Origin of the sequence: Pseudarthrobacter sp. MEB009 (assembly GCF_030208875.1) — a bacterium.
Classification (GTDB): domain Bacteria; phylum Actinomycetota; class Actinomycetes; order Actinomycetales; family Micrococcaceae; genus Arthrobacter.
Genome location: NZ_JARVTC010000014.1, coordinates 1 through 113,250, shown reverse-complemented (window position 1 = coordinate 113,250; position 113,250 = coordinate 1). Strand labels below are relative to the sequence as shown.

106 protein-coding genes and 2 pseudogenes (1 of these 108 only partly in view) are annotated in these 113,250 nt (G+C 65.8%); 58 read left to right on the top strand and 50 right to left on the bottom strand.

Annotated elements, in window-relative coordinates; all coding sequences use genetic code 11:
* From QRN07_RS14850 to QRN07_RS14820, 7 genes and pseudogenes are all read left to right on the top strand, one after another.
* On the top strand, nt 1–870 hold the 3' end of the coding sequence (locus QRN07_RS14850; RefSeq protein ID WP_231685989.1) for a thiamine pyrophosphate-binding protein. 876 nt of this gene lie to the left of the window's left edge; only the last 870 of its 1,746 coding nucleotides appear in the window; its start codon lies beyond the left edge, outside the window; the stop codon is at nt 868–870.
* A gap of 141 nt (nt 871–1,011) precedes the next feature.
* Nucleotides 1,012–1,485: a MarR family winged helix-turn-helix transcriptional regulator gene (locus QRN07_RS14845; RefSeq protein WP_285241432.1), complete on the top strand. Its 474-nt coding sequence runs from the start codon at nt 1,012–1,014 to the stop codon at nt 1,483–1,485.
* Nucleotides 1,486–1,495: 10 nt separating this feature from the next.
* Nucleotides 1,496–3,121, top strand: a pseudogene (locus QRN07_RS14840) (MFS transporter); the annotation flags it as partial.
* A 164-nt stretch (nt 3,122–3,285) separates the two neighbouring features.
* Nucleotides 3,286–5,019: an ABC transporter ATP-binding protein gene (locus tag QRN07_RS14835; protein ID WP_285241431.1), complete on the top strand. Its 1,734-nt coding sequence runs from the start codon at nt 3,286–3,288 to the stop codon at nt 5,017–5,019.
* Nucleotides 5,016–7,076: an ABC transporter ATP-binding protein gene (locus tag QRN07_RS14830; protein WP_285241430.1), complete on the top strand. Its 2,061-nt coding sequence runs from the start codon at nt 5,016–5,018 to the stop codon at nt 7,074–7,076. Before QRN07_RS14835 ends, QRN07_RS14830 begins: the two co-directional genes overlap by 4 nt.
* A 44-nt stretch (nt 7,077–7,120) precedes the next feature.
* Complete coding sequence (locus QRN07_RS14825) at nt 7,121–7,537, top strand: acyl-CoA thioesterase (protein ID WP_050683935.1); 417 nt, start codon at nt 7,121–7,123, stop codon at nt 7,535–7,537.
* Between the two features lie 36 nt (nt 7,538–7,573).
* Nucleotides 7,574–7,804 carry a PLDc N-terminal domain-containing protein gene (locus QRN07_RS14820; protein WP_050683934.1) on the top strand — a complete coding sequence of 77 codons (231 nt, stop codon included), beginning with the start codon at nt 7,574–7,576 and terminating at the stop codon, nt 7,802–7,804.
* Nucleotides 7,805–7,833: 29 nt separating this feature from the next.
* On the opposite strand, the gene QRN07_RS14815 is transcribed toward QRN07_RS14820, so the two are convergent.
* On the bottom strand, nt 7,834–9,489 hold the full coding sequence (locus tag QRN07_RS14815) for a sensor histidine kinase (protein ID WP_285241429.1): 1,656 nt from the start codon (nt 9,487–9,489) through the stop codon (nt 7,834–7,836).
* Nucleotides 9,490–9,585: 96 nt separating this feature from the next.
* On the opposite strand from QRN07_RS14815, the gene QRN07_RS14810 reads away from it, so the two are divergent.
* Complete coding sequence (locus QRN07_RS14810; RefSeq protein WP_197273498.1) at nt 9,586–10,353, top strand: response regulator transcription factor; 768 nt, start codon at nt 9,586–9,588, stop codon at nt 10,351–10,353.
* On the opposite strand, the gene QRN07_RS14805 is transcribed toward QRN07_RS14810, so the two are convergent.
* On the bottom strand, nt 10,326–10,736 hold the full coding sequence (locus tag QRN07_RS14805; protein ID WP_050683931.1) for an Hpt domain-containing protein: 411 nt from the start codon (nt 10,734–10,736) through the stop codon (nt 10,326–10,328). The two genes, QRN07_RS14810 and QRN07_RS14805, sit on opposite strands and share 28 nt — an antisense overlap.
* 221 nt (nt 10,737–10,957) lie before the next feature.
* Here QRN07_RS14805 and QRN07_RS14800 point away from each other — a divergent pair, with 221 nt between their 5' ends.
* Complete coding sequence (locus QRN07_RS14800) at nt 10,958–12,196, top strand: glycoside hydrolase family 26 protein (RefSeq protein ID WP_285241428.1); 1,239 nt, start codon at nt 10,958–10,960, stop codon at nt 12,194–12,196.
* Between the two features lie 139 nt (nt 12,197–12,335).
* Here QRN07_RS14800 and QRN07_RS14795 read toward each other — a convergent pair whose 3' ends face one another.
* The 3 genes from QRN07_RS14795 to QRN07_RS14785 are packed head-to-tail and all read right to left on the bottom strand — an operon-like array spanning nt 12,336 to nt 13,554.
* The gene (locus tag QRN07_RS14795) at nt 12,336–12,764 is read right to left on the bottom strand and encodes a very short patch repair endonuclease (protein ID WP_285241427.1); all 429 of its coding nucleotides are present in this window, start codon (nt 12,762–12,764) and stop codon (nt 12,336–12,338) included.
* Between the two features lie 28 nt (nt 12,765–12,792).
* Nucleotides 12,793–13,227, bottom strand: a complete 435-nt coding sequence (locus tag QRN07_RS14790; protein WP_050683928.1) for a pyridoxamine 5'-phosphate oxidase family protein — start codon at nt 13,225–13,227, stop codon at nt 12,793–12,795.
* A 12-nt stretch (nt 13,228–13,239) separates the two neighbouring features.
* On the bottom strand, nt 13,240–13,554 hold the full coding sequence (locus QRN07_RS14785) for a hypothetical protein (protein ID WP_285241468.1): 315 nt from the start codon (nt 13,552–13,554) through the stop codon (nt 13,240–13,242).
* On the opposite strand from QRN07_RS14785, the gene QRN07_RS14780 reads away from it, so the two are divergent.
* From QRN07_RS14780 to QRN07_RS14765, 4 genes are all read left to right on the top strand, one after another.
* On the top strand, nt 13,436–15,163 hold the full coding sequence (locus tag QRN07_RS14780) for a purine-cytosine permease family protein (RefSeq protein ID WP_285241426.1): 1,728 nt from the start codon (nt 13,436–13,438) through the stop codon (nt 15,161–15,163). The two genes, QRN07_RS14785 and QRN07_RS14780, sit on opposite strands and share 119 nt — an antisense overlap.
* A 134-nt stretch (nt 15,164–15,297) precedes the next feature.
* Nucleotides 15,298–16,098: a DUF6318 family protein gene (locus QRN07_RS14775; protein ID WP_350224295.1), complete on the top strand. Its 801-nt coding sequence runs from the start codon at nt 15,298–15,300 to the stop codon at nt 16,096–16,098.
* A 135-nt stretch (nt 16,099–16,233) separates the two neighbouring features.
* Nucleotides 16,234–17,022, top strand: a complete 789-nt coding sequence (locus tag QRN07_RS14770; protein WP_285241425.1) for a hypothetical protein — start codon at nt 16,234–16,236, stop codon at nt 17,020–17,022.
* 104 nt (nt 17,023–17,126) lie between these two features.
* Nucleotides 17,127–18,197, top strand: coding sequence for an alkene reductase (locus QRN07_RS14765; RefSeq protein ID WP_050683926.1), 1,071 nt, complete (start codon nt 17,127–17,129; stop codon nt 18,195–18,197).
* Nucleotides 18,198–18,423: 226 nt separating this feature from the next.
* Here QRN07_RS14765 and QRN07_RS14760 read toward each other — a convergent pair whose 3' ends face one another.
* Entirely contained in the window at nt 18,424–18,741 is a 318-nt protein-coding gene (locus QRN07_RS14760; RefSeq protein WP_050683925.1) for a hypothetical protein, read from the bottom strand.
* Nucleotides 18,742–18,871: 130 nt separating this feature from the next.
* Between QRN07_RS14760 and QRN07_RS14755 the strand changes: the two genes are divergently transcribed.
* Nucleotides 18,872–21,358, top strand: coding sequence for a Tex family protein (locus QRN07_RS14755; protein WP_050683924.1), 2,487 nt, complete (start codon nt 18,872–18,874; stop codon nt 21,356–21,358).
* Here the strand turns inward: QRN07_RS14755 and QRN07_RS14750 are convergent.
* The 5 genes from QRN07_RS14750 to QRN07_RS14730 all read right to left on the bottom strand — a co-directional run bounded on the left by QRN07_RS14750 (nt 21,355) and on the right by QRN07_RS14730 (nt 27,463).
* Complete coding sequence (locus QRN07_RS14750) at nt 21,355–22,074, bottom strand: YqjF family protein (protein WP_082178141.1); 720 nt, start codon at nt 22,072–22,074, stop codon at nt 21,355–21,357. The genes QRN07_RS14755 and QRN07_RS14750 overlap by 4 nt on opposite strands.
* A 96-nt stretch (nt 22,075–22,170) precedes the next feature.
* Nucleotides 22,171–22,950: an isocitrate lyase/PEP mutase family protein gene (locus QRN07_RS14745; RefSeq protein ID WP_050683922.1), complete on the bottom strand. Its 780-nt coding sequence runs from the start codon at nt 22,948–22,950 to the stop codon at nt 22,171–22,173.
* Nucleotides 22,947–24,806, bottom strand: coding sequence for an HNH endonuclease signature motif containing protein (locus QRN07_RS14740; RefSeq protein ID WP_350224294.1), 1,860 nt, complete (start codon nt 24,804–24,806; stop codon nt 22,947–22,949). The genes QRN07_RS14745 and QRN07_RS14740 overlap by 4 nt, the downstream gene beginning before the upstream one ends.
* Before the next feature lie 878 nt (nt 24,807–25,684).
* On the bottom strand, nt 25,685–26,545 hold the full coding sequence (locus tag QRN07_RS14735) for an SDR family oxidoreductase (RefSeq protein ID WP_285241423.1): 861 nt from the start codon (nt 26,543–26,545) through the stop codon (nt 25,685–25,687).
* Nucleotides 26,546–26,548: 3 nt separating this feature from the next.
* Complete coding sequence (locus tag QRN07_RS14730) at nt 26,549–27,463, bottom strand: MSMEG_6728 family protein (protein WP_285241422.1); 915 nt, start codon at nt 27,461–27,463, stop codon at nt 26,549–26,551.
* 154 nt (nt 27,464–27,617) lie between these two features.
* Between QRN07_RS14730 and QRN07_RS14725 the strand changes: the two genes are divergently transcribed.
* On the top strand, nt 27,618–28,205 hold the full coding sequence (locus QRN07_RS14725; RefSeq protein WP_050683918.1) for a hypothetical protein: 588 nt from the start codon (nt 27,618–27,620) through the stop codon (nt 28,203–28,205).
* Between the two features lie 311 nt (nt 28,206–28,516).
* Here the strand turns inward: QRN07_RS14725 and QRN07_RS14720 are convergent, their stop codons facing one another.
* A complete protein-coding gene (locus QRN07_RS14720; RefSeq protein ID WP_050683917.1) occupies nt 28,517–29,221 on the bottom strand; it encodes a LysM peptidoglycan-binding domain-containing protein in 705 nt (234 codons plus the stop codon).
* Between the two features lie 304 nt (nt 29,222–29,525).
* On the opposite strand from QRN07_RS14720, the gene QRN07_RS14715 reads away from it, so the two are divergent.
* The 3 genes from QRN07_RS14715 (at nt 29,526) to QRN07_RS14705 (ending at nt 32,196) form a co-directional block, all read left to right on the top strand.
* A complete protein-coding gene (locus QRN07_RS14715) occupies nt 29,526–30,563 on the top strand; it encodes an adenosine deaminase (RefSeq protein ID WP_285241464.1) in 1,038 nt (345 codons plus the stop codon).
* Between the two features lie 329 nt (nt 30,564–30,892).
* Nucleotides 30,893–31,804, top strand: a complete 912-nt coding sequence (locus tag QRN07_RS14710; RefSeq protein ID WP_050683916.1) for a pullulanase X25 domain-containing protein — start codon at nt 30,893–30,895, stop codon at nt 31,802–31,804.
* Nucleotides 31,805–31,896: 92 nt separating this feature from the next.
* The gene (locus QRN07_RS14705; RefSeq protein WP_285241421.1) at nt 31,897–32,196 is read left to right on the top strand and encodes an acylphosphatase; all 300 of its coding nucleotides are present in this window, start codon (nt 31,897–31,899) and stop codon (nt 32,194–32,196) included.
* Here QRN07_RS14705 and QRN07_RS14700 read toward each other — a convergent pair.
* A complete protein-coding gene (locus QRN07_RS14700) occupies nt 32,190–35,837 on the bottom strand; it encodes a TM0106 family RecB-like putative nuclease (RefSeq protein ID WP_285241420.1) in 3,648 nt (1,215 codons plus the stop codon). The two genes, QRN07_RS14705 and QRN07_RS14700, sit on opposite strands and share 7 nt — an antisense overlap.
* 264 nt (nt 35,838–36,101) lie before the next feature.
* On the opposite strand from QRN07_RS14700, the gene QRN07_RS14695 reads away from it, so the two are divergent.
* Both QRN07_RS14695 and QRN07_RS14690 read left to right on the top strand, forming a co-directional pair.
* On the top strand, nt 36,102–36,791 hold the full coding sequence (locus QRN07_RS14695) for a DsbA family protein (protein ID WP_285241419.1): 690 nt from the start codon (nt 36,102–36,104) through the stop codon (nt 36,789–36,791).
* A 42-nt stretch (nt 36,792–36,833) separates the two neighbouring features.
* Entirely contained in the window at nt 36,834–37,280 is a 447-nt protein-coding gene (locus QRN07_RS14690; protein WP_082178133.1) for a MepB family protein, read from the top strand.
* Nucleotides 37,281–37,385: 105 nt separating this feature from the next.
* Here the strand turns inward: QRN07_RS14690 and QRN07_RS14685 are convergent, their stop codons facing one another.
* Entirely contained in the window at nt 37,386–38,582 is a 1,197-nt protein-coding gene (locus QRN07_RS14685) for a TerC family protein (protein WP_056596183.1), read from the bottom strand.
* Between the two features lie 191 nt (nt 38,583–38,773).
* On the opposite strand from QRN07_RS14685, the gene QRN07_RS14680 reads away from it, so the two are divergent.
* Nucleotides 38,774–39,397 carry a DUF1349 domain-containing protein gene (locus tag QRN07_RS14680; RefSeq protein WP_285241418.1) on the top strand — a complete coding sequence of 208 codons (624 nt, stop codon included), beginning with the start codon at nt 38,774–38,776 and terminating at the stop codon, nt 39,395–39,397.
* A 31-nt stretch (nt 39,398–39,428) separates the two neighbouring features.
* Here QRN07_RS14680 and QRN07_RS14675 read toward each other — a convergent pair.
* Nucleotides 39,429–39,731, bottom strand: a pseudogene (locus tag QRN07_RS14675) (DEAD/DEAH box helicase); the annotation flags it as partial.
* Between the two features lie 71 nt (nt 39,732–39,802).
* Here QRN07_RS14675 and QRN07_RS14670 point away from each other — a divergent pair.
* Nucleotides 39,803–42,130 carry an FdhF/YdeP family oxidoreductase gene (locus tag QRN07_RS14670; protein ID WP_056596192.1) on the top strand — a complete coding sequence of 776 codons (2,328 nt, stop codon included), beginning with the start codon at nt 39,803–39,805 and terminating at the stop codon, nt 42,128–42,130.
* Between the two features lie 272 nt (nt 42,131–42,402).
* Here the strand turns inward: QRN07_RS14670 and QRN07_RS14665 are convergent, their stop codons facing one another.
* Nucleotides 42,403–42,732, bottom strand: coding sequence for a DUF6457 domain-containing protein (locus QRN07_RS14665; RefSeq protein ID WP_050683908.1), 330 nt, complete (start codon nt 42,730–42,732; stop codon nt 42,403–42,405).
* Nucleotides 42,733–42,816: 84 nt separating this feature from the next.
* Between QRN07_RS14665 and QRN07_RS19830 the strand changes: the two genes are divergently transcribed.
* The 4 genes from QRN07_RS19830 (at nt 42,817) to QRN07_RS14645 (ending at nt 46,518) form a co-directional block, all read left to right on the top strand.
* The gene (locus tag QRN07_RS19830) at nt 42,817–43,431 is read left to right on the top strand and encodes a GNAT family N-acetyltransferase (RefSeq protein ID WP_442854147.1); all 615 of its coding nucleotides are present in this window, start codon (nt 42,817–42,819) and stop codon (nt 43,429–43,431) included.
* Nucleotides 43,432–43,559: 128 nt separating this feature from the next.
* Nucleotides 43,560–44,816 carry a S1C family serine protease gene (locus tag QRN07_RS14655; protein ID WP_285241417.1) on the top strand — a complete coding sequence of 419 codons (1,257 nt, stop codon included), beginning with the start codon at nt 43,560–43,562 and terminating at the stop codon, nt 44,814–44,816.
* Nucleotides 44,817–44,902: 86 nt separating this feature from the next.
* Nucleotides 44,903–46,264, top strand: a complete 1,362-nt coding sequence (locus QRN07_RS14650) for an MFS transporter (protein ID WP_285241416.1) — start codon at nt 44,903–44,905, stop codon at nt 46,262–46,264.
* A gap of 47 nt (nt 46,265–46,311) precedes the next feature.
* Nucleotides 46,312–46,518 (top strand): hypothetical protein, encoded by a 207-nt coding sequence (locus tag QRN07_RS14645; protein WP_285241415.1) that lies wholly within the window; start codon nt 46,312–46,314, stop codon nt 46,516–46,518.
* Between the two features lie 13 nt (nt 46,519–46,531).
* On the opposite strand, the gene QRN07_RS14640 is transcribed toward QRN07_RS14645, so the two are convergent.
* The 10 genes from QRN07_RS14640 to QRN07_RS14595 all read right to left on the bottom strand — a co-directional run bounded on the left by QRN07_RS14640 (nt 46,532) and on the right by QRN07_RS14595 (nt 56,084).
* Complete coding sequence (locus QRN07_RS14640; RefSeq protein ID WP_050683903.1) at nt 46,532–47,278, bottom strand: ArsR/SmtB family transcription factor; 747 nt, start codon at nt 47,276–47,278, stop codon at nt 46,532–46,534.
* A 48-nt stretch (nt 47,279–47,326) separates the two neighbouring features.
* Complete coding sequence (locus QRN07_RS14635; protein ID WP_285241414.1) at nt 47,327–48,607, bottom strand: AGE family epimerase/isomerase; 1,281 nt, start codon at nt 48,605–48,607, stop codon at nt 47,327–47,329.
* A gap of 45 nt (nt 48,608–48,652) precedes the next feature.
* Nucleotides 48,653–48,838, bottom strand: a complete 186-nt coding sequence (locus tag QRN07_RS14630; protein ID WP_285241413.1) for a hypothetical protein — start codon at nt 48,836–48,838, stop codon at nt 48,653–48,655.
* Between the two features lie 45 nt (nt 48,839–48,883).
* Nucleotides 48,884–49,627, bottom strand: a complete 744-nt coding sequence (locus QRN07_RS14625) for a sulfite exporter TauE/SafE family protein (RefSeq protein ID WP_285241412.1) — start codon at nt 49,625–49,627, stop codon at nt 48,884–48,886.
* Nucleotides 49,628–51,067, bottom strand: a complete 1,440-nt coding sequence (locus QRN07_RS14620; RefSeq protein WP_285241411.1) for an NAD-dependent succinate-semialdehyde dehydrogenase — start codon at nt 51,065–51,067, stop codon at nt 49,628–49,630. It abuts the gene before it with no gap.
* 28 nt (nt 51,068–51,095) lie between these two features.
* Nucleotides 51,096–51,911 (bottom strand): carbohydrate ABC transporter permease, encoded by an 816-nt coding sequence (locus tag QRN07_RS14615; RefSeq protein ID WP_285241410.1) that lies wholly within the window; start codon nt 51,909–51,911, stop codon nt 51,096–51,098.
* Between the two features lie 4 nt (nt 51,912–51,915).
* Nucleotides 51,916–52,875 (bottom strand): carbohydrate ABC transporter permease, encoded by a 960-nt coding sequence (locus QRN07_RS14610; protein WP_285241409.1) that lies wholly within the window; start codon nt 52,873–52,875, stop codon nt 51,916–51,918.
* The gene (locus QRN07_RS14605) at nt 52,872–54,158 is read right to left on the bottom strand and encodes an ABC transporter substrate-binding protein (RefSeq protein ID WP_285241408.1); all 1,287 of its coding nucleotides are present in this window, start codon (nt 54,156–54,158) and stop codon (nt 52,872–52,874) included. The genes QRN07_RS14610 and QRN07_RS14605 overlap by 4 nt, the downstream gene beginning before the upstream one ends.
* Nucleotides 54,159–54,247: 89 nt before the next feature.
* Nucleotides 54,248–55,132, bottom strand: a complete 885-nt coding sequence (locus QRN07_RS14600) for an aldolase (protein WP_285241407.1) — start codon at nt 55,130–55,132, stop codon at nt 54,248–54,250.
* Between the two features lie 16 nt (nt 55,133–55,148).
* On the bottom strand, nt 55,149–56,084 hold the full coding sequence (locus tag QRN07_RS14595; protein ID WP_285241406.1) for a PfkB family carbohydrate kinase: 936 nt from the start codon (nt 56,082–56,084) through the stop codon (nt 55,149–55,151).
* Between the two features lie 116 nt (nt 56,085–56,200).
* Between QRN07_RS14595 and QRN07_RS14590 the strand changes: the two genes are divergently transcribed.
* Together QRN07_RS14590 and QRN07_RS14585 are read left to right on the top strand one after the other, a co-directional pair.
* Complete coding sequence (locus QRN07_RS14590; protein ID WP_285241405.1) at nt 56,201–57,343, top strand: Gfo/Idh/MocA family protein; 1,143 nt, start codon at nt 56,201–56,203, stop codon at nt 57,341–57,343.
* Nucleotides 57,344–57,416: 73 nt separating this feature from the next.
* Nucleotides 57,417–58,199 carry a DeoR/GlpR family DNA-binding transcription regulator gene (locus tag QRN07_RS14585; protein ID WP_285241404.1) on the top strand — a complete coding sequence of 261 codons (783 nt, stop codon included), beginning with the start codon at nt 57,417–57,419 and terminating at the stop codon, nt 58,197–58,199.
* Nucleotides 58,200–58,304: 105 nt separating this feature from the next.
* Here QRN07_RS14585 and QRN07_RS14580 read toward each other — a convergent pair whose 3' ends face one another.
* Nucleotides 58,305–59,717: a phosphomannomutase/phosphoglucomutase gene (locus QRN07_RS14580; protein WP_502934794.1), complete on the bottom strand. Its 1,413-nt coding sequence runs from the start codon at nt 59,715–59,717 to the stop codon at nt 58,305–58,307.
* Between the two features lie 148 nt (nt 59,718–59,865).
* Nucleotides 59,866–61,122, bottom strand: a complete 1,257-nt coding sequence (locus tag QRN07_RS14575; RefSeq protein ID WP_050683901.1) for an MFS transporter — start codon at nt 61,120–61,122, stop codon at nt 59,866–59,868.
* Nucleotides 61,123–61,392: 270 nt separating this feature from the next.
* Here QRN07_RS14575 and QRN07_RS14570 point away from each other — a divergent pair, with 270 nt between their 5' ends.
* From QRN07_RS14570 to QRN07_RS14560, 3 genes are all read left to right on the top strand, one after another.
* On the top strand, nt 61,393–62,307 hold the full coding sequence (locus QRN07_RS14570) for a 2-hydroxyacid dehydrogenase (RefSeq protein WP_285241402.1): 915 nt from the start codon (nt 61,393–61,395) through the stop codon (nt 62,305–62,307).
* Nucleotides 62,308–62,368: 61 nt separating this feature from the next.
* Nucleotides 62,369–62,839 carry an SRPBCC family protein gene (locus tag QRN07_RS14565; RefSeq protein ID WP_285241401.1) on the top strand — a complete coding sequence of 157 codons (471 nt, stop codon included), beginning with the start codon at nt 62,369–62,371 and terminating at the stop codon, nt 62,837–62,839.
* Nucleotides 62,840–62,842: 3 nt separating this feature from the next.
* Nucleotides 62,843–63,187, top strand: a complete 345-nt coding sequence (locus QRN07_RS14560) for an iron chaperone (RefSeq protein ID WP_050683898.1) — start codon at nt 62,843–62,845, stop codon at nt 63,185–63,187.
* Between the two features lie 9 nt (nt 63,188–63,196).
* Here the strand turns inward: QRN07_RS14560 and QRN07_RS14555 are convergent, their stop codons facing one another.
* A complete protein-coding gene (locus QRN07_RS14555) occupies nt 63,197–64,060 on the bottom strand; it encodes a sugar phosphate isomerase/epimerase family protein (protein ID WP_056596214.1) in 864 nt (287 codons plus the stop codon).
* A gap of 333 nt (nt 64,061–64,393) precedes the next feature.
* On the opposite strand from QRN07_RS14555, the gene QRN07_RS14550 reads away from it, so the two are divergent.
* Complete coding sequence (locus QRN07_RS14550; protein WP_285241400.1) at nt 64,394–65,350, top strand: hypothetical protein; 957 nt, start codon at nt 64,394–64,396, stop codon at nt 65,348–65,350.
* Here QRN07_RS14550 and QRN07_RS14545 read toward each other — a convergent pair.
* On the bottom strand, nt 65,347–67,212 hold the full coding sequence (locus tag QRN07_RS14545) for a hypothetical protein (RefSeq protein WP_285241399.1): 1,866 nt from the start codon (nt 67,210–67,212) through the stop codon (nt 65,347–65,349). The two genes, QRN07_RS14550 and QRN07_RS14545, sit on opposite strands and share 4 nt — an antisense overlap.
* 352 nt (nt 67,213–67,564) lie before the next feature.
* Here QRN07_RS14545 and QRN07_RS14540 point away from each other — a divergent pair, with 352 nt between their 5' ends.
* Entirely contained in the window at nt 67,565–67,945 is a 381-nt protein-coding gene (locus tag QRN07_RS14540) for a VOC family protein (protein ID WP_050683894.1), read from the top strand.
* A gap of 112 nt (nt 67,946–68,057) precedes the next feature.
* Here the strand turns inward: QRN07_RS14540 and QRN07_RS14535 are convergent, their stop codons facing one another.
* The gene (locus tag QRN07_RS14535) at nt 68,058–69,311 is read right to left on the bottom strand and encodes an MFS transporter (RefSeq protein ID WP_285241398.1); all 1,254 of its coding nucleotides are present in this window, start codon (nt 69,309–69,311) and stop codon (nt 68,058–68,060) included.
* Complete coding sequence (locus tag QRN07_RS14530; protein WP_056596227.1) at nt 69,308–69,781, bottom strand: MarR family winged helix-turn-helix transcriptional regulator; 474 nt, start codon at nt 69,779–69,781, stop codon at nt 69,308–69,310. Before QRN07_RS14530 ends, QRN07_RS14535 begins: the two co-directional genes overlap by 4 nt.
* Before the next feature lie 371 nt (nt 69,782–70,152).
* Between QRN07_RS14530 and QRN07_RS14525 the strand changes: the two genes are divergently transcribed.
* The 5 genes from QRN07_RS14525 (at nt 70,153) to QRN07_RS14505 (ending at nt 76,532) form a co-directional block, all read left to right on the top strand.
* A complete protein-coding gene (locus tag QRN07_RS14525; RefSeq protein WP_285241397.1) occupies nt 70,153–72,210 on the top strand; it encodes a beta-galactosidase in 2,058 nt (685 codons plus the stop codon).
* A gap of 8 nt (nt 72,211–72,218) precedes the next feature.
* A complete protein-coding gene (locus QRN07_RS14520) occupies nt 72,219–73,214 on the top strand; it encodes an ABC transporter permease (RefSeq protein WP_050683890.1) in 996 nt (331 codons plus the stop codon).
* Nucleotides 73,215–73,288: 74 nt separating this feature from the next.
* Nucleotides 73,289–74,158, top strand: a complete 870-nt coding sequence (locus tag QRN07_RS14515; RefSeq protein ID WP_157370876.1) for a carbohydrate ABC transporter permease — start codon at nt 73,289–73,291, stop codon at nt 74,156–74,158.
* Between the two features lie 21 nt (nt 74,159–74,179).
* A complete protein-coding gene (locus QRN07_RS14510) occupies nt 74,180–75,799 on the top strand; it encodes an ABC transporter substrate-binding protein (RefSeq protein ID WP_285241396.1) in 1,620 nt (539 codons plus the stop codon).
* 49 nt (nt 75,800–75,848) lie between these two features.
* The gene (locus tag QRN07_RS14505) at nt 75,849–76,532 is read left to right on the top strand and encodes a DUF624 domain-containing protein (RefSeq protein ID WP_050683888.1); all 684 of its coding nucleotides are present in this window, start codon (nt 75,849–75,851) and stop codon (nt 76,530–76,532) included.
* Nucleotides 76,533–76,567: 35 nt separating this feature from the next.
* On the opposite strand, the gene QRN07_RS14500 is transcribed toward QRN07_RS14505, so the two are convergent.
* Complete coding sequence (locus tag QRN07_RS14500; protein WP_285241395.1) at nt 76,568–78,931, bottom strand: glycoside hydrolase family 3 N-terminal domain-containing protein; 2,364 nt, start codon at nt 78,929–78,931, stop codon at nt 76,568–76,570.
* 235 nt (nt 78,932–79,166) lie between these two features.
* On the opposite strand from QRN07_RS14500, the gene QRN07_RS14495 reads away from it, so the two are divergent.
* The 4 genes from QRN07_RS14495 to QRN07_RS14480 are packed head-to-tail and all read left to right on the top strand — an operon-like array spanning nt 79,167 to nt 83,110.
* Nucleotides 79,167–80,285, top strand: a complete 1,119-nt coding sequence (locus QRN07_RS14495) for a Gfo/Idh/MocA family protein (protein ID WP_050683886.1) — start codon at nt 79,167–79,169, stop codon at nt 80,283–80,285.
* Between the two features lie 26 nt (nt 80,286–80,311).
* A complete protein-coding gene (locus QRN07_RS14490; protein WP_285241394.1) occupies nt 80,312–81,316 on the top strand; it encodes a DUF6807 domain-containing protein in 1,005 nt (334 codons plus the stop codon).
* Nucleotides 81,317–81,318: 2 nt separating this feature from the next.
* Entirely contained in the window at nt 81,319–82,050 is a 732-nt protein-coding gene (locus QRN07_RS14485; protein ID WP_285241463.1) for a cupin domain-containing protein, read from the top strand.
* A 31-nt stretch (nt 82,051–82,081) separates the two neighbouring features.
* Complete coding sequence (locus QRN07_RS14480; protein WP_050683884.1) at nt 82,082–83,110, top strand: LacI family DNA-binding transcriptional regulator; 1,029 nt, start codon at nt 82,082–82,084, stop codon at nt 83,108–83,110.
* On the opposite strand, the gene QRN07_RS14475 is transcribed toward QRN07_RS14480, so the two are convergent.
* Nucleotides 83,107–83,499 carry a VOC family protein gene (locus QRN07_RS14475; protein WP_050683883.1) on the bottom strand — a complete coding sequence of 131 codons (393 nt, stop codon included), beginning with the start codon at nt 83,497–83,499 and terminating at the stop codon, nt 83,107–83,109. The genes QRN07_RS14480 and QRN07_RS14475 overlap by 4 nt on opposite strands.
* A 191-nt stretch (nt 83,500–83,690) precedes the next feature.
* Here QRN07_RS14475 and QRN07_RS14470 point away from each other — a divergent pair, with 191 nt between their 5' ends.
* Nucleotides 83,691–84,797, top strand: coding sequence for a GmrSD restriction endonuclease domain-containing protein (locus QRN07_RS14470; RefSeq protein WP_285241393.1), 1,107 nt, complete (start codon nt 83,691–83,693; stop codon nt 84,795–84,797).
* On the opposite strand, the gene QRN07_RS14465 is transcribed toward QRN07_RS14470, so the two are convergent.
* The gene (locus QRN07_RS14465) at nt 84,749–85,276 is read right to left on the bottom strand and encodes a hypothetical protein (protein WP_197273497.1); all 528 of its coding nucleotides are present in this window, start codon (nt 85,274–85,276) and stop codon (nt 84,749–84,751) included. The genes QRN07_RS14470 and QRN07_RS14465 overlap by 49 nt on opposite strands.
* Before the next feature lie 145 nt (nt 85,277–85,421).
* Here QRN07_RS14465 and QRN07_RS14460 point away from each other — a divergent pair, with 145 nt between their 5' ends.
* The gene (locus QRN07_RS14460) at nt 85,422–85,907 is read left to right on the top strand and encodes a hypothetical protein (RefSeq protein ID WP_285241392.1); all 486 of its coding nucleotides are present in this window, start codon (nt 85,422–85,424) and stop codon (nt 85,905–85,907) included.
* A gap of 15 nt (nt 85,908–85,922) precedes the next feature.
* On the opposite strand, the gene QRN07_RS14455 is transcribed toward QRN07_RS14460, so the two are convergent.
* Nucleotides 85,923–86,360, bottom strand: a complete 438-nt coding sequence (locus QRN07_RS14455) for an SRPBCC family protein (RefSeq protein ID WP_285241391.1) — start codon at nt 86,358–86,360, stop codon at nt 85,923–85,925.
* 92 nt (nt 86,361–86,452) lie between these two features.
* Here QRN07_RS14455 and QRN07_RS19790 point away from each other — a divergent pair, with 92 nt between their 5' ends.
* Entirely contained in the window at nt 86,453–87,037 is a 585-nt protein-coding gene (locus tag QRN07_RS19790) for a GNAT family N-acetyltransferase (protein ID WP_162242786.1), read from the top strand.
* A gap of 40 nt (nt 87,038–87,077) precedes the next feature.
* Here QRN07_RS19790 and QRN07_RS14450 read toward each other — a convergent pair whose 3' ends face one another.
* The gene (locus QRN07_RS14450) at nt 87,078–87,605 is read right to left on the bottom strand and encodes a DUF3995 domain-containing protein (RefSeq protein ID WP_285241390.1); all 528 of its coding nucleotides are present in this window, start codon (nt 87,603–87,605) and stop codon (nt 87,078–87,080) included.
* An 840-nt stretch (nt 87,606–88,445) separates the two neighbouring features.
* Between QRN07_RS14450 and QRN07_RS14445 the strand changes: the two genes are divergently transcribed.
* Nucleotides 88,446–89,129, top strand: coding sequence for a DUF4166 domain-containing protein (locus QRN07_RS14445; protein WP_285241389.1), 684 nt, complete (start codon nt 88,446–88,448; stop codon nt 89,127–89,129).
* A 30-nt stretch (nt 89,130–89,159) separates the two neighbouring features.
* Entirely contained in the window at nt 89,160–89,537 is a 378-nt protein-coding gene (locus QRN07_RS14440; protein WP_285241388.1) for a hypothetical protein, read from the top strand.
* 131 nt (nt 89,538–89,668) lie between these two features.
* On the opposite strand, the gene QRN07_RS14435 is transcribed toward QRN07_RS14440, so the two are convergent.
* From QRN07_RS14435 to QRN07_RS14425, 3 genes are all read right to left on the bottom strand, one after another.
* Nucleotides 89,669–90,058, bottom strand: coding sequence for a DUF7793 family protein (locus QRN07_RS14435; RefSeq protein WP_050683875.1), 390 nt, complete (start codon nt 90,056–90,058; stop codon nt 89,669–89,671).
* Between the two features lie 76 nt (nt 90,059–90,134).
* Nucleotides 90,135–90,269 carry a hypothetical protein gene (locus QRN07_RS14430; protein WP_285241387.1) on the bottom strand — a complete coding sequence of 45 codons (135 nt, stop codon included), beginning with the start codon at nt 90,267–90,269 and terminating at the stop codon, nt 90,135–90,137.
* Nucleotides 90,270–90,346: 77 nt separating this feature from the next.
* Complete coding sequence (locus QRN07_RS14425; protein WP_285241386.1) at nt 90,347–91,087, bottom strand: YoaK family protein; 741 nt, start codon at nt 91,085–91,087, stop codon at nt 90,347–90,349.
* A gap of 152 nt (nt 91,088–91,239) precedes the next feature.
* Here QRN07_RS14425 and QRN07_RS14420 point away from each other — a divergent pair, with 152 nt between their 5' ends.
* A complete protein-coding gene (locus tag QRN07_RS14420; protein WP_050683975.1) occupies nt 91,240–91,506 on the top strand; it encodes a hypothetical protein in 267 nt (88 codons plus the stop codon).
* A gap of 12 nt (nt 91,507–91,518) precedes the next feature.
* On the opposite strand, the gene QRN07_RS14415 is transcribed toward QRN07_RS14420, so the two are convergent.
* A complete protein-coding gene (locus tag QRN07_RS14415; protein ID WP_050683873.1) occupies nt 91,519–92,520 on the bottom strand; it encodes a LacI family DNA-binding transcriptional regulator in 1,002 nt (333 codons plus the stop codon).
* Nucleotides 92,521–92,623: 103 nt separating this feature from the next.
* Between QRN07_RS14415 and QRN07_RS14410 the strand changes: the two genes are divergently transcribed.
* The 3 genes from QRN07_RS14410 (at nt 92,624) to QRN07_RS14400 (ending at nt 95,619) form a co-directional block, all read left to right on the top strand.
* Nucleotides 92,624–93,745 carry a Gfo/Idh/MocA family oxidoreductase gene (locus tag QRN07_RS14410; protein ID WP_285241385.1) on the top strand — a complete coding sequence of 374 codons (1,122 nt, stop codon included), beginning with the start codon at nt 92,624–92,626 and terminating at the stop codon, nt 93,743–93,745.
* Nucleotides 93,742–94,533: a TIM barrel protein gene (locus tag QRN07_RS14405; RefSeq protein WP_285241384.1), complete on the top strand. Its 792-nt coding sequence runs from the start codon at nt 93,742–93,744 to the stop codon at nt 94,531–94,533. Before QRN07_RS14410 ends, QRN07_RS14405 begins: the two co-directional genes overlap by 4 nt.
* A gap of 90 nt (nt 94,534–94,623) precedes the next feature.
* Complete coding sequence (locus QRN07_RS14400) at nt 94,624–95,619, top strand: squalene cyclase (RefSeq protein WP_285241383.1); 996 nt, start codon at nt 94,624–94,626, stop codon at nt 95,617–95,619.
* A gap of 64 nt (nt 95,620–95,683) precedes the next feature.
* Here QRN07_RS14400 and QRN07_RS14395 read toward each other — a convergent pair whose 3' ends face one another.
* The 6 genes from QRN07_RS14395 to QRN07_RS14370 form a co-directional block, all read right to left on the bottom strand.
* A complete protein-coding gene (locus QRN07_RS14395) occupies nt 95,684–96,889 on the bottom strand; it encodes an amidohydrolase (protein WP_285241382.1) in 1,206 nt (401 codons plus the stop codon).
* Nucleotides 96,886–98,451, bottom strand: a complete 1,566-nt coding sequence (locus QRN07_RS14390; RefSeq protein ID WP_285241381.1) for an ABC transporter substrate-binding protein — start codon at nt 98,449–98,451, stop codon at nt 96,886–96,888. The genes QRN07_RS14395 and QRN07_RS14390 overlap by 4 nt, the downstream gene beginning before the upstream one ends.
* 61 nt (nt 98,452–98,512) lie before the next feature.
* Entirely contained in the window at nt 98,513–99,523 is a 1,011-nt protein-coding gene (locus tag QRN07_RS14385; RefSeq protein ID WP_285241380.1) for an ABC transporter ATP-binding protein, read from the bottom strand.
* A complete protein-coding gene (locus QRN07_RS14380) occupies nt 99,520–100,416 on the bottom strand; it encodes an ABC transporter ATP-binding protein (RefSeq protein ID WP_285241379.1) in 897 nt (298 codons plus the stop codon). The genes QRN07_RS14385 and QRN07_RS14380 overlap by 4 nt, the downstream gene beginning before the upstream one ends.
* The gene (locus tag QRN07_RS14375; RefSeq protein ID WP_285241378.1) at nt 100,413–101,354 is read right to left on the bottom strand and encodes an ABC transporter permease; all 942 of its coding nucleotides are present in this window, start codon (nt 101,352–101,354) and stop codon (nt 100,413–100,415) included. Before QRN07_RS14375 ends, QRN07_RS14380 begins: the two co-directional genes overlap by 4 nt.
* Nucleotides 101,351–102,268, bottom strand: coding sequence for an ABC transporter permease (locus tag QRN07_RS14370; RefSeq protein ID WP_050687729.1), 918 nt, complete (start codon nt 102,266–102,268; stop codon nt 101,351–101,353). The genes QRN07_RS14375 and QRN07_RS14370 overlap by 4 nt, the downstream gene beginning before the upstream one ends.
* A 227-nt stretch (nt 102,269–102,495) precedes the next feature.
* Between QRN07_RS14370 and QRN07_RS14365 the strand changes: the two genes are divergently transcribed.
* The 3 genes from QRN07_RS14365 to QRN07_RS14355 all read left to right on the top strand — a co-directional run bounded on the left by QRN07_RS14365 (nt 102,496) and on the right by QRN07_RS14355 (nt 104,876).
* On the top strand, nt 102,496–103,200 hold the full coding sequence (locus QRN07_RS14365) for a GntR family transcriptional regulator (RefSeq protein ID WP_050687727.1): 705 nt from the start codon (nt 102,496–102,498) through the stop codon (nt 103,198–103,200).
* A 151-nt stretch (nt 103,201–103,351) separates the two neighbouring features.
* Nucleotides 103,352–104,338 (top strand): ornithine cyclodeaminase family protein, encoded by a 987-nt coding sequence (locus QRN07_RS14360; protein ID WP_285241377.1) that lies wholly within the window; start codon nt 103,352–103,354, stop codon nt 104,336–104,338.
* A gap of 34 nt (nt 104,339–104,372) precedes the next feature.
* The gene (locus QRN07_RS14355; protein WP_285241376.1) at nt 104,373–104,876 is read left to right on the top strand and encodes a GNAT family N-acetyltransferase; all 504 of its coding nucleotides are present in this window, start codon (nt 104,373–104,375) and stop codon (nt 104,874–104,876) included.
* 75 nt (nt 104,877–104,951) lie between these two features.
* On the opposite strand, the gene QRN07_RS14350 is transcribed toward QRN07_RS14355, so the two are convergent.
* From QRN07_RS14350 to QRN07_RS14340, 3 genes are read right to left on the bottom strand one after another with little or no spacing between them, the layout of a single operon-like run.
* Nucleotides 104,952–105,386: a DUF2177 family protein gene (locus QRN07_RS14350; RefSeq protein ID WP_285241375.1), complete on the bottom strand. Its 435-nt coding sequence runs from the start codon at nt 105,384–105,386 to the stop codon at nt 104,952–104,954.
* On the bottom strand, nt 105,383–107,251 hold the full coding sequence (locus QRN07_RS14345; RefSeq protein WP_285241374.1) for an AMP-dependent synthetase/ligase: 1,869 nt from the start codon (nt 107,249–107,251) through the stop codon (nt 105,383–105,385). Before QRN07_RS14345 ends, QRN07_RS14350 begins: the two co-directional genes overlap by 4 nt.
* A complete protein-coding gene (locus QRN07_RS14340; protein ID WP_285241373.1) occupies nt 107,248–107,730 on the bottom strand; it encodes a MarR family winged helix-turn-helix transcriptional regulator in 483 nt (160 codons plus the stop codon). The genes QRN07_RS14345 and QRN07_RS14340 overlap by 4 nt, the downstream gene beginning before the upstream one ends.
* 113 nt (nt 107,731–107,843) lie before the next feature.
* On the opposite strand from QRN07_RS14340, the gene QRN07_RS14335 reads away from it, so the two are divergent.
* The 4 genes from QRN07_RS14335 (at nt 107,844) to QRN07_RS14320 (ending at nt 112,678) form a co-directional block, all read left to right on the top strand.
* Entirely contained in the window at nt 107,844–108,713 is an 870-nt protein-coding gene (locus tag QRN07_RS14335) for a DUF1295 domain-containing protein (protein WP_285241372.1), read from the top strand.
* Nucleotides 108,714–108,845: 132 nt separating this feature from the next.
* Nucleotides 108,846–109,283: a hypothetical protein gene (locus tag QRN07_RS14330; RefSeq protein WP_285241371.1), complete on the top strand. Its 438-nt coding sequence runs from the start codon at nt 108,846–108,848 to the stop codon at nt 109,281–109,283.
* A gap of 205 nt (nt 109,284–109,488) precedes the next feature.
* The gene (locus QRN07_RS14325; RefSeq protein ID WP_285241370.1) at nt 109,489–110,529 is read left to right on the top strand and encodes a LacI family DNA-binding transcriptional regulator; all 1,041 of its coding nucleotides are present in this window, start codon (nt 109,489–109,491) and stop codon (nt 110,527–110,529) included.
* Nucleotides 110,530–110,575: 46 nt separating this feature from the next.
* Complete coding sequence (locus QRN07_RS14320; RefSeq protein ID WP_285241369.1) at nt 110,576–112,678, top strand: beta-galactosidase; 2,103 nt, start codon at nt 110,576–110,578, stop codon at nt 112,676–112,678.
* The last annotated feature ends 572 nt before the right edge of the window (nt 112,679–113,250 follow it).

The following is a 113,250-nucleotide window of genomic DNA, read 5'->3' as shown; positions in this document are numbered from 1 at the left end:
CACATGACCGACGTGCTGGAGGATGCCGATGTCCTGGTGGTCATCGGCTCATCGCTGGGCGAGGTCACCTCCAACTACTTCACGTTCGCGCCGCGGGGCCGGATCATCCAGATCGACGCGGAACCCCGGGTCCTGGAGTCCAACCGGCCCGGCCTGGGCATCCGGGCGGACGCCGGCCAGGCGCTGTCCGCCCTGGACGCCGCCTTCGACGCCGGCCGGTCCGTACCGGCAAACTGGCACGGCGCAACTCCGGCGTCGGTGGTGAAGGACGCGCTGGCCAAGGTGCGGGCCCGGCTCGAATCCCAGGACCTGGCCAAGGAACTGGGGTTTATGGCCGGTATCCGGGAGGCTGTCCCCGCGGACATGCAAACGTTCTGGGACATGACCATCTCCGCCTACTGGGGCTGGAGCTGCTGGGATGCGCGCGAGGGCCAGTTCCACTCCGCGCAGGGCGCGGGCGGACTGGGCTATGGCTTCCCGGCGGCAATCGGCGGCGCCGTGGGCCTGCAGACGCTGGGCCGGCCCGCACGGGTCCTGGCGGTATCCGGCGACGGCTCCTCGATGTACTCCATTTCCGAGCTGGCCACCGCCAAGCAGCACAACGTGCCGGTCACCTGGCTGATTGTCGACGACGGCGGCTACGGCATCCTGCGCGAGTACATGGTGGGTGCATTCGGCCAGGCCACGGCCACCGAGCTGGCCCGGCCGGACTTCGTCAAACTCGCCGAAGCGTTCGGCGTCCCGGCCCGGCGGGTTGCCCCCGGGGATGTGGGGGATGCGCTGAAGGCATCCTTCGCCGGGGACGGGCCCAACGTCGTTGTGGTTGAAACCCTGCTGAAGATGTTCGCCCCGACGCACCTGGGCGACTGACGCTCCCCACCACCCCCGCAGGACCCTTGCCGATGGCAGGGGTCCTGCGGCATTTCCGGGGCAGCCCACAATGATAGTTTCCCAAAGCAACCAAATTAAGATATGGTTGCTTGAGGCAAGCAACTAGGGAGTAATCGAGTCATGGCTGTAGCTCCGGACACGGCAGCGGATCTGGTGTACCAGATCTTCGACCTCCAGCGGGCCGTGCGCTGCATCGCCACCGCCAACGTGCGGGGGCAGGAAACAGGCGTCGCGCTCCAGGGCGTCCTGCGTTTTGTGGGGGAGGGGGAATCCCGGGCCACGCGGCTTGCCGAGCGGCTGGGCGTCAGCGCCCCGGTCCTTAGCCGGCATATCGCCGACCTCGAGGACCACGGCTTTGTGGTGCGCAGGCCGGATCCCGACGATGGGCGGGCCCAGCTTGTGGCGCTCACCCCGCAGGGGGCGGACAAGCTCCGGCGCATCGAGGAGCAACGGGCAGCAGCGCTGCAGGACCTCCTGCGTGACTGGAGCGAGGAAGACGCCGGCACCACGGCCACCACCTTGCACAAACTCACACAATCACTGAAGAACTCAGCCCGGGCAACGGCGGCCGGCACCACCATCAACACCCTTTAGGAGCAGATCCATGGCAAGCCAAACTGCCACCCAGACCAAACCGGCGGGCCAGCCGCCGTCGCCTGCCGGAGCAACCGAAGCCGCGCCGGAAATGACGCACCGGCAGATCATGGAGGCCCTCACCGGCCTCCTCGCCGCGTTCTTCACCGCGATCCTCAGCAGCACCATCGTGGCCAACGCGCTGCCCACCATCATGTCCGACCTGCACGGCACCCAGACGGACTTCGCCTGGGTCATCACCGCAGCACTGCTGGCCAACGCCGCCACCACCCCCATCTGGGGCAAGCTTGCAGACCTTTTCAACAAGAAGGTCCTGGTCCAGCTCAGCATCATCATCTTCGTTGCCGGTTCCGTGATGGCCGGTCTCTCGCAGACCATTCCGCTGCTGCTCGGCGCCCGCGTCATCCAGGGTGTGGCGATGGGTGGCCTGACCGCCCTGGCGCAGGCCATCATCGGCACCATGATCCCGCCGCGCAACCGCGGCAAATACTCCGGCTACATGGGCGCAGTGATGGCCGTTGGCACCGCCGGTGGCCCGCTGCTGGGCGGATTCATCGTGGACAGCCCGCTGGGCTGGCGCTGGACCTTCTTCGTCTGCGTGCCGCTCGCCGTCGTCGCCCTGATCCTGCTGCAGGTCACCCTCAAGATCAACCACGTCCGCCGGCACGCCAGGATCGACTGGCTCGGCTCCATCCTGCTGACCTCGGGCGTCAGCCTGCTCCTGATCTGGGTTTCCTTCGCCGGCAAGGCGGACTACTACGACTGGTTCTCCTGGCAGTCGGCCCTGATGGTGGGCGGCGGCGTGCTCCTGCTGGCCCTGCTGGTCCTGGTTGAATCCAAGGTGGAACAGCCCATCATCCCGCTCAAGATCATCTCTGAGCGGACCACCGCGCTGGCCATCATCGCCTCCGTGGCTGTTGGTGTGGCAATGTTCGGCTCCTCCACCTTCCTGGGCCAGTACTTCCAGGTGGCCCGCGGTGCCACCCCCACCGAAGCCGGCCTCCTGACCCTGCCCATGATCGCGGGCAACCTGATCGGTTCCGTGGCTTCGGGCCTGCTCATCAGCCGCACCGGCAAATGGAAGGGCTTCCTGGTAGCCGGATCCATCCTCCTGATCGGCGGCCTGGGCCTGGCCGGGACCATGGACCACACCACCGAACTCTGGCACGCAGGCGTCTTCACCGCCGTCCTGGGCCTGGGCCTCGGCATGCTGATGCAGAACCTGGTCCTGGCCGTGCAGAACACCGTCCGCGCCTCGGACATCGGAACGGCAAGCGCCTCTGTGGCCTTCTTCCGCTCCGTCGGCGGCGCCATCGGCGTCTCGGTGCTGGGCGCGGTCCTGGCCAACCGGGTCAGCGAACTCGCCTCCCAGGGACTGGCCGCGGCCGGCATCCCGGTGGCCGGCGGCGGCGCCGGCAGCAGCCTGGACCTGGCCCACATGCCCGAACCGGTCCGCGAGATCATGCGGGCGGCCTACGGCGACGCCACGGCCGAGGTCTTCCTGATCTCCGCCGGCGTCACGGTGCTGGCGCTGCTCTCCGTGCTGTTCATCAAGGAGAAGCCGCTCCGCCGCACCGTGGACATCCAGCCGGATGCCACAGCCAAGGATTCGGGCACAACGCCGGAACCCGCCGCAGCAAAGCACTGACCGCACGCGGGGGTACTCCCGTCGGATGATCTTTCCCGGGGCGGTTCCGCCCCGGGAAAGAGTTTCGTAGAGTGGGAAGGCTAAGGATGTCAGCCCCGGCTGCTACTACTTAAGCCTCCTGCTTTTCACATTCTTCCTAAGGACCCGTGGGCATGCTCCTCACCCTCATACGGCGGTTTTCCAAGCCATACACGCCGTATCTTGTGGCCGTCATTGTATTCCAGCTGGCGTCCACCATGGCTGCCCTGTACCTTCCCAGCCTGAACGCCCAGATCATCGATGAGGGCGTCACCCGCGGGGACACCGACTTCATCTGGCGGACCGGCGCCGTGATGCTCGCCGTAGCCTTTGTGCAGGTTGGCACCGCCATCGCCGGCGTGTACTTCGGGTCCAAAACGGCCATGGCAATCGGCCGCGACCTGCGCCGGGCCGTGTTCCGCAAGGTCACCAGCTTCTCCGCCAAGGACGTCAGCACCTTCGGCGCGCCCACGCTGATCACCCGCGGCACCAATGACGTCCAGCAGGTCCAGATGCTGGTGCTGATGGGCCTGAACTTCATGGTGGCCACCCCCATCATGTGCATCGGCGGCATCATCATGGCATTGCGTGAGGACCTCAACCTGTCCTGGCTGGTGTGGGTCGCAGTACCGCTCCTCACAGTGGTGGTGGGCTACCTGGTGGTCCGGCTGATGCCGCTGTTCCGCTCCATGCAGAAGAAGATCGACCGGATCAACGCTGTGCTGCGCGAACAGATCATCGGTATCCGCGTGGTCCGCGCCTTCGTCCGCGAACCCTACGAGACGGAGCGCTTCGGGGCAGCCAACAAGGAGCTCACCGACGTTTCCCTGAAAATCGGCGCCTTGTTTGTGCTGATGTTCCCCGCCATCGGCATGATCCTGCACCTGTCCACCGCCGCTGTCCTGTGGTTCGGTGGCCAGCGGGTGGACTCCGGCGATATGCAGGTGGGCGCCTTGACCGCGTTCCTGCAGTATCTGCTCCAGATCCTCGTCGCGGTGATGATGGGCACGTTTATGGCCATGATGATCCCGCGCGCCTCCGTGTGCGCGGACCGCATCGGCGAGGTGCTCGATGTCGAACCCTCCATCCACGATCCCGAACGTCCGGAAGCCCCGGCAGCGCTGGAAGGTGTGGTGGAGTACCGCAACGTCACCTTCGCCTACCCCGGTGCCGAGTCGCCGGTGTTGAGCAACGTCAGCTTCACCGCCCGGCCCGGCCAGACCATCGCCATCATCGGCTCCACCGGCTCCGGCAAGAGCTCCCTGCTGTCCCTCCTGCCGCGACTCTACGACGCCGGCGAGGGCGAGGTGCTCCTGGACGGGGTGCCCGTCAGTGCCCTGGACCGGGAGGAAATCACCAAGCGGGTGGCCCTCGTTCCGCAGCGGCCCTACCTCTTCTCCGGAACCATCGAGCACAACCTGCGCTTCGGCAAGACCGAGGCCACGGACCAGGAGCTGTGGGACGCGCTGCGCGTGGCCCAGGGCGAATTGTTTGTGCGGGAGAAAAAGAACGGGCTGGACGCCAGGATCTCCCAGGGCGGAACCAACGTTTCCGGCGGCCAGCGCCAACGGCTGTGCATCGCCCGGGCCCTGGTCACCAAACCCAGGGTCTACCTCTTCGACGATTCCTTCTCCGCACTGGACGTGGCAACGGATGCGCGGCTCCGCGCAGCCTTGAAACAGACCACCGCGGACGCCACGGTCATCATCGTCGCCCAGCGGATCTCCACCATCACCGAAGCGGACCAGATCCTGGTCCTGGACAACGGCCGGATTGTGGACCGCGGCACGCACGAGGAACTCCTGGAAACCTCACCCACCTACCAGGAAATTGTTGAATCCCAGCTGAGCGTGGAGGAAATGGCATGAGCCCCCGGAAAAAGGACTCCACCGCCGCAGACCAGGCTGCGCCGGAATCGGCCGTGACGGCCCCGGACCTGGATGACGACGATTTTGTTGAAGAGGAATTCACCCCGTCAGAGGCCGACGGGGACATGTTCGGCGGCATACCCGCCAAAAAGGCCCAGCATTTCTGGCCTTCCGCCAAGAGGCTGATGGGGCTGCTGCGCCCGGAGGCCCTTGGCATCTACCTCGTGGTGGCCCTGGTGGTGGTCGCCGTTGTCCTGAATGTCATCGCCCCCAAGATCCTGGGCCAGGCCATGGACGTGATCTTTGCCGGTGTGGTGGGCAAGCAACTGCCTGCCGGCGCCAGTAAGGACGAGTTCGTCGCGGGCCTCCGCCAGGCGGGGGACGCCAATTTCGCGGACATGGTTTCGCGGATGGAGCTGGTACCCGGGACGGGCATCAATTTCGACAAACTGACCATGCTGATCGCCATGGTCCTGCTGATGTACTTCGTGGCCAACATCTTCCTGTGGCTGCAGGGTTACGTGCTCAACGTGATCGTGATGAAGGTGATCCGCCGGCTCCGTGACGACACGGAAAAGAAGCTCAACCGGCTGCCGCTGAACTACTTCGACACCCGCCAGCGCGGCGACGTCCTCTCCCGGGTAACCAACGACGTCGACAACGTCCAGCAGGCACTCCAGCAGGCATTCGCGCAGCTGATCAACTCGCTGCTCACGGTCATCGGCATCGTCATCATGATGTTCATCGTGTCCTGGCAGCTGGCCCTGATCGCCTTGGTGGCCCTGCCCCTGTCCGGTGTGGCCGCAGGCATCATCGGCGTCCGCAGCCAGAAGCTCTTTGCCGCGCAGTGGAAAAACACCGGTGCCCTGAACGGCCAGATCGAGGAGTCCTTCTCCGGCCACGACCTGGTCCGCGTCTTCGGCCGCGACGCCGATATGCTGGCCCGCTTCGAGGAACGCAACGAAGCCCTGTACAAGGCCAGCTTCGGCGCCCAGTTCGTCTCCGGCATCATCTTCCCGGTCATGCAGTTTGTTTCCTACCTCAGCTACGTGGGCATCGCCGTGGTGGGCGGCCTCAGGGTGGCCTCCGGCTCCATGTCCCTGGGTGATGCCACCGCCTTCATCCAGTACTCCCGCGAATTCACCCAGCCGCTGGGCCAGATGGCAGGCATGGCCAACATGCTGCAGTCCGGCGTGGCCTCGGCGGAACGGGTGTTCGAGTTCCTGGACGCTGACGAGCAGGACAGCGAGACCGCCACCGAGCACCTGCCGCCAAAGACTGACGGACACGTGGACTTCAAGGACGTGACCTTCAGCTACACGGAAGACAAAAAACTCATCGAGAACCTGTCCTTCACCGCGGAGCCCGGCCATACCGTGGCCATCGTAGGTCCCACGGGTGCAGGCAAGACCACCCTGGTGAACCTGGTGATGCGCTTCTACGAGCTCAACTCCGGCGCCATCACCCTCGATGGCGTGGACATCACGCACCTCAGCCGGGCCGAGCTCCGGTCCAAGGTGGGCATGGTGCTCCAGGACGCGTGGCTGTTCGGCGGCTCCATCTACGACAACATCCGCTACGGAAACCTGGACGCCACGGAGGAAGAAGTCATCGCCGCGGCCAAAGCCACGTTTGTTGACCGGTTCGTGCGGGCGCTCCCGGACGGTTACCAAACGGTCATCGACGAGGAAGGCAACAACGTCAGTGCCGGCGAGAAGCAGCTGATCACCATTGCCCGCGCTTTTGTGGCCAACCCATCGCTGCTCATCCTCGACGAAGCCACCAGCTCCGTGGACACCCGTACCGAACTGCTGGTGCAGAAGGCCATGGCTGCGCTGCGGACGGACCGGACCAGCTTCGTTATTGCCCACCGGCTCTCCACCATCCGCGACGCCGACACCATCCTGGTGATGGAAAACGGCCGGATCGTGGAGCAGGGCAACCACAAGGTGCTGCTGGCAGCCCAGGGCGCCTACTACCGGCTGTACCAGTCGCAATTCGCAGGCTCGGACGCCGGGGAAATCCCGGTGGATGACTCGACGGCGGTGCACAGCTGAGCGCCGGCACCGCAGCCCCGGTCCGGATTGAAGTCCCGGTGCCCATGCGCTGGGGCGACATGGACGCTTACGGGCACATCAACAACGTCCAGATCGTGAGGATGCTGGAGGAGGCGCGGATCGCCGCCTTCGGCCCTCCCCGGGGAGCCGGCCAGCCAGGCGTTGACCCGCAGGTTTCCCTCTTCAACGACGTCCCGGACGGCACCATGGCGCTGGTGGTTGACCACAGGATCCGTTACGTCCGGACGCTGGAGTACCGCAACATCCCCGCCGTGGTCCAGGTATGGATCGGCGCCGTCAAGGGCGCCAGCTTTGATATCCACTACCTTGTCCTGGACCCGGTGACGGGCGAGGACTGCGTGAAGGCAAGCAGCCACCTGGCGTTTGTGGACGAGGCCACCGGCCGGGTCCAGCGACTCACTCCCGAGCAGCGGCAACGGCTGGCGCCCTACGTGCACTAGCAGCCGCACCCCCATCCCATCCACTGAAGGAGCACCATGGCAAAGAAAAAGACCTGGAAAGAAATGTCGCCGGCCAGCAAGGCCGGAACCATTGTGGTGGGTGTGGCGCAGGTGGCGCTGCTCCTGGCAGCCCAACGGGACATTTCCCGCCGCCCCGCGGAACTTATCAACGGACCCAAAGCGGCCTGGCGGCTGGCCGCGTTTGTGAACTTCATCGGGCCTACCGGCTACTTCATCTTCGGCCGGAAACGGGCTGCGGGCCTCTAAGCCAGGCGGCCGCCCTTCCGGGCGCCGGGTTACACCGGTACCCGGAAGGTAAACACCGTTCCCTCACCCAGGGTGCTGTCCACGTCGATGGAACCGCCGTGGGCTTCCACGATTGCCTTGCTGATAGGCAGGCCCAGCCCGACGCCCGGAATGGCGGTGCGGCGGACGTTGCTGGTGCGGAAGAACTTCGCAAACACCTCGGATGCGTCCTCAGGGGTCATCCCCATGCCAGTGTCCGTGACCCTGCAGGCCACGTTTCCGTCCTCCTCCACGAGGCTGACCCGGACGCTGCCGCCGTCGGGCGAGTATTTGATGGCGTTCGACACCAGGTTGTCCAGGACCTGTGAGATCCTGGCGCCATCCACGTGGGCTTCCAGGGTGTCCGGGACGTCCGCCGTCAGGACAATACCCGAGGCGGCGGCTTTGGGCAGGGCCGATGAGACGCTGCTTCGCACCAGCTCGGCCACGTTCACCGCATGGGGTGTGACAATCAGCTGCCCGTTGCGGCTGGCCAGCAGATCCGAGACCAGGGTGAGGAGCCGCTCCGAGTTCCGGCGGATGATATCGAGCATTTCGCGCTGTGACTCGTCCGGCTCGTCGAAGAGCAGCAGTTCAACGTAGCCGAGGATGGATGTCAGCGGGGTACGGAATTCATGGGAGACGCTGGAGACGAAGTCATCCTTTGCGGTGAGCGCATTGACGAGGTCTGTGACGTCACCGAACGCAATGACGGAACCGGCAAATTTGCCGTCTTCGTCCTTCATCGCGCGGGCAGTGGTCACAAAGGCCCGCTGCGCTGCTCCCTCGCCCAGCCACACGAGGTAGTCAGTGAAGGTCTCGCCGAGGACAGCGCGGCGCACCGGCCGGTCTTCCACAGGAATCAGGGTGGTCCTGTCCGCTGCGTAGACCAGGAGCTGGGACTCGTTGGGGTCTTCGATGGTGCTGGGCCGGGCCAGTTCATGGTTGGCGCGCTGCTTGCGGTTCATCAGGATGTCGTGCCCGTCTGCGTCCACGGCGAGTACGCCCAGGTGGACGGTGTCCAGGACCGTGTTGAGCAGGGCTTCCTGGCGCTGGCTGGTCCGCAGGTTGGCCTGCAAAAGCGCGTCCTTGTCCTGCAGCTCCTTTTGTTGGCGCATCATGCTGCGCGTCAGGACGCTCACGGACACACCGATACCCAGCATCATGACCGGAAGCAGCAGGGCGCGGGTCAGGCCTTGGGGCGTCACATCGCCCTTAAGGAACAGCGGCACCCAGATGATGGCAAGGGGCGCCAGGAAGGAGAGCCAGACCGACGTCTTCGGGTAGTAGCTGGAGGCGCACAGCCAGATCACCGGGAAGACCGCCAGCAGGCTGATGCCGGTCAGGCTGTCCTGGCCGCCTTCGCGGCCCACCGCGATGGAAATGAAGTCAAGCAGCGGTACGACCAGGAAGCTGGTGTACGGCAGCCGGTCCCACGGCACCAGGTAGCAGAGGGCCATGATGAGGAGCTGGGAGATGACAAAGGAGCCGAACAGCAGGTTGTCCATGGTGCCCGGGAAGAAGGCCCACACCAGGAAGACCGTCAGCAGCGTGGTGATGAACAGCGGCATCTGGCTCATGGCCACGCGGTCCGTCAGGCGGAGTTCATGGAAGGGCCGCTTGAACCGCCAAAAGCGCCCGGCGGACCATAGCTCGCGGTCAGACATGGCGGTGGGGCTTCTGGGGCAGGAGTTGCAGGACCATACAAGCAGGATATATCCGCACCGGGCTATACTTCAGACGTTGGCTGCTGAGGGGACACTATGAGTGAAGCACGTGTGGGACTTGTCATTGAGGATGATCACGATATCCGGGAACTGGTCCGCACTGTGCTGACCCAGGCCGGCTTTGAGGTGACGGTAGCCAGCACGGGCGCAGAAGGCGTCCTGGTGGCTAAAACCCTGAACCCCGACGTGATTACACTCGACCTGGGCCTGCCCGACATCGACGGTTTCGAAGTGTCGAGGCAGATCCGTGAGTTCTCGGACGCCTACATCGTGATGCTGACGGCCCGCACCGAGGAACTCGATACTTTGATCGGCCTGGAATCCGGCGCCGATGACTATCTCACCAAGCCGTTCCGGCCCCGCGAGCTCCGGGCCCGTGTTGCTGCGATGATGCGCCGGCCCAGGTCCGCAGCGGAGGCAACGGACACGTCAGCGCCTGAGGTGTCCGCCAACAACCACGTGCGGCCCGAACGGGGCAATTTCAGCCACAACGGCCTTGACCTAAGCTACGCGTCCCGGACTGTGCTGGTGGATGGGACGGAAATGAACCTGACCCGGACGGAATTCGAACTCCTGCACGCGCTGCTTGAAGCCGGCCGGACTGTCCGGACCAAGGCGGATCTGGTGCGTCGGCTGCGGGACGAGGATTACGACGTCGGAAGTTACATCAGCGAATCCGACGAACGATCCGTGGAAGTCCACATGGGCAACCTGCGCAAAAAGCTGGGCGATTCGCCGCAAAGCCCGCGCTGGCTCCAGACTGTCCGCGGTGTGGGTTACCGCCTGGCTCCCGGCGAGCACTGAGACTGCAGCCTGTGGATGGTCTGCCGGCCGCAGTGGTCGATGGGCCGCAGGAACGTCGCTGCCAGGTTTGGCAGCACCACCGCGATGTCGCCGCTCCGGGCGCCCCGCCGGATTTCGCCTTCGAGGTCCAGCGCCAGTCCTGCCAGGCGTTCCGCGCCCACCATCTGGCTGGACGTTTTGAGGCTGAGGACCGCGTCCACTGAGCCCTCGAGGTCTCCCGTGGTGAGGGCGAGCCGCAGGCGGCTTATCCGCTGGGGAAGGTATTCGATGAAGTGGCCCACAAAGACCTTGCTGTAGCCGCCGTCGTCCTCCAGCTCTTCCCGCAGCCGGTCCAGTACGGACTGGTCCACCAGTGGCCGCGGGGTGTCATCTGAGGTGCTCAAAACGGTCCTTTCCGGTGGTGATCGGCGTCGGGGAAACCAGGGAATCAACGGGGTCATTTGCTCTTCTTCAGGTTAGGTGGATGGCCTTGGCGGGTCAGGTTTTCAGCGAATAATTGTGGGTTTCTTGATAAGACTGCGGCTTTTACCCCTAATATCGAATCCAGTGCTTTCCGCACCAAAAATGGCGGCTTTTTGCTGCCGGCTGACTGGGGACAACTGCCATGATCCGATCGCTGAAAACCGTTGTTGCTGGGTTGCTTGCCGGGACGGTCCTGGTGGTGTCCGGGGTGTCCGGCATCGCGCCGGCCGCTGCGGCACCGGCTGCCCAGGTCACGCTAAGTCCGGGGTCCGGTCCTGCCGGCTCCGCGGTTACGGCGACCGGGACGGGCTTCAAAGCCTCCACCAGTGGAACCGTCACAGCGGGCGCCAGCTCATTTTCCTTCAAGACATCCGGCACAGGCTCATTCAGCACGGGGATTGTGATCCCCGCTGGAGCCACCGGCAGCCTCACAGTCACCGCCAAGACGTCGGCCACTAAAGCGTCGGCGCTGTTTGTTGTGCAGCCCGCGGTGGTGACCGAGCCGCAACCTCCTGTGATCAGCTCGGCGAAACTCCGCTTTGGTGTGGCGACTCAGGGTGGGGCCTCCGCCGGGGCGGAACTCGATGCTGTGGGCGTGCTGGCGGGGGAGAGCCCCTCCATGGTCCTGATGTACAAAGACTTCCTGCAGGCACCGCCGCTGGCCGAGCTGGATGCGGTTTCGGCCCGCGGCGCCACGGCATTGCTCACCTGGGAACCGTGGGCCTGGGGCGGCGGCGTTGAGCAGCCCGCCTTTTCCCTCGACCGGATCACCGCGGGAGATTTTGACGCCCACATCCGTGCATGGGGACAGTCGCTGGCCTCGTGGGGCAAACCGGTGATGCTGCGGTTCGCCCACGAAATGAACGGAAATTGGTACCCATGGGCTGAAGGCGTCAACAGCAACCAGGCCGGCGACTACGTGTCCGCGTGGCGGCACGTCCATGACGTGGTGGCGGCACAGGGTGCGGCGAACGTGCAATGGGTCTGGTCGCCCAACGTTCCCTACTGGGGTTCCACGGACCTTACCGGGTTGTATCCGGGAGCCGGGTACGTCGACGTTGTGGCGCTGGACGGCTACAACTGGGGGACGTCCGCCGCCTGGAGCAGTTGGGTCTCGCCGCAGGACCTGTTCAGCCCGGGTATTGCCCAGCTCCGGACGTTGGCGCCGGGCAGTCAGATACTTGTAGCGGAGACTGCAGCCAGTGAGTTGGGTGGTTCCAAAGCGGCCTGGAACAGGGACCTGGTGGCGTACCTTGCCAGTCAGCCGGACGTTATGGGATTTGTGTGGTTCCATCTGCAGAAGGAAGCGGACTGGCGGATCAACAGCAGTGAATCGTCGGCGACTGCGCTGAAAGCCGCGCTCGTGGCTCGAAGGAGCTAGCCGGCACTCGGGGATTACTGGGATTACGGGGCTCCGGACTCTGGTTGGTGATCCCCACGCAGGACCACAAGCACCATTGTGTCCGGCACGCATCAAGAACCTGGGCGCCGGAGCCCAGGATTGGCTCAAGATTGCGGCGTCAGGTCCGGGAATCCAGGAAATTCTCCAGTGTTGACTCCAGCGCTGAGCTGTCCCTGAGCTCGCATTCCCACACTGTGAGGACATCCCAGCCCGCCTCCTGGAGTTGTTTCCGCTGCTCCGCGTCCCGCTCCCGTGTCCGGGACCGCTTGGCCGCCCAGAATTCGGCGTTGGCCTTCGGTGCGTGCTGGCCCACGCGGCAGTCGTGGAAGTGCCAGAAGCAGCCGTTGACGAAGATGACCTTGCGCCGGCCTGCGAATACAAGGTCAGGCCTGCCAGGGAGCCGGACCGACCCGGACCTCCCAGGGAGACGGAACCGGTAGCCTTTGGCGTGCACCAGCCGGCGAACCAGCAACTCCGGTTTGGTGTTTTTGCCGCGGATTCTGGACATGTTCCAGCTGCGCTGCTGGGGTGAGAGCTTGTCCGACATGGCCAGTCCGTTAGGTGGTCACGGGGCTTTAGATCTCTCGTTCCGGCTGCTGGCCGAGCTGGAAATGCCTGCCGCTCACGGACGCCGGTACGATCTCGACGTAGAAGTCCTTCAGTGTTGGCACCCAGGACTGGAGGCCAAGCTCTTCCACGGGAGCCAAGTCGGCGGAGGTGTTCAGCACCCTTGCCTTGCCCCGGACCACTACGGACCAGGCTTCGTCGGAGAGGACACCGTCGGCTTCAAAAAGTACGGCGTCGTTGATGGTGAGTTGGGCGAGCTTATTGCCCGGGGCGGTCCGCAGGTAGATCTTCCTCGCGGCGGTCACGTAATTCACGGGGAAGATATCTGGTTCGCCGGCAACGGAAACCACCAGCCGCCCGTGCCTGGTGTTGTCCACCAGATGCCAGGACTGGTCGTCGGTGAGGTCCAGGACCGGATTGCCATCCTTATGTTCAAACATCATGTCCCCATTCTTCTACGACTTGTAGAAATTGGCTAGGGTTTTGATGAAATTCGAATCCAGCGCCTGGGTTGTTTTGCGGGGCCCCGCAAAAGTGAGACTCCCGTCCCGGAAGTTCTTAACGCGGCCGAAACAGGCCTGTGACCAGCCCGTATCCCGCGCTGGATAACGTCGCAGCAGACCCAATCCGGCGACGAAAGCGACGCGCAATATGACCAGCGATAAACCCAATACGCAACTGCTGGAAGCGGTGATGCCTCCTGGACCTTCCGGCGTCGGGCCTTCACCCGCGACTGAAACCGTAACGAACGCGGCCGCGCTGAATGCCACGAAAGAGAGCCTCGAGGACTATACGCTTCGGTTCGCGCCGCGGTCCTACCGGAAGTGGAGCGCCGGCGTGGTTGCGACCAGTGCGCTGGGCGGCATCGCCTACCTCGCCGACTTTTCCATCGGCGCCAACATCGGCATCGCCTACGGCACTGTGAACGCCATTTTTGGCATCGCGGTAGCTGCAATCATCATCTTCGCGACGGGCTTTCCGCTGGCGTACTACGCAGCGCGCTACAACATTGACCTGGACCTGATTACCCGCGGTTCCGGCTTTGGCTACTACGGCTCAGTGGTCACCAACATCATTTTCGCCACCTTCACCTTCATCTTCTTTGCGTTGGAGGGCTCGATCATGGCCCAGGGCCTTGAGTTGGGACTCGGTATTCCGCAATGGCTGGGGTACGCGGCATCCACGGTGATCATCATCCCGTTGGTGATTTATGGCATGAACACCCTGGCCAAGCTCCAGGTGTGGACCACGCCCTTGTGGCTGCTGCTGATGGTGGTGCCGGTGGGGTACCTGCTGATGTCACACCCTGAGAGCATCGACGGGTTCTTCGCGTACACCGGGGCGTCGGGCGACGGCGGGCCCAACCTGGCGTCCGTGATGCTGGCTGCCGGCGTGTGCCTGTCGCTCATGGCCCAGATCGCCGAGCAGATCGACTACCTCCGCTTTATGCCACCCAAAACCGCCGCGAACAAGGGCGCCTGGTGGCGGGCAGTGATTCTGGCCGGACCGGGCTGGGTCATCTTTGGGGCCATCAAGCAGATTGTGGGGATGTTCATTGCCATCTACCTGATTGCGTCGCTGGACCCGGCCGCGTCCGCGACAGCCAACGAGCCCGTGCACCAGTTCCTTGGCGTGTACCAGGAGATGATGCCGGCTTGGCTCGCCATGACCTTGGCCGTGGTGCTGGTGGTCATCTCGCAGATCAAGATCAACGTCACCAACGCCTACTCAGGCTCCCTCGCGTGGACCAACAGCTTCACCCGCATCACCAAGACGTACCCGGGGCGGATGGTTTTTGTGGTGGTCAACCTGCTGATCGCCCTGGTGCTGATGGAAGCCAACATGTTCAGCTTCCTCAACACCATCCTCGGTTTCTACGCGAACTGCGCCATGGCTTGGGTGGTCACCGTGGCGTCCGACATTGCCATCAATAAGTACCTGCTCAAGATCTCCCCGAAGGTGCCGGAGTTCCGCCGGGGCATGCTCTACGCAGTGAACCCGGTGGGATTTGTGTCCATGCTGGTTTCCGCTGGGGTGTCCATTGCGGTCTTCTTCGGAGCCTTCGGTACTGCCATCCAGCCGTTCTCGCCCATCTTTGCGGTGGGTTTGGCGTTGGTCCTCCCGCCTGTGCTGGCACTGGCCACGAAAGGCCGCTACTATCTACGCCGCACGGATGACGGCATCGATCTGCCCATGTTCGACGCCGACGGGAATCCCAGTGACGCCAAGCTCCTCTGCCACGTAACGGGCATCGAATTCGAACGGCCCGACATGGTTCGTTCTGCCAAAAATGCGCCCGACGGCGGCCCCCAGTACGTGTCCTCGCTCGCCTTGTCCACCGACAAGACAGGGGAGCTGGTGCTACCGCCGCAGAAGTAGTGGCTTAGGCCTTACCCTCAGACGACGAAAGCCGGTGCCCGTTGGGTGCCGGCTTTCGCTGGCTTGTGGAGGACTTTTCGTCGGATTGTGCTGACTCGCGTGTTTCGGCCGGGCTGCGTCCAGTGCTCAGTGTGATGGTGTTCTTAGCTGTGGATAACTTTGATCACATAACTGTGACGTGGGTTACTCTTAAGGCACTATTCGGGGGGATGACGCCGTTCTTACGATTCGGGGGATTAGCGCCCATGAGATCACCAAGCGTTGTTTGGCCCCGAGGCCTGAATCCCGGAGCCCTGACTGTGCTGGTGTGCTCGCTGCTGGTTTGGTCTCTGCTGGTGCTCGCCGGATGCGACTCCGGCGGATCTCCCGGCCAGACATCGAGTGCGTCCGTTACGGCATCGGCGGGTCCAAGCGAGTCGGCAACCTTGAGTGCCACCCCTACCCCCACGGCCACCCCGTCCGGCGCCTACAAGCCCGCGGACGCGTCCGGTCCGGCCCAAAACGTCCCAGTTCCCGTGCTTCCGGAAGTGGCAAAGACCCGGACCAAGGAAGGTCTAGAGGCGTTTACGAGGTACTGGTTTGAACTACTGAGCTACGGCTACGAGACAGGTGACGTCGCAGAAATTTCGGTCCTGACGAACCCCGTATGCGCAATGTGTCAGCAGGCTAAACAAGTTCAACAGGGATGGAATAGTGACGGGCGCTGGCTCGCGGGCGGACGGATTACTACGCCTGTAGTCAACACAACCTACCGCGAGTCGAATGGTGTTTATCAGGTTGCTGTGCAAGTTTCACAGGAAAGGCTGAGTTACTTCAATGCTGACGGTACTTTGGACAGCGAAGATCCAAAACCGGCAGATTCAGGAACTCTAGTGCTTGCCCTTTTTCGGGATGGAGCCTGGTTCGTGGATGCTGTTGAACCGATCGTGGGCTGACACGTGAATGGACACAGTCATACGCTTCTCATCGGATTTCTACTCTGCGTACTGGCCGTGCCAACAGCTGCGTACGCTGAGGATCGTCCACCTAAGGGACATTGGGGGTCAAGCGGTGCCGAGATTGTGGGCTGGGTGTTCGACCCCGGTACTGGCGGATTCATTTCCATAGCGCCCGGCGACGTTCCTACCGACCCCAACGAATACAAATACGAACTCCAATGCCACCTCGGTGGCGGCGACTTCGATACCCCCTGTCTTGCCAGGCAAATCGACTGCACCAACGGTCCGGACGGTACGGATGGCATACCCGTAACCTGGCTGTCCCGGCCCAGAGGAGTCCCCGGCGCCGTCTGGTCCTACTACTCCGGCCCCACCTGCCTTTACGATGCCCAACCCGAGGACGTGCTGCTGCGCATCGCAGCGGACATCCAGCAACAGTTCGAGAATCTGCCAGTGAACGCCGGAACGGTCGTTGCCCAACCAAGCCCGCACACACTCAGGGGTGCAGAGACGAACTTCTACGCAGAGACCACGGAACAGGCATTCGATGTAACGATGTTCGGCCAGCCGGTGCACGTGGTGGCTACTCCAGTCCAGTACACGTGGAACTACGGCGACGGTACCGTTTTCGGCCCTCAGCCATCCATGGGCGGGCCGCTCCCGCAGGACCGATGGGGCGAGGCAACCCGGACCAGTCACGCGTACATGGCCACCGGTGACTTCCAGGTTGTCCTCACCACTTCCTTCCGCGGGACGTACTCAGTGAATGCCGGCCCGGCGTTGCCCATTCCAGGCCAGGGCTTGTTCGGCGCGCCACCGCGGACCGTCAGCGTCTGGCGCTCGCTGACCAGAAACTACGCCGATGACTGCATCACAAATCCGCAGGGCCAAGGCTGCCCGGGAGTCGTCGGAACCCGCTGACCCAAGACCCGGTGCGGGCTGTGATCCCGGTCGCATCCGGAATAGCCGCTCAAGCGCGCCCGTTGGCAGAAGCAGAACAACTTAGCCTTTGAAAGGATCTGCGCATGCTGTTTTCACCTCTCACCCTCGGCGAACTTGAGCTTCCGAACCGTTTGGTTATGGCACCCCTGACCCGTGTCCGCTCCGGCGAGGCAGGCATCCCGGGCCCCCTCGTCGTCGAGCACTACCGGCAACGCGCCTCCTTGGGCCTTATCGTCAGCGAAGGTACGTACCCATCGCCCGCCGGACGGGCTTACTCGGGCCAGCCTGGGATCGTTACCGATGAGCAGATTGCCGGCTGGAAGAAGGTCACGGACGCCGTACATGCCGAAGGTGGCCGCATCTTCGCGCAGATCATGCACGGCGGCCGGGTCTCGCACGAGGCCATCACAGGTGGCCACGAGATCGTGGCTCCCAGCGCTGTTGCCATCGAGGGTGACGTCCGCACCCCTCTCGGAAAGCTCCCTTACCCCGTGCCGCACGCACTGACCACTGACGAACTTCCCCTCGTCATCCAGGAATTCGTCACCGCGTCGCTGAACGCAGTCGAAGCAGGATTCGACGGCGTGGAGCTCCACTCGGCCAACGGGTACCTGCTGCACGAATTCCTTGCACCCAACACCAACGTCCGCACGGACAGCTATGGCGGCTCGCCGGAAAACCGGGCGCGTTTCGTCATCGAGACGGCCAACGCCGTGGTGGCAGCACTCGGCGCCAACCGGGTCGGCATCCGGCTCTCCCCGGAGCACAACGTCCAGGGCACGTCCGAGGTAGACGCCGCGGACATCAGGGCCACCTACGAGGTGCTGGTGGACAGCATCGCCCCGCTCAACCTCGCGTACCTCAGCGTGCTGCACCAGGATCCGGCCGGTGAGCTGGTCCAGGATCTCCGTGCCCGCTTCGGTGGCACGTTCCTCGTCAACAGCGGTTTTGGCGTGATCACGTCGAGGGAAGAGGCTGTTTCGCTCGTGGAGGATGGCCACGCTGACGCCGTTGTTGTGGGCCGACCCGCGATCGCCAACCCGGACCTGGCCCGCCGCTGGAAGGAAGGCCTTCCGCTCAACGAACCCGACCCGTCCACGTTCTACGCAGACGGAGCCGAGGGTTACACGGATTACCCGGCCTACTCGGCGTAATCACGGCACAAGCAGCACAGGCATGACGACGGCGGCACCCAAGTTGGGTGCCGCCGTCGTTAGTGCTGGCCGGTGTGCTGTCCCGTCAGCTGATGCCGATGCCATCCGACGACTTCGGCGCATGTGTTCAAGGTGGCCCGCCGGGTATCCGTAGAGTGCCGACGGTGATGAAATTTTACCCCGCAATCCAGCCTTTTTCCAGCATTTTTGGTGTTGATCGAACCTGTTACAGCACAGCCTCGCGTCCTGTTCCTTCCATCATCACCAGGCGCCCGTCGGCGATTGAGACGAGGACGCTTTTGGGCTTGCCGCTCACTTTTGTGATGGCCTTCAGCCCGCGGTTAGTCACCTCAACCCCAACCTGCGCGCCCTTGGCCGGCAGCTCAACTGACACCTCGGACGCTATGCCGAGGATGGGGTTGGTGGACACCCCGAGGTCGCGGCGCGCCTCTTTGCCGTTGACCGTCACGGTGATGTTGGCTTCCTCGAACCCCTCCTGAAACACGATAAGCAGTTCGCGCATGATGGCCTCTTCCTCGAGCATTAAGTGCCTGTGACGGCACCTCCACTACAGCACTTTGCGGGCGGGAGCGGAATACCCTTACCGGTTGCACCATGCCGCTAAAGGCCCGGCTCCGGTGGAGCCTGCGGAGCGGGTAGGGCAAGATGTTCAGGTGACTCAACTGCCGCACGCCCCGTCCTCCGCACCGTCTGCCGCATCAGGGCCGGACTCTTCGATCCACGCCCAGATCGCCGCGGAACTGGGTGTCAAAGCCTGGCAGGTCAAGGCCGCCGTGGACCTGCTCGACGGCGGGTCAACCGTGCCGTTCATTGCCCGCTACCGCAAGGAAGCCACTGGGACGCTTGATGATACGCAGCTCCGCGAGCTGGACGAACGGCTCCGCTACCTCCGGGAACTGGCGGACCGGCGCCGGGCAATCCTGGACGCCATCGAGGCCCAGGGACAGCTGACCCCTGAATTGAAGTCAGCGGTCCTTGCCGCGGACACCAAATCCCGGCTCGAGGATATCTACCTTCCGTTCAAATCAAAGCGGCGCACCAAGGCCCAGATTGCGCGGGAGGCAGGGCTCGAGCCACTGGCTGACTCGTTGTTGAAGCGCCCGGACCTGGATCCGGAGCGCGAAGCGGCACGCTACCTGAGCTCCGAACACAGCATCGAGGATGCTTCGGCCGCGCTGGCCGGAGCCCGGGCCATCCTGGTGGAACGCGTGGCGCAGGACCCGGATCTCGCAGCCACCCTGCGCGAGCGGCTGTGGACTCAGGGCCGTATGGTGTCCCGCGTCCGGAAGGGCAAGGAATCGGATGGCCAAAAGTTCGCTGACTATTTCGACTTCACCCAGGCTCCGGCCGGCATGCCCTCCCACCGCGTGCTCGCGCTGCTGCGTGGCGAAAAAGACGGGGTGCTGGAACTGGACCTCACCGAGGCGGATCCCTCGGACGACGCCGGCCTCACCGCCGCCCGCATTCGCTATGAATCGGCGGTGGCCAAGTGCCTCGGGGTTGCCCAGCGCGGCCGGCCAGCCGACACCTGGCTGATGCAAACTGCCCAGATTGCCTGGAAATCCCGCGTGCTGTCCCGGCTCACCGCGGACCTGCGCGGCCGGATGTTTGCTGCGGCGGAGGACGAAGCAGTCCGTGTATTCGCCGCAAACCTGCGCGACGTCCTGTTGGCGGCACCTGCAGGGAACCGCGCCACCCTTGGGCTTGACCCTGGCCTGCGGACCGGCGTCAAAGTCGCGGTGGTGGACGGGACCGGCAAGGTGGTGGCTACCGACACGATCTACCCCCATGCCCCCGCCCGGAAGTGGGATGAGTCCCTTGCCGCCCTGGTCCGTTTGGCGCGGCAGCACTCCGTCGAGCTGATAGCGATCGGCAACGGGACGGCATCCCGTGAAACAGACAAGCTGGCGGCCGAGCTGATCAAGCAGCTGCCGGACGTGGACCGGACACCTCAGAAACTCGTGGTTTCCGAGGCCGGCGCCTCCGTCTACTCGGCCTCCGCGCTGGCCGCTGCCGAGTTGCCGGGTATGGATGTTTCCCTTCGCGGCGCCGTGTCCATTGCGAGGCGGCTCCAGGACCCACTGGCCGAGTTGGTCAAGATTGACCCCAAATCCATTGGCGTGGGCCAGTACCAGCACGACGTGACTGCCTCGAAACTGGACCGCAGCCTCGACGCGGTAGTGGAGGACTGCGTTAACGCGGTGGGCGTGGACGTCAACACGGCCTCGCCTGCGCTTTTGGCCAGGGTGGCCGGCGTGGGGCCTTTGCTGAGCGAAAACATTGTGGCATTCCGTAACGAAAACGGACCCTTTGCCCGCCGTGCGGATCTGAAGAAGGTTCCACGATTGGGTGCCAAAGCGTTCGAACAGTGCGCAGGCTTCCTGCGGATCACGGGTGGCAAAGAGCCGCTGGATGCCTCAAGTGTCCACCCGGAGGCGTATTCGGTGGCCCGCAAAATCCTGGTGGCTGCCGGGTCGGCTCCCGCTTCTGCCCTGGATCCGCGGGACTTTGTGGACGACGCGTTTGGCCTGCCCACCGTTCAAGACATCCTCGCTGAGCTGGACAAGCCCGGCCGGGACCCACGGCCCGCCTTCGCGGCAGCCACGTTTTCCGAAGGGATTGAGAAGATCTCCGACCTTCGTCCCGGGATGGTGCTGGAGGGAACCGTCACCAACGTTGCGGCGTTCGGTGCATTCGTGGATGTCGGTGTCCACCAGGACGGGCTGGTCCATGTCTCGGCCCTGGCCAACAGGTTTGTGTCCGACCCCCGCGAAGTGGTCAAATCCGGGCAGGTGGTCCGCGTCAAAGTCTTGGAGGCTGACCCGGAGCGGAAGCGGATCTCCCTGACATTAAGGCTCGACGACGAACCGTCCGCCGGCGGTCACCGGCCCGGCCGTCCTGCTGGTCCCGGCCGCCGGGCAAAGGACGGCGCGGAGGCGTCGGGGACCGGATCGGCCCGACCTGACCGAAGCGGGTCAAACAAGCGCAGCCGTGGGCAGCACAAGGATACGAGCGGTCCGGAAGGTACAGCAAGCGCTAAGCCGCTTCCCCGCCGGCAGGTACCTGCGAGGCCTTCGCAGGCTGCAGCTGCTGACACCGCCATGGCGGAAGCACTCCGCAAAGCAGGGCTGGGCAATTAGCTGCCGCTTGTTGTCCTCTGGACCGGCCCGGCGGCAGCTGCACTGAGCAAGCGCGGCCGCCCGAACTGTGTGTGGACGCCGGGTGAGTACAGCACTGATTCGGGTGGCCCGGAAACACCCAGTCCTGCTGCGGACACCAGGGAATCTGAGATCAAACCGGCTTTTGCTCGATACAAAGGCCAAGGCCTATGCGTATTGGGAACATAAAATGACTTACCCCTGAACGCACTGTGCATGCCGAACCGAGCCGTGAGATGGATGGACAGCGGATCGTCGGCCACTTCACTGCGGAGCGGCTTTACGTCGAAGGTGCTGTGGGCGGCGTCTTGGCCGAACCGGCGGACCGTGTATCCCCTGGCGCCCTGATCTGTCCCCGCACCCCGGTAACCGATACGGGACCAGACGTATGGGACTCCTGCGGCTCTGGCCGCGATCACAACGGCGAGGCGGTCGGCATCGAGGCTGCGGAAAACTACGCCCCGGACCCCGTCCGGCCCCCGGGAGTACAGGCGGACGTTGACTTCGTTGAAGCTTCCGAAATACGGGATCCCGGGACCGCTGCCCAGTCCCGCCTGCCGCATCCGGAAACCAATAAGGCCCACCCAGGCGCTGCCGTCAAAAGTGTCCGGCCGCACCCCGGCTGGCATGTGGAGGCCGGCCGCTGATTCCGGTATCCGCCAGTGCAGGAAGACCGCGTCCTCCCAACGCTGATCCATGATGGGGAAACCCGACAGCGGTGGCGGGCTTGGCCAGCCGGTCTCGTCAGCAGTGTTCACCGTCTCTGCCATACGAAGCTCCAGGCGGAGCCCACCTTAGTTCAGCGGCCGGGTGCCGGCGGGGAGTTGGCCGTTGGCCAGGAGTTCCGCTGCAGCATCGGCCAGAGCAGTCAAGGCCACCCGCTGGGTCCAGGGACCATAGGAGATCCGTGAGATGCCCAGTTCCTGCAGTTTTGCGGGTGCAAGGGAGCCGGGCACATTGATGACCGAGACCTTGTTCCATCCGATGCCGGATACCAAAGCATTGACTGTTGCCTCATCAAGAAGGCCGGGAACAAAAACGTTGGTGGCGCCGGCTTCAAGATACGCTTTTCCGCGCTCAATGGCGTCAGCCAGGACATCCGCAGGGTCACGGTCTGCAGCCTTCAGGAAGGCATCGGTCCGGGCGTTAAGCACAAAGTCGACGCCTTCGGCGGCACCTACTTTGACGACAGCGGACATCTGTTCCACGGCGTCGGCCAGCGGGCGCATCTGGTCCTCGATGTTTGCCCCCACGATGCCCACACCGATGGCCCGCCGGGCTGTTTCACCCGGGTTGCCATAGCCGGACTCAAGATCTGCAGAAACCGGCAAGTGGGTAGCCGCCGCGATGCGGCCAACCGCCGTGATCATTTCGTCGACCGGGATGTTTTCGCCATCCTCGTAGCCCAGCGATGCGGCGATGGAGTGGCTGGCCGTAGCCAAGGCCACCGTTCCGGGAACATCCGTAATGACCTTGGCGCTGATGGCATCCCAGACGTTGACCACTTGGAGAATTTCGGCAGACTGGTGGAGTCGGAGCAGTTCAGAGGCCTTTGCGGCGGTAGTTGCAGTCATGACTGAAGCCTAGTTGATCTGCCTGCTGCCTGGCGGGGCAACGCCTGCTGCTTGCTGGCCGTTGGCTGCAATGATTCAGGCGGGGGTGGCGGCTTGAAATAGCGGTTGTGCCGTGGGCTTCGGGTTGGGTCGATATGGCGTGGCGGTATAAAGGTCGGGATGCCGCCGGCGACGGTTATGGTCCACAGCTCCTTATGGATGATGTGGTGATGATGTGAGCAGAGCAGGACACCATTGTCCGCCGCAGTGGTTCCGCCTTGGGACCAGTACGTGATGTGGTGGGCTTCGCACCATGGCGCCGGAATGGTGCAGTCAGGAAAGGCGCAACCCCGGTCGCGGGCGATGAGGGCGAGCCGTTGGGCCTGCGTGAACAGACGTGATTTCCGACCGACGTCGAGAATCTCGCCTCGGCTGCCGAGAACTACGGGGATGATGTCCGCATCGCAGGCAATCTTCCGCAAGGTGGCAGCAGCGACCGGTCCAGTGAACACAAACGCCCCAGCCCCTGTCCCGTTCGTGGAACCAACTCCGGAAGGGCTTCGCAGGGTATTCGCGTTGCTGGCCGTCGCGTCTGGGGTGGCCGTTGCCGTAGTGGCGCCCTTATTGGTGGTGCGACTATTGGTGGTGCGACGGACGCCAAAGGTTTTTCCGAAGTTTGATCCGCTGAACTGCCGGCTGGAATCGTCGCCGTCAGACCGTACCGGAAAGAGATCCTTATGGTCGATGGTCGCTATTATCTGGGGCCGGTTGCCGCCCGTTACAGGCAGGAGCGCGGTGGTCAGCCCGGCTTTGAGGCCACAGACGAGGCCATCCAGTTGTTGCTGCGGGCGCGTGCGCCGCTCAAGATTTGCTTCAGCCTCCCGCCACACGTTGGCGCTGGCACTGTTGGGAGACACGGCTTCGCTGGCGCAACCTCTGTCTGAGCTGGGGTTGTCCGGGCTGCTGTCTGTGCCGGGCGTGCTGCTTCGCGGGTTGGTGGCTGCGTTCATGACGGTGAGGAAGTGTTCGAACTGGTCCGTGGTGGCGAAGATTTCGAGGTGGTGCAGACCGTTCCGTTGTTTGCGGATGAATGCGCCCTGGGTGTGGCGCAGGGCTTCTTCTGTGGGCTCACTGCCGTCAGCGTCGATGGTTTCGGCCCACTTTTGGGCAACCCGGACCAGGACGTCCGGGTCTGATTTGCTGGCTATGCCCGTGAGATGCTGCTCCACTTGTCCGAGGATTTCAGCATTGGCGCTGTGCTGAAGCCGGTCCAAGGTGGAGGCGATGATGGTGGCGGCATACGAGGAAATTTTGGGCGCCGCCGACTCCGAGGCAGCGGTGTCCGCGGGAACATTGAGGTCCTCGGGGTCGACAGTCTCTGCCGGGATTGACGTGTTCCCGGGACAGCCGGTACCTGCCTTGGTAAAAGCCGCTGCAAGGTGCTCGAGCGGTGCCGGAAGCTGTTCTCCGGTAAGCGTTGTGGCGGGGAGGATCTGATGCGCGAGGTTGAGCCGGCGCCGGGCTTCCCTGACGGAGATCCGGAGCCGCACGCGAAGGAACTCCGCGGTGTTTCTGGTGCCGTCGTCATTCGGGGACGGTACAACCGCCCGCGGCCAGCCCGCGTCTGTTTCGTTGAGCGTTTCAACACCTTTGGCGTCCCAGCCCGTCACCCACCCTGCTTTGCCTGAGGCGCCAAGGCTGTCGCGGGCTGCTGCAACGGCCGCGGTGCGTGTCCGATCCACCGCATCGGCGGCGAGTAGTTGGAGATACTCAACGGTCCGCGAGAGGCTTTCGATGCTTCCGGCCACATCGGCTGCAGTTGCAAAGCCCACAGTAGCGAGTGCTTCGGGAGCCGCGCCCGCTGCTGCGGCGAGCACTTGGCCAAGCCGCGCCAATTCGTTGGCAAAACCAGTAGCGTCACTTTGTCGAGCCCAGCGCTCAGCCTCACTGTTAGGCACAGACCCGGACGCGGGATCACGCCAGAGTTGAGCCGCACGTGCCCGTGCCGTGGGCGTAGGAGAGGGCCAGGCCTCTTCTTTCGCCGGGGCCGCGGGCGGGGGACCAGACCACGATCCAGCCAAACGTTCCCGTGCCGCGGGTGCAGGCCGTGCCGTGGGCGCCGGCGCAGCCCAGGCCTCTTCCTCAGCCGGGGCCACGGGCGGGGGACCAGACCACGATCCAGCCGCACGTGCCCGAGCCGTGGGCGCCAGCGCAGCCCAGGCCTCTTCCTCAGCCGGGGCCGCGGGCGGGGGACCAGACCACGATCCAGCCATGCGTTCGCGTGCCGCGGGTGCAGGCCAAGCCTCTTCCTTAGCCGGGGCCGCGGGCGGGGGCGAGGGACGAACCTCGGACCAGGCACCCGGCGCAGTCTCAGCTTCAGTCCCGGGCCAGGGTGCAGGCTCAGACCCAGCCGTAGCCCCTGACCCGAAAGCCCGGCCAGGAGGCGTCATCTCTGAGTAGGGGAGCAGGGGAAAGCCGCCCCGCGCAGTCTCCGGGGACCTGGCCGGGAACGGGCGGGGCGTGACGGGGCTTGCGAGGGGAGTGCCGGCGTCGTGCGGGCCGTGGCGGAAGTCTTCAGCCCGGGGAGCAAGCGGGAGCAGCTGGGCGGTGCCGCCAATCTCGCCTGGCCATTCTCCTTGGGCTTCCATACATCAATTTTCCCAAGCGCGGGTTAAAGTTTCTCCCCAATGTTTTCGTATGTGGATAACTTTGACCTCGAAATAGGCGAAGAAACCAGCACAACCAGGCAGCTCGGCTACGGGTGCCGGACGCCGCTCCCCGTAAGGACCTCGCGGTAGCCTTCGCGGAACGAGGGGAACTCAAACTCCATGCCGCTGCCCCGCAGCAGATGGTTGCTGCAGCGCTTGTTTCCGCCGCGGGGCGGCCCCGCGTCGCCCACTGCAGGCTCGGGCAGGCCGATGTGAGTTGCCAGGAAGCTGAGGACACTCCCCAAATCTGCAGGGTCGTCATCCACGCCCACGTAAATAGGACCAGGCTCAGCGGCCATGGTGGCCAAATGGACCACTGCAGCCGCCGCATCGTCACGGTGGATCCGGTTGGTATAGCGGACCTCTTGGGGAATCACTGCCGCGCCGCTTCGGACCTGGTCGATCAACCGCGTTCGACCCGGGCCGTAAATACCGCCCAGCCGCAGTGATACAGGAGCCGTGCCCGTCCCCGCTAGCCGCGTCCTGAGCAGTTCCTCGGCTTCGACGAGGATCCGGCCGGAGAACCCACCGGGCGCCGTTGGCGTGGATTCGTCCACCCAACCACCACCCGCGTCACCGTAGACGGCAGTGGAGGATACAAAAAGCACCCGGGCCGGCCGGACGCCGTCGCGCTCCAGCGCGTCAAGCACGTTCGCCACACCGCCCAGATAGGCGGCGCGGTATGCTTCCTCTGTTGGCGAGTCGGCAGCGACGGCAATTACGACGACGGTGGTATCCGCCGGCACTGAGGGCAGACCCGGAGCCGATAGGTCAGCCGCAACACCTTCGATGGCGGCTGGAAGTTTGCCGGGTGTCCGGCGCCAGCCCACCACGCGGTGGCCGAGCGCCGCGAACCGCAGGCCCGCTTCGGTTCCGAGATCGCCGCACCCGGCCAAAAGGATGGTCACCGGTTACGGAGCCTCCACCGGGAACAGGACGCGCGGGTCCTGCAGGAGCGCCGGGTTGGCGAAGGCTGACCGGTCGATGATTTCGTTGACGGTGAAGTTCCGGCCAAACCGGCCATCCGCCAGAGTGATGGGGCGGCCCACTACTTCACCCACAGCAAACTTGGCGCCGTCCTCGAACGGGACGGCCACCGGAGTCTTGCCGGGGAATGTGTTGAACGCAGCTTCCTGCTCAGCCCGCTTGCGGGTGGGCTTCTTCACCTTCTGCTTTGGTGGTGCCTTCCGCGGCTGGCGTGACGGGCGGCGCGAGCCGTCCTCCACATAGACGGGGGAGTAGGCGTCCCCACCTGCTGCTGCGGCGGCTGCCGCAGCAGCCCGGGGCAGCGGAAGAGCGACGGTGTCGAGCGTCTGCGGATCGATGTTCTCGTGCGGGTCCCGAAGGATCCAAAGAATATCGCCCTCCGGTTCCTGCGGCAGGAATTCGTGCTTGGGCAGCGGCCAGATGTAATCCATGTCCGGGACCGCATCCGTGAAAACGGAGGAGTAAAACTTGGGTTCCTTGCGCGCCAGCTTGGAGCGGTGGCTCAGGTGGAAATCGGCGTCGCCCAGCCACCAGGGCATGGCGATCTTCTCCACATAATCAGGGTGTGCGGCCTGGGGGGCGAACTCTGTGATGTTTGCCCGGGTGTTGTCAGGGTGGCCACGTTTGGCCCACTCATCCACCATGGCCAGGCCGTAAAGTGTCAGGGCCGGAACGTGGCCCATCCACATCCGGACGGCCGGATGGGTCTGCCAGCCGTATCCGGGAATGACCAGGGCGCGGAGCGTCTGAAGCGCCTCGACACGCTGCTTGCCCAGCCGGGCGGTGTCCAGTGCTGCGGCGCTTTGCCGGAAATCGGGGTACGGAAGGAAGGTTTGCATCCATTCAGTCTGACGGCAGCGGCCGGATGTGCCAATTGCAGTGCCGAAGACCACACCTCCACAGACAAGGTGTTCACAATGTGGACCCATGCATACCGGAGGTGCCGCCGCACACTAAGATACCCGCAACACCCCGGCGTCCTGGAAGCTAATCATGACAATAACACCTGTAACTCCTGCCCCAAGCACCGCCCAAATGCTGCCGCGCTACGGGCAGATGCTTCCCCCGGAGGCCAATGGCATCCTGGTCCTGGACGAGTTCATCATCGATCCTTCGGCCGCCCGTACGGAGCAGAATGGGTTCCTGGCGGGCATGGCGGCCGTTGCACGGACGGTGCGCCGGATCGCCGCGCTGCGCGTCATCATCGCCGTGGTGGCCATCGCCAACCTGCCCCTGTTCCTGCTGTCCAGCGGCTGGTGGATCTACGGCGTGTCCCTCACCCTGGTGGTCGCAGTCCACGCAGCGGTCAGCCTCATCAACAAGCATGAGCCGCGGCTGGAGCAGGAGGCGGCGCTGGCCATGCACCTGCACCGGGAACGCAGCGCCAACTACCGCAAGGTCCGCGACGCTGTGAAGTACATGATCGACACGCCCAGCAGGATGAATGAGCACCTCTACCTGGAGCTGCTGGCCGCCAAGCGGGTGGCGCTGAACCTGGCGCACGGCACCGTGGCACTGCTGGACACGAGCGACGACGCTGCCTGGAAAGTGCGCATTGTCAGGGAGTTGCCTGCCGCCTGAGCCCGCTGCCGCAACCGGCATCCCCCGCGTCGGCCCGGGACGTCCACCCGGGTAGGACGCCGTGAGTATGGGTAGACAGCATTAAAGAACGACGCCGGCACGCCCCTTGCGGGGTTGTGCCGGCGTCGTTTGCGGTCAACGGAATTTGTCTATCGCCGACCTGTTTGGGGAGCCTTTACAGGCTGGATGTTGTGCCAGGGCCGGGGCGCCACGTCAGGGCCGCCAAGTCAGCAGCTTCAAAGAGGTCGGCACCTCAGAGAGGACTGGCTGCGCCACCGGGGTCTGAACGGGCTTCACCAGAGGCGTTGCTGTCAGGCAGGGAGTTGCAGGACCTGGCCTGCGAACACCAGGTTCGGGTCGGACACCGTGTCGAGGTTGGCGTCTGCGAGGTGCTGCCAGCCGCCTTCGATGCCGAGCTTGCCGGCCACGATGCTCAGGGTGTCGCCGGCTTCAAGGGTGTAGGTCTCGCCGCTCAAGGCAACCGGCGTGGCGTGGCGCGCCGGCGCCTCGGCAACAGGAGCCTGTGCGGGAGCCGCCTGGGCCGGGATGCTCTGCGGCTGAACGGGGGCAGCCTGAACAGGTGCTGCCTGTGCCGGAGCCGCCTGAACGGGAGCTGCCTGTACCGGTGCAGTCTGGACGGGAGCTGCCTGTGCCGGTGCGGCCGGCGCTCCGCCGCTCAGGCCCAGTTGGGATGAGCAGGACGGCCATGCGCCCCAACCCTGTGCAGCCTGGACCTTCTCGGCGACGGCAATTTGCTGCTCGCGGCTGGCGTCGGCAGCACTGCCCGTGCCGCCGTACGCGGCCCAGGTGCCGGCGCTGAACTGCAGCCCGCCGGTGTAGCCATTGCCGGTATTGGTGGCCCAGTTGCCGCCGCTCTCACACTGCGCCAGGGAGTCCCACGTGGAGGCAGGTTCGCTGGCGTTTGCGGCTGTGGTGGAAAGGGCCAGGCCCGCTGCGGAGATGGCGGCGACAGTGAGTCCACGGCGCGCGGCAGTACGGAATGCTGTGTTGTTCATGGTGGTAATGCTCCTGAAGGCCCACCAGCGCTGGCTCCGTCCCCGGAGGTTGTCGCGCCACTGCCCGCCTCTTGACGAATAGAGGTCAATTATCGGTTGCTGCCGCTGGGCAGTTCTGGTGTAGGCAGCACCGGGCACTCATTCGCCCGCCGTGCGGGCATGCATTTCACGCTAGGACATCACCTGGGCGTTATCAAATCGAGACCGATCCTGAGTGTTTGCTGGTGGTCCTCCTCCCGGACGGGCGCGAACGGCGCGGGTGCAATATCCTGACCGGATGGAAAACTTTGCGGCTGGTACCGCCATGCCCGGAACCGAAGAAACCGAATCCGACGTCCTGGTCCCGGCCCGCCTCCTCCCCGTCGCGGAACTGCACCTGCACATTGAGGGCACCCTCCAACCTGAACTGATCTTTGCCCTGGCTGAACGCAATGGCCTCGAGTTGCCCTATTCGGGCCTGGACGAGCTCCGCGAACGCTACGAATTCACGGACCTGCAGTCCTTCCTTGACCTGTACTACGCGAACATGGCCGTGCTGCGGACCGAACAGGACTTTGCGGACATGACCCGCGCTTACCTGGAGCGTGCTGCGGTCGCCGGTGTGCGGCATGCCGAGATCATGATGGATCCGCAGGCGCACCTCTCGCGCGGCGTCGCGCTCGAAACCTGTGTCAACGGTGTCGCGTCTGTCCTCGCCACCTCGGAGCAGGACTTCGGTGTCTCCACCCTGCTGATTGCCGCCTTCCTGCGTGACCTGTCCGAGGAATCCGCCCTGGAGGTCCTGGACAACCTGCTGGCGATGGGTGCGCCGATTGCCGCCATCGGCCTGGACTCCGCCGAAGTGGGAAACCCGCCAGCCAAGTTCGAGCGGCTCTACGCGAAGGCGCGCGAAGCGGGCCTTCGGCTGACGGCCCACGCAGGCGAGGAGGGCCCGGCGTCGTACATCATCGAGGCGCTGGACGTGCTGGGAGTGGAGCGCATTGACCATGGCATCCGCTGCATGGATGATCCGGACCTGGTGGAGCGCCTGGTGGATGGCCGCATCCCGTTGACGGTGTGCCCGCTGTCCAACGTCCGGCTCCGCGCCGTGGATACGCTGGCTGACCATCCGTTGCCGGCCATGCTGGCCGCAGGCCTGAACGTCTCGGTGAACTCGGACGATCCCGCGTACTTCGGTGGCTACGTGGACGACAACTTTGCCCAGCTTGAAGCCGTCTTCGCACTATCCGAATTCGACAAGGCCCGGCTGGCAGCGAACTCCATCCATTCCTCGTTCGCTTCCGAGGAGCGGAAAGCGGAACTTCTGGAAGAGCTCAATGGGGGAGAAGTCCCGCACCCGTAGTCCAGGGTTTTCCGGCGTCACCGCAGCCGCCGAATGGGATGGAAGTAGCGCCGTGTGACAGGTGGGACACGGCGCTTCGGGGCTGGCCTTGAGCGTGCCTGCATCCCGCTAAACTTGGTGCCACAGGTGTGTCCTGGGACTGCGGGGCGGCATCCGTTCCGGCACTCCGGGGTCCTGCAGCCGGCCCCATACCGAGACCTCCGCCTCACTTGACGCTATTTGGGCTTAACAGTCGGTCACGACACGCAGAATTAACCAATTTAAGTCGCGAGATGTAACGGGCTGTTGGCAAAATGCCAGAGACCGATCGCTTTTATACAAGGGGAACCATGGCCACGTCCACTGCAGAAAACACCTTCCTTCGACTCAAGACCGTGTTGGACGTCCTCACCGAAGGTGTGTGGTCCGGTGATGTGCTGAACGCGGGCCAGGTCCTCGCTGAAGCGACGGCACGCGTACCGTTCAACGATCACGAAGGTGAGCTTCTCAGCGGCGGCATTCCCCGCGGGCACAAGACGCTCACGTCTGCCACGGCCAAGCTGGTCAAGGCCGGCTGGCTGGTCAAGGGCCGCTCCGGCTGGACCATCACCGATGACGGCATGCGCGCCACCGTTGCGTACCCGGACGCCCTGACCTTCGCTACAGCGCTCGACGCCGGCGCTCCCGTTCCGGCCGGAACACCGGTTCCCGCCGCGCCGGCAGGATTCGTCCGCCGGACCACCGCAGCAGAAGCAGTTGCCGAGCCCGTTAAAAAACCCACCAAGCGCACCCCGGCCAAAAAAGCGGCTGAGGTCGTTGAGAAGGCTGCAAAGGTCATCGAGGACGCTGTCGAGCCCGTGGTCAAGGCTGTCCGCACGCGCAAGTCACCTGCCAAGGCGAAGGCCGAAGCGGTGGCGCCTGCCGCCGTCGAGCCCTTTGAAGGCCCGGACGTCGAAACCCACCCCCAGCCTGAAGCCGTGGCCGTTGCCGGCGACTTCAACACCATCCTGGGCGCCCCCGAAAACTGGGCCCCGCAGTATGACGAAGCGCAGATGGAATTCGACTTCCTGGACCAGCTGTGGAAAAAGAGTGTCGAACTGCCGGCCGGTTTCTACACCTTCAAGATCGCCCTGAACCGGTCCTGGGAAGAGAACTACGGCGCGTATGGCGCTTTCGATGGCCCCAACCACGAGCTGCACCACAACGGCGGAACTGTCAGCTTCCGGTACAACCACAGCACCCGCGACATCACCATCAACTGACCTGTCGCCCCCAGGCAGCAGCGGTTCCGCCGCAACGCGGCACCAGCGCTGCCTGGCTGAGGGGCGGGCAGAGACCTGAAAGAAGGACCGCCATGGCCGGCAACGCAGGCCCCGGCTCGGGGAACATCCGGCTGGACGCCCGGGTGTTTGGCGTGGTCCAGGGTGTGGGCTTCCGCTACCGGACCATGGGCCAGGCCGAGGAGTTGGGGCTCACCGGCGAAGCGCGGAATCTCGACGACGGTTCCGTTGCCGTGGTGGCCGAAGGGCCGGAGGCTCAGGTGCGGAAGCTTTTGGCCTGGCTCACATCCGGTCGCGCCCCCGGGAAGGTGGAGCGGGTGGAGAATGCCATCACGGCGGCCGCGGGAACATTCAGCCGGTTTCGCGCTTACTGACCGGGCCGGTACAGCTGGGCGCCCTCCCGCGGGCTGAGGCCGATGAACGCGCCCAGCTCCTCCAGGGCAGCCGGCCGGTGCGGCATGTAGTTGGTGAGTTCCGGCGACCGGACCACAACAGCCCGCCATTGCCCGCGCGAGACTGCCACATTGATGCGGTTCCGGTTCAGCAGGAACTCGGCACCGCGCGGCGCCTCCGCCACGGCCGAACACGCCATGCTCACCAGCACCACAGGCGCCTCCTGGCCCTGGAACTTGTCCACGGTACCCACCCGGACAGCCGGCAGCCCTGCATCCTCAAGATGCTTCCGGACCAGATGGACCTGGGCGTTGTAGGCAGCCACCACCAGCAGGTCCTCCTGCACCAGCGGCCTGGGGCCGGCGTCCGCGGCAGGGGTCCACTTGAGCCCGAGGTGCCGATGCGCCTGGCGGACAATTTCGGCTGCTTCCTCCGTCGAACTGGTGGTGTTGCCGCTGTGGTCCACAAAAACTGTTTCCACTCCCGGCGGCAGCCCCGCAAGGTCCCGGCCCAGTGCAGCAGGGGCCGAGTGCAGTTTCCCGTCATAGCTCAGGCGTGAGACTGCCCGGCACAGCTCCGGGTGCATCCGCCAGCTGTCGGCAAGGAAGTAGCCCAGGTTGGCCGGCAGCGTTGCATGCCCGGCGGCGAGCCAGCCCAGGGCTGACTCGTCCACCGGCTCGGGGTGGGCTCCTTGGGTCACCTGCGGCAACTGCTGCGGGTCACCCAGGAGGAGCAGCCGGGTGGCTGCAATGGACACGGCCAATGTGTTGGCAAGTGAGAACTGCCCGGCTTCGTCGATAACCAGCAGGTCCAGGGAACCCGCCGGCACTTCCTTGCCGGTCATGGTCCACGCGGTGCCGCCCACCAGGCAGCCGCCGGGAGCGGCAAGAAGTTGGGAGACGTCGCCGTCGCCCGTCAGGGTCCAGGGGACAGGGTGCGGGGCTGCGAGCTTCTTGGCCACCACGGCAGCGTCCACGCCGCCGGTGTCGATGGCCCGGCACAGCAGGTTTTCCACCACGTTGTGGGATTGTCCCACAACGCCGATCTTCCAGCCGGCCGCCACCAGTCGGCCGATGACATGAGCCCCCACGAAGGTTTTGCCGGTACCCGGCGGGCCCTGGACGGCGAGGTAGGAGCGGTCCAGATCCAGCAGCGACTCCACCATGGCTGTGGCGTAGTCGGCGGCACCGTCGGGGCCGTTGCGGACCTCCACTGGCCCCGGGAGGCTGACGAACCGTGGCGGCAGCTTGCGCAGGATGTCCAGCCCAGGTTGGGCGGGGATCGCCGGTACCGCTGCCCCCACGCTCCGGGCGATGGTGGCGATGGCGGCCTCGATGCTGACGGTGGCCAAGGGCTGGTCCTCGGTGAGTGCCACCGGAAAGTGCGGATAGGCAGGCACCTTGGCCGTTTCGCGCTCGGCGATGGTGATCACCGTGTGGGCCGGATTGTCCGGCGCCGGTTCCAGTTCGAGGATCCTGGTCCCGAAGGTGAAGGCCTTGGCCAGCGGGGCCGAGTCGGGTGCGGCCATGCCGTCCGGGGCAGGATCGTTGTACAGCCGGCACCAGGCCGAGCCTGCCCGGAAATCCGAACCTTCGGTCATGGTGCCCCGCAGCTTCAGGACCCGGGTGCGCATCCGTTCCCGGGGTTTGGCCAGCGCCCAGCCCGACAATATTTCGGCAGAGGCCACTACAAACACGTTCCGTTGGTCGGACCACGCATCCACCGGTGCTTCCACCCGGTCGAAGTGCTGCCACCAGAACTGCTTGCGTTCCCGCCGGTGGTAGCCGGTGGCGGCGGCCACCATGGCGATGGCCCGTTCGTCGTCCGTCCACGGCCGGTTGTCCGGCAGGTCCGCGAGGTAGGCGCGCAGCCTGGCTTCCTCCGCGCTCTCTTCCGGCCCATCCGTGGCTGCCGGCCGTTCGGATACCGCGCGCGAGGCCGCAGCGTGCCCGGTGGCTGCCCCGGAAAGCGTGCCGCCGTCGGCAGTCGCCCCCACAGCCAGGAGCCAGTCGCGCAGCCGAAGGGTGGAGAGGCAGTCGTACTGGTTGTAGTCCGAGATGGACGCCAACACCGTGGCGGCTTCGTCCGGGTGGCCGGCATCCCGTTCGGCGCAGTAGGCGGCGTAGGCCACCACCGATGCGCCGGCGTCCTTCACGTCCCCGGAGCGGAGATTGTCGCCCATGTACAGCGGCTCGAGCTTTTTGATGGAGTAGGACGGCTCGGAAATCCGCAGCGAATGCCGGACGGTTGCGTAGAGATCCACCAGGAGCCCATCGCGAAGCCAGCCGTCCACGGTGTCTTCGCCGGCCTGGTGGGCCAGGGACAAGTGCCGGAGTGCAGTTTTTTCGTACGCCGCGTAGTGGTAGACGTGCATGTCCGGGTAGCGGGACCGGCGCTCTTCCACGTATGCCAGGAACTCAAGGAAGGCCTTCCGTTCCCCGGACCGCGAGTGCGCCCAGAACGGGCGGAACACCGGATCAGCGCCTGCAGGGGGAGCTTCGATCACGCCAAAGAGATACTCGATGCCCCAGGCGCCGGTGGCGGGGTCCTGCCAGAGGGGGTCGCCCTCGAAGTCGAAGAAAATGTCCCCGGGGCTGGGAGGTGGAAGGGTCCCGATGGTGTGCTCCGGCAGCACGGAATAGGACACCGTGTGCGCGTCGCCGTCCTTGGTGTACGTCCTGGAACCCGCCGGGGCGTCCAGTCCCAGCTGCATCCTGGCCTGTGCACGCAGCCGTGCCACGGAACCGGATGCAGCGGCCACGGGCATCGCAGCGAGCTGGTCGACGGTGGCGATGCCTTCCGCATTCAGCTTCCTGCGCCTGACCACGCTCATGCCCGCCACCATCAGCAGGTCCCGGTGCGCCTGGACCTGCTCCGCGCAGTAGTCGCACCGCCCGCAATGGACGACGCCGGGCTGCCGCCAGCGGACGGGGTCGGCACCAGACCGGTGCCGGGCAGTCAGTTCGCGGAAGCGCCGCCGTCGTTCACGGAAAACGGGCAGGAGGTCCGGCAGCGAGTGGCTGCTGCGAAGCCAGTCCGAACCCACCCGGGTGCCCAGCACCAGGGTGACAACGGGGGAAGGGTCAAGCCTCATGCCCAGCAGCTGGTCCCCGTAGGCAGCCAGCTGCAGGAGGGCCCCCACCTTGGCATGCCGGGCCAGCTTGGTGTCCCAGACTTCGTACCGCCCGGTTTTTCCCGTTCCTGCGGCATCGTTGACCAGGAAATCCGCGTAGCCCAGGAACTCGCCGTCGAAAAAGGTTGCCTGGAACACCACATCCGCCCCGGACCTGAGGGCAAGTTCGGTCTCGGCATGCCGGGCCTGGAGTTCGCCGCGAAGGTTCGGGCCCCGCTCCAGGGAATAGACTCCGGTTGCCCGGTTAGGGTCCCAGGTCCCGTACCTCGCGGTCAGGCTATCCAACACTGTCTGCTCGTGGCGGTCGCCCAGCGCGCCTGCCCTGGCCTGCATCTCGTCGGCGGGGAACACAGCTTTTTCGGCGCGGCCCAGTTTCTCGTCGAGGACGCGCAGCGTGCGGTACTCACATTCGCTGGCAGCCACCAGGTCCGTGGCGGAAAACACCAGGTCCGGCGCCGATCCGGCGTCATCAGGCTCAAGCAGAAACATGGGGCCTCCCCAGGAGTTGCAGGGCCGGTGGACGGTTCCGCCGGCCCTGCAATAAACCTAGCAACGGGGGCCGACAAAACGGCGGGTTAAGCCAGCCGGGCCGCGTTGCGGCGCTCGGCCAGGTGCCCCCACCCAACTGACTCGCAGTTGTTGTCGTTTTGAGCCCCCAAAACGACAACAACTGCGAGTCAGTTGGGCACAGCGGGGGATAGGGTGACGCTCCCCGAATCGCTGGATCCGGGTCGGCTCTGGGAGGCTGGTCCCATGACGGAAACCAGCGCTGACCACACCAACGCCTCCGGCCTGGCCCGACGGGTCCGGGCCGCGATCTGGGTGGTGCTGGCGGCCATGGTGGTTGCCGGCGTGACGTGGTATTTCGTTATGGCTGGCCAAAGCCAGGCCCACGACGTCCAGCCGGCTGCTGCCGCGCAGGTGGTGCGCGCTGACAGCCACCGGCTCACCGCTCCCATGGAGGAGAAGGCGCAGCTGGTGGAGTTCCTGGACTTCGAATGCGAAGCGTGCCGGGGCGCCATTCCCCTGATCGAGAGCCTGAAGGCTGAATACGGGGACCGGATCACTTTCGTCCACCGCTACTACCCGCTGGCCGGGCACCGGAACTCGGTCACCTCTGCCCTCGCGGTGGAGGCCGCCGCCCAGCAGGGCAAGTACCAGGCGATGGCGGACCGGCTTTTCGAAACACAGCCCCAGTGGGGTGAAGGCAGCGAGTCCAAGGCTCCGCAGTTCCGGACGTACGCGCAGGAGCTGGGCCTGGACCTCGCCGCCTATGACGCCGCGGTTGCCTCCGACGCAACGCGGCAGCGGGTGGAACAGGACATCGCGGACGGCAAAGCGCTGGGCGTCACCGGAACGCCCACGTTTTTCCTCGACGGCAAGAAGCTCCGGCTGGATACCGAGGCGCAGTTCCGGCAACTGCTGGACGACGCCGTCCGTTGAGCAGGCAGCCCGGCCTGCGATGGCGCGGGTAGGCTCGGTCCGGTGACGGAACCTGCCTTCGAACGGTATGCCCGGGATGTCCTGGCGCCCGCCGGTATCCCCTGGTCCGTTGGTGGCGACGCTACCAACGAGGATTACGAGGGAGCGGTGGCCCAGCTGGGGGACCAGCGCTGGCGGGTCCGGACCGCCCGCATCACACCACGGAAACCGGGTGCCTTCCTGGCCTTCTGGCGCAGGGCAGCGGACGGCAGCACAGCACCGTTCCCGGCGGACGCGCAGGACGGGCTGCTGGTGCTTGTCGACGACGGCGGGCGGCGAGGCGGGTTCCGGTTCACCGCTGACCAGCTGGAGCGTCTCGGCATCACCTCATCCGCAGGGCACCCAGGCAAACGCGGCTTCCGCGTCTACCCGGCGTGGAGCGCAGACCTCAACCCGCAGGCCGCCCGGACCCAGCGGTCCCAGGCCCCGGCCTTCTTCGAACTGGACTGACCCCAGCAGCCCCAACAAGCGGCAGCACCAGCAACTCCAGCAGGCCCAACAAAACCGGCCGGTCCCCGCGAAAGGGAACCGGCCGGCGTCGTACACGTGGGGGAATTACTTGATACCGGCCCGCACCTGGGCTTCGTCATGCTCGGCGTGGGCCTTCTTGATCAGGGCAATGAACTCGGTCTCGTTCCGGATGAGGCGCTTGTACTTCTCCGGAAGGCTGCGGATCTGCTGTTCCTCGCGGCACATCTTGGCGAAGATCTTGTCGCGCTCGCCCATGTTGGTCTCGTAGTTGAGGTCCAGGTATTCGGTGGCGTGGCGCTTGGCACCGGAAACAGCGTTTTTGGCCTTGCCCTTGGGGCTGAAGATGGACGCCAGGATGGTGATGACCAGGACGCCCAGGATCACGGACAGGGACAGGCCGGTGCTGATCTCCACCACGTTCACCGGCTCGCCGTCGTTGATGAACGGCACGTTGTTCTCGTGGAGGGCGTGCAGGATGAGCTTGACGCCGATGAATCCGAGGATGGTGGCCAGGCCGTAGGAGAGGAAAATGAGGCGGTCCAGCAAGCCATCGATGAGGAAAAACAGCTGCCGGAGGCCCATCAGGGAGAACGCGGTGGCCGTAAAGACAATGAACACATTCTGGGTGAGGCCGAAGATCGCGGGGATGGAGTCGAGGGCAAACAGGATGTCCGTGGCACCGATCGCGATCATTACCAGCAGCATGGGCGTGAGGACCTTTTTGCCGTTCTCCATGGTGAACAGCTTGTCGCCGTCGTAGTGTTCCGACGCCGGCAGGAACTTCTTGGCCATCCGCACAATAAAGGAATCGGAATCGTCGTCGTGGTTGCTGGGCTTGAGCAGGTTGCCGGCGGTGATCAGCAGGATCAGGCCGAAGAGGTAAAACACCCAGGCGAAGCTGTTGATGAGGGCGGCGCCCAGGAAAATGAACCCGGTCCGCGCGATCAGGGAGAAGACAATGCCGAACAGCAGCACCTTCTGCTGGTCCGCGCGGGGCACCTTGAAGCTGGCCATGATGATGAGGAACACAAAGAGGTTGTCCACGGACAGGGCCTTCTCCGTGACGTAGCCCGCGAAATATTCCGTGCCCATGGTGGGCCCGCCGAACCAGAGGACGCCGAGGCCGAACAGCACCGCGATGCCCACATAGATGCCGGACCAGAGGGCCGATTCCTTGAGCGTGGGGGTGTGGGCCTTGCGCACGTGGAAGAAGAAATCGAAGGCCAGCAAACCGACGATTCCCACAATGGTTAAAATCCAGACAAATGGGGCTACTTCCATGCTGTGGGCCTTTCGTCGCCGTACACGCTCGGCCCGGCCGGGGGGATCCAGCGGGCCGTCTTTGCTGGTCCAAGGGTACCGTTCAGCATCCGGCCTGACGGCCCAAACGGGTCTGGACGGTATTATCCCGAGCAACGCCACAAGCCGGACCGCCCGGGTTCCCGGCACGTCCACGAAAGAAGGTCGCCCCGTTGCCCATCCGATCCCTTGCAGTGCCCGGACTGCCCTTCCCCCTCGAAGCTGCCGGCGCCGCCGCACCCGTGGCGCCCGTCGTCGTCGGCGGTGAAGTCCGGCTGACCGCAGCCCCCGGCGCTGATCTTTTCCTTGATCCGAAAGGGGCGTCGGACCCGCGGCCGGACGCCGAGCGCTGGACGGCTCCCGTCGAGGGCGACTTCCAACTGCAGGCCCACGTGGCTGCAGGCTTCGCCACCGATTTCGATTCCGGGGTACTGCTGGGCTGGTTCGACGACGACACCTGGTTCAAGGCCTGCGCCGAGCGTGACCCTTCCGGCATGACCCGTGTGGTGTCAGTGGTAACCCGTGACGGCGCATCGGATGACTGCGACAGCTGGCCCATCGACTCCACTGGGACGTACCTGCGGATCAGCCGGTTCGGGGCGGCCTTCGCCCTGCACGCATCCACCGACGCCCAGAACTGGAACATGGTGCGTTACTTCCGGCTGGGCCGGCCCGCGGCAGAACCGGTCCGGGTGGGCTTCGTGGCGCAGTCACCGGCGGGGCAGGGAACCTGGGCCACGTTCCGGGACATCCGCTTCAGCCGTTCCACCCTCGGGGCCGTCCGGGACGGCTCCTAACGCCAGGGACGACACAGGAGCCGGCCCGCCCTACGGCGCAGTCCGCACCAAGGTCCGCCGACAGCCCGTCAGGCTGATCCTCCTGCAGGGCGATGACCGGGGAAATGACGACGGCGGGACGTCCCGTGGTGTTGTGCAGGTACCGGGCCGCCACCTGGTAGATGGCCGACTTTCCGTAGCCGGTGGGCATCACGGCGAGGACATCCCTGCCGTCGGTCTGTGCGGCCATGCCGGCCAGCTGCCCGGCGTGCAGTCGGGGCAGGGAAAAATCGGCGGCGGCCAGCTTACCCGGCCCCAGGCCCGCAGGCCCATGCTTCCTTGACTTCCCGGACACCCTGAACAACTGTGGAGGGAACCGCGGTGTCCGGAAGGGCGGCGGCCGGACCAAGCCAAGGAGCATGCAGCGTGAAGCGCGAAAACCCGAAGGTCAATGAAGCCGACGAGTCCGGCATCGAGGTCACCGGCCACCCCAAGGCCTGGGCAGCGGGCGTGCCGGGTGTCTACCACTCGATGCAGCCCGCCCTGACACACATGGGCGTGGACCGGGCACGGAAAACCCTGCTGGCGTTGAACCAGAAAGACGGGTTCGACTGCATGAGCTGCGCCTGGCCGGACCCGGGCCACCGCAAAACGTTCGAGTTCTGCGAAAACGGCGCCAAGGCCGTGACGTGGGAAGCCACCCCCGTCCTGGTCCACAGCGGCTTCTGGGCGGAGAACCCCGTCAGTGAACTGCGGCAACGCTCCGAATACTGGCTGGGCATGCAGGGCCGGCTTACCGAACCCGTGTACAAGAAGGCCGGGGCGGACCATTACACACCCGTCAGCTGGGAGCAGGCCTTCACCATCGTGGCGGACAGGTTGGCAAGCCTGCCCAGCCCGGACCGGGCAGCCTTCTACACCAGCGGCCGCACCTCAAACGAGGCCGCGTTCCTTTACCAGCTGTTCATCCGCGCATACGGCACCAACAACCTGCCCGACTGCTCCAACATGTGCCACGAATCCTCGGGCTGGGCCATGGGCCAGACCATTGGGATCGGCAAGGCCACCGTCTCCTATGGCGACTTCGAAAAAGCGGACCTGATCATCGTGATGGGCCAGAACCCGGGCACCAACCATCCGCGGATGCTCACCGCACTGGAGGAGGCCAAGGAGGCAGGTTGCCGGATCGTGGCAGTTAACCCGCTGCCGGAGGCCGGACTGATGCGGTACAAAAACCCGCAGAAGGTCAAGGGCATCATTGGCCGCGGCACGGAGCTGGCGGACCAGTTCCTGCAGATCCGGATCGGCGGGGACATGGCCCTGCTGCAGGCGGTGTCCAAACGGGTGCTCGATGCGGAAGACGCCCATCCCGGAACCGTCCTGGACCATAAATTCCTGGCGGAGCACTGCGAGGGCCTGGCCGAACTCCGGGCCCACCTTGCCGGGCTGGACGAAGCAGCCGTCCTGGCCGCCACCGGGCTGCAGGCTGCGGACATCGACGAACTGGCCGCACGGTACCTTGCCGCGGACAAAGTGATCATCACCTGGGCCATGGGCATCACGCAGCAGAAAAAAGGCGTGGCCACCATTAAGGAAATCATCAACCTGCTGCTGCTCCGCGGCAACATGGGCAAGCCCGGCGCGGGGGCATCACCCATCCGCGGGCACAGCAACGTCCAGGGGGACAGGACCATGGGCATCTGGGAGCAGATGCCGCCGGCCTTCCTGGACGCCCTGGGCGAGGAGTTCAGCTTCGACCCGCCCCGCAAGCACGGCTTTGACGCCGTGGAAACCGTCCGGCAAATGCGCGACGGCGGCGTGGACGTATTTGTGGGCATGGGCGGCAACTTCGTGGGCGCCATTTCAGACACGGCCGCGGCTGAGGCCGCCATGGAAAAGACTGCCCTCTCGGTGCAGATCTCCACCAAGCTCAACCGGTCGCACACGGTCACCGGAGCCGAAGCGCTGATCCTTCCCACGCTGGGCAGGACGGAAATCGACCTGCAAAAATCCGGGCCGCAGTTCGTCTCCGTGGAGGACACCGTGTGCGCCGTCCATGCCTCCCACGGCGTGGTGGAACCGGTGGCGCCGGGGCTGCTGTCCGAGGTGGCCATTGTCTGCCGGCTTGCCGCCGCGGTGGTGGGGGACAGGACCTCGGCGGACTGGGCAGGATTTGAAGCGGACTACGACCTGATCCGGGACCACATTTCCCACGTGGTGGCAGGGTGCAGTGACTACAACACTAAGATCCGGCAGAAGGGCGGGTTCGTTTTGCCCAACGGCCCCCGCGATTCCCGGACCTTCAGTACGCCCACCGGCAAGGCGATCCTCACGGTCAATGAACTCGAACACGTGGAGCGTCCTGCGGGCACCTTGATCCTGCAGAGCATGCGTTCCCACGACCAGTTCAACACCACCATCTACGGCCATAACGACCGGTACCGTGGGATCCGGAAAGGCCGCGAAGTGGTGTTCGTAAATCCCGACGACCTCGCCGAGCTGGGCCTCGCGGACGGGCAGCACGTGGACGTCCACGGTGTGTATGCCGACAACGTGGAACGTGTGCTGCGCAACTACCGGCTGGTGTCATACCCGTCGGCAAAGGGCTGCGCCGCCGCTTACTACCCGGAAGCCAACGTCCTGGTGCCGCTGGATTTTGTGGCGGAGGGGAGCCAGACCCCGGCGTCCAAGGCCGTCGTGGTGCGCCTGCAGCCGGTACCGGCGCTGGAAGAGGAGCCGACGGCGGGCGGCTAGCGGGTTCCAGGCATCGGATCCTGCCGCTACACGCTGTCCAGGGAGCCATTCGTGCGGTAGTTCCGGATGGCGTTGAACCGGTCCCACAACGTCACGGCCCAGATGACAATTACCGCGGCAGGATTCACCCAGGCGGGGGTTGATCCACCCAGGCCGGCTCCGGGGGCAGCACGGAAGTCGGGGGCGCCTTCGCGGCGCGCCGGACCGGCCGGGAGGTCCGGCGCATGCGGAAGCCCGGAAGATGCGCGCAGGCCTACAAGGGGCGCAGCGCTCTACTGCGCGGTATCGGCCCAACCGCCCGCGGCCGGGCCGCCGTCGTGCCCTTGGCTGCAGAGCTGGAACGCAGTGCGGGCGGCCTTTTCCACTGCGGCAGCGGAGGCCTCGCGGGATCCGGCACTGCCGGAACCGGCGTCCAGCCCGGCTGCATAGCCCACCAGGAACGTGGTGACGGGGGCGGCCGCATGGATCACCGAGCCGGCCGATTCGCGGGCCAGATCCAGCAGGAGTGCCTGGTCCACCTTCAGGTCAAGGATTTGCAGGGCCTGCGCCAACCGGTGGCTCCACTGGTCCAAAACCTGGGCTTCGTCGTCGCTGACTGCCATTTCTCCGCTCCCTGTCGCAGGATGTTCTCCGTTTGCCGACACTACAAGGATTCGGGACGGAAGTCACCGGTTGGCGGGGGCCAGGTGCACACGGTCAAGATACTCACCTCCCTGGCGGAAGGCGGCCACTACGACCTCATTATGCTTTCCCTCAAGGGCCCTGCCTTGGCCGCGGCACTGTCCGTCGACGCCCACATCCGGGCCAGGCTCTGGGAAAAGTGGGCCTTCATTGCGGCGGACGTCATCACGTGCCGCCGCGGAGCGCCGGGTCACGGAAATAACTCCCGGCCGGGGCGGGTTACGCTTTTCAAAGCCCGCCCGTACCCTGTCCCTGAAGGAGCCCCCGTGAGTGCCATCTCCGTCCGTCACCGCCCTGATCGCGACCGCTTCGAAATCCTGGATGCCGGAAATGTGATCGGAAAGGCCGTCTACAGGGATTACGACGGCGACGGGCAGGGTCAGCGGATTTTCTACCATACGGTAATCAACGAGGAATACGGCGGACAGGGCCTCGCCGGCCAGCTCGCCACCGTAGCGCTCACCGCCACGGTGGAGGCCGGCCTGGGCATCGTGCCGGTATGCCCGTTCATCAAGAAGTTCCTGGTGAAACATCCGGAGTTTGCCGGGAGCGCCGTTCCGGTCAGGCCGGCGCATCTGGCGTTCCTGGACGCGGCGCTCGCAGCCCCCACGCCCGGATGACCCGGGCGGACAAGTAGTCACTCCGTAAACAATCGGGTACCCCAAATGCTTGGGGTTCCAGAACTGTCCCGGCTAATTTGAAGGCAACCGCTTCCTGCGGCCGCCGGCTGAACGTCAGGACAACTTCAATGGCGAATGAGAACCCCCCAACCAGACTGTGGCAGTCGGCCGCCGGTGTGGCTGTGGCCGGCCTGCTGTTGGCTGGATGCAGCAGCCCGTCCCCGCAGGCTCCCACGCAGGTTCCTGAAGCCGGCGGGCAGCAGGGGCCAACACTGACACCAACCCCCACGCCGTCCGTCAGCCCCACCCCAACGCTGTCGGTCACGCCAACTCCTACGCCCACCCCCACCGCCATTACGCCGAAGGGCTGGCCGGCTGTCGTGGCGGAAGTGCGGTCCGGTGTCGGGCAGTTCAGTGTGACGGGCTGCGAATTCAGTGCAACGGGCACAGGGTTCCTGATTGCGCCGGACCTGGTGGTCACCGCTGCCCACGTGGTGGATGATGCGTCCGCCATCAGCATTGCCTTCGGTGGTGAGCCTTCCGTCGAAGGAGTTGTCCTGGGGTTCAACGAACTGGCGGACCTGGCATTGGTCAGGATCAACAGGCCCGTCGCGGGCCATCAACTTCAGTTCCAGGAGGCCCAGCCGCCCATCGGGACCGACGTCGCCGCCCTGGGTTTCCCGTTGGGGGAGCCACTCACTCTGACCCGGGGGATTGTGAGCGGCCTGGACCGTGAGGTGAACTTTGGCAGCGGACGGATTGGAAACATGATCCAGACGGATGCAGCCATCAACCCGGGAAACAGTGGCGGACCCCTGCTGGATGAGCAGGGCTTCGTTACGGGCATCATCAGCGCGGGGACCGTTGGCGCCGAGGGCATGTCGTACGCGGTCGCTGCCCCCAGGGCGGCGGAAGCAGTCGCGGAATGGCAGCTTCGCGGGGTGGTGCGGGCGCCGGTCACGTGCGGGAACGCGCCGGCGCCGAACTCCGGCTTTTTTCCCATGACCATCAGTTCCAACCACGATCAGGCGACCAACATCGGCCAGGCCCTGCTGCTGCACGGCCAGGGAATCAACCGTGGCGCATATTCTGCTGCCTTCAAGCAGTTCACGCCGGAACTGGGGGCCAGCTTCGGCGGTGAGGCGGAGTGGAGCAAAGGGCTCGGTTCCTCATATTGGACCAAGCTGGACGTGGTGAACGTGACCGGAACCGGCGATTCCCTGGTGGCCAACGTCAGCCTGAGGACCCGGCAGGACGCAGCGCACGGGGTGGCGGGCCAGACATGCTCCGACTGGCGCATCGCCTACACCGTGGTCTGGGACGGGGCCGCGTGGCTTATCGCCGGAACGGCGTTGCCGCACGGCAATCCGCAGGCGTGCGTCTGAGCGGGACGCGCATCGTCAGCCCCCGACGCGCAAAGCGGCAAGGTACTTTGCGCGTCGCCTGCTGACCTGCCTGCCAGACTGTTACCGTGAGCAACAAACCGCGGCCCTCCCTGGCCCTCGCCGGCCTCAGCCTGGGCGCCTCGCTGAACCCGCTGAACTCGTCCATGATCGCTGTGGCCTTGGTGGTGCTGCGCGCCGACTTCGGTTTGGATGTGGCCGCGGTGACCTGGGTGGTCACCTCCTTCTACCTGGCATCGGCTGCCGGGCAGCCCGTGATGGGCAGGCTCGCGGACCGGTTCGGGCCGCGGCGGATGTTCATGCTCGGCATGGGGCTGGTGGCTGTCACCTGCGTGCTGGCGCCGCTGGCCCCGAACTTCGCGCTGCTGTGCGTGGCCCGGGCAGTGATGGCACTGGGCACCGCCACCGCGTATCCCAGCGCCGTGGTGATGGTGGGCGCCATCGCCCAACAGGCCAGGGTCGAATCGGCCAAACCATTGGGCAGGCTGCAGATGGCCAATACGTCCGCCGCGGCCGTGGGGCCCGTGGTGGGCGGGTTGCTGGTGGGTTTTGTGGGTTGGGAGGCGTTGTTCCTCATCAATGTGCCGCTGGCTGTGGCTGCCCTGCTGATGGTGCGGCAGGCAGCGCCGGCGGATGAGGTCCGCGAGCGCGGCAGCGTGGCCTCGCTGCTGCGGGACTCCGACCTTCCCGGGATCCTGGCCTTCATCGGTGCGCTGCTCCTGGTGATGATGGCCGCCCTGAACGTTGCTCCCGGGTGCCGCTGGTGGATGCTGGCCGCCGGAACAGCCCTCGCCGGCCTCTTTGCGTGGCGCGAACTCCGCTTCAGCCCGCCGTTCCTGGACCTCCGGCTGCTGGGCCGGAACAAGCCCCTGCTGCTTGTGTACCTGGGCTTCGCGGTGTTCAGCAGCGTGTACTACTTTGTGTTTTTTGGCCTGCCCCAGCTGCTGCAGGAAGCGGGCGGGTACGCGCCCGGCGTCGTGGGCCTGCTGATGCTGCCCCTGGCGACCATGTCCGTGGTGGCCACACCTTGGGCCGTGAAGGCCATCGGGAAATTCGGTGTGCGCCGGGTGCTGATTGCCGGCGTCGTCCTCCTCTCCGCTGTGGCCGGGCTGATGTGGCTGCTGACCGGCACCCTGGCCATCCCGGTGGTGGTGGTGCTGGCGGCTTTGATGGGTATCCCGTACGGGACCGTCAGCATCGCCTCCAACCAGGGCATGTTTGTATCCACCCGGCCGCAGGAACGGGGCGTGGCCGCGGGGATCTTCCAGACGTGCCGGTACGTGGGCGCCATTACCGCCACGGTGCTGATCGGGGTGTTTGCCGGCGGCGGCGTGGACCAGGCCAGCTGGGCGCGGATGGTGCTGGCCATGCTGGTGTTGTGCGCGGTCACGTTCGGCGTGACCCTGCTGTGGCGTCAACGCACTGACTGACCGAAGGTCAAGCCCCTTGGCGGGCACCGGGGGGTTACCGTGGAAGCATGGACTTCCCGAGGGCAACGCTGTATCTGGACATCGCCGCCAAGGGGCTGGGCCTGCTCGGTGTGGCGCTGATGATCTTTGGCCGTGACGGTTGGTTCTTCGCCGGTGTGGTGGCCGTGTTCCTTGGTGTGGTGCTGGGAGGCTGGAACATGCTGGCCGGCAGGAGGATGCGCCGCCGCGGCTGGGACGGCACCCGCCGCGGCTGACCGCCGTCGGCCGTTACGTATACAGCAGGGACCCAGGCGTGGTGAGTTTCTCCCCGGTTTCCAGCCACGTTTTCAGGCCGGAGAGGATCATGGGCCAGCCGCCGTAAAGCTGGTCGTTGGCGCCGTCGCGGAGGTCGCTGTGGGTGACGATGAGGCGGCAGGAATCGCCGACGGGCTCGATTTCCCAGGTGATGGTGGAGGAGCCCTCGGCCTTGACGTCCTCGCCCCACAGGGCCTGCATGGTCTGGACCAGCCTGCGGGGCGGGTCGACCTCCAGGTTCACTCCCTCGCCAAGGCGTGCGCCGCCGTTCGACATCACGAATTTTCCGCCGGGCGTCCAGTCCGCTTCGAGGGTGTTGCCGAACTGGTACTGGCTGCGGATATTGCTGTCCGTGATCGCTTCCCACAGCCGTTCCGGCGTGGTTTTGATGTAGATTTCGAAGATTTTTTCCATGGGACTTTCCAATCTGGATTTGAGGTCGCTGAGGGCAGCGGCCCATGGTGCAGCGAATTTGCTGACCCAGCGGTCGTGGACCAGCCGGATGGGAACGGGGTTGAGGAAATGCAGCTTTTCCCGCCCCCGACGGCGGGTCACCACCAGGCCCGCACCCTCAAGGATGCGGAGGTGCTTGGCGATCCCGAAACGGGTCATGGTGAAGTGCGACTCGAGGGCCCCCAGTGGTTGCCCGTCCTCGCGGAACAGCGCATCGAGCAGATCCCTGCGGGTGGGGTCGGCGAGTGCCTTGAACACATCATCCATACTCCCCAGGATAGGTGACCGTATGGTCACCTATCAAGGGTCGTCGGGTTATTTGCTGCGGATGTCTGCGGACCCGGGTTTCCGGGCCATAATAAGCCGTGAGTCCAGCAGGCCGGCAGCCACTGCTGGCGCAAGGCCCGGTGCCAGTGGAAGGCGCGGGACCACGAGGCAGTGCCAGAGGTGGTAAATGTCCGCCTTGCCGGACCACACGGTCGAGGTGACATTGCCGTTCTCGTCGAGTTCCTGCTTCCAGGACCCGTGTTCATAGTCGATGAACCAGTCGCGGGCGTGGTCCCAGATTTTCTCGTACCAGTCCGCATACTTCTGCTCGCCGGTCGCAATGTAGAGGGCTGCCGCGCCACCGATTGCCTCGGCGGGAACCCAGCGGATGCGGGTGGTGACAACCGGCTTGCCTTCCCAATCGACGGTGTACACAAATCCCGGGTGGCCGTCCGGTTGCCAGGCGTCGCGGATGGCGGCGTCGAACAGGCCCCGCGAGTCCTCCAGCAGCCAGTCCGGGATGTCCATGCCGCGGGCTTCGAGGCCGGCGCGAACGTGCAGGAGCAGGCGTGCCCACTCAACCCAGTGGCCGGGGGTTCCGCCATACGCGCGAAACTGGCTGGCCCGGTCATCGGTGTTGTACTCCGGCATGGGGTTCCACTCCGGGTCGAAGTGCTCGAAAACCCGGTAGTTGTTGTTGCGCGCAAAGTCGTGGATGAGCACCTCGGCGATGTGGAGGGCCCGTTCGAGCCAGCGGTTCTCGCCGGTGACGTCGGCGACGATGAGGTAGGCCTCCACGGAGTGCATGCTCGCATTCCCGCCCCGATATGCCTCGGTTTCCGTGAATTCCCGGTTCCACGAGTCGAAGCACATGCCGGCGTTGTGGTCCCAGAAGCGCGTGTCCGCGATGCGGAGCGCCTCGTCGAGGAGTTCCCGGGCGCCCGGGCGTTTGGCTGCAAGGGCGCTGGCAGCAGCGAGGAGCACGAAGGAGTGCTGGTAGCCGGACTTGGTGTCGTTGACCGGTCCATTGGCATCCACCTCGGCATACCAGCCGCCGAACTCGTCATCGTGGAAGACCCCGTTGAGCGCAGCGATCCCGTGGTCGACGAGTGTCGCAGCGCCTGGCCGTCCCATCAGGGCGGCGACGGCGAAGCTGTGGACCATCCGGGCGGTAATCCAGAGGTGGGTCGGCTTGTCGGTGAACACCGCACCGTGGTTGTTGAGCCAGCCGAATCCGGTGGGCACCTTTGAAGCCGCTGCGAAATTGATCAGCCGATCAGTTTCGGCCTCGAGCCATCGTGCGTGAGCGGCGCTGTTCAGCCACGTCATGTTATTTCCTCTCCATGGTGCGGTTCAGTTGGGAATGATGCCTGATTAACGGGTGCCGAAGTCGGTATTCGTGTACGCGCCGGCAACACGGGCGGTGCCCCCGCAGCTGCACTGCCCGCCAACCTCAAGCTGGATGGTCACCGGGACGCCCGGTTCAATCGTCAGGGAGACGGTCTCGCCCTTTTTGGTGGACACGCGCAGGGTGTTTTCTGGTGGTGAAACGGCTGTCATGGCCGTCCTTTCGTGAGTGCTTCAGTGGGTGGGATGGGACGGCAGCTAGCCGAGGGCGTCGAGCGCGCCGCGGATGATGGTGGCAGCCGCTCCCAGGTAGGCCAGGACGATCAGCAGGAGCTGTGCGGTCCGGGCCGGGACGAACCGGGCAGCGACGTCGCCCAGCACGAGCCCCGCGAGGCAGGCCACGCCGACGGCCACCCACATTCCCCATGGCAGCGAGGGGAACGTCGCCGGGGCGGTGAGGGCTTTGGAGACCAGGGAGAACACGCCAATGGTGAAAAAGTACGGTTGCATGGTGGCCGCAAAGGATTTGTGCGGCCACCGGGTGGCGATGGAGTACATGCTGACGGCAGGCCCACCCACCCCGGCCGCCGTATTCATGAACCCGCTCAGGCCGCCGGCGGCGAAAAGATAGCGCCGGCGTGGAGCCATCGTGGCGGACTTGAGGCCAATCAAAATGGTGAGCCCGACGGCGAGGAGTACCCCGATGGAGATCTTCAGCACTGCCGGCGGGATGACCCGGATCAGGAAGGCTGCGGGGATGATCCCCAGCAGTGCGGATGCCGCCAAGGCCGCGTACCGCTTCCAGTCGATGTCCCGCACCACCCGTAAGATGATGGCTCCCGCCGTCACGGCGCCGCAGACGTTTACCAGCACAACTCCCTCGACCGGGCCCAGGAGCAGCACCAGGAAGGGGGCAGCCACCAACGCGAAGCCCATACCGGTGATGCGTTGCATCCCGGCTCCCATAACGACGGCGCCCAGCACCAGTCCGGTGGTCAGCACCTACGGCCTCCAGGCCACGTACTGGACCTCCTCGAATTCCTCAATGCCCAGGTCCGATCCTTCGCGGCCAAGGCCGGATTGCTTGGCCCCGCCCATGGGCGCAAAAGCCACGGACGGCAGGGGATCGTTGACGCCCACGATGCCCGCCTCCAGTCGTTCGGGAATGTCCCAGGCGCGCTTGGGATCGCGGCTCCAGACGTAGGCGGCGAGGCCCATCTCGGTGGCATTCGCCTTACGGATGGCGTCCTCGTCCGAGGTGAAGGTCACGATGCCGGCAGCCGGCCCGAACACTTCGTCGCTCACCAGGGGTGCATCGGCGGGGACGTCCGTCAGCAGTGTGGGGGCCATGAACGCGCCGTGCGCGGGCACCTCGGTACGCTGCGTGACGCGGCGGGCGCCGCGGGCGAGCGCGTCGTCCACCAGTGCCTGGACGGCGGCCACCCGGTTGGCGTCGATCATAGGGCCGAGGTCCGGAACGTCGGAACCGTCCTCGGGTACACCGTGGCCGATGCTCATGGCGTCGAACCGTGCCGCCAGTTTCTGCGAGAATTCCTCGGCGATGCTGTCCTGGACCAGGAAGCGGTTCGCTGCCACACAGGACTGGCCGGTGTTGCGGAGCCTGCCGAGGACGCCGCCGTCGACGGCGGCGTCCAGGTCCGCGTCCGCAAAGACAATGAACGGTGCGTTACCGCCCAGTTCAAGCAGTGGGCGGACCACCCGCTCAGCGGCCGACGCCATGATCTGCTGGCCCACGCCGGTGGAACCGGTGAAACTGACTGCCCGGACGGCGGGGTGCTGGAGCAGGGCGGCGGTGATGTCGCGCGAGGGTCCGTGGACGAGGTTGACGACGCCGGCGGGAAACCCGGCATCGTGCAGCACCTCGAAGAGGCCGGTGGCTGCCAGCGGCGCCTTTTCGGAGACCCGGCCCACCACGGTGCAGCCGGCGGCCAGCATGGCAGCGAGCTTGCGGGCCTGGATAGAGACGGGGAAGTTCCAGGGGGTCAGGCTCAGGGCGACGCCGATGGGCCTGCGAAGGCTGAGGTGGCGGCGGCCGTGGAGTTCGGGCGGGCTGACGGTGCCGGTGGAGCGGCGGACTTCCTCGGCGAACCACCGGAAGTATTCAACCGAGAAATCCACCTCACCCTGGGCTTCGGGGAGCCGTTTTCCAGCTTCCAGGGCAAGGGTGTGGGCCAGGTCGTCGCGGCGTTCGGCCAGCAGGTCGGCGGCGTTTCGGAGCAGGTCCGCCCGGGTTCGGGCCGTGGTGCGGGACCAGGATCCGAAGGCTTCGGCGGCGGCGTCTGCTGCCGCCGTGGCGTCGTTTGCGGTGCCCCAGGCCACTTCGCCGATGATTCTGCCGTTTCCGGGGTCGATGACATCCTTGGTGGTGCCGGCAGAGTGCCAGGTTCCATTCACCAGGTGGTGGGCTGATTTCAGGTTCACGTGTATTGCCTTTCGTTGGGCCGGTGGCTCATCCCTTGCTGGCACCCGCGGTGATTCCGGCGACGAAGTACCGCTGGAGGAAGACGTACGCCACCACCACGGGCAGGGAGGCCAGAATGACGCCTGCGAACAGGAGCGGGTAGTTGGTCTGGAACTCGCCCTGGAAGCTGAGCAAAGCCAGCGGCAGGGTCCGGTTGCCCGGTGACTGGATGAACAGCAGCGGGTAGAGCAGTTCGTTCCAGTGGATGACGAACAGGAAGATGGCCGCGGCGGCGACGGACGGGGCCGATAGGGGGAGGGCGATGGACACGTACGTGCGCCATGGGCCGGTCCCGTCAATGGAGGATGCCTCGTACAATTCCTTGGGCAAAGTCCGCATGAACCCGCCGAGGATAAAGACTGCGATGGGCAGGGTGGACACTACGTTGGCCAGTACCAGGCCTGCGAGGCTGTCCAGCAGGCCTAGCCGGCCGAACAGGACGTAAAGCGGCACCATGTTGGCCTGCGCAGGGATGGCCATGCCCAGGACCAGGAAGCCGAAGATGGCCCACGCCATGAAGCCCTTGAGCCGGGAGATGGCGTACCCTGCGAGGCTGGCCAGGAACAGGGTGAGCGGCACGGAGATGGCGGTGACAATCACGCTGTTCATGAAGGACGAGCCGAGGTCCTGGCCGCCGATAACTTCGGCGTAATTGGCCGGGGAAAGGGACTCCGGCAGGCTGAACGGTCCGGCGAAGAGTTCCTGCGTGGACTTGAAGCTGCCGAACCCCACCACGGTCAGCGGAATGATGATGATGACCGCGTAGATTCCAAGAATTGCGCGGCGGCTTAGTGAAGCGAGCATGCTGTCATTCCCCCTTCGGGGTCAGCCGGAGCAACCGGCGCTGGAGCCAGGTGACCAGGGCGATCATCGCCATAAAGATGATCGATTGGGCGGCGGCGTAGCCGAATTCCGAGTTGGCAAAGGTGCTGTAGATACGGGTGGAGAGGATATCCAGGGACTGCTTGGGCGGGTTCCCCGCGATGCCCAGGATCAGGTCGAAGGCCTTGAAAGATTGAACGGTGGTGTAGGCGACGACGATGGAGGTTGCCGGGGCCACAAAGGGCCAGGTAATGGATTTGAACTGCTGCCATCGGCTGGCGCCGTCCATCTCCGCGGCTTCATACAGTTCCCGCGGGATGGCCTGCAGGCCCGCGATGTAGACCACCATCATCTGTCCCGAGTGGAACCAGACCTGCGTCACTGCCACCCAGTACAGGGCCTGGGCGTTGTTGCCCAGGTAGGAACCCTGCAGGGCTTCGAGGCCCACCCCGCCCAGGACCGCGTTGGCCAGGCCGAAGTTGGGGTCGTAGATGAACTTCCAGATGAAGGCCACGGAGACCGAGGACAGGATGGTGGGGAAGAAGAACAGGGCCCGGAGCAGGATGCTGCCGCGGGAGTTCTTGGTCAGGAGCAGTGCCAGCACCAGGGAAAACGCCGTCTGCGCGATCACCACCAGCAACACAAACTTCAGGTTGTTGGTCAGCGCGTTGGTAAAGAGCGAGTCCTTGGTAAAGGCCTTGACGAAGTTGTCCAGGCCCACGTAGTTGAACGCCGCCGAGAAGCCGTTCCAGTCCGTGATGGCGTACTGGAAGGCCTGCAGCGTGGGCATCACCAGGAAGAACGCGATGATGGCGACGGCGGGAAGCGGGAAGAGGTACAGCGCCGGATTTACCCGGGTGGGGGAACGGCGTTTCTTCGACGCGCCGTTTTGGGGCTGGCTATCCGGCGCCTTCCGTTTCGCAGCCGTTCCGGGATGGATGCTCATAGCCGTTCGTCAACAATCTTCTGGGCGGCTTCTGCTGCCTGCTCGGGGCTGGTGCCGGAGATGACAGCCGTCGCGCTGGCTTCCACCGCGTTGCGGACGTCCAGGTTCTGGAACTGGAACCGGGCGGCCAGTGCCGTCTTCTTGTCCAGCCAGGGGCTCAGGCGCTTGAGGTCCGGGTTGGTGTATTCCACGTCCTTGACTGCCACGTGCTGGGCCGTCTTGTTCGCGTAATAACCGGCGTTTTCCGGCTCGGAGAGGAAGTCGATCCACGCCGCGGCGGCGGCCTGGTTCTTGCTCGCCGAGTTGACGCCCAGGATGAACGTGGCGTTATAGGCGCCCTCGAACTTGCCGCTGCCATCGGAGGTGTTGGGGAACACCAGCTCGATCGGGAACGTCGCGCCCAGGCCGCGGACGGCAGCGAGGTGGTACGAGCCGGTGGCCAGCATGGCCGCCTTGCCCTGCGAGAAGAGGTTCTGCGCCGGCTCCACGGCGGTGCCGGTGGCGTTCGGCTGCAGGTACGGGACCAGTTCCTTGTACTGGCCCAGCATTTTCAGGAACCAGTCGTCGGTGCACTTGAGCTTGCCCTGTTCGATCTGGGCGCACATGTCGTCGACGGGGGCGTTGTTGGCGATCATGCAATTGAACAGCTGGCCACCGTTTCCGACGTCACCGCCCGGCCAGGAGATCGGAATAACGCCGGAGGCAGCGAGTTTCTCGCACATGGCCAGGAAACCGTCCCAGTCCTTGGGGGCGATTTCCGCGCCGGCCTTATCGAACAGGTCAGCGTTGGCCATGGGCATGGGGAACACCACCTGGTACGGCAGGCCCAGTTGGTTCCCACCGGATTGTCCTGCGGTCAGCAGGCCCGGCTGGTAATTGGCTGCGGCCTTGCTGCTTTTGAGTTCGGTGTAGATCCCCGCCTCGGTGAAGTTCTTGAACTGGGCGCCGCGGAAGGTGGCGAAAGCGTCGCCGATGGCAGCGCCGCGGACCTTCTGCAGGCCCTGGGCGTTGTAGTCGTTGGAGGTGGAGATGTCCTGGACGACGTCCACGCCGTCGTGCAGTGCCGCGAACCGCTTCACGAGTTCGTCGAACACCGCTTTGTCCTCACCGCGCCAGTGGGCGAATGAGACCCTTCCGGTGACGTTGCCGGTGACGGGTGCGGCCGGACCGGTGGCACCGCCGGGCGCCGTGGTGCCGCCCGGTCCGGCGCATGCTGCCGCGGTTGCGCCGAAGCCCAGGGCTCCGAGAATCGCGATGGCCTGCCTGCGTGAAATCTGACTCACAATATTCTCCTCGTTGAGTGTTTTGCTGTGCCTTGCTTGTTGCCTGCGGAATGGCTGTCACCGGGAAGCGCTTGGCGCGTCCGGACTGCTCATGCACTGGTCTTTTGTGACGAGACGACGTCGTCCACCACGGCGCAGAGGCGCTGCAGCCGCCGGACGGCGTCCGTGGAGAGGGATTCGACGACGTCGGGGGCACCGATGCAGGATGCCCAGACGGCGCGTCCGGAGAGGAAGCCGCTGGCGCCTTCGAGGCAGGCCCACCTGACAGCGTCGGGGAAAACGTCCTCCGGGACGCCCGAGGACAGGACCACCCACGGGCCGTCAATCGCGTTGGTCAGTTCTGCGCAGGCGGCACGGACGTCGGCTTCGGGGGCCTGGCCCTTGAAGGGGACTTCGGCCTTGTAGAGGTCGGCGCCCAGGCTCCCGAGTTCCTGTGCGGCGGCCAGGATCCCGGCGTTCCAGTCGAAGTCGTCGCCGGAGAGTGGCTTGCGGGAGACGGGTTCGATGATGCTGATGAGCCCGGCGGACCGGCAGATTTCCACGAATTCGCGGACCATGGCCACGCGGCCGTCGGCGGGCTCGTCCGGGCGGTACAGCACCAGCAGCTTGAGGGCCTTGGCGCCGAGGGCAGCGTATTTGTGCGCGTCCACCAGCCGGTCGATGGTCACTTCGCCCACCAGTTCGCCGTGCGCGGATTCAAAGTGGTCGGCGGAGGCGATGAGTCCGCAGCCGGGGTCCACCACGTTCTGCTCGATGGCCGCATCCAGCGCGAACTGCCGGTCGATGAGGACACCGGAGGCGAAGGGGGTGAGGATCTTGGCGGCCTGGAGCTTGAAGTCCTGGAGGTCCTGGTCCGTGACGGGAGTTTCCTGGTGTTCCGCAATCATGTTGCGCATCGCCTCGCGCTGGTCGACGGCGAGCATCGCGAAGGCGCCCGAGGGACGCTGCAGGGGTGAGAGATCGGTGGAGGTCATAGGGTGCTTCTTTCAGCTAGACGGTGTGGTTGGTGGCTAGGGCGGAAGTAATGCTCTGGCGTGGAATTTTGGAACGGCCATCCAGTCCTTCGCAGGAGGCGGAGGCGGTACGGCCGGCGAAAGCTGCGGCGTCCACCAGCGGCAACCCGGCGGCCACGGCGGCGAGGAGGGCGCCGTGGTAAACGTCGCCGGCGCCGAGGGTGGACAGGATGGTGGCCGGCGTGGCCGGAACGTGGACCGCGGGCTTGTCTCCGGATTTCACCCATGCGCCCTCGGCGCCGTCTGTCGCGACGACGGCGGAGGCGCCGGCGTCGATGGCTTTCTGGAGAAGGGCCTCGGCATTGTGGTGGTCGCCGTAGTCTGCGCGGAGCCGTTCGACGGTGGGGACATAGAGGGCCACACTGCGCGGGCTGAAGGAGGGGATGGGGTTGCCGGCGTCCACGCTGAGGTTCAGGCTGTCGGGTTTGAGCCCGGGAAGGCTGGCCACCGCATTCCAGCCCAGGTGGTCCACATGGACCCACGCGGCGGTGTCCAGCAGTTCGCGGAAGCGCCCCTCGGCCGGGAAGCTGACCGGCGGCACCGGCCGGGTGACGATGGCGCGGCTTTCGGTGGCCTTGCTGACCACGATGACACTGGCACCGGTTTTGACGCCGGGATCGCGGACCACGGCTGAGGTGTCCACACCTTCGGCCTGCAGCCCGCTGATGATGCGGTCGCCTTCCTCGTCAGTGCCGAGGACTCCGGCGAAGGCGGTGTGTGCGCCTGCCCTCGCAGCAGCGACGGCGGCTGTGGCCGCCGGGCTGCCTCCCGCCGTCGTGAAGTCTGTGGCGACGGTGCGGCTGTCTGCGGCAGGGTAGTCCTGCACGAGTGCAATGGAGTCAAGAGTGGCGCAGCCTACGAAGAGCAGGGTTCCTGTTGAAGGTTGGTACACGTTCCACCTCGTTGTAGTCACGGCTTGTACTGAAGAAATATACACACGCTATGTTGGAATAACAACACTTTCTGTATAGTTCTGTTTGGGATGCAACGCCGCGGTCCCATACTCAACGTAGAGAAACGGAGCAGCTCATGTCATTGCCTTCTGCGGAATCGGTCCGGACCATTCGTTACGGCCTGATCGGTGCCGGCCACATGGCCCGCGAACACGTCCGGAACCTTGCCCTGATCCCGGGAAGCCAGATCACCGCAGTGTCCGATCCCCAGCCGTCCTCACTGGTGGAGACCGTCTCGGAAATCGGTTACGGGGTACAGACCTTCGCCCGCCACCAGGACCTGCTCGCCTCCGGCCTGGTGGATGCGCTGGTGATCGCCAGCCCCAACGACACGCACCTGGCCATCCTCAAGGACATCTTCGCCAGCGGCACCAACCTGCCCGTGCTGGTGGAAAAGCCCGTATGCACCTCGGCGGAACAGGCCGATGAACTCGAAGCGCTGGCGGCGGACTACACCGCGCCGGTATGGGTTGCGATGGAGTACCGCTACATGCCACCGGTCCAGGAGATCATCCAGGCCGCCCATGGCGGCAAGCTCGGCAACGTCTACATGCTCTCCATCGTGGAGCACCGCTTTCCGTTCCTGCACAAGGTGGACTCCTGGAACCGCTTCGCGGAACGGACCGGCGGGACACTGGTGGAGAAGTGCTGCCACTTCTTCGACTTGATGCGGCTGATCCTGCAGGACGAACCCGTCCGCGTCTACGCCAGCGGCGGCCACGACGTCAACCACATGGACGAGGTGTACAACGGCAGGGTGTCGGACATGATCGACAACGCCTACGTGATTGTGGACTTCAAGGGCGGCCGCCGGGCCATGCTGGAGCTGTCCATGTTCGCCGAAGGCGCCAAGTTCCAGGAGCGGATCTCCATTGTCGGCGACGCCGCCAAGATCGAGACCCTCATCCCGGTGGCGGCAAACCACTGGATCGAGGGCGACGAGGCCGAGGCGACCGTGGAATTCAGCCCGCGCTCGCCGTTGGGTCCGGAAATGCACGAGGTTCCGGTGGACGAGGCTGTCCTCGCCGCCGGCGCCCACCACGGCTCCACATACTATGAGCACCTTGGCTACCGGAAGGCCATCCTGGGTGAAGGGCCGGTGGAAGTCACGGTTGCCGATGGCCTGCAGTCGGTGCGGATGGGCCTCGCGGCCGAGCGTTCCATCATCGAAGGACGCCCCGTGGAGCTGTCGAATGCCGGTGCCGGGCTCAGGCACTGAGTAGATTGGTGTTGGAATTGCAACACACTGCCAGGCCAGGTTCGCCCGGTTAAGGGAAGCAGGAGAAGGGGATATGAGCAGCTCACCTAAAGAGGCGCCGTTGACGCCCCGCCAGCGCACCATGCTGGACCAGCTCGAGCAGCGGGGCTTCATTTCCACGATGGACCTCGCTGAAGCGTTCGCCGTTTCGGACATGACGGTGCGCCGGGACACTCGGGTGCTGTCCCAGCGGGGGCTGGCGCGGGTGGTCCACGGCGGCGTGAGTGCCGTCAACGCCAGCGGGCAGAACGCCGACTTCGCGGCCCGGGTCCGGGAGGACGCTGACGCCAAGCAGCGCGTGGCCCGGGCCTGTGTGTCGATGGTAGGCGAGCGGGACGCCATCATCCTGGACGCCGGAACCACCACGTACCAGATCGCGCTGGAGCTGCCGCCGTCGTTCGCGGGTACACTCATCACCCACTCCGCGCCGGCCATCCAGCGATGCCTTCAGCTGACTGCGGCGCGGACCATTTGCCTGGGTGGTGAGCTGCTCCTGGACAGCCAGGCGTTCAACGGCCCCATGACGGTAAGCGCCGCCGCCGGCCTCCGCGCCAAAACGGCGTTCATCGGGGTCAGCGGGCTCCACGACGAGGCCTTCTACATTGAACGGGACGTGGAACGCGCCACGAAGGTTGCGCTGATGAATGCCGCGGAACAGGTGGTGGTGGTTGCCACACACCAGAAGATGCTGCGGTACGCGCTGGCGCGGCTCGCCGCTTTCGACGCGGCGGACGTGCTGGTCACGGACGCACCGCCGCCGCTGGAGATCGAGGCGGCGCTGCGGGCCGCCAACGTCAAGATCGTGGTGGCCGCGTGAGCGCGCCGCTGCGGGTGGCAATGCTCCCGCGGATGGTGCGGCTGGTCAAACAGCAATTGTGCTGCTGCTGGCGGGCGGGGAACCGGTGAACGTGGTTCTTGGCCGTTAGGCCCGGATCTGCTGCAGGACGGCGTCGCGGACCTGCACCATGGTGGCGGTGTCGGCCGCTTCGACGTTGAGCCGCAGCAGTTCCTCCGTGTTGGAGGCCCGCAGGTTGAACCACCAGTCGCCGGCTTCGCTGCTGACGCTGAGCCCGTCGAGTTCGTCGATCAAGGCGCCGCTCGCATAGCTGGCCCGCACGTCCGCAAGCTTGCCTGCGATGCCTTCCGCGGACGAGTTGATCTCACCGCTGGCCGCGTACGGGTCGAATTCGCGGGCCAGCTCGGACAGCGGACGTTCCTGCCCGCCGAGGGCGGCCAGGACGTGCATGGCGGCAAGCATGCCCGTGTCCGCGTTGTAGAAATCGCGGAAGTAATAGTGGGCCGAATGTTCGCCGCCAAATACGGCGCCCTCCTCAGCCATCCGCGCCTTGATGAAGGAATGCCCCACCCTGGTCCGTACCGGGCGTCCGCCAGCGGCGGCAACGGTTTCCGGAACCGCCCGCGACGTGATCAGGTTGTGGATGATCACCGGTTCGGCTTCGCCCGCGGCCTGGGCGCGGCGAATCTCCCGGACGGCGATCAGCGCAGTCACGGCCGACGGCGTCACAGGCCGTCCGTTCTCGTCCACCACAAAGCACCGGTCGGCGTCGCCGTCGAAGGCCAGTCCCAGGTCGGCGCCGTGGGCGACGACGGCGGCCTGCAGGTCGCGGAGGTTCTCGGGCTCCAGCGGGTTGGCGGGGTGGTTCGGGAACGTGCCGTCCAGCTCGAAATACAGCGGCACAACTGTTAGTGGCAGGGCCGGGTGGAACCGGTCCTCCAGGACCGCGGGAACTGTCAGGCCAGCCATGCCGTTTCCGGCATCCACCACCACCTTCAGCGGCCGGACGGCATCCAGTGGCACCAGCGAGCGGAGCTTTTGGGCGTACCCGGCGAGGACGTCCACCGTGGAGACGGTGCCTTCGGCCGCGGCTGCGGGGATCCCGCCGTCGAGGTACTGCTGGGCCAGGTCGCGGATGGCGTTCAACCCGGTTTCGGACGAGACGGGCACCGCGCCCGCCCGGGCCATCTTGATCCCGTTGTATCGCGCAGGGTTGTGGCTGGCCGTAAAGATTGCGCCCGCCATGTCCGAGGCGCCGCAGGCGTAGTAGAGCTCGTCTGTGGAGATCAATCCGAGGTTGTGCACATCGGCGCCTCGACGGGCGGCACCTGAGGCAAAGGCCAAGCTGAATGCGGGCGAGGACGGCCTCATGTCCCCGCCGCAGACTATCGTCTGGCCGGCGAGGCCCAAAACATCGACGAATGCGGCCCCAATCGCCTGGGCACTCCGGGCGCTAATGGAGACATCAACGATCCCCCGCACGTCATAGGCCTTAAAAGACGGTTTCAGGTCCATGGTGGGCCCCTCTGAAGTAGTAATACAGACAACAAGTGTTGGAATTTCAACACCAGCTTAGCAGGGCGGGTCGTCGAGTCCCGATAGGTCGGCATAGTTGGCTCAGCAACTCCTCATGGGTCCCGAATGGGCAAGCTCGGAGCGGTCAATAAACGCGGGCACCAAACCGCAGCTAGGAGGTAGGTGCCTGCGTCTCGTCGCGGGCGCTGCCCTGGACCGGCCGCGGATCCAGCCACAATCGCTCCCGCGGCCCGGCCGGGTACGCGTGCCGTTTCCCGCCGAACGCGATGGCCAGCGCCACCACAACCGGCAGGGCGGCGGCGACCGGGACCAGCAGCGGCCCGCCCGCCACCAGCGCTGCCGACCCGTACAGGGCACCGATGGTGATGCCCAGCTGGATGGTCAGGACGGTGAGCCCGTTGGCGGCCTCCTGGTATTCGCCGCCGGCGCGCAGGATGGCGGACTGGTTGTAGATCCCGATCGCACCGATACCGGCACCCCAGACGGTCATGAGGATCAGGGCCACCACAAAGTTGCCCACCGCCAGCGGCAGGAAAGCCATCGAGACGGCGATGGCCGCCGTCGTGATCAGTAACGAACGGCGCGGCCGTGAATCAACGGTGAGGCCAGCGATCCAGATGCCCAGCAGGCCGGCGAGCCCCAGGACGGTCAGGGACAGGCTGATGGCGTAGTCGGGGAAACCGGCCGCGCGGATGAACGGGGCAATGTAGGTGAACAGCGCGAAGTGCGCCAGGACCAGCAGCGGCCAGGCGATGGCAATGGCTTTCACTCCGGGCTGGGCGATGGCCTTGCGGAGGGAAGGCCGGACGGCATCCGGGATGCGCTGGACCCGCGGCAGCAGGAAAAACGCCAGCACCGTCAGGAGCAGGCCGAATCCGGCCAGAACCAGGAACGCCGACCGCCAGCCCACCAGCGTGCCCAGCGCCGTGCCCACGGGCGCGCCAATGGCCAGGCCCAGGCTGTTGCCGCTGAACACGATGGCCAGGGCCTTGCCCACTTTGTCCGCCGGCACTACGCGGGTGACAAACGGCGCCATGGTGGTCCACAGCAGCCCGTGCGCCAGTCCGCCGATCAGCCGCGCCACCATGGCTGCGGTGAAGTCCGGAGCCAGGGCCACCATCGCGTTGCTCAGCGCGAACGTCAGCACCAGCGCCACCAGCAGCGTATGCCGGGGAATCCGGGCCAGCAGCCGGGCCGCCGGCACCACCGTCACCACAATCACCGCGGCGTAGGCGGCGGCAAGATAGCCGGCCACCGGCTCGGACACGTCCAGGCCCGCACTGATCTGGGGCAACAGGCCGGACGGCAGGAGTTCGGTGGTGATGGCGGTGAAGGCGATGGTGGCCAGCACCAGCAACGGGGCGTACGGGAAACGGGTATTTTCCGGCGCGGAAATCGCGGACGACATGGGAGGGGGGATCCATTCAGGGGGAGAGGTGGAAGACGGCTCCCTGGCCGGTCAATTCCTCCCTTAAATTTACAGGATTCCCGGCGCCGATGGGCGTATGACGCCGGGCGGCGTTACGCGCCGTCATACGGACCCAAGCGGCGTATGTGGCCGCCCTGCCGGTACGTTGGAGGGGAGGAAGCTCCGGTCGCCCGGGCCGGGGCAACAGGACCAGGGAGGCGCCATGCGCGCAGTGGATATGGCGGCAATCGGGCATGGGACGGTGGCTGCGTGACGGCGCTGCGGGTGAGCCTGCCCGACGAGCGCCTCCTTGCGGCACTTGAGCCGGTTGACGGCGTCGAATTCATCCAGTGGGACCTCTCGGGGACCGCGCCTGAGGGACGCCTGGACCTTCTGGTGCCGCCGTACATGGGCAAGCCTGCCGGGCTCGCTGCGCTCAACGGCGTCGACGTGCGGCTGGTGCAGAGCCAGTCCATCGGGTACGACGGCGTCGCTTCCGTCCTGCCCGACGGTTGCCGTTTCGCCAACGCAGCCAGCGTCCACGAGACGTCGACGGCGGAACTCGCCTTGGGAATGATGATCGCCAGCCAGCGGGGGATTCCCGATTTCGCCCGGAACCAGGCGTCGGGCACGTGGGACAGCTCCATGCGGCCCAGCCTCGCGGACCGCCGCGTGCTGCTGGTGGGCTACGGGGGAGTGGGCAAGGCCATCGAGGACCGGCTACTGCCGTTTGAAGCAGAGGTTACCCGCCTGGCCAGCCGTGAGCGGGACGAAACTGCCGGGAAAATCCACGGCATCGACTCCCTGTACCGGCAACTGCCGCTGCACGAGATTGTGGTGGTCAGCGTTCCGCTCAGCGATGCGACCCGGCACCTGGTGGATGCAAGGTTCCTGGCGGCCATGCCGGACGGTGCCCTGCTGGTGAATGTGGCCCGCGGACCGGTGGCTGACACGGCGGCGCTGCTGGCCGAAACGCAGTCCGGCCGGCTCCGGGCGGCGCTCGACGTCACGGATCCCGAACCGCTGCCTGCGGACCACCCGCTGTGGACCACCCCCGGCGTGCTGATCACACCACACGTGGGTGGCGCCAGCACGGCCATGTTTCCTCGGATGGTCCGGCTGATCCGGCAGCAGATCGACCTGCTGAAGGACGGAAAAGAGCCGGTGAATATCGTCCTCGGCTGACGGCCGGGAAGCGTCCTGCACGCACCTACCCAAGAGCGGGACCGGCTCCTATGCTTGCCTTATGTCTACCTATGAAGTCCGCCGCAGTGCGGTCATTCCTGCCAGCGCCAATGAGATATTTCCGCTGGTCAACAGCTTCCGAGAGTGGACCGCCTGGTCGCCCTGGGAGAGCGTGGACCCCGGCATGGACCGGCGGTATTTCGGACCCGACACCGGTGTGGGTGCCGGTTATGAGTGGAGCGGCAACCGCAAGGCCGGCAGCGGCACCATGGAGATCGTGGAGTCCGTGCCGGACAGTACCGTCAAGGTCCGGCTGCAGTTCACCAAGCCGTTCAAGGCCCTGAACCCCACCACCTTCACGTTCACCTCCGTTCCCGGCGGCACCGAAGTCAAGTGGCGGATGACCGGCGAGAACAAGGGAGCTGCCAAAATCTTCGCGTTCTTCGTGAACATGGACAAGATGGTGGGCTCGGACTTCGAGCGCGGCCTTGCATCGCTGGCCGGCACCGTGGCGGCCAGGAAAAAGGGCTGACTTGTGGGGACCGTGGCCGAGGCGTTGGCAGCGATGCCGGAGCCGGGCCGCGGTTGCCTTGAGCGGGTAATCCGGATCGCCTATGACCTGGCACCGGAGGCAAGCGAAGGGGTCAGCTACGGCATGCCGGCACTGAAACTGGACGGTAAGCCCCTCATCGCCGTGGTGGCAGCAGCCAGGCATCTGTCTATTTACCCGTTCTCGGGTTCCGTAGTGGCTGCCGTTGCCGGAACGCTGGAAGGGTTTTCGCTGTCCAGGGGGACCATCCGTTTCTCACCCGAACATCCCGTTCCGGACAGCGTGGTGGCTGAGATTGTCCGGCTCCGGATGGCGGAAATCAGGGGCTGAGCCGCGGCGCTATGCCAGCAGCATGGCCACGGTGTTGCGCAGCGACGATGCGACCAGGACGTCGTCCTGCTCCGCCACCTTGTCGCAGAAGATCTCGGGGCAGTACCAGCCGTCGAAGCCGGTCGCCTTGGTGGCGTCCACCCATTCCTGCAGCGGAATGTTCCCGGCTCCGGTCCATACGTTGCGTGAAGAGGACTGGTCCGGGACGTCGCCGGCTGCAACCGGCAGGCCATCACAAACGTGGACAGCGGCAATGATCTCTGCCGGAAGGGCAGCGACTTGCTCCACGGTGTCGCCGGTGACCCAGAAATGCCAGAAATCCACGCACAGCTTTGCGTTGGGCCGGTCAATGGTTTCGAGAATCTGCAGGGCCTGGGCCAGCCGGTTGACAGGAGCCCAGGCCAGCGGCTCAAGGTAGAGGCCAACGCCGTGGTCGGCCGCAATGTCGGCAGCCAGGGCCACCCGCCGGGCGGTATCGGCGAGGGCGTCCTTTTCATCCATGCCCAGTGTGCCGCGGAAGCGGGCATCTCCGGGGGCCAGGATCCCGGCCTTGAAATCGTGCACCACGCGGACGTCCACGGGGCCTGTGCACATCTGGACGAAGGGCGCACCCACCACTTGCGCCACCTGGGCCAGCCGGGTGGCGTCCCGGATGAAGTCCTGGTCCGGCGCCTCCTGGATTGCCCCCACACCGGAAACCGGGAATCCAGCCAGGGCGGGCAATAGGTCCTGGGCGGTATAGCCGGCATCGAGGAAACGGAACAGCTTCGGGGTCTGCAACTCCACCGCGTCATAGCCCGCCGCTTTGGCCACCGCAATATCCCGCAAAGTGGTGCCATGGAACGCGGCAGTTGAGTTCATCGAAATCTTCATTGGTTCCTTCAGTTGCGGTTGCCGGGGCAAGAATTGGAGCGCTCTAATACTTGTGGAACTTTGTCATGACAAAGTCTTGCTGTCAATGGCGATTCGCGGCACGCCATGAGGGGCAAGAAGCTGGCCGGATTCCTGAAACCTGGGTTTTCCGGCGATTCAGCGCCTGTCATTGCGCACCACAAGGCCCCGGAGTACTGTGTGCCCACGGCATGGCGGGCGGCACAGCGTAAGAAGGCGATCCGGATGTGGTTCGGCGGCGTTTCCCAGGAACGGTCCCATCAAAAACAGGGCAAGGACCAGCGGATAAAACCACCACGGCCCCGTTTGGTCCTTGTGCCTTCGCTGGTTCTGGTTGTTGTCGTTGCCGTGGCCGGCTGCAGCGCTGCGGAACCCGCCGGCGCCGGGCCGGAAAACGTTGGCCAACCCGTGGCGGAAGGGACGGCAGGCGCCAATGAGGCGGCTTTCCTGGATGCGCAGACGCAGGCGACGGCCACCAAAGCAAAGACAGTGGGACCTGCTCCGAACTCCGCCGGCCAGGCGGCGCTGGCACCGGGCAGCCCCGATCCAGGGTGCCAGTTGCTGTGGCCCCGTCGGCAGTTTCCCGTGCCGGAATCCGACGCGGAACGCCCCTACCTGGACCAGATCGTTGCCTGCGCGGGTGGGGCAACGCTGCGGATTACCAACAACTCCAAAATGGTGTGGGCCTTCTACAGTCCTGACAAAAGCACCGTCACACCGGTGGCGCCAACGGACACGATGGTGTTGTTCCACCAGGTGGCGTTCGAAAAGAAGCTGCATCTGTCGGCATTTATGGTCCCCGGCGAGACAGTTTCGGTCCCCATCGGGGCGGCGGACAGCCTGTCCTGGTTGCTGGATCCGTTTTTGTCACTGGCCTGGACCGGCGGTGCCTGGCTTGAACAGGGAACCGCAAAGGCCGCGAAAGCCGGGACCAAGTACCTGTTCGCCCGTGGCTCCCCGGGCCGGAAGGCGGTGTGGGATTGCACGGAGGCCGTTTACAAGGCGGCTGCTGCGGGGGCCTCCGATGTTGCAACCTGGGATACCGGAAAGACGCTTAAAACCGGGCTTGGCCTCTCCTTCGGTGCCGGCAAGTGCGCCACCTCCTGGCAGGCGGCCCGGCAGTCCGCGGCGGACCTTCCGCCGCTGGCGGCGATCCAGAATGCGCGTGGGCAGGCGCAAATCCTGGAGGCCGACGCCGGGCTGGTCAAGCAGGGTGCCAAGGCCTTCAAGCTGACGCTCTGCGCCGTACGGCGGGTCTTCTGCAAACCCTAGGGCTGGCGCGGGGGCCGGGAGGCCAGCGGTTCGACGCCGGTGCCCCGGTTGCTTTCATAGACCAGTACCAGGGCGGTTCCCACGCCCACGGCGGCCATGGTGGGGCCTGCCACGAAATACAGCGGCAGCAGCGTAGCTGTCCAGACACCAGCCGCATAAAGCCACACCCACGGCCAAGGGTTCCCGGCGTCGGTCAGCGGGCCCCGGCGGGGCAGGTCACCAGGTTTCCGGTTCGGCCTCAGCTGAGAAAGGGTTCTTTTCCTGCGCCGCTCTACCAGCCCGTGCAGCCAGTTCCACAGGGGGCCGTTGAGTACCGCGATGTAGAAGGCAGCGATGAGCGCTGCTGCCACAGCGTTGGACGGCCAGGTGCCGGGCGCCTGCCAGCTGAAGCCACCGTAGGAGCAGAACCAGGCTAGCCACCACTGCACCTCCGCACCGTCCGCCGGGCTGCACTGCAGTGCCGCCTGCAGCGGCTTCAACGTGCTCAGCCACGACATGAGGGGCGGGGCAAGCCCCACCCCGGCAATAAATGCCAAGGCCCGGGTAGCCGCCAGGCTTTTGACCATGACCCGGTGGGGACGGAGCCTCCGGTCCGTAGGGTCGCCGATCGGGATGCCTACGGGGGCGGGCGCCGGCGCTCCGCCGCCCAGCACTGGCGGCAGGATGAGCCGTGCCAGTGGGTCGATGACCTCGACCCGGTTCCGCGAATAGACGATGTGATCGTAAATCAGGGCTGCCCGGTTGTAGATGGCGTGTTCCTCGGGACCGGGCCCTGGGGCGGGGTTTTTGGGATTGTTCCGGTCAAACAGGTTCTCGAACACAGGCCGCGTGCCGTTGTGATCCGTGCTGATGGGACCTGCGGGGACAAAATCGAACTTTCCCCACATGTTGATCCAGCGGAACCTGGTGTTGTGCATCCAGTCCGCAACGGGATCTGTTCCGTTGCCGCCCCATTTGGCGTACCCCAGTAGGCCCACTCCACTGCCTACGGTGACGAAGTTGGTCACTTGGGCGCTGCAGCCACTCAGCCCTTTCTGGAAGAGGACCTGGGCACTCACTGCTGCACCCTGGCTGTGCGCCACCAACGTGATCGGGATGCCCAGGGCATTCCAGGGGGAAAGGGTCCGGATAATGCGCTGGCGCATTGCCGCAGCTTGCAGCGGCCGGCGGAGCCACACCTGGGGATCACCAAGAAACTCGGCGAACAGGCTGACGAAAGCTCCCACGAAGCGGCCCAGGCCGGGCACGTTTGCCAGGAAGATCACCACTCCCAGCAGGGCCAAACCCGGAATCAGGACCACAAAACCCAGAACGGCGGTGCTGGCAGACAGGATGACCTGTTTGATGCGCTTGAGCAACCAGAAGGGATTGCTGCGGGACGGACGCCCCGCATAAAGGTTCCACCACAGGAGCTCCATGGACCGGCCGTAAACCTTCGGCATCATGGTCCAGGCCCACGAATACGTGTCCGTGGCGGTGGCGGGAACGAAGTCCGCGCCCCAGGAGGCCTCGGTGATCAGGATGGTGGCGTATTCGGGGTGGTGCTCCGCCCCGGGGCCTGGGTTGTGGCGGCGCAGGACGCGGGCGCGGATGGAGGGAGTATCGATCACGGCGGAGGCGTCGGTGATGATCAGCGGCGCACACGTCAGGCAGCCCACATCGTCCAGTGCGTAGTCGCGGAAGCTCTGCGCCAGCGGCTGTGCCCATTCCTGCAGCGTCCCGCCCTTCAGCGCCTTGCCCATGCCGTGGACAAACACCACCACCTGGTCCGGGGGTAGCTCCCCGGTGCTGGAAACAGGTGCCTGCCCGGGAAGGCACCACCAGGACCGGAGTGCCGGAATCACGCGATTGAGGGACCACATAGGTAAATAGTGCGCGGAAAATGATCCGGCGGAACCGGGAAAAAGCGCCGCATTTAGGGGATTCCCCGCACATCAGGGTGCGGGTTGCCGCAGGGCGCCGCGCCCGGCGCGGCCAGATGGCAAGTGCCGCATAAATTCCCTATATCGCCGTAGCCCGTTCAGTTCCATAATGGCCTCATAAGCTACGGGGATTCCCGCGCCACGATGCCGGCCAATGACGGCCGTACCGGGCGCCCGGGTCCCAAGTGGCCGCCCCGGCAATCGGCGGAACGGGCGGCGACGCGGCCCGGCAGGGGGCCGCAACAGGGGGCGCGCAGAACCGCCGGAGCGAAACAGCACAAAGGAAATCATCATGCTGAAGGATTCAAATATCATGGCGGTCCTCGCGGCCAAGGACATCAACAGGGCCAAGGATTTCTACCGGGACAAGCTGGGAATGGAGCCGTCCGGGTCAATGGAGGAGGACAGCCTGATGTACACGGCCGGCGGTGGCACCGGCTTCCTGATCTACCAGACTGAAAACGCCGGTTCGGCGAAGAACACCCAGATGGGGTGGGAGACGGACAACCTGGAACGCGACATGGAGGAACTCCGCGGACGTGGTGTCACCTTCGAGGAGTACGACTTCCCCGGGCTGAAGACGGAGAACGGCGTGGTTGCCAATGAATGGGGCAAATCCGCCTGGTTCCTGGACAGCGAAGGGAACATCCTCAACCTTTCCCAGCGCCTCTGAAGCGCCGGGACAGAAAGCAGCAGCAGTACGACGGCGGGACCCGGCGCGCTGGGCCAGCCACCCTGGGAAGGTGGCGGGGAAGCGGTGGCCGGGTGCCGCCGTCGTGCGCTAACTAAACCGCGGGTGCCCGCTTGATAGCGGAGCGGAGCGTGGTGCGCAGCGTGAGGTGGTTGCGCCGGCTGACCACAATTACTGCAACGAGCGCGGTCAGCAGCACGATGATGCCGCCGGCGGCCACCGACCAGCGGGCGCCGAACTCGGATCCGATCCAACCCATCAGCGGGGCGCCCAGGGCGGTGCCGCCCTGCAGGATGGCCAGGTAGAGCGCCAGGACCCGGCCGCGGAACTGCGGTTCCACGGAAAGCTGGATGCTGGTGTTGCAGCTGTTCAGGAACGTGATGGACGCCAGGCCCACCGGGATCAGGATGACGGCGTACAGCCAGAATGTCGGCGATACGCTGCCCAGGATGGTGAAGAAGCCCAGGCCCAGGGCGCCGCCCAGGAGCAGGCGGAGCCGGGGCCCGGACCGGCGTGCCGCCAGCAGCGCACCGGCCAGCGTACCCACGGCCATGATGGAGCCCAGCAGGCCGAACTCGCCGGGTCCCATCCGGAATTCCGTGGTGGCCATCAGCGCGTTGGTGATGGGAAAGTTCATGCCGAAGGCGCCCAGGATCCCCACCAGCACCATGATCAGCACCAGGTCCGGGCGGCGCCGGACGTAGGCGATGCCCTCGGCCACTTGGTGTTTGCTGCGGCTGACGGTCGCAGGCTGCGCCAGTTCCGAGGTGCGGATCCGGAACAGCGAGAAGATGACCGCGGCGAAGCTTGCGGCGTTGATCAGGAACACCGGGCCGGTGCCCACCCAGGCGATCAGCACACCGGCGATGGCGGGGCCGGTGAGCCTTGCGGTGTTGAAGGAAGCGGAGTTCAGGGCCACGGCGTTGGCGATGTTGTCCTGGCCCACCAGCTCCGAGACAAAAGCCTGGCGTGCGGGTGCATCGATGGCGCTGGCGATGCCCAGGCACAGGGCGGCCACATACGCGTGCCAGAGCTGGGCGGTGCCGGTGACCACCAACAGGCCGATGGCCAGGCCGGTCAGGCCCATGGCCAGCTGGGTCCAGAGCAGGATGACGCGTTTGCGGTACCTGTCGGCCAGCACCCCGCCGTAAGGTCCCAGGAGCAGCATGGGCAGGAACTGCAGGCCGGTGGTGATGCCCACTGCGGCGCCGGAATGGTTGGTCAGGACTGTCAGGACCAGCCAGTCCTGGGCCACGCGCTGCATCCAGGTGCCGATGTTTGACACCAGCGCCCCGCCCGCCCAGATCCGGTAGTTGGGGTTTTCCAGGGCCCGGAACATGGCGCTCATTTGCCGCTCATTTCCTGCATCAGCTGGGCGGCCCGGCTAAGGACGCCCCGGTCCTCGTCACTCAGGCCTGCGACCCGCTGTGCCAGCCACGCAGTCCGCTGCTCCCTCGCCTCGGCGAGGACGGCCCGGCCGGCGCCGGTGATGGTGATGTTCACCTGCCGGCCGTCGTCCGGGTGGACCTGTCGGGAGACAAACTCCTGGTCGGCGAGGGCGTTGACGATCCGGGTCATGGACGGCGCCTGGACATGTTCGAGGTCCGCCAGGCCGCGCAGGGTGAAGGGGCCGTTGCTGTTCAGGTGGGCCAGCACGGTGTACTGGCCGGGGGTGATGGCATCGCCGGTGGCCTCGATGCGGAGCCGGCGGGATGTCCGCATCACGGCGGTCCGGAGCTCGATGGCCAGGCTGTCCTGCGGGCTGTCCGCAGGAGGGGTGTCTTGAGTGGGGGAAATCGTGGTGTCAGTGCCGGCCATATCCGCGGGTGCGCCTCCTGGCGATAATCGTTAGCAATGCTAATTAGCTTCGCTAACAAGTATCCTCCCGCAGGGTCTTCGCGGCAAGGTGCGCGCGGGTGTTCCTCGTCTCAAGCGAACGGTTCCGATAGTTTCCACCCATTCCGCGAAACCGGAAGTGCCCGGCGGTTGATGGCGGGATGGTCTGCGTAGGTCCTGACGCACCGCCGAAGGGTCCCGGCCGGCGGTCCCGCGGCAACCTGGCGTCATCTCGAAAGCGGTTGCTTTCGCCACAGACTGTTGTTATTGCGTAAACTTTACGATAGTTTCTTGTTGTGATGCAGGTCGCACGGTGGGGATGCCGGCGGCCACATGCCAACCAAAGGACAATGATGACCAGCGAGCCACGCAGCAGCACCCCGGAACAAAGACTCAAGGCCCTGCATCAGCGGCTCGGCGGCATCGCCTACGGCGGGGACTACAACCCCGAGCAGTGGCCCCGCGAGCTCTGGGATGAGGACGTCCGCCTGATGAAGGAGGCCGGCGTCAACCTGGTCACCCTCGCAGTGTTCTCGTGGAGCAGGCTTGAAACGGCGGACGGTGTCTACGACTTCGACTGGCTGGATGAAGTGATGGATCTCCTGCACGCCAACGGCATCGGCGTGGACCTGGCCACCCCGGACGCCGTGCCGCCCGCCTGGCTGATTACCCAGCACCCTGACATCCTCCCGGTCCTGGCGGACGGGTCCACCTTCGGGTTCGGCTCCCGGCAGCACTTCGACGTTTCGCATCCTGTGTACCGGGCCAAATCACTGGCCATGGCGGAAACCATGGGGGAGAGGTACGCCACGCACCCCGCGCTGTGCATGTGGCACGTCAACAACGAATACGGTCCCGTGTCCTACGGCCCGCACGCGGACCGGGCATTCCGGATCTGGCTGCAGGAGAAGTACGGCAGCGTGGACCGGCTCAACCAGGCCTGGAGCACGGATGTGTGGGGCCAGGTCTACTCGGACTGGGCCCAGGTCAACGCGCCGGCCCAGCCCCGCACCTGGTCCAACCCGTCACGCAGGCTGGACTACCACCGGTTCACGTCGGACAGCATGCTGGCCCACTACAAGGCGGAGCGGGACATCCTGCGCACGCACACCCCGGACCTGCCCATCGTCACCAACTTCATGCGCTTCTATAAAAACAACGACTACTGGGCCTGGGCAGCCGAGGAGGACTCCGTGGCCCTGGATATCTACCCGGACCCGCGGGAGGAAGACGCCCACGTGGCGGCGGCCCTGAACTTCGACCTGATGCGCTCGCTGCGCAAAGGCCAGCCGTGGCTGGTCATGGAACAGGCCACCGCCGCTGTCAGCCAGTGGTCCGTGAACGTGTCCAAGCTGCCGGGCAAAATGCGGCTCGGCTCCTACCAGGCCATCGCCCAGGGCGCCGACTCCATCCTGTTTTTCCAGTGGCGGCAGGCCAAGGGCGGCACCGAGCGGTACCACTCCGGCATGGTCAACCACGCCGGTCCCAACACCCGGGTGTTCCGCGAAGTCTGCGGACTGGGCCAGGAGTTGAAGAGCCTTGGCGGCATCGCCGGAACGCGGTCCGCTGCGAAGGTGGCAGTGGTCTTCGACTGGGACTGTTGGTGGGCCCTGGAGCTGGGGAATTCGCCGCGTTCCGACCTTAACTATGCGCAGGAAGTACTCCGCCTGTACCGGCCGTTCTTCGACGCCAACATCACTGTCGACTTTGTTGATACCAAAAGTGACCTCACCCCGTACAGCCTGGTGGTCCTGCCGGCCACGTATTTACTGACGGATGGTGCCGCGCAGCGGATCGAGGACTACGTGGCCGGCGGCGGACGCCTGGTGGCCAGCTACCTGTCCGGCATGGTGGACCAGGACAACACCATCCGCTTGGGCGGCTACCCGGGAGCCCTCCGCACGGTCCTGGGCGCCTGGAGCGAGGAACTGCATCCGCTGGCTGGCGAGGGGGAGGAAGTAAAACTGCGCACGGCCGACGGCGGCACAGCCTCCGCCGGTTACTGGACCGAGCACCTGCACGCCGAGTCCGCTGACGTCCTGGCCAGTTACGGCTCCGGCCGGCTGGAAGGTTTTCCCGCGGTCACCCGCAACTCGTTCGGCAAAGGTACTGCCCTGTATCTGTCAGCCAGGGTAGACGACTCCTACCTGGCGGACCTGCTCGCAACCGAACGCCAGGGTGCCGGAATCCGCCCGGAACTTCAGGCACCTCCGGGAGTCCAGGTCCGGCGTCGTACTGGTGCTGCACGCAGCTACCTCCTGGTCCTCAACCACAACGATGCCCCGGCTCTGGTTGACCTGCAGGCCGGCGGCACCGACCTCATTACCGGGAACCCTGTCAGCGGCAGGGTGGAACTGGCCGCGAACGGCGTCCTGGTCATCGACGAACCCACCCCACAGACGGCCCGCTAGGAGGCACCATGGCCATGCGATTGGAAATTCCCCCCGAAGCGGTCACCGCAGACCCGCCCGGCAAAGGCGGCAAAAACAGGAACGGCGGCCGCCGCAACAAGCCCGGCAGCTGGAAAGTCGCCATCACCCGTGACTGGCGGCTCTACACCCTGGTTCTGCTGCCGCTGATCTACTTTGCGGTGTTCCGCTACCTGCCCATGGCCGGGAACGTGATCGCATTCCGCCAGTTCCAGCCCGGCGGCAGCATCTTCGGCGAAAAATGGGTGGGCCTGAAGTACGTCACCTTGTTCATCAACGATCCCAGCTTCTGGCAGGCCTTCCAGAACACCATCATCCTCGGCGTCCTGACCCTGCTCTTTTGCTTCCCCATGCCCATCATCTTCGCGCTGATGCTCAATGAACTGCGCTCGCAGAAGTTCAAGAAGCTGGTCCAGACCGTGGCGTACCTGCCGCACTTTATGTCCGTGGTGATCATCGCGGGCATGATCCTGCAGAACTTCTCCATGACCGGCACGGTGAACCAGGTGGCCAATTCCCTCTTTGGCACCACCGTGAACTTCACCCAGGACGCGGGCTGGTTCCGGCCCATGTACATCAGCTCCGAGGTGTGGCAAACCATGGGCTGGGGCGCCATCCTCTACCTTGCGGCGCTGACCCGGGTGGACGAATCCCTGTACGAGGCGGCCCGGATCGACGGCGCCAACCGGTGGCAGCAAACCTGGCACGTCACGCTCCCGGCCATCCGCCCCACCATCATCACCCTGCTGATCCTGAACATCGGCACGTTCATGGCTGTGGGCTTCGAGAAGATCCTGTTGATCTACAACCCGCTCAACTACGAAACCTCCGATGTCATCTCCACCTACCTGTACCGGGTGGGCCTGGAATCGAGCAACTTCAGCTACGCCGCAGCGATCGGAATGTTTGAATCCGTCATCGGCCTGACGCTGATCCTCTCCGCGAACGCGATCTCCAAGCGGCTCGCAGGAACGAGCCTGTGGTGAAAGGGACAACCATGAAGGACACCCTCCTGAAGCGGAACCGGGCCGGTAGGGACACGGGAGTCCTGGTCAAGGACATGAAGGTTTCCCGCAGCATGTGGGTCTTCCGGGGCGTGAACCTGGTCTTCCTGCTGGCCGTGCTGTTCCTGACCGTGTACCCGTTCCTGAACATCGTGGCCCAGAGCTTTTCCAGCGAAGGCTTTATCAACGCCGGGCAGGTCAACCTGTTCCCCATGGGCTTCAACGTGGAGACGTACCGGCTGATCCTGGCCGACTCCACGTTCTGGAACAACTACGGCAACACGGTGCTGTACACGGTCGTGGCCACCACCATCTCCATGGTGCTCACCACCAGCTTCGCGTACGCCATCGCCAAGAAGGACCTCAAAGGCCGCAGCGTTTTTATCGGCATCGCAGTGTTCACCATGTTCTTCAATGGCGGGCTGATCCCCAACTACGTGCTGATCAGCTCGCTGGGCATGCGGGACACCCTGTGGGCCGTGGTGCTGCCCAACGCCATCAGCGTCTTCAACCTCCTGATCATGAAGTCGTTTTTCGAGAACATGCCGCGTGAACTGGAGGAAGCCGCCGCGATTGACGGCCTCACCCAGTACGGCGTGCTGTTCAGGGTGGTACTGCCACTGAGCAAGGCGATTGTGGCCACCATGGTCCTGTTTTACGCAGTGGCCAACTGGAACTCCTGGTTCCAGGCCTTCCTCTACCTGGACAACCCGGACCTGTTCCCGGTGACCATCTACCTGCGCAACATGATCGCCGGGGTCACCACCGCAGGATCCGCGGGCGGGACGGCGGAAAACGTGGGCCAGATTGCGGCCAACATCCAATCCGTCACCATCGTCCTGACCGTTATCCCCATCCTTTGTGTCTACCCGTTTGTGCAGAAGTACTTCTTCTCGGGCGTCATGCTCGGTTCCGTCAAGGAATAACCCCTTACGAAAGGAAAGCCCATGATCCGCAGACGAGATTTCCTCGGCCTGTCCGCACTGGCAGCTTTTGGCCTGGTGGCCGCCGGCTGTGACTCCGATTCCGGCAGCAAGGTTGACACCACCAAGGCCCGCAACGGCGCGATGGACAGCTTTGGGGTGGGGGATACGTTCAAGGCGACGGTGCCGCTGAGCTTCACCTTCCTTTTCAGCGACCAGCCCACCTACCCGTATAAGAAGGACTGGCTGCTGTTCACCAAAATGGCGTCGGACAACAACGTCACGCTGGAGACCACCATCGTCCCCAGCAGCGACTACGAGCAAAAGCGCAGCCTCCTGATCAGCTCCGGCAGCGCCCCGGAAATCATCGCCAAAACCTACCCCGGCCAGGAGAGCGCCTACGTCTCGTCCGGCGCCGTCCTGCCGGTGAGCGACTACGTCGACCTGATGCCGCACTTCCAGGACAAGGTGAAGAAGTGGAAGCTGGAGGCGGAGATCGCCGGCCTGACACAGGAGGACGGGAAATACTACGTCTTGCCCGGCCTGCATGAGGAACTGTGGCCGGACTACACGCTGGCATTCCGCACGGACATCCTGGAAAAGGAAAGCATTGCCGAACCCGAAACCTGGGACGAGTTCCGTGAGGTGCTGCGGAAGCTGAAAAAGGCGTACCCGGACGTGGTGCCGTTCTCGGACCGGTTCAACGGCAACAGCGTCCTGAACATCGCCGGCAGCGCGTTCGGCACGGTGGCCGGCTGGGGCCTGGTGGACGGGCTGAGCTTCGACGAGTCCGCCAAGGAGTTCAGCTTCGGCGCCGGCAACTCCCAGTTCAAGGAGCTGGTGACGTACTTCAACTCCCTGGTGTCCGAGGGCCTGATGGACCCGGAAAGCTTCACCCAGACCGACGATTCCGCCATCCAGAAGTTCACCTCGGGCAAGTCGTTTGTTATCAGCGCCAACTCCCAAAACATCATCACCTACCGCACGTCCATGGAGCAGTCCCTGGGCAAGGGCAACTTCTCCGTCCGCAAGATCACCGTACCCGGCGGGCCGGCGGGCGACATCATCGGCGGCTCCCGGCTGGAAAACGGCATCATGCTGAACTCGTCCGTCAAGGACAAAGACAGCTTTGTGGCCCTGATGCAGTACCTGGACTGGCTTTTCTACAGCGACGCCGGCCAGGAGTTCGCCAAGTGGGGCGTGGAAGGAACCACATTCACCAAGGAGGGCGGCAAGCGCAAGCCCGCGGCAGACATCAACTTCCAGGGCCTGAACCCGGCCGGCACCAAGGACCTCCGCGTTGACTATGGTTTCTCCGGCGGCAACTTTGCCTACGGCGGCACCACCGACCTGCTGCAGTCCACCTTTAACGAGGAGGAGCTGGCCTTCCAAAAGGCGATGCAGGCCAAAAAGCCCAAGGCCGTGGCGCCGCCGGTCCCGTTCAGCGACGTGGACCGTGAACAAGCCACCCTGGTGCTCACCCCGCTCAAGGACCACGTCAAGCAAAACACGCTGAAGTTCATCACGGGCCAGCGCAGCCTGGGCGAGTTCGATGCCTACCTCAAGGAGCTGGACGCCAAGGGCATGTCCAAATACGTAGAGTTGGCCAACAAGGCGTACAAGGCGTACGAGGACAAGAAGTAGGAATGACGACGGCGGCGCGCGGCTTCCGGCGGTAACCGAAAGGCAGCGCGTGGTTGCGAAGAAGACGGAGTACGGTTCCGGCCCCCTGTTCAGGGTGGCCGGAACCGTTGCCGGTGTGATGATGGGCTCCATCCTCCTGGTGGCAGCCAACGCTCTGCTCCTGCTGGTGCCTCTGCTGGGATTCCAGCCCCTGCTGTTGATCCTGGCCTGCATCCCCGTGGGGCCCGCAGTGGTGGCGGCCATGTACGCGTTTAACCGCCTGCTGGCCGGGCAGGACACCGGCGTGTTCCGGGACTTCGTCCGCGGCTACCGCCGGAACGCCGGCCAGGCGCTCCTGGTCTGGCTGCCGTACCTGGCGGTGCTCGCCGTCGTCGGGTTCAACCTCCTGGTGCTGCCGGGCGGGGACGCCGCGGCCCCGGTGGCCGGCGGTGCCCGGATCGGCCTGGTGGGGCTTGGGCTGCTGGTCCTGACGGCGGCGGCCACTGCCCTGTTGCTGCTGTCCCGGTTCACATTCCGGGTGCGGGATCTTTACCGGCTGTCCCTGTACAGCATCGGGGCCCGGAAACGGGTGTCACTGGGCAACGCGGGCATCCTGTTTGTGGCCGGATTCCTGCTGCTCATTTCCACGGCGTACCTGCTGCCGGTCATCGCCGGGGCCGTGGTGTTCCTGGTCTGCCTCAACTCCCGGCCGCTCCTGGCCTTCATTGAGGGGAAGTTCACCGCGCACCAGTGAGGCCCACCCGGACCAGAAGAGGCCCGGCTGCCTGCCTACAGCGGCGTGACCGTCACCGGTGTCAGCATTTCCCGGCCGAAGCCCACCACCGTGCGGGGGCCGTGCAAAATGACCTCATGCGTGGCAACATCAGCGGTGCTCGACGTAGCCACATGCAGCTTCACCAGTCCCGGCGTGACCACCCGCTGCAGGTCCAGGCCCGTGAAAGAGGTCCGGTCGGCGTGGACGGTGAACTCCAGTTCCGCTGACGCACCTGCGGCGAGCTCCACCCGCGCGTACCCGATCAGCTCCCGGACCGGCCGGACCACCTCGCCCACCGGGTCCGCCAGGTACAGCTGGACCACTTCGGCGCCGGCCAGGGACCCGGTGTTGGTGACGGTGCAGCCCACGGTGACGGTCCCCGTGGTGGACATGGTGGGTGCGCTCGCCGTGTGGCCGGAAAAGCCGAACGAGGTGTAGGAAAGGCCGTGGCCAAAGCCGAACAGCGGCGAGGGGTCCAGGGCGCTGACGCCGGACGCGCCGGCGAGGCTGCTGTGCAGGTAGGTGCCGGGTTGGCCGCCGGCCGTCCGGGGGACCGAAACGGGGAGTTTGCCGGTGGGGGTCCGTGCGCCCGTCAGCACATCCCACAAGGCTTCCGCCCCCTCCTCACCCGGGAAGAAGCCCTGCACCAGGGCGCCCGCCCGGTCGGCAAACTCACCCAGCGCGTAAGGCCGGCCGCTGAGGATCACCACCACCGTCCGGGTCCCGGCAGCCTCAGCAGCGGTCAGCACCCGGTCCAGCAGCAGCCGTTGGTCCCCGGGCAGTTGCAGGTCGCCCACGTCGTTGCCTTCACCGGAAGTGCCGCGGCCAAAGAGGCCCGCGTTATCTCCCACCACAATGACGCAGGTGTCCACGGCAGCGGCCAGGCGGCAGGCCTCCTCGATTCGGTCCTCCGGGATCACCTCGCAGGTCCCGGACGCCGCGCTCTGTACCGCCCCGCACCGGCCGGCGGCTGCCTCGGCGACGGTAGGAACAGTAATTCCCATAGGGATGTCAGGGTGCGAAGCGCCCACATGCGCATCAAAGGAATAGCAGCCCAACATGGCGAACGGGTCCTGGGACAGCGGGCCCACCACGCCCACCGACGCCAAAGCCGCAGCCGGCAGCGGAAGGGTGGGGCCGCCGTCGTGCGTCCTGTTGGTCAGCAGCACCAAGGACTGGGCTGCAATCTCCCTCGCCAGCGCCCGGTGTTCCGCGGGGTCAAGGTCGATGGTCCCGGCAGCCAGGGCAGGCGGGGCAGGGTCAAAAGCGGCGGAGAGGAGCCCGGCTTCCTGTTTCTGGGTCAGCACCCGGCGCAGGGCGGTGTCCACCAGGGCCTCGGGCACGGCACCGGATCGGACAGCCTCGAGCAGGGGTGTGCCGTAGCAGTTCATGGTGGGCAGTTCCACGTCCACGCCTGCGGCAAGCGCCAAGGCAGCGGCCTCGCCCGAATCGGCGGCCACGCCGTGGGTGGCGTTCAGGAAGGCAATGCCGAAGTAGTCTGCCACCACGGTGCCGGTGAACCCCCACTCGTCCCGCAGCAACGCGGTGAGCAACGCCCGGTTCGCGGCGGCCGGAACGCCGTCCGTGTCCGTGTAGGCGTGCATCACCGAGCGCGCCCCGCCATGCCGGATCGCCATTTCAAAGGGCGGCAGCATCACATCGGCCAGTTCACGCGGGCCCATGGAAACAGGGGCGTGGTTGCGCCCGGCGCGCGAGGCGGAGTAGCCCACAAAGTGCTTGAGCGTGGCTACGATGCCGGTCTCCTCAAGTCCGCCGACGTAGGCGGACGCCACCGTGCCCACCAGGTAGGGGTCCTCGCCGATGGTTTCCTCCACGCGACCCCACCGCAGGTCGCGGACCACGTCCAGTACGGGGGCCAGTCCCTGGTGGACGCCGAGGGCGCGCATCTGCCCGCCGATCAGCCCGGCCATGCGCCGGACCAGGCCGGGGTTGAAGGTGGCGCCCCAGGCCAGCGGGACCGGGAACGCCGTGGCTTTCCACGCCGCCAGCCCGGCCAGGCATTCCTCATGGACCTGGGCCGGAATACCGAAGCGGGAGGCGGCCATGATCTGTTCCTGGGCTGCTGCCAGCCGCCGGGCGCCTTCGAGTGGCTCCACCGGGACTGTCCCGTACATGCGGGTGATCTGGCCCAGGCCTTGGGAGATCATTTCCTCCCAGGTCCGTTCGTCGCCTGCCATTTCGTTCTGCAGCGGTGCCACGGAATCGCCGTCGGTGGAGGCGTTCACCCAGACGCCTGCCAGTTGGGCCAGCTTTTCCGGGAGCGTCATCTGGAGCATCAGGCGTTCGACGGCGGCGCCTGGGTCCGCAGGATCCTGCGCCAAGGGGAAGGCTTGTTTTTCGGCGGCACCGCTGGTCACGGGCTTCTCCTCAGGGTTGGCTATCAATTTCTAAGAAAGTATCAGAAAATTCCAGTAAGTTTCTAGGGGCAAAGTCCTTGACGTGGCTGTGAGCGCATCCCTACGGTTGAGGAGAGGCCGAAAACATGCCTTGAAGGCTCGGCAGAAACTTATGCGTAGAGATGGAAACTTTCGTCCCGAGAGTCCGTGACAGTCCACCTGCGCAACGAACATCCACTGCAATGACGGAGAAAACATGCGGACGTACAGAGTGGCCATCGTCGGAACCGGCGGCATCGCGGCGGTGCACGCCGACAACCTCTCCCGGACCGGAGGGCGGGCGGAGCTGGTAGCCGCCTGCGACGTGGACCGGGAACGGCTGGACGCGTTTGCCGGGCAGCACGGAATTCCCGGCCGCTACCTAACGCTGACTGAACTGCTGCAGGAGGCAAAACCGGATGTGGTGCACCTATGTACCCCGCCGATGCTGCACATTGACCAGGCCATCGAATGCCTTGAAGCGGGCGTGCACGTCCTGTCGGAGAAGCCGCCGGCCCTGAGCCTTGCAGATTTTGACCGGCTCGATAAGGCACAGGCCCGCGGTGGAGCGCAGTTCTCCTGCGTGTTCCAGCACCGGTTCGGCGATGCGTCAGCCGCGGCGCAGCAGCTGATCGGCGGCAGCGATTTCGGCCGTCCGCTGGTGGCCCGCTGCGATACCCTCTGGTACCGCCCGGACAGCTACTGGGACCTTCCGTGGCGCGGAACCTGGAATGCTGAAGGCGGCGGCCCCACCATGGGCCACGGGATCCACCAGTTCGATCTGCTCCTGCATCTGATGGGCCCGTGGGCCGAGGTCACTGCCATTGCGTCCCGGCAGGACCGGGCCACCTCTACGGAAGACCTGTCCGCAGCAATCGTCCGCTTCGAAAACGGCGCCGTGGCCACCATCATCAATTCGCTGCTCTCGCCCCGGGAAACCTCGGACATCAGGATCGACTGCGAGTTCGCCACAGTGGAGCTCAGCCACCTATACGGCTACAGCACGGACAACTGGACCGTGACTGCCGCGCCCGGCCACGAGGATGCAGTGGCCGGGGCATGGAATGCGCAGCCTTTGGAGCGGGGCAGCGGCCATGTGGCGCAGTTCCTGGCCATGTATGACGCGCTCGACGCCGGCCGGCCGCTTCCGGCGGGCGCCGCCTCAGCACGGCAAACCCTTGAGCTTGCTGCCGCGATCTACGCTTCGGCGTTCACCGGCGCCGCGGTGAGCCGCGGTCAGATTGTGCCGGGCCACCCGTTCTATACCGGCATGGACGGGGAGGGACTGGGCAGCCGCGTGCTGGACGGGACCGCCCTTCGCGCTGCCAGCATCTGACCCAACCACTTTTTCAGGAGAAAACCATGAGCACCCTTGCAACCACCACCGGCCAGGTGAGCCACACCGATGACGGCGCCGCGCTCGCGTTTACCGTCGATGGCCGCCCCATCGCCACCTATACCTACCGGCCCACCGATGACCAGTACGAAAGCCCCCGGCCGTTTTTCCACCCGCTCACCACCCTGGGCGGGGACGAGGTGACCATCTCGCGGCCGTGGGACCACGTCTGGCACAAGGGCCTGTCCTGGGCACTGCCCAACGTGGGCAAGGACAACTTCTGGGGCGGCGCCACCTACACCCGCGCCACGGAGTACGCCAACCTGGACAACAACGGCGCCATGACGCACCAGGACTTCGGGGCGATCGAGGAATCCGCGGGCGGCATCACGGCAACCGAATCACTGGCCTGGTCCGCCCAGGACGGAGCCCCGGTTATTGCCGAGGACCGGCGGTTCCGTATCGAAGTCCTCGCGGACTCCGGCGCCGCCAGCTCCGCCGGCGCCCACGATGGGGACACAGCGGCTGAAGATAAGGCCCCGGGAACCGGCGCGTACGCCATCCTCTTCGAGACCACCATGCGCAACACCTCCGGTGCCACCATCACCTTCGGCAGCCCCACCACCGAAGGCCGGAACAACGCCGGCTACGGCGGCTTGTTCTGGCGGGGCCCGCGGTCCTTCACCGGCGGCGAATTCCGGAATGCGGACGGAACCGGCGCGGATGAGTTTATGGGCACCCGGACCCCCTGGATCGCCTTCACCGGCAAGCATGATGACAGCTGCCGGCAGTCCACCATCGCGTTTGTGGAAGATCCGGCAAATCCGGGCGCGCCCAACCAATGGTTTGCGCGTTCCTCGATGTTCGCCTGCCTGGGCTCAGCCCCGTTCTTCAGCATGGAAGTGCCCCTGGCGGATGGCGTGTCACTCACGTACAGGTACGCCGTGGTGATTGCCGACGGCGGCGTGGACGCGGACCGCGCCGAAGCTTTGGCGGGAGCCGCGCAGGCAGCCCTGGCGGGGTGGGCGTGAGCATCGCCTCCAGTTTCCCCGGCGCCACGGGGGTTTCCGAAGTCAGCATCTATGACTGGCCCGGCGCCGACGGTGCAGCAGGCGGGTCCCCGCACATGCACACGGCTTCCACCGAGGCATACGTGGTGCTGAGCGGGGCCGGCCGGTTGGAAACCCTGGATTCACGCGGATTCACCTCCACGCCCCTGCGGCCAGGAGTGGTGCTGTGGTTCACCCCGGGAACGGTCCACCGGGCCATCAATGACTCCGGCGATCTCACCGTCCTGGTGGTGATGCAAAACGCCGGGCTGCCGGAACACGGGGACGCCGTGATGACCTTCCCGGGCGCCCATCTGGCTGATCCTGAGGCGTACCGACGAGCGGCGGCGCTGGAGATTAAGGATGCCGACGCGGGACTGGGGGCGGGCGAGGAGGCCGCCCGCCGGCGTCGTGACCTGGCGTTGGCGGGTTATTTGGAGCTGAAGGACGCCGTGCTGGCGTCTGGACCTGAAGCCCTGGCGGACTTCCACGCCGCGGCGGCTGCTTTGGTGGCCGGCAAAACCTCCGCCTGGGCCCGGTTGCTGGAGCAGGGGGCGGCGCGCCAGGCGGAAACCACCCGCGGACAGCTGGCGTCTCTGGACGCGGCCGAAAGTTTCTATTTGGGAGCCGCCCGAACTACCATGGGAAAACGGGAAAACCATAGGATCTACGGCATGTGCGGGCGAATCCAAACATGGGAACTTTCCGATAACTAGTACCGGGCCGGCCCGGGGAACAGGCGGCGGCGTGAGCAAGCAGGAAACCGGGCGCGCAACCATCAGCGAGATTGCCCGGGAAGCGGGGGTGTCCGTCCCCACGGTGTCGAAAGTGCTGAACGGGCACGCCCATGTGGCGGCAGAAACCCGGGCCCGGGTGGAGGAAATCATCGCCCGGCGCGACTACGCCCGCCGCCCCGCCAAGCGCCGGCAAAAGGCCGGCCTGGTGGACCTGGTGTTCCCCGGGCTGGGCTCCGAGTGGGCGCTGGAGATCATTGAGGGCGTGGAGCGGGTGGCGCAGGACGCCGGCTACGGCACTGTGGTGAGCAGCCTGAGCATGGACGGTTCCCGGATCCGTCCGTGGCTGGCCAACCTGGCGGAACGCAAATCGGACGGGCTGCTGATGGCCGTTTACCAGCTTGATGCCAAGCAGATCCAGCGGATCAAATCACTCGGGATCCCCGTGGTACTGATCGACCCTGTGGGCCAGCCGGGTCCGGACCTTATGACCGTAGGAGCAGCCAACTGGGACGGTGCGTTTTCCGCCACGGAGCACCTGCTGCAGCTGGGACACCGACGAATCGCAATGATCGGCGGCCGCGAGGACCTGCAGTGCAGCAGCGCCCGTGAGGACGGGTACGTCTCCGCACTCCGCCGGGCAGGCATTGCAGCGGACCCCGCGCTGATGCTGCCGGGGGACTTCTCCATCGGTGCCGGCGAGTCCGCCACCCGGAAGCTTCTGGAGCTGCCGGACCGGCCCACGGCGATCTTCACCGGAAACGATGACCAGGCCCTGGGAGCCTACCGGGCAGCCCGTGCTGCGGGCCTGCGCATCCCGGAAGACCTGTCCATCATCGGATTTGACGATATCCCTGCGGCGGAGTGGATCGAGCCAGGCCTGACCACCGTCCGTCAGCCTGTGGTGCAGATGGCCGAAACCGCCATGCGGGCATTGCTCCGGCACCTGGACGGGGACGAGGAACTACCGCAGCGGATCGAGCTGGGCACCGAGCTGGTGGTTCGCGGCTCAACGGCGCCGCCGGGTGCCACGCCCGCCTAGATCTGGTGCGCGTCCCGGACCGAAGGGGGAGTCTGGCCCTGGAGGACCCAGCGGTTGCCGTCCGGATCGCTGAAGTAGGCAAACAGGACACCGCCCATGTCCTGCACGTCGCTGATTTCGGCACCCCGGCCCAGCAGGTCCGTGCGCAGCGCCGGCAAATCCGGGGACACCAGTTGCAGGCCTTCCAGGCTCCCGGGTGCCATCGACGTCATGCCCGTTCCGATCACGATGGACGTGGCGGAACCCGGGGGAGTCAGCTGGACTACCCGCATGCCGGGAATGTGCTCAACGTCGTGGTCCAGCGCGAACCCCAGCTTTTCCGTGTAAAACGCTTTGGCCCTGTCGACGTCCGAGACGGGCACCTGGACAACTTCGAGTCGCATCTGCATGGGCGCCACTCTACAGTTCGGCGCATCGGCGCGGAATAGCAGGCTGGACCCCAAAAAACTCTGACTTCCGGCGGACGCGCGAGGGCAGCGGAACGCTCTTTTCCGTGGCTGGCGCCTAAGCTACCTGACGGCACATCTGCCGGTACACAACGGGCTGCGCGCGCAGCGGGCCTTCATTAAATGGGGAAAGCATGTCGAACCACCAGGCCCTCGCGGGTCCTGCTCCGTCCGTCCTGACGCCGGCGCCGCCGAAGAAGCCGCGCAGGTCCACCTTCATCGTCGGTGGCGCAACCGCCGTTTTCCTGGCACTGATGATCGTCGGGGGCTTAACGGCCACACCCCGTTCCGACGGCGCCGACCAGGAAGCGGCCGCCGTCGAAGCCACGGCTACGCCAGCCAGCGCGGCAGCAAGTGTGACGGCGTCAGCCGGCCCGGCGCCGTCGGCCGATCCGACGGTTCAGGTAACCGGTGCACCCCTGGACCCGGAATCGCCCCCCGCCCTGACGCCGGGCTTAAGCGCGGCGGCGCCAAACGCCCAGCCCGCTTACGGCACCAAGGCCGCTGACCTGCTGGCCACGCTGCCCATCAAGGGCCGCGCGCCCAGGACCGGGTACGACCGCGCGCTCTTCGGGCAGGCGTGGGCGGACGTGGACCGCAACGGCTGCGACACCCGCAACGACATCCTCCAACGGGACCTGACCGGGATCGTGTTTACCAACAGTGTGCCCTGCAAGGTCCAGTCCGGAACCTTGGCGGACCCCTACACCGGCCGAAGCATCAGCTTCCTCCGCGGCCCAGCCACCAGCACCGCCGTCCAGATCGACCACGTGGTGGCGCTCAGCGATGCCTGGCAAAAGGGGGCGCAGCAGCTGAGCACGGAGCAGCGCACGTCGTTGGCCAATGATCCGCTGAACCTGCAGGCAACTGACGGTCCCACCAACCAGCAAAAGAGCGACGGCGACGCCGCCACCTGGCTGCCACCGGACAAGGGATTCCGCTGTGAGTATGTGGCCCGCCAAATCTCCGTAAAGGCGACCTACTCGCTGTGGGTCACGCAGCCGGAGCATAATGCGATGGCCACCATCCTGGCCGACTGCTCAGGCCAGTTGGCGCCGACAAACCAGCAGGCACCTGCGCCCGTTGTGCCTGAGCCTGTAGCTCCGGCACCTGCCCCGGATGCCACCTACTTCTCGAGCTGTGCGGCAGCCAAGGCTGCCGGTGCTGCGCCGTTGTACTCAGGCCAGGCCGGCTACCGTGCGGGCTTGGACGGGGACAACGACGGAGTTGCCTGCGAATAGCCCCGACCAGCGGTGCCTGAATCCCGGGTGGTGGACCGATAAGCGTTGTCGATGAGCGGTGTCAGCTCCTCAAGAACAGTCCGGTTCCCCGGAAGCAGCACGTGGGCGAGGAACTCGGATTCCAGGGTGGCAACCCCCTCCGCAACAGCGGCGAGCTTGGCGTCCACCGCCAGGGAAAATGCGTGCCAGAACTTGCGGGCCGAGCGTTCCTGGCGTTTTGTCGCCAGATCAGGGCCGGCGGCCGCCCCGCTGCCCGTGCGGCCATGCGGGCCCAGCGCGGGTTCCGGAACCGCCAAAACAATACGGAACTGGCGGTCGCCAGCCGCGAAAGCCAACGCCATAACAGCACCCTCGCTGCTGAACCGGATGGCCGTTGCACCATAGGCGTGGAGTGCCTGTTCGATGTGCTCCCGGGATGCCTTGCTGCTGAACGAGTCGCCGCGGGTGTAAAAGGCTCGCGAAGCGGCGATGGTCGTCATTGCTCCACTATGCGCTTCTTTTCACCGTCATGTGACGGTTCGGGAATAAAACCGGTTTCTTTGGGGGGGTCGGGTGCCGATCACACGAATAGGTCTATGGTTAGGCGGACCGGTACTTGCCGGGTTAAACCCTCAAGGAGGGTGCATGAGCTCCATCCAGTCCAGCTCGTCCCAGTTCATGCGGTATTTGGAAAGCGTGGGCGGCTCGGAAGCCGACGTCACAGGACCAAATTACGTGGTCAGCGACACCGACACTGTGGAGAGCGTGGTTTCCAGATTGCGGATGGAGCAGTATGCCAACGGTGGGCGACGGCGGGATCCCGCCATTCTTCACGCGTCCGCCCAGGTGCTGATCAGCAGGCGCGATGAACGCTCTACCGGCCACGGCCACGGCCACGACGTTTCCCGCGAAGGTGCGTATCAACTCGACATTCATCACGGCGGTGTCGAACCCACCAGGGAAAGCATTCCGCGGTCTGATCTGAATGAGGCGAAAGCGTGGGCCATGTCCCGGCTTGACGCCGAAGGGGCCGACTTCGGGGCCATTTACTTTCCTTCAGGTGGGAAAGGCGGGCCGGGAACAGGCGCCCTCACGTTCCGGTTCGACCGCGCCGTTGGCTGGTATCACTAGCCAAGTACGGGCGCGCTAGCGGTGCGGCAGCTTTTCCGGCGATTCGGTGGGGCCGGCTTGGTGCTCGAGGAGGGTCTTCAACCGGGCCAGGTCAAGTCGAACCAGGCGAGCGTCCTCCTCGAATTCGGCGTCAGTCATGCCTGGCCGCCGGAAGATGGAGAACACAACCTCGGCGCCTTTATTGTTGCGGAGTACACGCAGCGGATTATGTACCACTGTTCCGTCCGGCAGCGTCACGTCGTGATCGAGGATGCCCCACTCAGTAGGGCCAACGAACTTCACCTCGACGGATCCCATCGGGGAATCGGTAACCCAACGGCCGCCGTCGTTCCGGATGCCGGTACTCAACCCGGCTGCCCACAGCGGAAGGTTCCGCGGCTCGGCGGCGAAGTTGATGACCGCCTCAAATCCTGCGTCGATTGATTGGGAGATGTGAACTACCGGCCAGGTCATGGACCCTGAATCTACCAGTCACCGGTTCCCGTGGTTGAGCTTTCCGGGCCTGCCGATGTCAGGAGAGGCGGCTGGCGCTGAGAGGATGGACCGTGACGTCGACCATCCCGAGCAGTACCGCTCGACTCGTTTTGTCCCCGCTCTCGACCGACGATATCGACGATGTGTTTGTTGTGTACGGCGATCCGGCAACCTGGGAGCATCTTCCGTCCGGGCGGCATACTGCACGCGAGCAATCGGAAGCACTGGCACGGCGCCACCGGCAGAGTTGGGAACGAGCAGGTCTCGGTCCGTGGGCTGTCAGGATCAGCGGGGCCGGTGCCGATGAGGACCTGCCCGCCGGAACGTTCATCGGAGCCGGAGGGGTGTCCATGACGGAGGGTGGTGTGTGGAACCTCGGGTATCGTCTGACTCCACGGAGCTGGGGGCGGGGTCTCGCCACCGAACTGGCTGAGGCCGCAGTGACAGCTGCAGGTGCGGCACTCCCCTTGGTGCCGGTGACGGCCCGAATACTCTCCAATAACCGCGCTTCCTCTGTCGTAGCGCAACGGGCTGGACTCGCTCGCCGCTGGGAAGGGCCCACCACGGGCATCGGCACTGAGTTGGCGCGCTGGGAGATCTATGCAGACCGGGTACTCACGGAGTCCCAGCTTGAATGGCTCATCGCGCGCAATTAAACGAATGGCAATCGGAAAGTCCTGCTTACTCGCACGGGACTCATCCTAGCGACGGGCTTTCGGGGGCCCGGCTGCAGAGCAACCACACCATCAGGGCAACACCCCAAGAGAGGAAAAGCGGGTCCCAAAGAAAAACATGGCCCGCCATCGCTACACGGTCAAAACCGCCGTCAACGGGGATCGCCCCCAGCAGGACCGCACCACTGACGGCGATATTCAGGCCGCCGTAGACCACCAGCAAGGGGGCGCCGGCCCAGCAGACGCCCCGCCAGACCCGTGGCCACGGCGCCCGGCCTGCTTCTACCGCCAAGGGAATGACCGCTGCCAGCAGTTTCACCAGACCGACGGCGCCCAGCACCAGGCCGGTCACGGCAGGAGCGTCTTCCACGGCCTTGACTGCCCATGCGCCCACCGTCCCCAGCAGCCAGCGGCCCCCGAAGGCCCAGTAAAAGCTCGAAGCAGCATGCAGCACTCCGGCACAGCACGCCATCACAACGGCGATGCGCGCGATCCTTGCGCTGTGTTCCGACGTGCGGCGGCCTGTGTTGGTTGAACCCGTGGAGGTCATACGCCGAGGATAGTCCGGGTGTGCGGACGCTTATGATTCTCAGATGGGGGAAAGTCCAGTGCGGAGGAGATCCGCAGCGCGCAAACCGATCTACGTTGAAACCTGCGTCCGGGCCGACATGGAACGCATCTGGGAGTTGAGCCAGGACCCGGGTCTGCACCCGCGCTGGGACCTCCGCTTTTCCGGGATAGTCCCTGAGGCAGGCGACCCCGACGGGCGCCTACGGTTCCGGTATGAGTTCTGGCTGCCGATGCACACGATCCGCGGAACCGGAATCTCCCTCGGGAGCCGCCACCGAGCCGATGGCCAGGCCACATCAGTGCTCAGGTTCACTACCGCCGACGTGCTGTCTCCGATCGGCGAAGGATCAGGGTACTGGCGGTATATCCCCACGGACCGGGGCGTGCGGTTTATCACCGGGTACAACTACAGCCCGGGGATGGGGAGGATCGGAACAATCTTCGATGCACACCTCATCCGGCCGGCGCTGGGCTGGGCCACAGCCCTCAGCTTTGACCGGCTGCGGCTGTGGGCGGAATCAGGCATCGAGCCCGAACGGGCACGCAACCGGTGGATCATGGACGCCGCGGCACGAACTTGTGCCGTGGCCGGCGGCCTGGAAATGTTCCGCAGGGCCGTCGGACGCAGACGAGGAAGTTGGGCGTTGATTTCCGGTGCCGCCGTGCTCGCTGCGTTTTTGGTCCCGCCACATTGGACGGTACCCAGGGCTTCGCGCTGCCTCCGACAGGCGCCGGACCACCATTCCGGTCGGGCCCCCTCGGCCCTCAGCGATTTGCCGTCCCCATCGGCTGCCGACAGCTGAAGAAGGAGCAAAAAACCATGGCTTCAATTTTCGAACTCGCCCTTGGGCCCGACTTCGCGAAGCTGCACCCGATGCTGCAGAAACGCTTTGGCGTCGACGTCGGGGGAGCCTATGCGTGCATCGGTGAAGGGGTCTTCTCGGAAGTACGCAGCGGTGGCTGGTGGACGCTCCCGTTCCTTCTCCTCGGCGCCCATCGGAACATCCTTTTTCCTGACCAGGGAACGGATATCCCGTTCACGATTGAGAACTATCCCTACCTTGATGGGTTCGGCAGGCCCACGGTCACCTTCGTCAGAACCCTGGCGCTTCCCAACTCGCGGAAGCACCGTTTCGACGCCACCATGGTCTACAGTCCCGGGCGCGGTTGCATCGTCGATTACCTCGGCACACACCAGCACTTGGCAATGGACCTCAAACTGAACGTCCTGGCGGATGGGTCGTTGCACCTTCAGACAACAGCGCAACGCTTCTACGAAGGCTTCCTGGGCTTCACTTTTCCCTCCGGCCTGACCGGCACCGCAGATCTCCATGAAAACTTTGACGACGAGCGGGGTGTCTACACCATCCAGATGCAGGTCCGGAATCCGCTGCTCGGGTTCCTCTTCGGGTACCGCGGCGAGTTCACCTGCACCTTTCCAGCCCTCACGGACGAGCCATTTCCGGACCACCTCAAACCCGTCCGGGAGGAAATCCGTGACTAGCAAGCAAGGAGACGCCATGAGGATCCACGGATGACCTCCCAGCAGCGTGTAGCCATCAGCGGTTCATTACTTGCCCTCGGCTTGGTCTTGATCGCCTGGATTGGCTCCCTACTCTGGTCTGCCATCGATGAGGGGGCCGTTCCCTCCGACTCGGCGTTCCATGCGATTCCGCCGCCCAGCGCAGTAGAGGAAATTTCCACGCAATGCGGATCAGGCGGCTGCTGGCGGGAAATGATGGTGGACGTTGAACCGCGGCAGACGGCACAGTCGCTTGCAGCCGAAATGGGGCTGACGTCGGAAAGCTGCGAGCCCCTCAACCTGTGGACGCTGAGGGAGACCTGCACCGGGATTTCCAGTGACCGCGGGGAGCTCAAGATCTACCTGCGGTATTCCTCCCCCATCTCCTAGTGAACGGATGTTTGACTATGGATTGGTCCTTCCACGTCGATGATCCCGACGCGGTGCTCAAAAGCCCGCCCGCGGAAACGAGCTGTAGCGCTCAGACGTCGAACCGGATAATCGCTCAGAGGCATGAGTGCTCACCCCTCAGCATCGGAGTAGTCCGTTGCCTCGTTCCGCTGTTCGTGCCCGGTCTGCTGGGCCAACCAACGGAGGGCAGCGTTCTCGCTGGTGAAGTACGCGGTGGGAGTGAGTGATTGCCGGGCAAAGGCTGAGAGGACAGTCCCCATGGGGTAGTCACCCTTGATGGCAATCGTGGAGAATCCCCGGTAGGCGTTCATACCTGCCCTCGCTTCTGCTGCGACTCCTGTGACGCCTTCAACGTCGACCAGGATTGGCGCTGTTTTGCCGCCAGCGAGTTTCTCGAGCGTACGGGCCGCCTGGACGGCGATTTCGTAGGTGACGAAGGTCCCCTGAACCCAGTTGAGCCGCAAAAGCCCGTTTGTGTAGGAAGCAACGAAATGGTCCATGGGACAACTGTGAGTGTTCTAGCCAATGGCGTCAAAATTGCTGTCAACAGGGATGTTAGTGGTTCTGCTCTTGTACTTAAGAAGCGGGAGCGAGGTCCACGGTCCCAAGCCACTGTTCGAACGTCCAGGTGCCTGGCGCGATGCTGCGGACCTGCTCAAGGTCGGCGGCATAGCCCGGAGTCTCGGCGAACCAGCGGAACATGGCCTGCATGTCGTCCCGGAATGGGCCCTGCAGACCCTACGTCACCTGCAAGTTGGTGCAGTGGAAAGGGACCCAATAAGTGTCGCTCAGCGCACCGCCCCGGCTGCCTCGCCGGCGGGCACCTCGGCTTTCGGCGCCGGGCGCGGCCCACGGCCCAGGATTCCGCCCACGACGGCGACCCCCACCGTGAGCACCGACGTCGCCAAAACTCCAAGGCCGATGTGGAGCTGCAGCAGCCCGGCTCCGGCGGCGGCACCCGCAAGGATCAGCACCACCGCCATGAGCCGGCGGCCCCAGAACGGGTGGGTGCCGGCGCCGAAGCGGGAGTCGGCCGCAAGGCCGGTGATGGTGGAGGTAACCACCACGGTGGGCACATCCTTGACATTGAGGTGCCGGGCCGTGGCGGCCTGGACGCCCATGGCCACCGCAAGGATTCCCGTGGTGGCCACGATCAGCGGTTCACCGTGCCGGGGTGTCCCGCCGACCAGGAACACCACCGCCACGGCGAGCATCACCACGCCGACGGCGAGCAGCAGCCCGGTGGTCCGGTGGTTCCAGCCCGTTGTGCTGGGCCGCAGCGTCCGCCCGGCCAGCAGGGCGCCCAGCATAAATCCAACCAGCGCCACGATGGGGCCCAGGATGGGCAGGTCGTCGCCGCCCATCAGCGCCATCCCCAGGATCACCACGTTGCCGGTCATGTTTCCGGTGAACACACGGTCCAGGCCCAGATAGCCGACGGCGTCGATCACCCCGGTGGAAAACGTCAGGACCAGCATCAGCACCAGGTGCAGCCTGGCCGGGTTGGCGGGGGAGAGTCGGGCGGGCATGCGGGTGCCTTTCGGTGGTCCGGCGGCGATAAACGCTATCGGTTGCTCAAAACAACCTGTCCAGTATGCGCCGGACGCCGCCGGTGTGGCGCCCATGTTACGGAAAGTACGCCAAACTGGAAGCCAGTCCCATCAACCGAAAGCAGCACACTGTGATCACGCTTCACCAAGACGCCGAAGGCTTCGTCCGCATGAGCCGCCACTACCCGGCCGCCGTCCGCATCGCCATCGCCTTCACCGACGGCAGCACCGGCGAATTCTCCGGCGAGGCCCTTAACGCCGCCTACGACGCCGCGCTCGCGGATTACCGCGCCAAAAACAACCTGGACGCCCGGGGCTACTCCCGGACCACGTCCGGACGGTCAAACTCAGGCAACAGGATCGATTTCGTGCCGGTCCACCCGGGCCTGGGCAAGTAACCCTCCCGTCGTTCAGGTAGCCACGGCAGCCCCAGGGGCGGCCGTGGTCCGCCTGCCCACCAGGTGGGGGGTTCCCACCACCCTGGAGGGCGCCGCATTCCCCTCGGCCCGGTCGATGGCCCGGTTGACGGCCTCGGCGGCGAGGACCGGGCCGTCCTGGCTGACGGACGATAACTGGACGTAGCTCAGCCGGGCGAAATGGCTGTTGTCGTACCCGAGGACGGACATGTCCGACGGAACACTTTTCCCACCGTTCCGCAGGCTTTCGAGGATTCCCAGGGCCACGCGGTCATTAAAGGCGATCACTGCCGTGGGCGTGCTGGCCCCAAGAAGCCCTCCGGCGAGGATTCCCTCTTCCTCCGTGGCCCCGCCGGGAACAACCACGGGCTCGAGTCCCAGCCGCGTCATTTCCTCCCGGAAGGCCGTGCGGCGCCGGTCCGCTGATACCGCGGTGCCGCCGTCCACGTGCACGATCCGGCGGTGGCCCAGTCCGGCGAGATGTTCGACGGCGATCCGGATCCCTGCGCGGTCATCGCTGCTGACGGAGTCCACGGTTTCCCCGACGTCCTCCCGCAGCAGGCTCACCACGGGCACCCGGCGCGCGTAGGCCGCCAGCGTTTCGTTGCCCAGGGTGGACGAAATCAGGATGAGGGCTTCGCAGCCCCAGTCGAGCAGGGCTTCCGCGGCGCGCTCCTCCGACCTGCCGCTGGCCACCGCGCTCAAGGCCAGTTCGTAACCCCGCAGGCCGGCCGCGGCGTACGCCGCATCAACGATTTCGGCATGGAATGCATGCGAGGTGGAAAAACTCACCCCCAGCAGGCGGGTCCGGCCGCTGCGCAGCATGCGGGCCCGGCTGTCCGGCCGGTAACCCAGCTTCGCCGCGGCCTCGAGCACCCGTTCCCTGGTGGCGGCCGAGGCCCCCGCGGCGTCCCGCATCACAATGGACACCAGGGCCCTCGAAACACCGGCCGCCTGCGCCACGTCCATCAGGGTGGGTCGTTTCGAATCAGTCATAAATCCTCCTTCCAGCAGTCTATAGAACGATCTAGACAAGTGCCGGAAGCCGTGCCACGATATGTCTACTAGAACGATCTATACGAACTTCAGGAGAACAGCAATGGCTTACACGCAGCGTCCGGTCACCGTCGACCGCCCCGTCCGGGTTGGGCTCATCGGAGCCGGCTGGATTGGACACTTCCATGCCGAATCCATCGCCCTCCGAGTCCCGCACGCCCGGTTGGAAGCAATCGCCGATCCCGTTGAAGCCAATGTCGCGGACGTGGCGTCCCGCCTTGGTGTTGAAAAGACGAGTGCAGACGCAGCCGATGTGCTGAACGATCCGGACATCGACGCAGTACTGATCGCGGCGCCCCTGCGTTTCCACTCCAGCCTCATCGCCGAAGCGGCTCGGGCCGGGAAGGACGTCTTCTGCGAGAAGCCTGGCGGCAGGAACCTGGAGGAGCTCGACGCCGCACTCGCTGAGGCTGACGCTGCGGGCGTTATTGTCCAGTTCGGCTTCAACCGGCGGTATGCCAAGGATTTCGCCGCTGCACGCAACCTGATCGACAGCGGCGCTGTGGGAACCCCGCAGCTGCTCCGGTCCCTGACCCGCGATCCCGGCACGGACGCCGGGCTGTCGGCGCCGGAACGCGTCGCGCCGGACACCATCTTCCTGGAGACCCTGATCCACGACTTCGACACCCTGAACTGGCTCAACCCCGGCGCGGTTCCCGTCCGTGTCCACGCCGTGGCCGATGCCTTGGTGGCACCCGGGGCGAAGGCAGGCGGACTGCTGGATACCGCCGTCGTCACCGTCACCTACAGCAACGGGGCCATCGCGGTGGCCGAGGCGAACTTCAATGCGCTCTACGGCTACGACGTCCGGGGCGAAGTGTTTGGCTCCGCCGGCATGGTGACCGCGGGCGGTCCGCAGGCATCCAGCGCCACCAGCTATACCGCGGCCGGCATCGGCGCGGCCACAGTGCGCCTGAACGTGGACCTGTTCCACGACGCCTACACCGCGGAACTGGCCGACTTTGTGGACTCGGTCCGGGCGCGGCGTGCAGGCAGCCCCACCACATCAAGGCAGGCACCGGGCGGCACCGATGCACGCAACGCCCTTGCCGTGGCCCTGGCCGCTGCCAGGTCCGCCCGGTCCGGCCTTCCCGTGGAGGTCTCAGCCGTGGCTGACCTGCAGCCGGCAGAACCTGACATCCAGCCGGCGGGCCACCGGGCATGAGCTTCCGGCTGGCCGTCTGCGCCGAAATGGTTTACGGCGGGCTCCCGCTCATCGAGCGGGCCCGCCGGATCCACGATCAGGGTTTCGAGGTGGAGGTGTGGGACACGCGGGGCCAGGACATCAAAGCCCTGGCCGCCACGGGCGCACGGTTTTCCTCCATGAGCGGGTACTTCGGTGGCAGCCTGATCGACCCCGATGGTGCCGACAGCGTCCTCTCTTCGGCCGAAGCCCTGATTCCCACCGCCCATGAACTGGGAATCGAACGGATGGTGGTGCACCCGGCGGAGCTGGGAGAAGGCGGCCATGCCGTCCGTCCGCTGCAGCGCTCTACCGGCGAAATGTGGCTGACAGGCCTCCGCACCCTGGAAAACCTGGCAGTGCTGGGCGGGAAGCATGGCGTGACGTTTGCGCTGGAAAACCTCAACACCATCCTGGACCACGCCGGCATCCCGCTGGCCCGGGCCAAGGACACCCTGGCCCTGGTCTCCGCGGTGGACCACCCGAACGTGAAGCTGATGCTGGACCTCTATCACGCGCAGATCGGAGAGGGGAACCTGATCGAGCTGGTCCGGGCCGCGATGCCGTGGATCGGCGAGATCCAGGTGGCCGACGTTCCCGGCCGGTGCGAACCCGGGACCGGCGAGATCAACTACCAGGGTGTGGCGAAGGCCCTCGCGGAAGCTGGTTACAGCGGAGTGATCGGCATGGAAGCCTACGCGTCGGGAGGTCAGGGCCTCGACGCCGGGGATGCTGCCCTCACAGCCTTCCGGCGGGCCTTCGAGGTGTAACGAACCCGCTGTCCAGGCACCAGGGACCGGGCTTCCCCACCCGCCCGGCGCCCCTCGCCGGGCGGCGGGCGCCGTGGTAGTCTCCCGGCTATGGCCCTGGACCTGCCCCTGCACAGCTGGCTTCTCGACTCCGACCCTGCGCTTCGATGGCAGGTGGAACGTGACATCACCGGCGCCCCGTCGGGTGTTTGGGAAGCCACCCGGGCCCGTATTGCCACCGAAGGTTTCGGCGCGCAGCTCCTGGCCCTGCAGGACCCGGACGGGCAGTGGGCCGGCGGCGCGTACTTTCCGAAAGACTTCGATTTCGAAGGGCCGGAAGCCGCCAACGATGCGGGCCAGCCGTATACCGCCACCACCTGGGCGCTGAACATGCTCCGCGAATGGGGCCTCGACCCTGCCCCGCTCGCCGGGACGGCAGAGCTGCTGGCGGCAAACAGCCGCTGGGAGTATGACGACCTGCCCTACTGGGATGGCGAGGTGGACTGCTGCATCAACGCGTTCACGCTGGCCAACGGTGTGTGGCTGGGTGCCGACGTCGCCGGGATCGCCGAGTGGTTCCGGGAGCATCAACTTGCCGACGGCGGCTGGAACTGCGAGTGGGTGGCCGGCTCCACCCGGTCCTCGTTCCACTCCACCCTCAACGTCCTCAAGGGGCTGCTTTACCACCAGGCTGCCACCGGACAGGACGAGCTGCAGACGCTCCGGAGCCGGGGCGAGGAGTATCTCCTGACCCGCAAGCTGCTGTACCGGGAATCGACGGGCGAGGTGGTGGCGCCGTGGGCACCGCGGTTCGTCTATCCGTTCCGCTGGTTCTACAGCGCGCTGAACGCCGCGGACTATTTCCGCGCGGCCGCCCTGCACGACGGCGTTGCGCCGGATCCGCGGCTGGCCGATGCCATAGCGGTCATCAGGTCAGCCCGCCAACCGGACGGCACCTGGCTGCAGGAACGGCGCCACCCGGGCCGGGTCTGGTTCGAAGTGGACGTTGACGCCGGCCAGCCGTCCAAATGGCTCACGTTCCACGCCCTGCGGGTGCTGGACTGGTGGGACGCCGCGCACGCCGCAACAAAACACCAGCAGGAGTAGCGCCGGGCGCCGGAATGGGTGACGACGGCGGGACGCGCCCGCCGCCGTCGGCCGCACTGCGTGATTACACCAGCGCCAGGTTGTCCGCCACTACCGTGCCGCGGTGGATGACCGTCCGGTCCGGCAGCCGGTCCATGACCGCGGCCGTGACGGAATCGCCGGACACCAGGACCAGGTGGGCGGGGTCCCCAACAGCCAGTCCGGGCCGGTCCGCAACCGATCCCAGGCGCGGGGCCTGCGGGTCCAGCACTGCCGCCCCGCCGACGGTGGCCACCGCGACGCAGTGCTCGATCAGCTGGTCCGCCCGGAATTTGGACGTGAAGGCCAGCTGCCAGGTCCGGTCCAGCATGTCCGCGTTGCCGTACGGCGACCAGTAGTCCCGCTGCCCGTCTTGGCCCAGGCCCACCCGGACGCCCGCGGCAACCAGCTGTTGCAGTGGCAGGGGCGCGCCGGCCGGTGCGACGGTGGCCATGGAAACGTCCAGCGCCCCCATCCGGTCCACCAGGTCCTGCAGCTGGCCGGCGGGCAGCTCGGCCAGGCCGTAGCCGTGGGAGATGGTGACCAGCCCCTGCATACCCAGCGCCTTGGTGCGTTCCAGGATCAGCTCGGCGCTGAAGAGGCCCAGCTGGCCCGGTTCGTGCAGGTGGATGTCGATGGGAACACCGTATTTTTCGGCCAGGCCGAAGACGATGTCCAGGTGCCGGACCGGGTCCCGGTCCAAAGCGCACGGGTCGATGCCGCCCACCACGTCGGCGCCCAGCTTCAGGGCCTCCTCGAGGATTTCCGGGCTTCCCGCTTCGCGGAGCAACCCGGCCTGCGGAAAGGCGATGATGTCGACGTCGGCCCGGTCCCGGTGCTCCTGTTTCGCGGCCAGGACGGCTTCCAGGCGCTCCAGCCCGGCGTCCACATCCACCTGGGCGTAGCTGCGGACCCGGGTGGTGCCGCGCTCAATCATGGCGCCCAGCGTGGCGGTGGCCCGTTCGGCGATGGTGGCTTCGGCGTTGCGCCAGTTCTGCCGGTCGTTGAGCATCATGTTCCACACGCCCGGCGAACCGGTGTGCGGCCGGAACGGCAGGCCCAGCCGGGTGGAGTCCAGGTGGACGTGCACATCCGAGAAGGACGGCAGCAGGATCCGGCCCCGTCCCGCAACCTCGGTGGCGCCGGGCGGGGCCGGGAGCGCTGCACCCATGCTGGCGATAGCGCCGCCGTCGAGCATCACATCCGTTGCTTGGGCGCCCCAGGGCCGGACGTTGCGCAGCACCACGCTCATTTGGTCAGCCCAATGGCGGAGAAGTCGTACAGGCCGTCGGCCCGCTGGGTCCAGGCCAGCGACTTGTCCACGGCGAAGTTGTTGGCCGGGACGTAGAGCGGGATGAAGTAGGCCTTGTCATTGCTGTAGGTGAGCAGCTCCTTGAAGACGTCCAGCCGGGCCGCGCCGTCCACACCCCGCTGGGTGACCGCGAGCCCCGCCGTTTTGGGATCCTGGGCGTAGTTGTTGTTGCCGGCCTGCTCGTAGAAGTCGGTGAGGGGCAGGTCCCCGTCCAGGGTTGATGGTGCCCAGGTATTCAAGTAGATGCCTTTCAGCTGGCGGTTGCGGACCTTCAAAGTATGGCTGGCCTGGTCGGCGCCCACCAGATTGACGTTGACCCCGGCCGCGCTGAGGTACCCCTGGATGGCCTGCGCTACCTCCCCGCTCAAGGGGATCCGGCCGTCCAGCGCGTACTCGAAATCGATGGACTCGCCGTTGTAGCCGGCCTCGGCCAGCAGTTTTTTAGCCTGGTCCGGGTTGTAGCCGCCGTCGGACAGGCCGTCCGCAAACCCCTCAACACTGGGTGCCAGCATCTGGGTGGCGGGCTCGCCGAGGCCGGACAGGACGGTTTTGACGATCGCCTCCTTGTCGATGGCCAGGCCGATGGCGCGCCGCACCTTCTCCTCCTTCAGGACACCGGCCGTGGAGTTGACGCCCAGGAACACCACGCCGTTGGAGAGCTCCGACTGGACGTTGACGCCGCCGGACCCCTTCACCGACTCTGCCTGCGCCGGGCTGATCTGGGCCACGTCCAGGGACCCGGAGAGCACACCGTTGACCCGGGATTCATCGGAGGCCACCGGCACCAGGCTGATTGCGTCCAGTTTGGCCGGTTCGCCCCAATAGGAGTCGTTCCGCACCAGGTCATACGAGACCCCGCGCTGGATTTTCTCGAACTTGAACGGCCCGGACCCCACGGGTGCTGCCGCAAAAGCGGCAGGCCCCATGGCCGCGTAGGCCTGGTCCGGGACGATGGAGATCAATGAGGTATTGCGCGGGAAGGCGGAGAACGGCGCCTTCATCTCGAACCGGACCTTGGTGTCGTCAACCTTCGCCACGGACTTCAGGGAGCTGAGGTAGCCGAAGTTCTCCGACGTGGGGTCCGCCAGGATGCTGCTGAAGGAAAACACCACGTCATCCGCCGTCAGCGGTTCGCCGTTGGTGAAGGTGACGCCTTCGCGGAGGGTGAAGTCCCAGCTGGTCATGTCCGCGCTGGGCGTCCATTCGGTGGCGAGCTTCGGTTCCAGGGATCCGTCCGCGGTGATCTTGGTGAGCTGGTCAAAGGTGTTGAAGAAAACGGACAGCACCACCAGGCTGCCGGTTTTGACCGGGTCCATGGACGTGGGGTCGGTGGGAAGGGCGGCCACGATCCTGCCGCCGGTCCCGCCGGTTGTGGACGATGACGCGTCGGAGCTGGATTCGAACCCGCCGGCGCAGCTGGACAGTGCCAGCGCGGCGGCGAGGCCCACGGAGAGGACCGGCAGCACGGAGCGGAAGGGGGAGCGGGGTGCGGAAGCAGACATGCGTTCTCCTCGAAGGATGGGTGGCCGCGCACGGCCGGCGGAAAATTGGGAACGGGAACGGTCAGGGATGGACCAGCAGGCACGCCGACTGGTGGGCGGAGACCACCGGGAAATCCACCTGAGTGGGAACCGGCGGCAGGAGGGAAGGCACGACGGCGGCGCAGGACGCTTCTGCCTGCGGACAGCGGGTACGGAAGGCGCAGCCGGAGGGCAGGTTTGCGGCGTCCGGCAGGTCGCCGGCCAGGACGACCCGCTGCCGGCTGGCAGCCTTGTCCGGATCGGTCACCGGGGCCGCGGACATCAAGGCCTTGGTATAGGGGTGCTGCGGGTTGGTGAAAACGTCCGCGGCCGGGCCCGTTTCCACGATCCTGCCCATGTACATCACGGCCACGCGGTGGCTGATCTGCCGGACCACCGAAAGGTCGTGGGCAATAAACAGGTAGGCCAGGCCCAGTTCGGCCTGCAGGTCCTGCAGGAGGTTGATGACCTGGGCCTGCACGGAGACGTCCAGCGCGGAGACGGGTTCGTCCAGGATGAGCAGCTCCGGTTTGAGCGCCAGGGCCCTGGCAATTCCCACCCGCTGCCGCTGCCCGCCGGAGAACTCGCCGGGTTTCCGCTGGCCCATGGCCGCGGTGAGCCCCACCTGTTCCAGCAGGGCGGTCACTGCTGCTGCCGTGTACTGTCCGTTGATCCGGAGTGGTTCCGCGATGATCTCGTGCACCGTCAGGCGCGGATCGAGGGACGAGTACGGGTCCTGGAACACCATCTGCATCCGCGCCCGTTCCTGCCGGCGGCGGCCATTGAGCAGCCCGGCCAGGTTGCGGCCGCCCACGGCCACCGCACCGGAGCTGGGTTTGTTCAGGCCCAGGATGGCACGGACCAGGGTGGACTTGCCGCAGCCCGACTCGCCCACCAGCCCCAGCGTCTCGCCGGGCGCCACGTGCAGGGACACCCCGTTGACGGCTTTGAGGGTGGTGCGGGAAAACAGCGGTCCGCGGACCGGGAATTCAACGGCCAGGTCCTGGACGGTCAGCACGTCCAAAAACGGCGCTGCGGGAGTATCTGTCCTCATGCCTGCTGTCCTTTCAGGAGAAGCTGTCCGGCGTTGTTCCCGGCGAAATGGCAGGCCGCCGCGCGGGGCCCGGCGGGATGGCCGGGACCGTGGGCCCCGGCAGGGGGAGTGGGCAGCAGTTCCAGGAGGGGCGCGGTGGTGGTGCAGGTCCCCTGGTCCAGGCTGGCGTGGCAGCGCGGTGCGAAGGCGCAGCCTGCTGGCCTGTCGGCGGCTGCCGGGGGCGAACCCGGAATGGTGAACGCCCGGCCGCCGGCAGTGCCCTCGCCCAGGACACTGGCCAGCAGGCCCACGGTGTAGGGGTGTGCCGGGCGGTGGAAGAGGTCCCGGACGCCGGCCGTTTCCACTACCTTGCCGCTGTACATCACGGCCACCCGGTCGGCTGCCTCTGCCACCAGGCCCAGGTCATGGGTGATGAGGATCATCGCCGCACGGCCGGCCGGGTCGGGGACCCCGACGGCGGCGAGCAGGCTGTGGACCTTTTCTGCGGTCTGCTTCCGGTTCAGCCCGGTGGCGTGCAGTTTCACGGCCTCCGCCAGTTGCCGGCCCACACGCTGCAACGGGTTCAGGGCGGACATCGGATCCTGGAAGACCATTGCCAGGTCCTTGCCCCGGATCCGGCGCAGGTCCCGTTCGGGAAGTTTGGTCAGGTCCCGGCCCCGGAACAGGATCCTGCCGGCTGAGACGCGAACGCCCGGCGGCAGGAGGTCCATGATGGCCAGGACGGTCAGGCTCTTGCCGGAACCGGACTCGCCCACCAGGGCGAACACCTCATCCTGGTGTACCTCGAAGGAGACGCCGTCCACCAACCGGACCGGGCCGGCGTCGCCCGTTGCCTCAATGGCGAGGTCCTGCACCTGCAGGAGCGGGATGCGGGATTCTGCTGCGGGGCTCATGCTGTCCGTCCCTTCCGGAGGAGGGCGCCGGTGGTGCCCTCGGCGGTGAAGCGCTGGCTGACAAACTGGGCGCCGGCCACGGTGAGGAACATGGCCAGGCCGGGCAGGATGGCCAACCAGGGGTTGCTGCCCAGGTATTTCTGGCCTTCGAAGATCATGGAGCCCCAGCTGGGGACCGGCGGCTGCACCCCCAGGCCCAGGTATTCCAGTGAGGACTCGATCAGCACAATCGTGGCGATGTCCGTTGCGCCGATGATCAGGGTCTGGGAGAAGACGTTGGGCAGGATGTGCCGGCGGATCACCCAGCCGTGCCCGCCACCCTGCGTCAGCGGCGCCAGGACAAAGTCACGGTGCCGCAGCGACCGGGCCAGGTTCCGGCTCACCCTGGCGTAGCCCACCCAGTAGGTCAGGCCCAGCGTCACGATGGTCACGGTGGCGCTGGGGCCGGTGACGGCGGCCACGGCGATCAGCAGCAGCACCACGGGCATGGCCAGGTTGACGTCCGCCAGAGTGGTCACCGCCGAATCGAGGCGGCCGCCGAAGTAGCCGGCAGCCATGCCCAGCGTGGTGCCGATCACCGCATTGAGGATCACGACGGCGAACGCGATTCCCAGCGTCACCGCACTGGCCAGGGACAGCCGACTGAGCAGGTCCCGGCCCAGCGAGTCGGTCCCCAGGAGATGATCCGGGTCCGTGAAGGGTGCGCGCATCGCTGCCGAGAGGTCCTGGCCGAAGGGGTCGAAGCCCGGGAGCAGCGGAACCACCGCGGCCAGCAGCAGAACCAGGCCCAGCATGGCGGACCCGATGACGAAGGCCGGGGAGGTGCCGCGGCCCTTGCGCTTGGCGGGCGTGGGGGTTGCGGGAGTTCCCTGGATGCCCGGGTCCGTGGGCAGAGCGGCGGGAACCTGGGTTCCGGCGGGAAGGAGTTGTTGGGTCATGCCAGGCTCACTCTCGGATCGACCTTGGCGGACAGGAGGTCCACGGCCAGGTTCACGGTGACGAAGATCAGGGCCACCACCAGCAGGCCGGCCTGGACAATGGGGAAGTCGCGCTGGCTGACGGCGTCGGTGAGGACCTGGCCCAGGCCGGGCCAGGCGAAGACGGCTTCCACAACCACGGTGCCGCCCAGCAAGGAACCCAGGTTCAGCCCCGCCATGGTGAGGACCGGGAGCAGGGCGTTGGGCAGCATGTGGGACACCAGCACCCGGGCCCGGCTTTGGCCCTTGGCGAAGGCGGTCCGGACGTAGTCCTGGCTGGCCTGGTCACTGAGTGCCGCATCCATCAACCGGACGTAGAGCACAAACTGGCCGGTGGCGATGGTGAGGACCGGAAGCACCAGGCTGGCCGGGCTCATCCGGCCCAGGGACGGGAGCAGGCCCAGCGCCACGGAAAACACCAGCACGGCCAGCAGCGCAAAAAAGAAATCCGGGACGGACTGGCGGAGCGATCCGCCCCAGATAAACAGCGAGCGCAGCGTCCGGCTGCCGGTGAGCTGGATGGCCAGGGCAGCCGCCAACGCCAGGACCAGACCCAGCAGGAAGGACCAGAAGGCCAGTTCAAAGGTGGCCGGAAGCCGTTCGATGACCAGCTCCAGGGCCGGCTCACGCTGCCGGTAGGACTGGCCGAAGTCGCCGGCCAGGACGTTGGCCAGGAAGGTGCCGAACTGCACGTGCAGGGGTTCGTTGAAGCCGAGGGCCCCGTTGAGCGCGTCCACCTCGGCGGCGGTGGCGTTGTCCGGCAGCAGCAGGCCTGCCGGTTTGCCCGTGGCACGGCCCAGGACAAACGCGAAGGTGAGGACGCAGAAAAGCGTAAATGCCGCCTGGGCTATCCGGTGGAGCAGGTAGCGGGGCATGGTGCCCCCTCTCAAAAGTCGGTGGTGGGAACCCCCGGGGCAGGGACTCCGATCACAGCGTAAGGGCCGTTTTTGGGCATTCCGCCGAGTTGACCGGATCGTCATGGAGGTTAAACATGCCGGAAACTTTTGAATACCAAATAACGCTATATTCGCTTTATTGGGGATGAAAGTGCACGATTGGCATACCAAAGCGGGTTTTGACCCCGGCGTACAGGAGTGCAGACATGGAACAAGCAGAAGCCGCGGACCTCGGTCCGGGCCTGTCGGAGCGGGTGGCTGCCGCGCTCCGGGAGGACATCATCTCGGGCCGGATCCCCGGCGGCAGCAAACTCAACGAACGCGAGCTCTCCGCCCGGCTCCAGGTCTCCCGCATCCCCCTGCGTGAGGCGTTGCCCTTGCTGGAGGCGGAGGGGTTCATCCACTCCGAAGCCCGCCGCGGCAGTGTGGTGCACACCTTTACGCTGCGCGACGCCGTGGAGGTGTTTGACCTCCGGCTCCAGCTGGAACCGTTCGCTGCCGCGTCCGCTGCCCGCCGCGTGGCGGCCGGAGCAGACCCGGCCAACCTGCTGGCCGCGCTGGAATATGCCCGCACCGGCGAGTCCGGGCACCAGGCGTCCGGCCGCAACTCGGACCTGCACGAGGAAATTGTCCACCTGGCCAGCCACGACCTGCTCCGCCGGCTGTCCAACCTGCTCAACGGCCGGGTGCGCTGGCTGTTCCGACTCACCCCGGAACGGGATACGCCAGGCATGTGGGAGGAACACGCGGAACTGGTCCACGCCATCGCCGACGGCCAGCCCGCCCTCGCTGAGGCGTTGGCCAGCGCCCACGTGGAACGCGGCCGGCACGCCTCCCTTCCCTACCTGGCCGGGCGCCTGCCCGCCGAGGCCCCGGCCCGCAAAGGCCGCCGGCCCCGCAGCCAGGACTGATTCCACCAGCCCTGTTTTTGCACCCGGCTGCAGGAGTGCCACCCTCTCTGTTCCCGCACCTGCCGCCTTCGTGTCATTTCACCCGTTTGTTTCGCTCCACCCACTTCCAGCTCCGACGCCCAGCGCGCCGCCGAATTCCCTCGAGGTACCCATGACGCTTGTGCTCACCGCTTCCGTTCTCGAAACCCTGGCGCACATGCCGGCCACCATCGCCGCCGTGGAGCAGGCCTTCGCCGACATCGCCACCGGCACGGCCTGCCAGCCCGCACCCACGTCCATGCAGCTGCCCTCCTCGGACGGGCGGTACATCCTGATGTCCGGCCTGTCGGACGCCCAGGGCCTGGCAGGGGTGAAGCTGCTCTCCGACCTTCCGGCCAACCGTGACGCGGGGCTGCCCAGCCAGCGCTCCAGCATCCTGCTGGCGGACCAGCAGACCGGTGAGACGCTGGCCCTGCTGGATGGCCGGGTACCCACCAGGGTGCGGACCGCTGCCGCCAGCGCGGTGGCCAGCAAACACCTGGCCCGACCCAACAGCTCCACACTGGGACTTATCGGTGCCGGTGCGCTAGCCGTGGCCCACGTGGAGGCGATGCTCTGTGTCCTGCCCATTGACACCGTGGTGGTGTGGTCCCGGAGCGCCGCCACCGTTGAAGCATTCAAGGCGCGCATCAGTCACCTGCCGGTCAAGGTGGTGGCTGCCGGCACCATCCGCGACACCGTGGAAGCCGCCGACGTCCTCTGCACGCTGACGCCGTCTGTGGAGCCGTTGGTCCGCGGCGAATGGTTCCTGCCCGGTTTGCACGTCAATGCCGTGGGGGCGCGCCCTCGCCCCACCCACCGGGAAATCGATGCCGCCGGAATCGCCCGGTCGGAGCTCTTTGTGGACAGCATCGCGACGGCCCGGGAAAAGTCCGGCGACCTGCTCATGGCCATCGAGGAAGGCTCGGTGACCCTGATGGACATCCGCGGTGAGCTGGGGCAGGTAGTAGCAGGGCAGGTCCCCGGCCGGACACACGATGCAGCCATCACACTGTTTGATTCGGTGGGGGTAGGAATGCAGGACGTCGCCATCGGGCGCCTGCTCTACGATGCGGCGGTCAGCCAGGGGCTGGGACTGGACGTCAACATGGCCGGCTGAGACTTCCCGGCTGCCGGTGGCTAGGCTGGCAGCCATGGACTACCAGCTCCGACAGGCCACCCCCGACGATGCCGAGGCCGTGGTGCACCTGCACACCCTGGCGCACGAACAGGCCTACGCCCACCTGATGTCCGCGGACTTCTTCCGGAGCCGCCGGGCCAGCATCCCCGAGCGGGTGGAGCGGCGGCGGCCCTATCTGGCCGTGGACGAGCCGCGCATTATCGCCCTGGACGCGGACAACAGGCTGGTGGGCCTGGCCGACGCCGGCCCGCCGCGTGACGACGATGGTCCAGAGGACCTGGAGCTGTACTCGATCTTCACCCTGGACCACACCCACGGGACGGGTCTTGGTGCGGCCCTGCTGGAAGCGGCGATCGGCGGTTCGGCCGCTTATCTGTGGGTGCTGGCGGAGAACCCGCGGGCGTTCGCCTTTTATGCCAAGCACGGCTTCCGGCCGGACGGTAAGACGGGGCTGCTGCCGCCCGAGTGGGAAAAGGTGCCGGAACTGCGGATGACGCGCCCCGCCGTCGGCCGCTAAAAACCCGGCCGCTGACAACGCGACCGCCATCAACCGGCCGCGGGAGCAAAGCCCGGCCGCCGGACCCGAAGCCGGTCAGCGTGCCGCGGGCTCCTTCCGGAGGACCTTGCCCAGCACCAGGACCGTCAGCCAGGTGACCACGGCGCAGGCCGCGGTGCCCCAGGCGATGTCCGTCAGCGCCACGAGGGTGGGGAATCCCTGCAGCACGGCCAGCCCGGTCAGCGCCCAGGTGGCGTACGTGAAGAAGCCGAAGAGCGCGGCGCCGGTGATGCGCTGGCGCAGGGTGGCGCGTCGGTCGTTGGGACGGACGCCGTAGTGCACTATGCCGGCCACGTAGATGAGGTAAAAAGCAACGGCAGCCACGTAGTTCGTGTCCGCGGCGATCAGGTCGCCGATTTGGGCCTTGTACTGCGGGTTGGCCACGCCGAGGATCCAGACCACGTCCAGGGCGGCGAAGATCACGGCTGCGACGGCGTAGCTTTGCAGCCATCGTTTGAGGTGCGGTTTCATGCCTGGCTCCTGGGGTCGGTGTAGAGGCCTTCCACGAGGTGGCGGGCCCTGTCGGTGAAGGCGCTGCGTTTGAGTTTCATGGTGGGGGTGACGTTGCCGTTGGCCTCGCTGAGGTCGGCCAGGAGCAGCACAAAACGGCGGACCTGCTCCGAGCGGGCAATTTTGGCGTTCGCGAAGCTGACGGCCTGGCCAATAGCGGTGAGGAGCCGGGCGTCCTCGATCTGGATGGCTCCGCCGTCCGCCGGGATCTTCAGGGCAGCGAGTTCGGCGAAGCCTTCGCGTTCGGCCCAGGCGGTAACGGACTCTGGGTCCAGCAGCACCAGCCCGCCCAGGTACGGTTTTCCTTCGCCCACCATCACGGCGTGCGCCACCAGGGGATCGCCCTCCACGTAGCCTTCCCAGATGGAGGGCGAGACGGTTTTGCCGCCGGCGGTGACAATGACGTCCTTGAGCCGGCCCTTGATGGTGAGTCTGCCCTGCGCGTCGAGTTCGCCCAGGTCGCCGGTGTGGAAGAAGCCGTCGGTGAAGGCGGCGGCGTTGTCCGCAGCACGCCGGTACCCGGCGAAAACACCCACGCCGCGGGCCAGCACCTCGCCCTCCTCCGTGAGCCGGACGGTGGTTCCCGGCATGGGCACCCCCACGGTCCCGGCCTTGATGGCCCCGGGCAGGTTTCCGGTCAGCGGCGCGGTGGTTTCGGTCAGGCCGTAGCCTTCGATCACGGGAAGGCCCAGGCCGCGGAAAAACAGGGAGAGCTCGGCGTCCAGGGCCGCGGCCCCGGAGAGCAGGTAGTCCAGCCGGCCGCCCACCAACGCGCGGAGGCGGGCGTAGAAAAGCCTGTCGAACACGGCGTGCCGGGCACGCAGGCCCAGCGGGGCACTGACTGTTGGGTCGGCGTCGTGCGCTTCCGCAAAACGGCCCCACTCGACGGCGGTGCGCTGCGCCGCTGCCCAGACCCGTCCCAGCCGCTTTTTCGCCGCAGCCCCGGCCGCCGAGGCCTGGATTTTCTGCAGCACGCGGGGGACCACCACCAGGAACGTGGGGCGCAGGGCACCGAGGGCGGGCACCACCTCGCGGGGATCGCCCAGGTGCGCGATCCGCATGCCGTTGGCCAGGCAGATCAGCTGCAGGCCGCGGGCCAGGACGTGCGCCATGGGCAGGAAGATGATGGTGTTGCCGCCCTCGCGGACCACCGCCGAATACGCGGCCGCCACGTTCAGGACCTGCCCCACAAAGTTGCCGTGGGTGATCAGGGCGCCCTTCGGGGCTGCGGTGGTGCCGGACGTGTACACGATGGTGGCCACCGAATCGGGGCCGGCCAGCAGCCGGCGTTCCTCCACCTCGGCATCCACGACGCCGGCACCCCGCTCCACGAGGTCCGCCAGGTCCGCGCCCGGGCGGGAGTCCATGGTCCAGATGCCCAGGTGGTCCAGCCCTGCCTCGTCGAAACCGCGGGACAGCAGGTCCGCGTGCGCCTCCGTGCCGGCCACGGCCAGCCGCACCTCGGCGTCAGCCAGGATGGCGATCACCTGGGGGAGCGCGGAGGTTTCGTAGACCGGGACCACCACGGCGCCGGCAAACCAGGCCGCCATGTCCGCCAAGGCCCATTCGTATCGGGTGGGCGACATGATGGCGAGCGAATCGCCGGGCTGCACGCCCGCGGCGATGAAGCCCTTGGCCAGGGCGCGGACCTCGTTGGCAAACTGCTGCGTGGTCACCTGCCGCCAGGGGTCGGTGATGGCGGCGCCGGCCGTCCGGACCTCGAAGGCCACGTGGTCAGGGCTGGTGCCGAGCCGTTCCAGCAGGAGATCGGTGGCATTGCGGTGGCCGGCGGTGTGGACCAGGGGCGGGGAGGTGAACTCTCTCACGGGGTGTCTTTCTCGGAAAGGGTGAGCAGGTGGTGCTGCATCAGGTGCAGGACGGTGTTGAGGAAGGTGCCGATCTCTGCCTGCTGGTCCTGTGGGAGCGAGGCCAGGTGGTTGCTGGTGGCAGTGACCAGCGGGCGCATCAGCGCACTGATCGCCGCTGCGGCTGCCGGGGTGCAGGTGACGTGGACCTGGCGCCGGTCCTCTGAACTGCGGAGCCGCTCCACAAAACCGTGCAGCTCCAGCCGGCTGACGATCGCGGTGGTGGTGGCTGCCGTGGCGCCGAGCTGGGCGGCCAATGCGCCCACTGTCATGGGCCCGGCCTGGGACACGGCTCCGAGCGCACGGTAGTCGGTCAGGTTCAGCCCCAGGTGCCGGGCCACCTCGCGCTCCGTCTCATTCGCCATGGTGAGCAGCGCCTGGAGCATAAAGGCCGACGGATGAAGTGGGGGAGTGTCCGGCGGCCCTTCGTGAGATAGCATGACTCTATAGTAATCAAATTGGTTTGAACATCAAAGACTGTTGATTGTCAGGATGCTTGCCAGGGGGATCCGCCGTGCTGCAGCGCACGCCGGGCCGTATGAAAGGAACACCCATGACCACCAAGAGCAGAAATGCCCTCATCAGCATCCCCATCGTGGTGGTGGTGGGTGCCCTGATCGCGCTGGCCGGCAGCCAGGGAGGATCCACCATCGGTGGCATCTCCGTCTTTGCGATTGGGGTGGCCGCCGCGTTTGTGATCCAGTGGTTGGTCTTCATCCCGTCCTTCGCCGCGCAGACGGAAAAGTTCTACGACTTCACCGGCGCTCTGACCTATATCGCCATCACCATCTTCCTGGTGCTGGCTTCGCCGGGCGTGGATGCCCGCGGCCTGATCCTGGCTGCCATGGTGGTGTTCTGGGCCATCCGGCTGGGCAGCTTCCTGTTCCTGCGGGTGATGAAGCATGGCAAGGACGACCGGTTTGACGAGATCAAGCCCGACTTCCCCCGCTTCCTGAACACCTGGACCGTCCAGGGCCTTTGGGTAGTGCTCACCGCCGCGCTCGCCTGGGTGGCCATCACCTCGGACAAAAAAGTGGGCCTGGACTGGTTCACCGTGGTGGGCGTCCTTGTGTGGGCCGTGGGCATCGCCATCGAAATCACCGCCGACATCCAGAAGTCCGCGTTCAAGGCAGACCCCGCCAACGAGGGCCGGTACATCTCCACCGGTCTCTGGTCCAAGTCCCGCCACCCCAACTACTTCGGCGAAATCACGCTCTGGGTGGGCGTTGCCATCATCACCCTGCCCGTGCTCCAGGGCTGGCAGTGGGCCGCGCTGATCTCCCCGGTCTTTGTGGCCCTGCTGCTCACCAAGGGCAGCGGCGTCCCGCTCCTGGAAGCCAAGGCCGACAAAAAGTGGGGCGGCCAGGCCGACTACGAGGACTACAAAAAGAACACCCCGGTGCTGATCCCCAAACTGAAGTAGGGCTTCGGCTCGGAATTGTTCACGGCCGACGGCGGCACCCGGGTGGGTGCCGCCGTCGGCCGTTAAGCGCTGGCTTGGGACGCGGCCTGTCAGCTACGTTGGACGATTGAAATCTATTGATGTGGGGGACTTATGCCGGTACGAAACGCTGTTTGGTGGACCGTGGTGGTATGCCTTGCCGCACTCACGCTGGCTTCCTGCACCACGGTGCCTCAACAACCTGCGCTGGCGGTTCTTGACCGGCCAGCCACGAATGACGATGCCGTCCCGGCGTTCGTCGACCTTTCCGACATGGCTGCTGACAGTGTGCGGCTGGCTGCCGAGGACGGGGACTTCCGGTTTTACCTTGCCCGCCCAGCCAAGGACGCCGGGTTCTGCCTGATCCAGGTGGCCGACGGGGATGGAGACCGGTGGGGATCGGCCTGCAAATCCGACGGCGGGCCCGTTTTGACGGCGAACCTGCTGGGCTATGGCAGCGACGCCGCTGTGGTGGCCGATGATGCCGACGCCGAGGATCTTATGGCGCAGGGCTACGAGCCGGTGCAGGGCAACATCCTCCTCCGGCACTGAGCTGACGAACTCGACACGCAAGTTCATTTTCGACCCGCGCATTCCCTGGCGCACCAGGTTTATAGGTGGCGCAATGGAAGGTGCGCGTCGGTACGGAATGTGCGCGTCGAAACCATAGCTTTTCAGAAGGTTGACAGCGCTGTCAGAGGAGCGTTATCTTGGGGAAGCGTCATCACTGACAGCGCTGTCAATCCAAAGGAGCACCATGGAGTCTGTTAGCCGCGCAGCCCGCCCGGCCGCCGTCTCCATGACTGACGTGGCCCGCCATGCCGGCGTGTCACTGAAGACCGTTTCCCGGGTGGTCAACGCGGAGCAGCATGTCAGTGGCGTCGTCCGCGAAACCGTCCAGCGGGCCATCGAAGAGCTGGGTTACCAGCCCAACGGTGCTGCCCGGGCCCTGGCATCCAAGCGGACCAAACGGATCGGCATGATTGCCGCCAGCACCTCCTTCTCCGGCCCGTCCGCCATCCTGGACGGCGTCGAAAAGGCCGTCCGCCAGCAGGGCTACTCGCTGGCGATCGTCCGGACGCAACCGGACGAAGGCTACGAAGTCCAGCACGCCATCGCCCAGCTCATCGGCCAGGGCATCGACGGGCTGATCCTTTCCCAACCCGTGGGACCGGATAATCCGGGAATCCAAGGCCCCGCCGGCGTTCCCCTGCTGAGTATCGACTACCCTGACGCGCGGCACAGCGCCGGGGAGATAGTTGTCGGGACCGATGAAGTGGACGGGGCGCGGCAGGCCGTCAACCATCTTTTGTCCCTGGGGCACCGCACGGTGTGGCACCTGGGCGGTGACCCGGCGTGGGCCGCGGCCCGCCAGCGCGCCCGCGGCTGGCGCGAAACGCTGGAAACGGCCGGCGCCTCCGTCCCCGAACCCGTTTTCGGCGACTGGACGGCGGCCTCGGGGTTTGCGCAGATGCAAAAAATGCTCGACGCCGGCAGCCCCACCGCCGTCTTTGTTGCCAACGACCAGATGGCCATCGGCGCCATCCACGCCTTGGAGCGGTCCGGCCGGAGCGTCCCGGGTGACGTCAGCGTGGTGGGATTCGACGATGCTGACGAATCCGCGTTCCTCCACACACCCCTGACCACCATCAGGGCGGACTTCCAGGACACGGCGCGCCAAGGCGTCTTCCGCCTCATTGAGGCCATTAACGGCCGGGACGAGGCGCCCAGGCAGTTCACGCTCCCGGTCCACCTGGTGATCCGTGAGTCCACCGCTCCGCCAAGCAACGGCGGCTAGCCAACTCCGCTCCCTCTGCCATCCCGCGAGCCCGAAAGGCACCACCATGCCCATCCCCACCGACAGCATCCTCTTCGGCGCTGCGTACTATCACGAGTACCAGCCCACCGAAAGGCTCGACGCCGACATGGACCTGATGAAGGAGGCGCACTTCACCGTCATCCGGGTGGGCGAATCCGTCTGGTCCACGTGGGAGCCGGACAACGGGGTGTTTGACCTCGACTGGCTCCAGCCGGTGCTGGATGCGGCGCACGCCCGCGGCATCCGTGTCATCCTGGGCACCCCTACCTACGCGGCGCCGCCGTGGCTGGCACGGCTGTACCCGGAAATCAACGTGCACCGGTCCACCGGGCAGCCCATGGGTTGGGGCGCCCGGCAGGAAATTGACTACACCCACCCGGCGTTCCTGTTCCATGCGGAGCGGATCATCCGAAAGATCATCGCCAGGTATGTGGACCACCCGGCAGTGATCGGTTTCCAGGTGGACAACGAGCCCGGCAACGAGATCTTCCACAACCCGGGCGTCTTCAAGAAGTTCATCTGGCACCTGCGCAAGCAGTACGGCACCATAGAGGAGCTCAACCGGGAATGGGGCCTGACGTACTGGTCGCACCGGCTCTCGGACTGGGCCGATCTGTGGACCCCGGATTCCAACGCGCAGCCGCAGTACGCACTCGCGTGGCGTCGGTTCCAGGCTGAGCTGACCACCTCCTACATCCACTGGCAGGCGGAGGTGGTGCGCGAGTACGCCCGCGAGGACCAGTTCGTCACCACCTGCATCTCCTACGAACGGCCCACAGCCCAGGATGATGCCTTGACGTCCCGGCTGGACGTGACCGCCGGGAACCCGTACTACCGGATGCAGGAGCATCTTGGACTGCCGGCTGTTGCGCCGACTCGGCAATCGTGGACCACCGAGGGCACCTGGTCCCTGTATGCGACGGCGGACCGGATGTTCTCCTCCAAGCAGGCGCCGTTCCTGGTCACCGAGACCAACGCGCAGGCGATCGGGCACGCGCACCAGAACGAGCCGGCCTTCGATGGGCAGTGGCGGCAGGCCGCGTGGGCTTTGGTGTCCCGCGGGGCCTCGATGATCGAGTACTGGCACTGGCACACGCTGCATTTCGGGGCCGAAACGTTCTGGGGCGGGGTGCTGCCGCACAGCCTGCAACCGGGCCGGGTGTACCAGCAGATCAAGGAGCTGGGTGCGGACTTCGCAGCGGCGGGAGACCTGGTCACCGGCCTGACTCCAGACGCTGACATTGTCCTGGTGTACTCGAACGACACCAAGTGGGCGCTCCAGGAGAACCCGCAGCTGCCGCTGCCCGGGCCAGACTGCCAACCGGACCCGCGTTCCTACCAGGCCATCTTCGATGCGTTCTACCGCGGCGCGTTTGAGGCGGGGCTGCAGTCGCGGCTCCTGCACGCGGGCCAGATGACGGACCTGGACCCGGCGGAGTACGCGGCGGCCCAGCCGGTGCTGGTCGCTGCCGGGCTGGCCATCGCTTCCGATGCAGAACTTTTGTGGCTGCGTTCATACGCTGCCGCCGGTGGCCACTTGATCCTGGGGATCCGGACCGGGTACCAGGACCAGGAGGCCCGGGCGCGGCTGGAGCGCAAGCCCGCGCACCTTGCCGAAGCCGCGGGACTCTTCTACGACGAGTTCAGCACGCTGGCCGGGCCGGTGGATGTGGTTGCTTCTTCCTCAAGCGAGTCAGGCTTTACGCTCAGCCCGGGTGCCACCGGCGCACGGTGGATCGATGGGGTGCAGGTCCAGGGCGCAGAGGTGCTGGCGTCCTATGACCACGTCCACTTCGGCCGGTGGCCGGCCGTGACCACTTCCGAGCATGGTTCAGGGCGGATCACCTATGTGGGGACCGTCCCCAACGAGGCGCTTGCCCGCGACATCGCGGCCTGGGCTGCCCGGCAGGGGAGTGACTGGCGGCCGAACGCCGACTCGCAGACCGTCACGGGTGCAACCTCCCGTTCCGGTGAGCAGCTGCGGTTCGTCCACAACTGGTCCTGGACGCCGAGCAGCTTCAAGCTGCCTGGCGCAGTCCGGGACGTGGTCTCGGGGGAGTCGTTCGGATACGGCGACGAGCTTGAACTGGGCGCGTGGGACGTGCGGGTTCTGGTGGAGACGGAGTAGGGCATTTGACGCCCGACGGCGGCCCCGCTGGGCCGCCGTCTCCGACCGCTTCTGGTGTGTGACTCACTGCATAGTGGCTGGTTTTGGTGTGGTGTGGGTGTTGGGTGGGGTGGTGGTCCTTGTTTTCCTTGTGTTGGCGGGGTTTTCGGGGGCCATGACTCGTTGTGGGGGCTGGTTTGCTGTGGTGCGGTTGTGCGTGTATTGTTTTCTAAGTCGCCGCGAGGGAGACAGCGAGAAGCTGGGTACCGCGGGTGACCAACCCCCATTTTGAACGGCCTGGAATATGGTTCGCTTGTTTGCGTGCCGGTTTTTTGGGTGGGGTGGTTGCTGTTGAAGCGTGATTCTGCTGAGAGATGCGGGTTTGCAAAGCTTCCGGTGATCGGGTAAGTTTGAAAAGTTGCTCCGGAGCGATCTGCGACCTGTGGTTGTGGTGGTGTCGGGTGTGTCTGTTGTTTGAGAACTCAATAGTGTGCCATGTTTGTTGATACCAATTTTTTGTATTGAATTGGTTGAATTGGCTGGATGATGCCGCCCCTGTGGTGTTGTCTGGTTTTTACAGCTGGTTTCGAATT

Bases quoted from the DNA above. Each gene is read 5' to 3' on its own strand.
- QRN07_RS14530 (WP_056596227.1), bottom strand. From the start codon at position 69,781: ATGGCCGGCACTGACACCACGATTTCCCCCACTCAAGACACCCCTCCT.
- QRN07_RS14385 (WP_285241380.1), bottom strand. From the start codon at position 99,523: ATGAGGACAGATACTCCCGCAGCGCCGTTTTTGGACGTGCTGACCGTC.
- QRN07_RS14685 (WP_056596183.1), bottom strand. From the start codon at position 38,582: ATGGAAGTAGCCCCATTTGTCTGGATTTTAACCATTGTGGGAATCGTC.
- QRN07_RS14575 (WP_050683901.1), bottom strand. From the start codon at position 61,122: ATGTCGTCCGCGATTTCCGCGCCGGAAAATACCCGTTTCCCGTACGCC.
- QRN07_RS14815 (WP_285241429.1), bottom strand. From the start codon at position 9,489: ATGTCTGACCGCGAGCTATGGTCCGCCGGGCGCTTTTGGCGGTTCAAG.
- QRN07_RS14475 (WP_050683883.1), bottom strand. From the start codon at position 83,499: ATGCAGATGCGACTCGAAGTTGTCCAGGTGCCCGTCTCGGACGTCGAC.
- QRN07_RS14645 (WP_285241415.1), top strand. From the start codon at position 46,312: ATGGACTTCCCGAGGGCAACGCTGTATCTGGACATCGCCGCCAAGGGG.
- QRN07_RS14525 (WP_285241397.1), top strand. From the start codon at position 70,153: ATGACCAGCGAGCCACGCAGCAGCACCCCGGAACAAAGACTCAAGGCC.
- QRN07_RS14760 (WP_050683925.1), bottom strand. From the start codon at position 18,741: ATGCTCGAGGAAGAGGCCATCATGCGCGAACTGCTTATCGTGTTTCAG.
- QRN07_RS14710 (WP_050683916.1), top strand. From the start codon at position 30,893: ATGGCCACGTCCACTGCAGAAAACACCTTCCTTCGACTCAAGACCGTG.
- QRN07_RS14745 (WP_050683922.1), bottom strand. From the start codon at position 22,950: ATGACTGCAACTACCGCCGCAAAGGCCTCTGAACTGCTCCGACTCCAC.
- QRN07_RS14325 (WP_285241370.1), top strand. From the start codon at position 109,489: ATGGAGTCTGTTAGCCGCGCAGCCCGCCCGGCCGCCGTCTCCATGACT.
- QRN07_RS14610 (WP_285241409.1), bottom strand. From the start codon at position 52,875: ATGAGCATCCATCCCGGAACGGCTGCGAAACGGAAGGCGCCGGATAGC.
- QRN07_RS14750 (WP_082178141.1), bottom strand. From the start codon at position 22,074: ATGGATCAGCGTTGGGAGGACGCGGTCTTCCTGCACTGGCGGATACCG.
- QRN07_RS14765 (WP_050683926.1), top strand. From the start codon at position 17,127: ATGCTGTTTTCACCTCTCACCCTCGGCGAACTTGAGCTTCCGAACCGT.
- QRN07_RS14835 (WP_285241431.1), top strand. From the start codon at position 3,286: ATGCTCCTCACCCTCATACGGCGGTTTTCCAAGCCATACACGCCGTAT.
- QRN07_RS14720 (WP_050683917.1), bottom strand. From the start codon at position 29,221: ATGAACAACACAGCATTCCGTACTGCCGCGCGCCGTGGACTCACTGTC.
- QRN07_RS14360 (WP_285241377.1), top strand. From the start codon at position 103,352: ATGACGCTTGTGCTCACCGCTTCCGTTCTCGAAACCCTGGCGCACATG.
- QRN07_RS14415 (WP_050683873.1), bottom strand. From the start codon at position 92,520: ATGACTGATTCGAAACGACCCACCCTGATGGACGTGGCGCAGGCGGCC.
- QRN07_RS14450 (WP_285241390.1), bottom strand. From the start codon at position 87,605: ATGACCTCCACGGGTTCAACCAACACAGGCCGCCGCACGTCGGAACAC.
- QRN07_RS14635 (WP_285241414.1), bottom strand. From the start codon at position 48,607: ATGACGTGGCTGAACAGCGCCGCTCACGCACGATGGCTCGAGGCCGAA.
- QRN07_RS14830 (WP_285241430.1), top strand. From the start codon at position 5,016: ATGAGCCCCCGGAAAAAGGACTCCACCGCCGCAGACCAGGCTGCGCCG.
- QRN07_RS14335 (WP_285241372.1), top strand. From the start codon at position 107,844: ATGACCACCAAGAGCAGAAATGCCCTCATCAGCATCCCCATCGTGGTG.
- QRN07_RS14845 (WP_285241432.1), top strand. From the start codon at position 1,012: ATGGCTGTAGCTCCGGACACGGCAGCGGATCTGGTGTACCAGATCTTC.
- QRN07_RS14695 (WP_285241419.1), top strand. From the start codon at position 36,102: ATGACGGAAACCAGCGCTGACCACACCAACGCCTCCGGCCTGGCCCGA.
- QRN07_RS14330 (WP_285241371.1), top strand. From the start codon at position 108,846: ATGCCGGTACGAAACGCTGTTTGGTGGACCGTGGTGGTATGCCTTGCC.
- QRN07_RS14445 (WP_285241389.1), top strand. From the start codon at position 88,446: ATGGCTTCAATTTTCGAACTCGCCCTTGGGCCCGACTTCGCGAAGCTG.
- QRN07_RS14355 (WP_285241376.1), top strand. From the start codon at position 104,373: ATGGACTACCAGCTCCGACAGGCCACCCCCGACGATGCCGAGGCCGTG.
- QRN07_RS14825 (WP_050683935.1), top strand. From the start codon at position 7,121: ATGCGCTGGGGCGACATGGACGCTTACGGGCACATCAACAACGTCCAG.
- QRN07_RS14430 (WP_285241387.1), bottom strand. From the start codon at position 90,269: ATGCAGGCCATGTTCCGCTGGTTCGCCGAGACTCCGGGCTATGCCGCC.
- QRN07_RS14405 (WP_285241384.1), top strand. From the start codon at position 93,742: ATGAGCTTCCGGCTGGCCGTCTGCGCCGAAATGGTTTACGGCGGGCTC.
- QRN07_RS14800 (WP_285241428.1), top strand. From the start codon at position 10,958: ATGATCCGATCGCTGAAAACCGTTGTTGCTGGGTTGCTTGCCGGGACG.
- QRN07_RS14715 (WP_285241464.1), top strand. From the start codon at position 29,526: ATGCCCGGAACCGAAGAAACCGAATCCGACGTCCTGGTCCCGGCCCGC.
- QRN07_RS14640 (WP_050683903.1), bottom strand. From the start codon at position 47,278: ATGGATGATGTGTTCAAGGCACTCGCCGACCCCACCCGCAGGGATCTG.
- QRN07_RS14810 (WP_197273498.1), top strand. From the start codon at position 9,586: ATGAGTGAAGCACGTGTGGGACTTGTCATTGAGGATGATCACGATATC.
- QRN07_RS14520 (WP_050683890.1), top strand. From the start codon at position 72,219: ATGGCCATGCGATTGGAAATTCCCCCCGAAGCGGTCACCGCAGACCCG.
- QRN07_RS14535 (WP_285241398.1), bottom strand. From the start codon at position 69,311: ATGAGCGCCATGTTCCGGGCCCTGGAAAACCCCAACTACCGGATCTGG.
- QRN07_RS14470 (WP_285241393.1), top strand. From the start codon at position 83,691: ATGTCGAACCACCAGGCCCTCGCGGGTCCTGCTCCGTCCGTCCTGACG.
- QRN07_RS14790 (WP_050683928.1), bottom strand. From the start codon at position 13,227: ATGATGTTTGAACATAAGGATGGCAATCCGGTCCTGGACCTCACCGAC.
- QRN07_RS14545 (WP_285241399.1), bottom strand. From the start codon at position 67,212: ATGTGGTCCCTCAATCGCGTGATTCCGGCACTCCGGTCCTGGTGGTGC.
- QRN07_RS14320 (WP_285241369.1), top strand. From the start codon at position 110,576: ATGCCCATCCCCACCGACAGCATCCTCTTCGGCGCTGCGTACTATCAC.
- QRN07_RS14730 (WP_285241422.1), bottom strand. From the start codon at position 27,463: ATGCAAACCTTCCTTCCGTACCCCGATTTCCGGCAAAGCGCCGCAGCA.
- QRN07_RS14380 (WP_285241379.1), bottom strand. From the start codon at position 100,416: ATGAGCCCCGCAGCAGAATCCCGCATCCCGCTCCTGCAGGTGCAGGAC.
- QRN07_RS14590 (WP_285241405.1), top strand. From the start codon at position 56,201: ATGTCATTGCCTTCTGCGGAATCGGTCCGGACCATTCGTTACGGCCTG.
- QRN07_RS14565 (WP_285241401.1), top strand. From the start codon at position 62,369: ATGTCTACCTATGAAGTCCGCCGCAGTGCGGTCATTCCTGCCAGCGCC.
- QRN07_RS14465 (WP_197273497.1), bottom strand. From the start codon at position 85,276: ATGACGACCATCGCCGCTTCGCGAGCCTTTTACACCCGCGGCGACTCG.
- QRN07_RS14365 (WP_050687727.1), top strand. From the start codon at position 102,496: ATGGAACAAGCAGAAGCCGCGGACCTCGGTCCGGGCCTGTCGGAGCGG.
- QRN07_RS14455 (WP_285241391.1), bottom strand. From the start codon at position 86,360: ATGACCTGGCCGGTAGTTCACATCTCCCAATCAATCGACGCAGGATTT.
- QRN07_RS14665 (WP_050683908.1), bottom strand. From the start codon at position 42,732: ATGGCAGTCAGCGACGACGAAGCCCAGGTTTTGGACCAGTGGAGCCAC.
- QRN07_RS14435 (WP_050683875.1), bottom strand. From the start codon at position 90,058: ATGGACCATTTCGTTGCTTCCTACACAAACGGGCTTTTGCGGCTCAAC.
- QRN07_RS14460 (WP_285241392.1), top strand. From the start codon at position 85,422: ATGAGCTCCATCCAGTCCAGCTCGTCCCAGTTCATGCGGTATTTGGAA.
- QRN07_RS14425 (WP_285241386.1), bottom strand. From the start codon at position 91,087: ATGCCCGCCCGACTCTCCCCCGCCAACCCGGCCAGGCTGCACCTGGTG.
- QRN07_RS14510 (WP_285241396.1), top strand. From the start codon at position 74,180: ATGATCCGCAGACGAGATTTCCTCGGCCTGTCCGCACTGGCAGCTTTT.
- QRN07_RS14515 (WP_157370876.1), top strand. From the start codon at position 73,289: ATGAAGGTTTCCCGCAGCATGTGGGTCTTCCGGGGCGTGAACCTGGTC.
- QRN07_RS14630 (WP_285241413.1), bottom strand. From the start codon at position 48,838: ATGACAGCCGTTTCACCACCAGAAAACACCCTGCGCGTGTCCACCAAA.
- QRN07_RS14395 (WP_285241382.1), bottom strand. From the start codon at position 96,889: ATGAGCGTGGTGCTGCGCAACGTCCGGCCCTGGGGCGCCCAAGCAACG.
- QRN07_RS14725 (WP_050683918.1), top strand. From the start codon at position 27,618: ATGACAATAACACCTGTAACTCCTGCCCCAAGCACCGCCCAAATGCTG.
- QRN07_RS14600 (WP_285241407.1), bottom strand. From the start codon at position 55,132: ATGACCTCCACCGATCTCTCACCCCTGCAGCGTCCCTCGGGCGCCTTC.
- QRN07_RS14615 (WP_285241410.1), bottom strand. From the start codon at position 51,911: ATGCTCGCTTCACTAAGCCGCCGCGCAATTCTTGGAATCTACGCGGTC.
- QRN07_RS14555 (WP_056596214.1), bottom strand. From the start codon at position 64,060: ATGAAGATTTCGATGAACTCAACTGCCGCGTTCCATGGCACCACTTTG.
- QRN07_RS14375 (WP_285241378.1), bottom strand. From the start codon at position 101,354: ATGACCCAACAACTCCTTCCCGCCGGAACCCAGGTTCCCGCCGCTCTG.
- QRN07_RS14540 (WP_050683894.1), top strand. From the start codon at position 67,565: ATGCTGAAGGATTCAAATATCATGGCGGTCCTCGCGGCCAAGGACATC.
- QRN07_RS14495 (WP_050683886.1), top strand. From the start codon at position 79,167: ATGCGGACGTACAGAGTGGCCATCGTCGGAACCGGCGGCATCGCGGCG.
- QRN07_RS14655 (WP_285241417.1), top strand. From the start codon at position 43,560: ATGGCGAATGAGAACCCCCCAACCAGACTGTGGCAGTCGGCCGCCGGT.
- QRN07_RS14775 (WP_350224295.1), top strand. From the start codon at position 15,298: ATGGTGTTCTTAGCTGTGGATAACTTTGATCACATAACTGTGACGTGG.
- QRN07_RS14585 (WP_285241404.1), top strand. From the start codon at position 57,417: ATGAGCAGCTCACCTAAAGAGGCGCCGTTGACGCCCCGCCAGCGCACC.
- QRN07_RS14390 (WP_285241381.1), bottom strand. From the start codon at position 98,451: ATGTCTGCTTCCGCACCCCGCTCCCCCTTCCGCTCCGTGCTGCCGGTC.
- QRN07_RS14700 (WP_285241420.1), bottom strand. From the start codon at position 35,837: ATGTTTCTGCTTGAGCCTGATGACGCCGGATCGGCGCCGGACCTGGTG.
- QRN07_RS14350 (WP_285241375.1), bottom strand. From the start codon at position 105,386: ATGAAACCGCACCTCAAACGATGGCTGCAAAGCTACGCCGTCGCAGCC.
- QRN07_RS14780 (WP_285241426.1), top strand. From the start codon at position 13,436: ATGACCAGCGATAAACCCAATACGCAACTGCTGGAAGCGGTGATGCCT.
- QRN07_RS14410 (WP_285241385.1), top strand. From the start codon at position 92,624: ATGGCTTACACGCAGCGTCCGGTCACCGTCGACCGCCCCGTCCGGGTT.
- QRN07_RS14795 (WP_285241427.1), bottom strand. From the start codon at position 12,764: ATGTCGGACAAGCTCTCACCCCAGCAGCGCAGCTGGAACATGTCCAGA.
- QRN07_RS14370 (WP_050687729.1), bottom strand. From the start codon at position 102,268: ATGCCCCGCTACCTGCTCCACCGGATAGCCCAGGCGGCATTTACGCTT.
- QRN07_RS14820 (WP_050683934.1), top strand. From the start codon at position 7,574: ATGGCAAAGAAAAAGACCTGGAAAGAAATGTCGCCGGCCAGCAAGGCC.
- QRN07_RS14440 (WP_285241388.1), top strand. From the start codon at position 89,160: ATGACCTCCCAGCAGCGTGTAGCCATCAGCGGTTCATTACTTGCCCTC.
- QRN07_RS14340 (WP_285241373.1), bottom strand. From the start codon at position 107,730: ATGCTATCTCACGAAGGGCCGCCGGACACTCCCCCACTTCATCCGTCG.
- QRN07_RS14400 (WP_285241383.1), top strand. From the start codon at position 94,624: ATGGCCCTGGACCTGCCCCTGCACAGCTGGCTTCTCGACTCCGACCCT.
- QRN07_RS14490 (WP_285241394.1), top strand. From the start codon at position 80,312: ATGAGCACCCTTGCAACCACCACCGGCCAGGTGAGCCACACCGATGAC.
- QRN07_RS14705 (WP_285241421.1), top strand. From the start codon at position 31,897: ATGGCCGGCAACGCAGGCCCCGGCTCGGGGAACATCCGGCTGGACGCC.